Source organism: Inquilinus ginsengisoli, from assembly GCF_050434925.1.
In the GTDB taxonomy this organism is placed as follows: domain Bacteria; phylum Pseudomonadota; class Alphaproteobacteria; order DSM-16000; family Inquilinaceae; genus Inquilinus; species Inquilinus ginsengisoli_B.
This window is the reverse complement of the sequence record NZ_JBNDJK010000001.1, coordinates 3358000-3468032: the sequence shown is the minus strand read 5'-3', so window position 1 is coordinate 3468032 and position 110033 is coordinate 3358000. Positions and strand designations below refer to the sequence as shown.

The following is a 110033-nucleotide window of genomic DNA, read 5'->3' as shown; positions in this document are numbered from 1 at the left end:
GCCGCCGCCGATTTAACTGGTCACGTCGCATCGTCGCGCCGGCGGCGCTAAATCGGATCCCCGGCCTGGAGCTTCGTGAGCCGTTCGATCTGGGCGTGGGCGGTGGCCATCTGCGGGTCGATGACCAGGACCCGCCGATAGGCTTCGATCGCGCCGGGGATGTCGCCGAGCTTGATCCGGCACAAGCCGAGGCCGGACAGCGCGCCGAAATGGCGGGGCTCGCGCGCCAGGACCTGATCGATATCGGCGATCGAACCCTGAATGTTGCCGCGCAGATAGCGCACGGTGGCCCGCCGGTTCCAGCCCTCGGCATAGGCCGGGTCGCGCTCGATCACCGCGGAGAAGGCAGCCTCGGCCACGGCGTGATCGTCGCTGGCCATCGCGGTGTTGCCGCGCTCCAGCAGCCCCGGGACATCCGGGTCCTTGCCGTCATAGGCGAACCAGAGCTGCCAGATCTCGGTCTGCAGCGCCGGCTCGTCCTCAGGCGCCACCGTCTTCAGCCTGTCGAACAGCGCATCCAGCTGCGCCGCCCGGTCCTGAGCCACGGTCGGGCCGGCCAGGACGAACAGCAGCATCGGCAGCAGCAGGGCGAGGATGCGGCGCATGATATGGAGATCGGTCCGGCCCGGCCGCTCGGCAAGAGGCGAACCGGGTCAGAGCCCGTTTGAGAATGCGCTGGCGTGAGTCGGCTGGTGGTGGTTTCGAGAACCGGCGCGCAGCGGACGTTTGAGTCCGTGAGCACCGGAAGCGCAGAAGCCGCCATCAGACGGCCGCGCCAGTAGCATTATCAAGCGGGCTCTCAGAGCGGGTAGCCGGCGAGATACTTGCGCATCAGCGCCGCCTGGCTCTGCGCCGGGGCGTAGTGCGGATCCAGCGCCAGCACCCGTTCGAAGGCGTCCAGCGCGGCCTGGTGGTCGCCCTGCAGGATCCGGCACAGGCCGAGGCCGAACAGCGCCCCGAAATGCCGCGGCTCCAGCGCCAGGGTGCGGTCGATGTCGCGGACCGCGCCGTCGCAATCGCCGCGCAGGAAGCGCACCACCGCGCGGCGGTCCCAGCCTTCGGCGAAATCCGGCGCCCGCTCGACCACCGCGGTGAAGGCGGCTTCGGCCAGGGCATAGCCGCGCTGCTGCAGGGCAGAGTTGCCGCGCCGCAGCAGGTCCGGCACCAGCGGGTCGGCCCCTTCATAGGCCAGCCATTGGGTCCAGATCTGCCGCTCCAGCCGCTGCGCCTCCGCCGGATCTTCGGCGGTCCGGAGCTGGTCGAGGAGAGCGTCGAGACGAATCGGCGCATCAGCCGCCAAGAGGGGCCCGTACGGCGCCGCGAGAACGGCCACGATCAGGGCCAGGATGCGCAACGCCTTCATGATCAGAAGATTGGGGCCCGTTCCTGAGAAGACAACGTCAAAGATTGCAATAACCGAGAGGCGGCTGCGCGTCCGACGCAAGGAGTCGGGCCGCGCATTATTCGACATCGCGATCAGGGCCGCTATGGTGATCGGATCGATCGCAGCCGGCCCAGCGCGCGGCGTTCCGTCGCGGTGTAAGGTAACAGCGCAGCGGAACAAACCGGCCGTCTCCACCCTTCCCCGGCATGGCGACACAGCGGAGATCGACATGGCGTCACTGACAGGGCACCCGGACGCAGTCCCCACCCCGGACGCCGACGGCACCGAGGGACGGGCCACCGGCAAGCAGCCGCGGGTGCGCACCGAGGGGCGCTTCAAGGGCCCGGCCGGGCGGATCGAGGACTACGCCATCATCGGCAACTGCCGCACCACCGCGCTGGTCGGCCGCGACGGGTCGATCGACTGGCTGTGCCTGCCGCGCTTCGATTCCGACGCCGTCTTCGCCCGCCTGCTGGGCGACACCGAGAACGGCCACTGGCAGATCGCGCCGGAGAGCCACACCGCCGCCCGGACCCGCAGGCGCTACCGCGACAACACGCTGGTGCTGGAGACCGAGTTCGAGACCGAGGCCGGCACCGTCGCTCTGATCGACTTCATGCCCTTCCCGCACCGCGAGGACGAGATCTCGATCGTCCGCCTGGTCGAGGGCCGCAGCGGCAGCGTGCCGATGCGGATGGAGGCGGCATTCCGCTTCGACTACGGTCGTATCGTGCCCTGGGTGCGGCACCGGCCGGACGGCATCGTCGCCATCGCCGGGCCCGACGCGCTGCGCTTCCGGTCGCCGATCCCGCTGCATGGCGAATCGATGAAGACGGTCGGCGACTTCACGGTCGAGGCCGGCGACCGGCTGCCCTTCATCCTGACCTGGTATCCGTCGCACCTGCCGGAGCCCGGCGGCATCGACCCGTTCCGGTCGCTGACCGACACCGAGACCTGGTGGCACGGCTGGGCCCATCACTGCACCTATGACGGCCCTTACCGCGAGGCGGTGCTGCGCTCCGCCCTCACCCTCAAGGCGCTGACCTATGCGCCGACCGGCGGCATCGTCGCCGCCGCCACCACCTCGCTGCCCGAGGAGATCGGCGGCGAGCGCAACTGGGACTACCGCTACTGCTGGATCCGCGATGCGACCCTGACCCTCTACGCCCTGCTGGGCGCGGGCTTCACCGAGGAGGCGGCGTCCTGGCGCGACTGGCTGCGCCGGGCCGCGGCCGGGCGGCCGGAACAGCTGCAGATCATGTACGGGCTGGGCGGCGAGCGCCGGCTGACCGAGCTGGAGATCCCGTGGCTGGCCGGCTACGAGGGCAGCAAGCCGGTGCGGATCGGCAACGGCGCCCACGCCCAGCTGCAGCTCGACGTCTATGGCGAGCTGCTGGACGCCATCCATGTCGCCCGCAAGAAGCACCTGACCCACCCGCACGACGCCTGGCGGGTGCAGCGGGTGCTGCTCGGCTACCTCGAGAAGATCTGGGACAAGCCGGATGAGGGGCTGTGGGAGATCCGCGGGCCCCGGCGGCACTTCGTGCACAGCAAGGTGATGGCCTGGGTCGCCTTCGACCGCTCGATCAAGGCGGTCGAGCAGTTCGGGCTGGAGGGGCCGGTCAAGGCTTGGCGGGCGCTGCGCGACCGCATCCATGCCGAGATCTGCACCAAGGGCTTCTCGGAGAAGCGCAACAGCTTCACCCAGTCCTATGGGTCGGAGATGCTGGACGCGGCGCTGCTGCAGATCCCGATGGTGGGCTTCCTGCCGCCGGACGATCCGCGGGTGATCAGCACGGTCGAGGCGATCGAGCGCGAGCTGACCGTGGATGGCCTGGCCCGGCGCTACGAGACGGAGTCGGGCGTCGACGGCTTGGCCGGCGAGGAGGGCACCTTCCTGGTCTGCAGCTTCTGGCTGGCCGACGCTCTGGCCATGATCGGCGCCGTCGACCGCGCCACCGTGCTGTACGAGCGCTTGCTCGGCCTGGCCAACGATGTCGGCCTGCTGGCGGAGGAGTACGATCCGATCGCGCGGCGCCAGCTCGGCAACTTCCCGCAGGCCTTCAGCCATATCGGGGTGATCAACACCGCCCTCAACCTGGCCGAGTTCCGCGGCCCGGCCGAGGATCGCAGCCACAACGGCCATGGCACCGGCGGGCATGGCGCCCCTGCGGCCGAAGCGCAGTGAAACCGGCGGAACTCTGCGCTAGGCTGCGGCATCGACCCTGGAAGCCTGCACGATGACCGCCCTGTTCGACGCCGACACCGAGACCACCGCCGAGCTGATGCGCCGCCTGGGCGCCGCCGCGCGCAGCGCCGCCGCCGCGCTGGCGCTGGCGCCGCGACCGCAGAAGGATGCGGCGCTGGCGGCGGCGGCGACGGCGATCCGCGACGACCGCGACCTGATCCTGGCGGCCAATGCCGAGGATATGGCCGAGGCGCGGCGGAACGGCGTCGCCGGGTCCTTCCTCGACCGGCTGGCGCTGGACGAGACGCGGATCGAGGCGATCGCCCAGGGGCTGGAGGCGGTGGCCGCCCTGCCCGACCCGATCGGCACGGTGCTGGCCGACTGGACCCAGCCGAACGGTCTGCGCATCCAGCGGGTGCGGGTGCCGCTCGGCGTCATCGGCGTGATCTTCGAGAGCCGGCCCAACGTCACCGCCGACGCCGCCGCGCTGTGCCTCAAATCCGGCAATGCCTGCATCCTGCGCTGCGGCTCGGAAAGCTTCCGCAGCTCCACCGCCATCGCCGCCGCGGTCGGGCACGGGCTGAAGAAGGCCGGGTTGCCGCGCGGCGCCGTGCAGCTGGTGCCGACCCGCGACCGAGCCGCGGTCGGCGAGCTCTTGGGCCTGACCGAGTTCGTCGACGTGGTGATCCCGCGCGGCGGCAAGTCGCTGACCGCCCGGGTGGCGGCGGACAGCCGGATTCCGGTGCTGTGGCACCTGGACGGCATCTGTCACACCTATGTGCACGAGGCCGCCGACCCGGAGATGGCGCGGCGCGTCGTCTACAACGCCAAGATGCGGCGCACCGGCGTCTGCGGCGCGACCGAGACGCTGCTGATCGACCGCAGCGTCGCCGGGACGATGCTGCGGCCGATCCTCGACGACCTGATCGAGGCCGGCTGCGAGATCCGCGGCGACACCGTGGTCCAGGCGATCGACCCGCGCGTCGTCGCCGCCTCCGACGACGACTGGGACACCGAGTATCTCGACGCCATCCTGTCGGTGAAGACGGTGGACGGGCTGGACGCTGCGATCGAGCACGTCAACCTGCACGGCAGCCATCACACCGACGGCATCGTCACCGCCGACGAGGCTGCTACCGAGGCGTTCCTGGCCCGGGTCGACAGCGCCATCGTGCTGGTCAACGCCTCGACCCAGTTCGCCGATGGCGGCGAGTTCGGCATGGGCGCCGAGATCGGCATCGCCACCGGCCGGCTGCACGCCCGCGGCCCGGTCGGCACCGAGCAGCTGACGAGCTACAAATACCTCGTCCGCGGCACCGGCCAGACCCGGCCCTGACGGCCGGCGGGATCACCCTCGATTGCACCAGCCAGCAATGCCCTTGCCGTCCACTCTCCCCCTCCCCTTGCGGGAGGGGGCAGGGGGAGGGGTGTGCCGCCGCATGAACCGGCGGACGGTCGTCTTTGAACACCCGCAGATTTTGAAGCATCCGTCCGGCCTTCGAGAGCCCCCTCCTCCTACCCCCTCCCGCGGGGGCTATCGGATTCACACATCTCATCCGCACGCTGGCCGGGCTCTGTTCGTTGCCTCTCCCGCTTGCGGGAGAGGTCGGGCTCGCGCAGCGAGACCGGGTGAGGGCGGCTCGGCCGCGACACCAGGATCAGCGTTTCAGGATGGGGGGGATCATGCGCTCGCTCTTGGCAGAGCTGTGCTTTCGGGGAGGCCGCTATCCCCTCACCCGGACATCCTTCGGATGTCCGACCTCTCCCGCAAGCGGGAGAGGCAATCTGCTCGCATACCTGCGGTCGGTCTCACTGATCGATGTGTGGATGCCGTAGCCCGCGGGGGGAGAGGGCGGATGGATGATGCCACCGCCCATCTAGCAGGCGGGATCCGACCATGCTGACCCCGCCCAACCCCCGGCATGGCCGGATCTGGGACGGCTGCCGTGTCGGGCTGCTCGGCGGGTCGTTCAACCCGGCCCATGACGGGCACCGGCACATCAGCCTGGAGGCGATGAAGCGGCTGGGGCTGGACGCGGTGTGGTGGCTGGTGTCGCCGCAGAACCCGCTGAAGCCGTCCGCCGGCATGGCGCCCTTCGCCGAGCGGATCGACTCCGCCCGCCGCGCCGCCCGCCACCCGCGCATCGTCGTCACCGGGATCGAGACCGAGCTGGACACCCGCTACACCGCCGACACGCTGCGGGCGCTGACCGCCCGCTTCCCGCGGACCGAGTTCGTCTGGCTGATGGGCGCCGACAACCTGGCGCAGATCCGCCACTGGCAGCGCTGGACGAAAATCTTCGAGACCGTGCCGGTTGCCGTATACGACCGTCCTACCTATTCTCTAAGGGCGTTGTCGGGATTGGCGGCGCAGCGATTCGCGCGGGCGCGCATCGACCAGGATCACACCCGGGCATTGGCCGGAACGGCCGCACCGGCCTGGGTGTTCTTCCTGGCGAAGCGTCACCCGGCCTCGGCCACGGCGCTGAGGGCCGCGCGGCAGCTTCGCCCCGACCCCGCCGACGCCGCGGCGCATCAGCGCCGTGCCGCCGCACAACCATGAGGTGAACGCCATACGACCGAACACCGAGACGCCCCGGGCCGAAGCCGGGCGTCTGCCGCCGGGCCTCGCCGCCAGCCTTGCCCGGCCCCTGCTTGAGACTGCTCTGACGTCGCTCGACGACGACAAGGCCGAAGATCTGGTCGTGATCGACCTGACCGGCCGGTCCTCCATCGCCGACAGCCTGATCATCGCCACCGGCCGCTCCTCGCGCCAGGTCGCCGCCATGGCCGACCATCTGCTGGAGAAGCTGAAGCCGCTGGCCCCCGGCCCGGTCCAGGTCGAGGGTCAGGCGCGCGGCGATTGGGTGCTGATCGACGCCGGCGACGTGGTCGTCCATCTGTTCCGCCCCGAGGTGCGCGATTTCTACGCCCTCGAGAAGATGTGGGACGACGACGCGGAGCGGGTGACCCGCATCGCTGGCACGGCCTGATCCTGACGGTTCCCAGATGCGGCTGACCATTGCCGCGGTCGGCCGCTCCCGTCCGGGGCCGTTGCGCGATCTGTTCGACGACTATGCCGGCCGCTCCGCCTGGCCGCTGACCCTGCGCGAGGTCGAGGCCCGCAAGGCTCTGTCCGGCGCCGCGCTGAAGCGGGAAGAGGCTGCGCTGCTGCTGGCCGCGGTTCCGGCCGGTGCCGCCGTGGTGGCGCTGGACGAGCGCGGCCGCGACCTCGACAGCGCCGGCTTCGCCCGGCTGCTCGGCCGCTGGCGCGACGAGGGCCGCGCCGAGGCAGCCTTCCTGATCGGCGGCGCCGACGGCCATGAGGACGCCGTGCGCGACCGGGCCGATCTGCTGCTGTCCTTCGGCCGCCTGACCTGGCCGCACATGCTGGCCCGGACGATGCTGGCGGAGCAGATCTACCGCGCCCAGACCATCCTGAGCGGGCACCCGTACCATCGGGCTTAGGGAAGGCCCGGTCCCTTTGCTGTCATTGCCGGGCTTGACCCGGCAATCCAGAAGATGTCGACAGTCTCCGGATGCCCGGGTCAAGCCCGGGCATGACAAGAATGGGAATGGTCGTGTCGCTCGCGCCGCTGCTGGATGCCCCGCTCGTCATCCAGCTTCACGTCGCCGCGGTCTGCATCGCGGTCGTCCTGGCGCCGCTGCAGCTGATCCTGCCGAAGGGGACGCCGCGCCATCGCGCCATGGGCTGGATCTGGGTCGCGGCGCTCGTCGTCGGCTGCGTCAGCGCGCTCTTCATCCTGGACCGCCCGGTCCCGCCGCATATCGGGCCGGTGAGCTGGCTTCACCTCCTGGCCGTGCTCACTCTGGCCAGCCTGTGGCAGGCGGTCGGCGCCGCCCGGCGGCACGATGTCGAGCGGCACCGCCGGATCATGCGGAAGATCGCTTACTTCGCCCTCGGCATCCCGTTGATCGTCGCCTTCGCCGTTCCGGGGCGGATCATGTTCCGGGTCCTGTTCGGGCCTTGAGACCCTCAGCCCGTCGCCGCGAAGTTGCGGTAGGCGCCGATCAATTCCTCGACCGGGCCGGAGCGGCAGCCGCGCTGGCGGGCCAGGCTGGCGGCGTCGCGCTCATTCGCGGCGCGCCGGGAGCCGAGCTCCTGCCAGACCGCGGAGTCATTACCCGGAGCGCCCGAGGCGCCGGCGAGCTGCCCGGCCGCATCGGATTCGGCCTGAGACAGCACCGCGCCGAAGCGCTGCTCCTGCTGCGGGTCGAGCCGCACCCGGCAGGACCGCGCCGCGGCCTCGGCCCGGACCATGGCGTCGTAGCGCTGCAGGGCGTCGCCGGCATAGCCCGCCTGCTGCGGTACCCGCCCCGGCCCGGAATAGCTGGAATAGCCGAGGGTGCCGGAAGTGCCGGGGGAGCCGGGGTCGATATAGCCCTGCTCGTTGCAGCCCCCGAGGGCGAGAACCGCGACCACCGCGGCCGATCCGAGGCGCGTGATGCGCATCGCTTCCTCCGTCAAAATCTCTGGCAGGTCAGGCCTGACCTGCGGACAAACGTTCGGCCAAGCCGATCAGGTCCATGATCTGCGGATCGGTGCAGCCGCGCGCTGCGACCGCATCGCGCACCACCCGTTCCTGCTGCGTGCGACGGGACGCGATGTCGCCCAGCACCTCCGGATCGGTCGGCACCGTGTCCTCCCGCTTGGCCAGCGCCTCGGTCGCCTGGCGCTGGGCCTCGATCAGGGCGTCGGCCAGCCGGCTCTCCCGTCCCTCCTCCAGCGCCGCGCCGCAGACATAGCGCGCGGCATTGGCCCGCAGCGCCGCCTGCCAGCGGTCGACCGGATCCTTGGTGTCATAGGCTGCGCCGACCACGGGACCGGCACAGCCGGCGAGCAGCAGGGCCGCGGGGAGCCATCGGGTGCCGAACCTTGCCATGCCGCCTCCGTTCCGGGCCACCGGGGCGAAACGCCCTTGTGCCGGCGGCGCCAATCGATACATGAAGGGCGGATTCCGCGAAAGGACATGCGATGAGCGCAGCGACCCCACCCCGTCCAGACGCCCCTCGGCCCGTCGTCCTCTGCGTCCTCGACGGCTGGGGCTGGCGCGAGGAGGAGGCGGACAACGCCGTGCGCCTGGCCGACACGCCGAATTTCGACCGGCTGTGGGCCGCGGAGCCGCACGCCTTCCTGCAGGCCAGCGAGGAGGCCGTTGGCCTGCCGCATGGCCAGATCGGCAATTCCGAGGTCGGGCACATGAATCTCGGCGCCGGCCGGGTGGTGTTCCAGGACCTGCAGATGATCTTCAACGCCATCGCCGACGGCTCGCTGGCCAAGGCCAAGGCGCTGCGCAAGCATATCGATGCGCTGAAGGCCTCCGACGGCACCTGCCACCTGATGGGCCTGCTGTCGCCCGGCGGCGTGCACGCGCATCAGGACCAGATCGCGGCGCTCGCCAGGATCGTCGCCGAAGCCGGCGTGCCGGTCGCGGTCCACGCCTATACCGACGGGCGCGACACTCCACCCCGCGCCGGCGCCGATTATCTGCGCCGCTTCCTGAAGGACATCGACGGGCTGCCGAACGCCCGCGTCGCCACGGTCGACGGCCGCTACTACGCCATGGACCGCGACAAGCGCTGGGAGCGGGTGGAGAAGGCCTATCGCGCCGTCGCCGAGGCCAGGGGCGAGGCGGCGCCGGACCCGGTCGCCGCGGTCGAGGCGGCCTACAAGGCCGACACCGGCGACGAGTTCATCCTGCCGAGCGTGATCGGCTTCTATGCCGGCATGAAGGACGGCGACGGCGTGCTGTGCGCCAATTTCCGCGCCGACCGGGTGCGCGAGATCCTGCAGGCGCTGCTGGACCCGGCCTTCGACGGCTTCGCCCGCACCCCGATCCGCTTCGCCGATGCCTGCGGCCTGGTCGAGTATTCCGACCTGCTGAATGGCTTCATGTCGGCGATCTTCCCGCCGAAATCGATCGACAAGGGCCTGGGCGAGGTGGTGGCGGAGGCCGGCAAGACCCAGCTGCGCGCCGCCGAGACCGAGAAATACCCGCACGTCACCTTCTTCTTCAACGGCGGCGAGGAGACGCAATTCCCCGGCGAGGACCGCATCATGGTGCCCTCGCCCAAGGTTGCGACCTACGACCTGCAGCCGGAGATGTCGGCGCCGGAGGTGTGCGAGAAGCTGGTGGCGGCCATCGACAGCGGCAAATACGACCTGGTGGTGGTCAACTTCGCCAACCCGGACATGGTCGGCCACACCGGCATCCTGGAAGCTGCGATCAAGGCGTGCGAGACGGTCGACACCTGCCTCGGCAAGGTCGAGGCCGCGGTCCGGCGCCAGGGCGGCGCCATGCTCGTCACCGCCGACCACGGCAACGCCGAGCTGATGCGCGATCCCACCACCGGCGGACCGCACACCGCGCACACGCTGAACAAGGTGCCGGTGCTCCTGGTCAACGCGCCGGGACCGAGGCGCGCGCTGCACGACGGCAAGCTGGCCGATGTGGCACCGACCCTGCTGCAGCTGATGGAGCTGGCGCAGCCGGAGCAGATGACCGGGCGCAGCCTCATCGACGCCGCCTGACCGACACAATCAGGCGGCATGGTGACGCGAAACCGTAAATATGGACGTCAGGTAACTTGATCCCGCCGAAACCCGGCAGATATCATCGACGGGCGTCCACCCTGGCCAGCCGCCCCTCCGTTCCGGAGACGGCCGGTCGGCCGATTGACTCGAGCGCCTGGCGACCTGGCCGCCAGCGAGGGCAAGCATGAAGAAGCACCTGAGCGCCGTCGCCATCGGGGCCCTGATGGGCCTGGCCTTCGTCGGCGGGCATACCTTGACCTTCGAAGGCTGGGCGCAGGACAAGGCGCCCGATAAGGCCGCGACGAGCAACGACTCCACCGACACCTACAAGCAGCTCGACCTGTTCGGCGAGGTGTTCGAGCGGGTGCGCGCGGAATATGTCGAGCAGGTCAGCGACAAGCAGCTGATCGAGGCCGCGATCAACGGCATGCTGACCTCGCTGGATCCGCACTCCAACTTCCTGAACTCGGACGAGTTCCAGGACATGCAGTCCCAGACCCGCGGCAGCTTCGGCGGCCTCGGCATCGAGGTGACGATGGAGAACGGGGTGGTGAAGGTGGTGTCGCCGATTGACGACACCCCCGCCGCCAAGGCCGGGGTCCAGGCCGGCGACCTGATCATCGCCATCGACGGCAAGCCGATCGTCAATATGAGCCTCAACGAGGCGGTCGATAAGATGCGCGGCCCGGTGGGCAGCAACATCGTCATCACCGTCCGCCGCGGCGACCAGGAGCCCTTCGACCTGACCCTGGCGCGCGCCACCATCCCGGTGGAATCGGTGCGCTGGCGGACCGAGGGCGACGTCGGCTACATCCGCATTACTAGCTTCACCGAGCGCACCGAGGACGGGCTGAAGCGCGGCATCGCCGACATCAAGAAGAAGCTCGGCGACAAGCTGCAGGGCTATGTCCTGGACCTGCGCAACGACCCGGGCGGCCTGCTGGACCAGGCGATCGCCGTGTCCGACGCCTTCCTCGACAAGGGCGAGATCGTCTCGACCCGGTCGCGCAAGGCCGACCAGGCGCAGCGCTACAACGCCACCCCGGGCGACCTGGCCGACGGCCTGCCGCTGGTGGTGCTGATCAATGGCGGCTCGGCCTCGGCGTCGGAGATCGTGGCCGGCGCGCTGCAGGACCACCACCGCGCCGTGCTGATGGGGACGCAGAGCTTCGGCAAGGGCTCGGTCCAGACCATCATCCCGCTGCCGGGCCATGGCGCGATGCGGCTGACCACGGCGCGCTACTACACCCCGTCCGGCCGGTCGATACAGCAGCTCGGCATCACCCCGGACATCGAGGTGCAGCAGGCCCGGATCGAGGAGATCGCGCAGATGCGCGGCTACCGCGAGGCCGACCTGAAGGGCGCGCTGAACAACGACAACAAGCAGACGGCGCCGGCCGAGGGCGGCACCGAGGAGAAGGCCCCGACGCCGCCGCCGGCCGGCGGTGGCGCCCAGACCGACAAGCCCGCCACCCCGGGCCAGGACAAGGCGGCGTCGCCGCCGACCGACGGCGCGGCCGACGCGAACAAGCCCGCGGATGTCGACTACCAGCTGTCGCGGGCGCTCGACCTGCTGCGCGGCCTGGCGCTGTTCCAGAAGGGACAGGCGGGCTAGGCCGCCGCACCATGCCGATGCCGGACAAGCCGAGGGACTCCCTGCCCTACCGGCCCTGCGTCGGCATCATGCTGCTCGACCGCGACGGCCGCGTCTTCGTGGCGCGCCGTCGCGACACGCCCGACGGCTGGCAGATGCCGCAGGGCGGCATCGACAAGGGCGAGACGGTGCGCCAGGCCGCCTTCCGCGAGCTGAAGGAGGAGATCGGCACCGATCGCGCCGAGTTCCTGGCCGAGGCGCCGGAGGCGACCCGCTACGACCTGCCCGACCACCTGGTCGGCAAGGTCTGGGGCGGCCGCTACCGCGGCCAGGAGCAGCGCTGGGTGGCGCTGCGCTTCCTGGGCGAGGACAGCGACATCGACATCGAGACCGAGCACCCGGAGTTCGACGCCTGGCGCTGGTCGGCGCCGGACCGGGTGCTGGCCGAGATCGTGCCGTTCAAGCGCGACGTCTACGCCACCGTCCTGGCCGCCTTCGCCCAGCTTTTGGGGCGGCCAGGCAACTAGGACGGCGGATGGCCATCCTCGCCCTGCACCATGTCAACCTGACCTTCCCGGCCGAGCTGGAGGCCGAGACGGTGCGCTTCTATGTCGAGACGCTGGGTCTGGAGCTGCTGTCGAAGCCGCAGGGCCGGCGCAGCCAGGGCGCCTGGCTGCGGGTCGGCAGCGCCGAGATCCACCTGTCGCCGGACGCGCCCGGCCGGGCCGAGCAGCTGGCGGCGGACCGCCATCTCTGCCTCATCGTCACCGACCTGGAATCGGCCGAGGCCCGGCTGCGCACCGCCGGGGCGCCGATCGAGCACGACCCGCGGCCGCCGGTCAACTACCGCCGCCTGTTCACCCGCGACCCGGCGGGCAACCGGCTGGAGCTGAGCGAACTGCCGATCGAGACTGCCACTCATGGATCGGAGGACGAGTCGTCCAGCGATGCGAGGGAGGAGCCCCTAGCGGATCGGATCGCGCGGATCGCTGCCACCGTCGCCGCGGAAGCAGGACCGGGCGGGCGCGTCATGACCAAGGACGAGATCTACGAGATGTGGGGCCATTGATGAGCCCCACCCACGCCCGCATAAGCCGGGCGACCAAGTGACCGGCGTCGATGTTCGCCAAGACTTGTAAATGCTAATTCGTCATGGCGAGCCCCGAAGGGGCGTGGCCATCCAGCGGCCCGATTTCTGGATGGCCACGGCGCTGCGCGCCTCGCCATGACGGAGAGTTAAAGGGGCCTGCTTCACTCTGCTGGCCACACTCATAGAAAACTGTACGGGTCGATGTCGACCTGCACCCGCACCGTGCCGGGCACCTGGACCCGCGACACCCACTCCGCCACCAGCGGCTGCACCGTGATCCGCCGGTCCGCCTTCAGCAGCAGGCGGCGGCGGTGGCGGCCGCGCAGCATCGCCAACGGCGCGTCGGCCGGCCCCAGCACCATCAGCCCGTCGCCCTGCGGCGCCGCCCGGCCGAGATCCTGCGACACCCGATCGACCGCGCCGCGGTCGGGGCCGGAGACGATCAGCGCCACCAGCTTGCCGTAGGGCGGCAGGCCGCGCGACCGCCGCGCCTCCGCCTCCGACGCCAGGAAGCCGTCGCGGTCGTCGACCACCAGGGTCTGCATCACCGGGTGGTCGGGCATGAAGCTCTGCAGCAGCACCCGTCCCGGCTTCTCTCCCCGCCCCGCCCGGCCGCCGACCTGGTGCAGCAGCTGCCAGGTCCGCTCCGCCGCCCGCAGGTCGCCGCCGGCGAGGCCGAGGTCGGCGTCGACCACCCCGACCAGGGTCAGGCCCGGGAAGTTGTGTCCCTTGGCCAGGATCTGGGTGCCGATCAGCAGGTTGACCGCGCCGCTGTCGAGATCCGCCGTCAGGTCGGCGATCGCCTGGGGGCCGGAGAAGGTGTCGGAGGCGACGATCTGCCAGCGCGCCTCCGGCAGCGTCGCGTCGACCTCCTCGGCGATCCGCTCAACCCCCGGGCCGCAGGCGGCGAAGCTGCCCTCGGTGTGGCAGGACGGGCAGGCCTTGGGCAGCGGCGCGCGGTGGCCGCAATGGTGGCATTCCAGCCGCCCGGCCAGGCGATGCTCGACCAGCCAGGCGGTGCAGTGCGGGCATTCCAAGCGGTGGCCGCAGTGCCGGCACAGGGTCAGGGGCGCATAGCCGCGGCGATTGAGGAACAGCATCGCCTGGTCCCCCGCCGCCAGCGTCTCCACCACCGCCTCGCGCAGGGTCGGCGACAGGAAGCGGCCGCGCGGCGGCGATTCGCGGCGCATGTCGATCGCGCTCACCGCCGGCAGCCGCGCCGCGCCGTGCCGCGACGGCAGCTCCAGCGCGGCGTAGCGCCCGGCCTCGACATTGGCCAGCGTCTCCAGCGACGGCGTGGCCGAGGCCAGCACCACCGGAAAGCCGCCGAGATGGCCGCGCAGCACCGCCATGTCGCGGGCCTGGTAGACGACGCCGTCCTCCTGCTTGAAGGCGCTCTCATGCTCCTCATCGACCACGATCAGGCCGAGATCGGGATAGGGCAGGAACAGGGCCGAGCGGGCGCCGACCACGACGCGCGCCTCGCCGAACGCCACGGCCCGCCAGTTGCGCCGGCGCTGGGGCGGGCCCAGCTCGGAATGCCATTCGGTCGGCCGGACGCCGAAGCGGGCGGCGAAGCGGTCGAGCCAATGCGCCGACAGCGCGATCTCCGGCAGCAGCACCAGCACCTGCCTTCCGGCCGCCAGCGCCGCCGCCACCGCTTCGAAATAGACCTCGGTCTTGCCCGAGCCGGTGACGCCGTCAAGCAGCGTAGTCGAATAGCCGCCATCGGCGACCGCATCGATCAGCCGGTCCGCCGCCTCGCGCTGAGCCTCGCCCAGCACCGCCCGCGGCCGGGCGAGGTCCGGCTGCGGCACCGGGTCGAAGCCGGGCAGCAGCACTGTCTCCAGAAGCCCGGCCTCGGCCATCCCCTTGATCACGCCGGAGCCGCAGCCGGCCTCACGCGCCAGCTCGGCCGGCAGCCGCGGCGGCCCGTCCTCCAGCACCGCCAGCACCCGCCGCCGGGCGGCGCTGAGCTTGGCGCCTTCGGGCGGCAGGTCCGCGCGGCGATAGGCCGTGATCGGCTTCGGCGGCTCCAGCGCCCCGGTCGAGGACAGGGTCATGCGCAGCACCGCGCCGGGGGGCGACAGGGTGTAGCGGGCGACCCGATCGATGAAGCTGCGCGCCACCTCCGGCAGCGGCGGCAGGTCGAAGCGGTGCAGCACCGGCTTCAGCCGGGCCAGGGCGACCTTGCCGGTGCCCGGGCCCCAGACCACACCGATCCGCCGCAGCCGGCCGAGCGGCACCTCGACATAGCTGCCGGGCGCAAGATCCAGGCCCTCCGGCACCGCGTAATCGTAAGCTTCTGCCAGCGGCAGCGGCAGCAGCACCCGGACCGTGGCGATCGAGCCACTCTCCTCCTCGATCGGCGTCGCTGCTGTGGCCTCGGACTCCGCCATCGGCTAGACTTGCCCCCGCGGGCCGACACCGGTGCCGCGCATCGGCCCGAAGCGACCGCTGGCCATTGGAACGAGGCCCATGAAGTTCTTCATCGATACCGCCGACTTCAACGAAATCCGTGACCTGGCCTCCACCGGCCTGGTCGATGGGGTGACCACCAACCCCTCCCTGATCGCCAAGTCCGGGGCCAAGTTCCTGGACCTGATCCCGCAGATCTGCGAGGTGGTGAAGGGGCCGGTCTCGGCCGAGGTCGCCGCGACCGACTTCGACACCATGATGGCCGAGGGCCGCAAGCTGTCCAAGATCGCGAAGAACATCGCGGTCAAGGTGCCGCTGACGCCCGCCGGGCTCAAGGTCTGCCGCACCTTGTCCGACGCCGGCACCATGGTCAACGTCACGCTGTGCTTCTCGGCCGGCCAGGCGCTGCTCGCCGCCAAGGCGGGCGCCACCTTCATCTCGCCCTTCGTCGGCCGGCTCGACGACGTCGGCGAGGACGGCATGGCGCTGATCGCCGACATCGTCCAGATCTATCGTCAGTATCCGGATATCAAGACCCAGGTGCTGGTCGCCTCGATCCGCGGCCCGCGGCATGTGATCGAGGCCGCGAAGCTGGGCGCCCATGTCGGCACCCTGCCGCCGGCGGCGCTGCGCTCGCTGTTCAGCCACCCGCTGACCGACAAGGGCCTGTCCGCCTTCGTCGCCGACTGGGCGAAGACCGGCCAGAGCATCCTCGACGAGCAGGAGCTCGCCGCCGTCAAGAAGACGGCGTGAGGGCGGGCCGTTGGCACAGGAAGTGAAGCAGCCGGACGCCCCCACCCTTACCGCGGCGGACATCTCGGCTTGGCTGCTGGCTCATCCGGACTTCCTGGTCCAGCACCCGGATCTGCTGGGCCGCCTCGCCCTGCCGCCGCGCGACCGCGGCGACGGGGTGATCGACCTGCAGGGCTTCCAGGCCGAAAGGCTGCGCGGCCAGGTCGACCGGCTGAAGGAGCAGCAGCGCGCCTTCATCGGCGCCAGCCGCGCCAACCACAACACCCAGAACCGGGTGCATGCCGCGATCCTGTTCCTGCTGGATGCGGAGAGCTTCGAGCAGCTGATCCACACGGTGTCGACCGACCTCGCGGTCTTGCTCGACCTCGACGTGGTCACGCTGCTGGTCGAGGCGACGGAGGGCGAGGAATCGCCGCCGCACAGCGCCGAGGTCCGCATCGTCGGCCCCGGCGAGGTCGGCCGCCGCCTGGGCGGGCAGGAGCTGATGCTCGAATCGGACATCGCCGGCGAGGAGGCGCTGTTCGGCGCCGGCGCCGGGCTGGTGCGCAGCCAGGCGCTGGTCCGCCTGAACGTGTCGCCGGAGGTGCCGCCCTGCGTCCTGGCCCTCGGCAGCCGCGACCCGGAGATGTTCCATCCCGGCATGCGGACCGAGCTGGTCGGCTTCCTCGGCCGGGTGCTGGAGCGCTGCATCCGCTCCTGGCTGACCCCCGGGCAGGACTAGGACCGGTGGACGGGCCGGACGAGACGACGGCCATTCCCTCACCAGACTCGATGGCCGGCTGGCCGGCGGCGGCGGATCTGCGCGACGCCGCCGGCCGCTGGCGGGTCTGGCTGGAGGATGAGAAGCGGGTGTCGCCGCACACGCTGCGCGCCTATCTCGGCGATGTCGGCCGCTTCGTCGGCTTCCTGGCCGACCATCTCGGCCGGCCGCCCAGCCTGAACGACCTGTCCGCCGCCGCCCTGTCCGACCTGCGCGCCTTCCAGTCGCGGCGGGCCGCCGGTGGGGCCGGCGCCGCCACCCGGGCGCGCGGCCTGTCCGGCGTCCGCAACTTCCTGGCCCATCTCGACCGCGCCGGGGTGCTGCACAACGCGGCGATCGGATCCCTGCGGAACCCCAAGCTGCCGAAGCGCCTGCCCCGGCCGCTGGCCGTGACCGACGCGCTGGCCGCGGTCGACACCATCGAGACGCTGGCCATCGAGGAATGGATCGGCCTGCGCGACCGCGCCCTCCTCTTCCTGCTGTATGGCTGCGGCCTGCGCCTGGGCGAAGCGCTGGGACTGACCCGGCGAGAGGCGCCGCAAGGCGACACGCTGGTGGTCACCGGCAAGGGCCGCAAGCAGCGCATGGTGCCGGTGCTGCCGGCGGTGCGCGAGGCGGTCGACGCCTACCTCGCCGCCTGCCCCTACCCGCTCGCCGCCACCGGTCCGCTGTTCGTGGGCGCCCGCGGCGGCCCGCTGAACCCTCGGCTGGCCCAGCGACAGATGGAGCAACTTCGCGCCGTGCTGGGCCTGCCCGATTCGGCGACGCCGCACGCCCTCAGGCACAGCTTCGCCACCCATCTCCTGGCCGGCGGCGGCGACCTGCGCACGATCCAGGAGCTCTTGGGCCATGCCGCCCTGTCGACCACCCAGCGCTACACCGGGATCGACACCGAGCGGCTGATGACCGTCTATGCCGACGCCCATCCGCGCGCCCGGCGCACGGCCGGGAGCTGAGCCAGCACCCCGCCGGCGGCCCCAGGGACGTTGACGGCGCGCGCCCGGCCTCGGCAGAGTCGACCGGGGGAAAGCGAGTCCATCCATGACCGTCGAGATCAAGGCCGTCGTCGCCGACAAGGTCGGCTTCGCGTCGCACCAGAATGCCGTGCCCGTCCTGCGCGAGCTGGAGATTGCCAGCGCGCTGGAGACGGCCGTGGACGATGCCGCCCTGACCTTGACCGCCGACCCGCCCTTCCTGGTGCCCAAGACCTGGCGCATCGATCGACTGGCGCCGGGCGCGCCGCTTCGCATCGTCGATCGGGATGTGACCCTGGTCGCCGCCCTCCTGGGCGCGCTGACGGAGAGCGTCCGCGGCAGCGCCACGCTGCGCCTTGAGGCAGGCGGGAAGGTGCTGGCGGAGGCCGTCCATCCGATCGAGCTGCTGGCCCGCGGGGAATGGGGAGGCGCCGGCACGATGGCGGAGCTGCTGCCCGTCTTCGCCATGCCGAACGATCCGGCCGTCGACCGCGTGCTGAAGGCCGCGTCGGATGTGCTGCGCCGGGCAGGCCGGCCCATGGGCATCGACGGCTACGGGGCGAAGTCGCGGCAGCGGGTGTGGGAGCTGGCCTCCGCCATCTGGTCCGCGGTGGCCGGCTTCGGCATCTCCTATGCCCTGCCGCCGGCCAGCTTCGAGGAGCAGGGCCAGAAGGTGCGCACTCCCGGCGCCATCCTGGAAGGCCGGGTCGCCACCTGCCTGGACACCGCCTTGCTGTTCGCCGCGGCCCTGGAGCAGGCGGGGCTCAATCCGCTGATCATCCTGACTCGCGGGCACGCCTTCACCGGCGTCTGGCTGCAGCCGGTCGAGTTCGCGACGCTGATCATCGACGAATCGGCCGCGTTGCGCCGCCGCATCGACCTGAAGGATCTGCTGGTTTTCGAGACGACCCTGGCCACCCAGGCCCCGGCGCCGAGCTTCAGCCAGGCCGAGCGGATGGCGCTGCGGCAGCTCGCCGAGGATGCGCCGGCCCCCTTCGTGATGGCGATCGACGTCCGCCGCGCCCGCATGCAGAAGATCCGGCCGCTCAGCCTGGCCGGCGCCGCTGCCGGCGCGGCGGCCGAGGCGCCGCCGGCTGTCGAAGCGCTGGAAGTGGCCCCGGTGCTGCCCGGCTTCGATGTGGAGGTCGAGGCCGAGCCGGTGACCGCCGCCGGCCGGATCGCGCTGTGGCAGCGCAAGCTGCTGAACCTGACCACCAGCAACCGTCTGCTGAACCTGCCCGAGGGCGGCAAGGTCGTGCGCCTCCTCTGCCTCGACCCGGGATCGCTGGAGGATCGCCTGGCGGCGGGCCGCAAGGTCCGCATCGTGGCGATGCCCGATCTCGCGGCAGGCGGCCGCGATGAGCAGCTGTTCGAGGCGCAGACCCACGAGGCTCTGCGTGCAGATGTCGCCCGGGCCGCGCTGGACCGCGGCGAGGTGCTGTCGCTGGCGGACAAGGAGACGCTCGACGCCACGTTGGTCGACCTCTATCGCAAGGCACGGAGCGACATGGCGGAGGGCGGCGCCAACACGCTGTTCCTGGCGCTGGGCTTCCTGAAATGGAAGAAGGCGGCGTCCGACCCGCGCAGCTTCCGGGCGCCGCTGATCCTTCTGCCGGTCCGGCTGGAACGGAAGAGCGCCCTGTCCGGCGTCGTGATGGTCCAGCATGAGGACGAGCCGCGCTTCAACCTGACCCTGCTCGAGCTGCTGCGCCAGGACTTCGAGTTCACCATCCCGGGGCTGGACGGCCCCCTGCCGACCGATGAGCGCGGCGTCGATCTCGCCGGCATCTGGACCACCGTGCGGCGGGCGGTGCGCGACCTGCCCGGCTTCGAGGTGACCGAGGAACTGGTGCTGGGCACCTTCTCCTTCGCCAAATACCTGATGTGGAAGGATCTGGTCGACCGCGCCGACCGGCTGAAGGAAAGCCCGACGGTCCGGCACCTGATCGAGCGGGACGGATCGAGCTTCCCGGTGCGGGACGGGTTCCCCCGGCCCGAGCAGCTGGACCAGTCGGTCGACCCGGCCGAGCTGTTCATTCCCCTCCCGGCCGACAGTTCGCAGATCGCCGCCGTCGTCGCTTCGGCCCGGGGCCACGACTTCGTGCTGGACGGCCCGCCGGGCACCGGCAAGTCGCAGACCATCGCCAACATGATCGCCCACAACCTGGCCCTGGGCCGGCGCGTGTTGTTCGTGGCCGAGAAGATGGCTGCCCTCAACGTGGTTCAACGCCGCCTGGCCGAGAAGGGCCTGGGCGAGTTCTGCCTGGAGCTGCATTCGGCCAAGGCCACCAAGACCGAGGTGCTGAAGCAGCTGGACCGCGCCTGGACGACACGCGAGACCATGAACGCCGAGGATTGGGCGCGCGAGGCGGCCGAAGCCAGGCGCCTGCGCGACCAGTTGAACGGGCTGGTGGCACTGCTGCACCGCCGTGCCGCGAACGGCCTGACCGTGCACGGCGCGATCGGCCGGGTGGTGCGCGACTGGACCGAGACCAGCCCGCGTCTCGCCTTCGCGCCCGGCCGCGAACACGGCGAGTCCGACCTGGCCCGGCTGCGCGACGTCGCCCGCCGCCTGGGCCTGGCATGGGACGATGTCGATGGCCTCGCGGGCTTGCTCGACGGGATCGGCCATGCCGAATGGACGAATGGCTGGCAGGACGCGATCGTCGCCGCGGCCGCCGCGGTGCCGCCGGCCGTGGATGCAGTGCAGGCGGCGGGCGACGGGCTGCTGGCGGCGACCCGCCTGCCGCTGGCTGCCGAGGAGCCGGCCCAGCTGGTCCGCCTGCGCAGTCTGGTCGAGCTGGCGCTGCAGGCCCATGGCCGCGACCTGCGCTTCGCCTTCGCCCCCGATGTCGCCGACCGGGTGGCCGCCGTACGCACGGCCATCGGGCTGGTCGAACGGTATCGCCGCGACGAGGCGGCGCTGTCCGCCCGGTATGCACCGGAGGCGGCCCGCCGCATCGGCCTGGCGGCGATCCGGACGGCGTGGCAGGAGGCCGAAGCGAGGATGTGGCCGCTCGCCGGCTTCGCCCGGAAGCGGGTCGCCCGCGATCTGGCGCAGCAGGGCGGCGCCTCGGGCCCGGTCGACGTGGTGGCCGACCTGCCGCATCTCGACGCCATGGCCGCCGGGCTGCAGGACCTGGACGGGCTGGCGCCGCGGTTGGCCGGCATTCCGGGCTGGGCCGGGCTGGCGACCGACGGCGCGGCGGTCGAATCCTCCCTGGCCCTGGCCGAGAGCCTGCGAGCGGAGATCGCGGCCGCGGCGACCGGCCCGGACCACCTCGCCGCCTTGCGTGGCGCGCTGTCGACCCTGATCGTCGACGCCAACGACGTGCTGGCGCCGGGCGGGGCCATCGCCACAGGCCAGGCCCGGGTGGACGAGGCCGCCGCAGCGTTCGGGGCCGTGGCGCAGCGCTTCGACGGCCTGGCCGAACCACCCGCCGCGACCCGCGATTTCACGGCAATACGGCACCGCGCCCAGGCCGTCCTGGGCCATGCGCCGCGACTCAAGGCATGGACCGATTGGCGCCGGGTGCGCGACGAGGCGATGCTGGCCGAGCTCGGGCCGCTGGTCGCAGCCCTGGAGGGGGGCTCGCTGGCGCCGCAGCAGACGGTGGAGGCCTTCGAGACCGGCTATGCCCGGTGGTTCGCCAGCGCTCGGATCGACGCCGAGCCGCTGCTGTCGCGCTTTGCCGCCTCGGTCCATATGGACAGCATCGAGGCGTTCCGCCGGATCGACAGCCGGCTGTCCGAGCTGGCCGTGCGCTACGTCCGGGCCCGGATCTGCGGCCTGATTCCGGCCAAGGACAGCGTCGGCCGCGGCGACGGCTATGCGGTGCTGAAGCACCAACTGCAGCTGCAGCGCCGGCACAAGCCGATCCGCCAGCTGGCGGCCGAGATGGGGGAAAGCTTCACCCGGCTGGCGCCGTGCATGCTGATGAGCCCGCTGTCGATCGCGCAGTATCTGCCGCCCGACCAGGCGCTGTTCGACCTGGTGATCTTCGACGAGGCGTCACAGATCGCGCCCTGGGACGCCGTCGGCGCCATCGCGCGCGGGGCGCAGGTCGTGATCGCCGGCGACCCGCGGCAGATGCCGCCGACCAGCTTCTTCACCCGATCGGCCACCGCGACCGACAGCGACGCCGACACCGAAGAGGACATGGAGAGCATCCTCGACGAGTGCCTGGCCGCCGGCGTGCCGATGCACAGCCTGTCCTGGCACTACCGCAGCCGGCACGAGAGCCTGATCGCCTTCTCCAACCATCGCTACTACGAGGATTCGCTGGTCACCTTTCCGGCGCCGGTCACCCGCGCCAGTGCGGTGGAGTGGCGGCGGGTGGAGGGCGTCTATGCCCGCGGCAAGGGGCGGACCAACCCGATCGAGGCGCAGGCGATGGTCGACGAGGCCGTGCGCCGCCTGACCGATCCGGCCTTCATCGCCGCCGGCCATACGCTGGGCATCATCACCCTGAACGCCGACCAGCAGAGGCTGGTGGAGGATCTGCTCGACAAGGCGCGGCGCCAGCGCCCCGAGATCGAAGCGCATTTCGCCGAGGACCGCACTGAGCCGGTGGTGGTGAAGAACCTGGAGACGGTGCAGGGCGACGAGCGCGACCTGATCATGCTCGGCATCGGCTTCGGCCCGACGGAGCCGGGGGGCAAGGCGATGTCGATGTCCTTCGGCGCGTTGAACAGCCAGGGCGGCTGGCGCCGGCTGAACGTGGCGGTGACCCGGGCGCGGCGGGAGATGCTGGTCTTCACCTCCTTCGATCCCGGCATGATCGACCTGAACCGCACCAGCGCCCGCGCGGTCCGCGACCTCAAGCATTTCGTCGAGTTCGCCGAACGGGGCCCCGCCGCCCTAGCCGAAGCGGTGCACGGCTCGGTCGGCGGTCCTGATTCGCCATTCGAGCAGGCGGTGGCGCGCGAGCTGGCGCGCCGCGGCTGGACCGTGGTCCCCCAGATCGGCGTGTCGCGCTTCCGCATCGACCTCGGCATCGTTCACCCGGACCGGCCGGGCGACTACCTCGCCGGGGTGGAATGCGACGGCGTCGCCTATCACAGCGCCGCCACCGCAAGGGACCGCGACAAGGTGCGGGCCGCCATCCTGGAGGGGCTGGGCTGGACGCTGATCCGGATCTGGTCCACCGACTGGTGGGTGGATAAAGCCGGCGCCGCCGATCGGCTGCACAAGGCCCTGGAGGCCCTACTGGCCGCCTCGAGGGCACGGATCGAGGCGGAGAGAGCGGCACCGCCGCCGGCCGTGCCGATCGATGCCGAGCCGGCACCCACAGCCGATGCGGCGCCGGACTCTGCCGCGCCCCCGGTGCCCGGCTCGCCTTCCGGCGACGGCGAGAGCATGCCGACGGAAGATGCCCCGGTCCGCGTGGCCCTGCAGGTCCCGGCAGGCGGCGCCGTGACGATACCCGGCTACAGGATCACCGACTTCGCGCCGCATCAGGCGATGATCGACCCGGATGCTTTCTATGAAGCCTCCTATGACGAGATGCTGGCGACGCTCGTCGGGCATGTGCTCGACGGCGAGGCCCCGATCGCGGAGACGCTGCTGGTGCAGCGGATCGCCCGGGCGCACGGCTTCCAGCGGGCCGGCCGGCTGATCCGCGAGCGGGTGATGGCGGTCGTCGCGCGCCGCTATCACGCGGCCCCGGACGGGACGGCAGGGCTGTTCGTCTGGCATGACCGGGACGCGCCGGCGCGGTGGCAGGGCTTTCGCCCGCCGGCCACGCCGGACGACATTCGGCCGATCGAGGAGATCGCCCTGGCCGAGATCCGGGCCGCCCGTCCCGCCACCACCACCGAGGATCCCGCGGTGGAGATCACCCGCCGGTTCGGCATTCGCCGGGTCAGCGGGCCGGCGCGGCAGCGGATCGAGACGGCGCTGGCCCTGGAACCGCAATAACGACCAAGCGCCGCCCTCTCGCAGTCATGCCGGCGGCAATCCGTTCTCGAAGCAATAGTGGATCGTCGGGAAGCTGTGGCGCAGCGCTACTGCGTCCGGCCGCACCGCTTCCGGCGACTCGCCGCGCACCAGCACGCGGGCGATCAGCTCGGCGATCGCCTCCATCTCGCGCTCGCGCATGCCGAAGCGGGTGACTTCGATGGTGCCGATGCGCAGGCCGCCGGGATAGTCCCAGTCCTCCTTGCGGTCGGCCGGCAGCAGGTTCTTGTTCACGATCAGGTTGGCGCGCTCCAGACTCTGCGCCGCCGCCAGGCCGCGGCCGAAACCGCGGGCGTCGGCGATCGCCTGATGCGTGGTGGTGAAGCCCTTATGCGCGCCGAGCATCGGGATGCCGCGCTCCTGCAGCGCCCGCGCCAGCGCCTGCGCGTTGGCGACGATCTGGGCCTGTAGCTCGGCGCCGAAGGCGATCGCCTCGGCCGTCGCCAGGGCCAGCGCCGCCACCCGGTTGACCTGGTGCGTCGCCGCCCAGACCGGGAACACCGCCGTCGTCACCGCCTCGGTGATCGTCGGGTCGTCCCACAGCAGGATGCCGGATTGCGGGCCGGCGAAGGTCTTGCCGGCCGAGCCGGTGACGATGTCCGCGCCTTCCTTCAGCGGGTCCTGAAACTGGCCGCCGCCGATCAGGCCCAGCTGATGCGCCGCGTCGAAGAAGAAGCGGCCGCCCCACTCCGCGATCACCTCGCGCATCGCCGCCACCGGCTGCGGGAACAGCGTCATCGACAGGCCGAGCGCAACCAGCTTCGGCCGGGCCAGCGGCGCCGCCCGGCGGAACAGGTCGAGGTCGACCACCAGCTCCTCCGGGTCCATCGGAATGTCGACGATGGTGCGGCCCATGGCGCCGGCCGGCCCGTCGGACCGGTTCGAGGAATGGCCGCCGGTCGGCTGCGCCGCGGTCATCACCACGTCGCCCGGCGCGGTCAGCGCGGTGTAGACCACGGCGTTGCCGATCATCGAGGCGCACAGCCGGTGGTCGGCGTAGTTGCAGCGGAAGTGGCGCTTCAGCAGCTCGACGCACAGCGCCTCGACCTCGTCGATATGGCGGGTGCCGGCGAACCAGCGGTTGACCCGGCCGATATGGCCTTCTGCCGCGCGGGTGCCGATCTCGGCCGCCAGCAGCGCCCGCACGCCCGGGCTGGTCGGCGCCTCGGGCGCCAGCAGGTTGATGCAGTCCTCGCCGCGCCATTGCGCATTGCGCCCGACCGCGGCCTTGACCGCCTCACCCATCGCCGCCGGATCGGCGCAGGCATCGAGCACGGCCCGGGCCGTCGCCAGCGCTTCCCGGTCATGCACCTCGATGCGGTTCGACAGATCCGGTGAATCCATGGTCGCCTCCTGTTCGTTCCAACGAGGCTATGACGAAATCATCGGCAACGGATTTCGATTTGCACGACCGGAATTTCCGTTGTGGAATGTCCGGATGCCGCTGCGAGGAAATCCATGAAAAGCCCCACCCGTCCCGCCTCGGTCGAGCTCGACGCCATCGACCGGCGCATCCTCGATGCGCTGCAGGAGGACAACCAGATCACCAACCTGGCCCTGGCCGAGCGGGTCGGCCTGTCGCCGCCGGCCTGCCTGAAGCGGGTGCGGCGGCTGCGCCAGGAGCGGGTGGTGGTGCGCGACGTGGCGCTGGTCGATCCGGAGAAGGTCGGCCAGACCATCGTCGCCTTCGTCGGGGTCGAGCTGGACCGCCAGCGCGAGGACGTGCTGGCCGCCTTCGAGCGCAAGATCGCCGCCGAGCCCGAGGTGCAGCAGTGCTATTTCGTGTCGGGCGAGACCGACTACCTGCTGGTCGTCACCTGCCGCGACATGGAGGCCTACAACCTGTTCTGCCGCCGGGTGCTGGCCAATGAGCACAACATCAAGCGCTTCCGCACCAGCTTCAACCTCTCGCGGGTGAAGTACGAGACCAAGGTGCCGATCGAGGCGTGAGAGCCGTTACCGCGTCGGGACCGGCACGTCCTTGGAATAATCGTAGAAGCCGCGCTTGGTCTTGCGGCCGAGCCAGCCGGCCTCGACGTATTTCACCAGCAGCGGACAGGGTCGGTACTTGCTGTCGGCAAGGCCGTCATATAGCACGTTCATGATCGACAGGCAGGTATCGAGGCCGATAAAGTCGGCCAGTTCCAGCGGGCCCATCGGGTGGTTGGCGCCGAGCTTCATCGAGGTGTCGATCGCCTCGACCGAGCCCACGCCCTCATAGAGGGTGTAGACCGCCTCGTTGATCATCGGCAGCAGGATGCGGTTGACGATGAAGGCCGGGAAATCCTCCGACACCGCCGGGGTCTTGCCCAGCTTCAGCGCCAGGTCGCGGATCGCCTCATAGGTCGCGTCGTCGGTGGCGATGCCGCGGATCACCTCCACCAGCTTCATCACCGGCACGGGGTTCATGAAATGCATGCCGATGAAGCGCTCGGGCCGGTCGGTCGTGGCCGCGAGGCGGGTGATCGAGATCGAGCTGGTGTTGGTCGCCACCATCGCCCGCTCGTTCAGATGCGGCACCAGCTGCTTGAAGATCTCGCGCTTGACCGGCTCGCTCTCGGTCGCTGCCTCGATGACCAGGTCGCAATCCTTGAACCCCTGGTACTCGGAGCCGGTGTGGATCCGGGCCAGGACCGCCGGCTTCTCCTCGGCGGTCAGCTTGCCGCGGCCGATCAGCCGGTCGACATGGCCTTCGATCGCCTCGCGCGCCCGCTCCAACGCCTTCGGATCGACGTCCATGAGCCGGATGGTGAAGCCGCTCTGGGCGCCGACCTGGGCGATGCCGCTGCCCATTTGCCCTGCGCCGATGACGCCGATCGTCTGGATCATGCCTGGGTTCCGCTCCGAACGTCCCTGTCCCGCCGGCCGCCCGCATTGGTGCGGTGCAGCAAAGAGGTCGAACGATAGTGATGTCCGACAGAGCTTGTCAACGCGACTGCCGTCCACGCAAGCATCTTGCCCAAGCTGTGGGCAGATGGGCTCGAAACCCGTGCGAGAATGCGCCTGATGTGAGTCGAATGGCGGTGGTTTCGAGAACCGGCGCGCAGCGGACGTTTGAGTCTGTGAGCACCGGAAGCGCAGAAACCGCCGTCAGGCGGCCGCAGCAGGTGCGTTATCGCACCGGCTTTCACCGATGCGCTCCCGGAACCCAGAGCACGTCGTCCTTGCCGTCGCCATTCATGTGGCGGGACAGGACGAACAGATGGTCCGACAGCCGGTTGGCGTATTTCAGCGCCTCGGGGTTGACCACCTCGACCGCCATCAGCGCCGAGACCAGCCGTTCCGCCCGCCGCGCCACGGTGCGGGCGTGGTGCAGATGGGCCGAGGCAGCGCTGCCGCCGGGCAGCACGAAGCTGTTCAGCGGCGCCAGGGACGCGTTCATGGCGTCGATCTCTCGCTCCAGCCGCTCCACCTGCGCCGCGGTGACCCGCAGCGGCGGGTATTTCGGCGCGGGCTCCTCCGGCGTCGCCAGGTCGGCGCCCAGATCGAACAGGTCGTTCTGGATCCGGCCGAGCATGGCGTCGGCCTCGCCTTCCGTCTGCAATCGGGCCAGGCCGATCACGGCATTGGTCTCGTCCACCGTGCCATAGGCCTCGACCCGCAGGTCGTGCTTGGCCACCCGCCGGCCGCCGACCAGCGAGGTCTCCCCGGCGTCGCCGCCGCGGGTGTAGATCCGGGTCAGCGTGACCATGGCTGCCGCATCTCCAGATCGCTCAAGCCGTCCACAGGGCCAGCAGGAAGAACAGGATGGCCAGGGCCTGGAAGCCGATGCGGGCCTGCATCAGCTTGTTGCCCCATTTCCGGTTGAACGGACCGCTCTGCGCCATGCCGAACACGCCGGTGGCGAGCGAGGCGACCACCCCGAGCATGCAGATCACGGCAAGGATGATGAAGACGGTGCTCATGCAAGGATTATAGGCCGCCGCCGGGGCGGCGCACAGGCCGATTGCGCGGAACCGTCACGAACCGCGGCTCAGCCGGGGCGTCGGCGCGGCACCGGCACGTCCGCAGCACCGGGCGGCGGTGGCCGGGTCGCGGGCGTCACGACGCTTTGGGCCGGGCGGGCCGCGGCCACGACCGGCCGGGACCGCGGCGGCGGCACGGTGAAGGGCGCCGGCACCGTCGCCATGGCGTCCGTCCGCGGCAGCAGCGCCTCCACAGCCGGGGTCTGAGCGAAGGCGGCGGGCGGCACGTCGATCAGCGATTCCGGAGCTTTCGGCGCGGGGGCTGCCGCCACCGGGTTCGGCGCGGGCGAAACGGCAAGCGCCGCGGGTGCAGCCGCCGCTTCGGGTGCGGCAGGTGTGGTGGGCGGCGCGGCCGCGGGTGCCGGCCCGGCCGGCACCGCAGCGACGGCGGCGGGCTGGGTCGAGCCCGGGCGCGGCAGCGGCGGAGGCACCGCCGGCGGCGAGGTCAGCACCCGCAGGCTGGGATCGATCTCGACCACCGGCGCGGCGGGTGGCGGGGCCGCGGTCGCGGCGGGTGCCGGGCCGCCGACGGTCGGCCGGGCCCGCGGCACCGGCGCCTGGGTCGGCCCTGCGGCCGCCGGCTCCGGGTCGGGAGACTCCGGCCGCGCCAGGGGCCGGGGTGCCTGGAACGGTGCCCGCGGCAGAGCCGCCACCTGGGTCTCGGCCGGCGCCCTGCCGGCATCGGGCACGGGGGCTGGAGCCGGGGCCGCACTGCGAGCCGAGACCGCCGGCGCGGGCGTCGCCCCGGCCTCTTCAACGCCGTCGTCTTCTGAATTCTGGACCGGCCGCGACTGGGCCACCACCTTCGGCCGCACCGCCACCGGCTCCTGCGGCGACGGCTCGACCGGCACGGCCCGGGCCGCATCGATCGAGGCGTTCAGCGCCCAGCGCTGGGCGCCGATGCGGCAGCCCACCGCCTGGCCTTCCTGGCCCTGGCGGCCGATCCGGAAGATGCGGCAGACGCGCGGCGAGGTCTGGGTCTTGATCACCGTCACGGACATGCCCGAGGGCAGGCGCTTCGACGCGTTGGTCCGCTCGGTTTCGAGGATGCGCTGCAGCGCCCGCATGTCGTCGGCCGACAGGTTGCCGAGATCGACCGCGGCCGCGGCCGGCCCGGCCAGGGCCAGCAGCAACAGCGCCACCCCGCCTGTCGTCGCGATCCGACCGATCCCCAACTGCCGCACCCGCAATTCCTCCATCCCCGAAGCCGTTCATGCCGAGGTCGCGCCAAGGTAAGCCTTCCTGCCGCCGGTTGCACGCCTCGCGTGCCGGCCCGGGCGAGACGCCGGAGGATCGCCGTTTCCCGGGCGCCCGACATGCTCTAGACCGGAGGCATGAGCCTGCTCGACCGAATCCGCGCCTGCACTTCCCATGATCCCGCCCGGCTGCGCCCCTGGCGGATCGGCGACACCATCGCCGGCTGGGTCCCGCCGCCCGTGGCCGATCTGCTCGACCGGCAGCCCGGGCCGCTGCGGCCGGACGGAAGCGGCTGGCGACTGGACGGGCGCCTGTCCGGGCCGGAGGCGCGGGCCGAGGCGCTGGAGGAGGTCACCGACCGGCTGATCGAGGCCGGGCTGGTGCGCAAGCGGCGGAACGAGCGCTATCCGGTGCTGGCGGAATGGGGCGCGCCGCTGCTGGCCACGGTCGACCGCGGCGCCGCGGTGGCGCTGGGCATCAAATCCTTCGGCATCCATCTCAACGGCGTGGTCGAGACCGCGGACGGCCCGCTGCTGTGGATCGCCAGGCGCGCGGCCGACCGGGCGCTGGCACCCGGCAAGCTCGACAACATCGTCGCCGGCGGCCAGCCGCACGGCCTGAGCCTGGCCGAGAACGTGGTCAAGGAATGCGGCGAGGAGGCAGGAATCCCGCCGGAGCTGGCGCGGCAGGCGGTGCCGGCCGGCGCCATCACCTACATGATGGAGACGGCCGAAGGGCTGCGCCGGGACACGCTGTTCGTCTACGACCTGGCGCTGGCGCCCGGCTTCGTGCCGCGCAACACCGATGGCGAGGTCGAGAGCTTCGAGCGACGGCCGCTGGCGGCGGTGCTGGAGCGGGTGCGCGACACCGAGGACTTCAAGTTCAACGTCGCCCTGGTGATCATCGACCTGGCGATCCGGCGCGGGGTGGTGGGGCCGGAGCAGCCGGATTATCTGGCGCTGTGCCGCGGTCTCCGCGAGCCTACCGACCCAGCCTTCGGCAAGGGTGCCGGCTGACCGGAACAAACATTGCCGCGTGGCGTTCAACAGCCATTCTCGACCCTGGAGCCTCCATGCGATTCCTGCCGCTCGCCCTCGCCCTGGTCCTTCCGGTCGCCGCCTGCGGCGGCAGCAGCCATACGCCGCCGCCCGGCCGCGCCGGGGCGACGACGGGGCAGGAATTGATCGACCTGGACAATGCCTATCGCCAGGGCGCGATCAGCCAGGACGAGTACGAGGACCAGCGCGAGAAGATCCTCGACCAATAAGGGGGCGCGTCACAGCCGCCCGCGATAGACGAGGAAGCCGGAGCGGTCGGCCACTTGGTCGTAGAGCCGCATGGCGGTCTGGTTGGTCTCGTGCGTCTGCCAGTAGACGCGCGTGACGCCGGCCGCCCTGGCCTGCTCGTACACGCCCTCGATCAGCGCCTTGCCGATGCCCCGGCCGCGAGCCGCCGCGCTGGTGAACAGGTCCTGCAGGTAGCAGGTCGGGCCCAGCATGGTGGTGCTGCGGTGGAACAGGTAATGCGTCAGGCCGACCAGCCGGCCGTCGACCTCCGCCACCAGCGCATGCACCGGCTCATAGGCATCGAAGAAGCGCGCCCAGGTGGCCCGGGTGATCTCGGCCGGCAGCGCGGTCTCGCCGACGCGGCCATAGAACTCGTTGTAGCCGTCCCATAGCGGCAGCCACTGGTCGAAATCGGCGGGGCGGACGAAGCGGACGATCGATGCGGCGGACATCTCGGCTCCAGGATCGGTGGGCGTCTGATGGCCGATGCTAATCCGGAAACCCCGCCAGCGCGCGGATCTCTGCGGCGGAGCTGCCCTGCGCCCGGTAGGCGCGGATCGACGCGGCGTCGCTGCGCTTGGCCAGGCGCCTGCCGGCCGAATCGGTCAGCAGCGCGTGGTGGCGCCACACCGGCACCCGATAGCCGAGCAGCGCCTGCAGCAGCCGGTGGACATGCGTCGCCTCGAACAGGTCGCGGCCGCGGGTGACCACGGTGACGCCCTGGATCTCGTCATCCACCGTCACCGCCAGGTGATAGCTGGTCGGCGTCTCCTTGCGCGCCAGCACGACGTCGCCCTGCCGCTCCGGCCGTGCCGCCTGCTCGCCGGCCAGCTCGTCGGTCCAGCCCAGCGGTCCGGCGCGCCGCATCGCCTCGGCCATGTCGAGCCTGAGCGCATAGGGCCGGCCCTCGGCCAACCGATCGGCACGTTGCTGCGGCGACAGGCGGCGGCAGGTGCCGGGATAGAAGGGCGTGCCGTCCGGCGTGTCCGCCGGGCCATGCGGCGCGCTCTGCATCGCCGCGACCTCGGCCAGGATCTCGCGCCGGGTGCAGAAGCAGGGGTAGATCAGCCCCTGCCCTTCCAGCACCGCCAGCGCCGCGCGGTAGTCGCCCCAATGCTCCGACTGGCGCCGGACCGGCCCGTCCCAGTCGAGGCCCAGCCAGGCCAGGTCCTCCAGGATCGCGGCCTCGAACTCCGGCCGGCAGCGGCCCTGGTCGATATCCTCGATCCGCAGCAGGAAACGGCCGCCCGCCTCGCGCGCACGGCGCCAGCCGGCCAGCGCCGAATGGGCGTGGCCGAGATGCAGGAAGCCGGTCGGGCTGGGGGCGAAGCGGGTCACGACGGTCATGGCTGACACAGCAGTAGGGAACCCCGGCCGCGGTTGACAAGAGACGGCCGCGCCGGGACAGATGGCGCATGGATACGACCCGCACCCTCTACGGCCCCCGCCTCGCCCCCGCCAGCGGCCGCGCGCCCAAGGCCCTGGTCGTCCTGCTGCACGGCGTCGGCGCCGACGGCCAGGACCTGATCGGGATGGCGCCGCATTGGGCTCGTTACCTGCCCGAGGCCGAGTTCCTGGCGCCGGACGGGCCGGAACCTTGCGACATGGCGCCCTATGGCCGGCAATGGTTCAGCCTGCAGGACCGCACACCCTCGGTGATGGAGGCCGGGCTGCAGGCAGCGCTGCCGGTCCTGAACGGCTTCCTCGACCAGGCGCTGGCGGAGCGCGGCCTGACCGATGCCGATCTGGCGCTGGTCGGCTTCAGCCAGGGCACCATGACCTCGCTCTACACCGCGCTGCGGCGACCGCGGCCCTGCGCCGCTCTGGTCGGCTTTTCCGGCGCGCTGCTGGGCGCCCCGACCCTGGCCCGCGACATCGTCTCGCGCCCGCCGGTGCTGCTGGTGCATGGCGAGGTCGATCCGGTGGTGCCCTTCCCCGCCCTGGCCGCGGCGACCCAGGCGCTGCGCGGCGCCGGGGTGGAGGTCGAGACCCTGGCCCGCCCCGACCTGGGCCATGGCATCGATCCCGAGGGGCTGGTCGCCGGCCTCGACATGCTGCGCCGCCACCTGCCGCAGGCGGCGGGCGGAACGGCGTGACGAGATCGTGACATTTCCTGGGGTTTCAGCGCAGGATATTGCGGTCAACTGGGGTTCTTCGGTATACCCATGGCATCCGCGGAGGGTCCGCGGCCAGAGATGAAGGCGAAGGAGTGGGATGGTGTCTCCCCCACCCGAAAACTGCCCGGCTCTCGTCCTCAACGCAGACTTCCGTCCGTTGAGCTACTTCCCCTTGTCCCTGTGGCCCTGGTACGAGGCGATCAAGGCGGTGTTCCTCGACCGGGTGAACATCATCGCCGAATACGACCGCGTGGTGCGCAGCCCATCCTTCGAGATGCGGCTGCCCAGCGTGATCTCGCTGAAGGAGTACATCCCCTCGGCACGGCGCCCGGCCTTCACCCGGTTCAACGTGTTCCTGCGCGACCGCTTCAGCTGCCAGTATTGCGGCGAGCGCCTGCCGTCGCAGGAGCTGACCTTCGATCACGTCGTGCCGCGGGCCCGCGGCGGGCGCACCAGCTGGACCAACGTGGTCGCGGCCTGCTCGGTCTGCAACCTGCGCAAGGGGCACCAGCTGCCCAGCCATTGCGGCATGCACCCGTTGACGCCGCCGCAACAGCCGACGACCTATGAGCTGCAGGAGAACGGGCGGGCGTTTCCGCCCAATTTTCTGCACCAGAGCTGGCGCGACTTCCTGTACTGGGACACCGAGCTGGAGCACTGAGCCCGGCTCGGCCGTCCTCTACTGCCCCCAGGGCATGACAGGCACGGCTGCGACGCTGTTCATCGGCGAGCCGTCGACCAGCTTGGTCGAATAGGACAGGTAGACCAGCGTGTTGCGCGGCCGGTCGTACATCCGCACCACCTGCGTCTCCTTGAACAGGATCGAGGTCGCGCTGTCGAACACCTCCTTCTGCCGGTCGATGCGGTCCGGCAGGGTGATCGGGCCGACCTGGCGGCAGGCCAGCGCGAAGCGCGACGGGTCCTCGGCCAGGCCGAGCCAGCCGGAGACGCCGCCGGTGCGGGCCTGGCTGAGATAGCAGGCGACGCCCGGGATGTCGGGGTCGGTGAAGGCCTCGACGCAGACCTTGTGGTCCGGGCCGATCAGCTTGAAGGCGGTGTTGACGCAGCCGACATCCTCGGCCCGGGCGCCGGAAGCGGCCAGCAGCGCCGCCGTAGCGAACAAGAGAGCCGGCAACCGCATCGTCAGACCCGCTCGGACAGCCAGATCGCGGTGCGCGTCGCCGCCTTCACCGCGCCGGAGAGCAGGCGGTAGCCCGGCGCCTGCTCGGCCTCGTGCTCGAGGCCGATGTCGCGATGCTCAGCCTCCTCCACCCGGAAGCGCTCGATCACCGCCTTCAGCTCCGGTTCGTCCTCGCCCAACGCCTCAGCCTGGCGGGCATAGTGGTCGTCGATCACCTCCTCGACCGCCACCGTGCAGGCCATCGCCGCGCGGTCGCCCAGCAGCGCCGTGGCCGCGCCCATGGCGAAGGCGCCGACATGCCACAGCGGGTGCAGCAGCGTCGGGCGGACGCCGCGCTCCGTCACCAGCCGGTCGAAGGTGTCCAGATGCTCGCGCTCCTGCTCGGCCATGTGCTCGATCACCGGCCCCTTGGGGCCGCGGCCGAGCACGGCGAGCTGGCCTTCATAGATCCGCTTGGCGCCGTATTCGCCGGCTTGGTCGACCCGGATCATCCGAGCGATCCGCTCGCGCCGGGGCAGGTCGCCCGGCAGGGCGCGGCGGCGGGAGACGGTCATGCTGTCCTCGAGCTGCCTGGTCGGCTCCCGGCGATCAGGAGGACCAGCCCCGCGATCACCGACAGGATGGCGTTATACCCCGCCATCGAGATCCCGAACAGGACGAAGCCCGGCACGTCGCAGCGCACCACCGGCGCGTTCAGCAGCTGGTCGCGCAGGGCGGCGACGTCGCCGTTGCCGAAGGAGAGGGCGCCGGTGCAGGCGGTGAAGCCCGGAAACCAGCCATACTCGACCCCGGCGTGATAGACCGCCAGCAGGCCGCCGAGCAGGATCACCAGCCCGGCGAGCAGCACCAGGATTCGCCGCGCCGGGCGAATCACCGCCGCCAGCAGCCCGAGCACGATCGCCGCCCCCCAGGGCCAGCGCTGGTACAGGCACAGCTCGCAGGGCTGCAGCCCGCCGAGATACTGCGAGGCGAGCACGGTACCCAGCACGACGACGCCCAGGGCGGCCGTGAGCCAGGAGAGGAGGTCGAGGCGGCGCAACATGGCGCGGATCATGCAGCGCGGCCGATCCGCCGCCTAGCGCCCAAATGTCGCGATCAGCCGCCCAGCAGCCGGGCCTGGAAACCGGCGTCGAGGTTGCTGCCCGTGATCACCGTCGCCACCCGGCGGCCGGCGAAGCGGTCGCGGTTGGTCAGCACCGCGGCCAGGCCGGCGGCGCCGGAGGGTTCCGCCATCACCCCGGCGGTGCGCAGCAGCAGCCGGGCCGCCTCGAGGATGGCATCGTCGTCGACCAGCAGGATCTCGTCGACGCAGGCCCGCAGCTGCGCCACGGCCGAGGGCACCGGGCGGCTGATCGCCATGCCGTCGGCGATGGTGTCGGTGCCCGGCGTGTCGATCGCGCGACCGGCGGCGAAGGATTGGGCCATGGCCGGCGCGCCGCGCGCGACCACGCCGACGATCCTGACCTCCGGCGCATGCGCCTTGAACCAGGAGCCGATGCCGGTCGCCAGCGCGCCGTCGCCGATCTGCACGATCACGTCGTCGAATTCGTGGCCGGCGAGCTCCTGTGCGATCGTGCCGGCGCCGGCGGAGATCACCGGGTGGCCGCCATCCTCGATGAACAGCGCCCCGGTCTCCGCCGCGATCCGGCGGGCGAGGTCCTTGCCGGCGCCATCCTCCGGATCGGCCAGCCGCACCGTGGCGCCGAGCCGGCGCATCGCCTCGAGCTTCAGCGGGTTGGCCCAGGCCGGCGCCAGGATGGTGGCGGCGATGCCGCGCCGGGCAGCGGCCCGCGCCAGCCCCTGGCCGAAATTGCCGCTGGAGGTGGCGACCACCGCGTCCGGACGCGGCTCCAGCGCCGCGACCACCGCCTCGGTGCCGCGTCCCTTGAAGGACCGGATCGGGTTCAGCGTCTCGACCTTCAGCAGGCAGGCGCAGCCCAGCGCGTCGTCCAGGGCGCCGTGCGACATCGCCGGCGAATCGAGGAACACCGGATCGATCGCCGCCCGGGCGGCGAGAATCTGCTGCGGCGTGATCGGCGGATGCGCATCCATGGGTCGTCTCCGGTTGAGCTGCCGGGACTCTAGCCGGCACCTGTCCGGCTGTTGTTGAAATCTCATGCGCATAGACGCAAAATTCTTGCATGAGCACCAAGTCCGCCCCCGTTCTCGACCGCCTCGACCACAAGCTGCTGGCGCTGCTGCAGGCCGACAGCGGCCGGACGCTGGAAGAGCTGGGCGACACGGTCGGCCTGTCGCCCAGCGCGGTGCAGCGCCGGATCGCCCGCTACCGTGCCGACGGCCTGCTGCTGCGGCAGATCGCGGTGCTCGATCCCGGCCGGCTCGACAGCGCGGTGCTGGCTGCGGTGTTCGTGATGCTGGAGCAGGAATCGGTCGCCCTGCACCGCGCCTTCAAGGACCGCATGCGGGCGGCGCCCGAGGTGCAGCAATGCTATGACCTGGCCGGCAGCCGGGACTATCTGGTGATCCTCGCCGTCACCGGCATGCGGGCCTGCCGCGAGGCCGTCGACCTGCTGTTCATGACCGACCCCAACATCAAGCGCTTCGACACCCATTTCGTGTTCGACGCGGTCAAGACCGGCCTGGCCCTGCCGACCGCCGGTGCCGGGACCTGAGCACCGCGCAATTTCGTTGACGGGACTCCGCCGCTCCTTATGATGCGGCCCCGCTGCGGGCGTGGCGGAATTGGCAGACGCGCTGGACTCAAAATCCAGTTCTGGTGACAGAGTGTCGGTTCGACCCCGACCGCCCGCACCAGCTCTCCTCAAATCGGCAGCACGGCCGAGCGTTTTCGTCTTCAGGATCGAAGCAGCCGACGGGAGAGCAGCCTCCGGCCGTCCCGCGCGAAGCCGAATCGGGAATAGAAGCCCTCCAGGCCGTGCCGGGCCTCGCCTTCCGGCGTGACGACGACGAAGATCTCCGAGCATCCCATGGCCGCGCATCTGGCTTCTGCCGCCGCGATCAGGGCGGCCGCGATGCCCATCTTTCGTGCGGCCGGCAGGACATACAGATCGCCGATCTCGCCGAGCCGGCCGCCTTCCACATAGAACATGGTCGTGACGGTGACGATACCGACTGCGGCTCCGTCCAGCCATGCCAGTCCGACCCAGTGGTGCGGGTCTGCAACCATCTCCCGGACGCTGTCGGCGATCACGGATTCGCCGGTCGCAAATCCTTCCTCACGAAAGAAGCGCACCAGCAACGACACCGCCAACGCCGCGGTGCCGCTGTCCACATCCGAGACTCTCAGCTGATCGCTGCTCATGGTGTCGCCTTCCCACTCCTTTCCGGTGCCAGCTCGCGCAGCGCCATGCGCTTGTAGGTCTCGACCAGCGCATCGCCCTCCTCGCGGCCGACCGAGATGGCGAGGCGCATCGTCGCCTCGCCCAGCTGCATCACCAGGAAGGCACGGGCGAACTGCCCGGCCCGGTCGGCCCCGGGATCGATCCGGGCCAGCACCTCGGCCAGGACCCGGCCGTTGATCCGGCTGTCCTCCAGGTCGATCTCGCGCAAGCCCTTGTCGGCCTGCAGGCCCGACCAGATGTCGCGCATCACCGGCTCGGCCAGGAACAGCCCGTAATAGGTGTCGATCAGCCGGCCGAAGGCGTCGCGCAGCCCGGCGGCGTCGCCCACGTCCCTCAGGCCCCCCTCGATGCAGGCCCGCCCCTCGGCGTTGATGCGCTCGGCCAGGATGCGGATGATCGCCGCCTTGTCCGGGAAGTACTGATACAGCGAGCCGATCGAGATGCCGGCCTTCGCCGCCACCTCGGCCATGCGCAGCGCGTCGCTGCCCTGCGCCGCGATCAGCCCGGTCGCCACCGCCAGGATCCGCTCCACCCGCTCGCGGCTGCGGCGCTGGCTCGGCTCCCGGCGCAGCGAGCCCGCCGGATCGGCGGCGGGAATATCGACGGGGCTGGCCATGACGGTTCCTCGGAAATCCTCTTGACGCTCCAAATGTGAGAGTTTATCACATTCGTAAACATGACAAACACTCACATTAGGAGAGGATCATGGCCCTGTCGGCGAGTGCGATGCAAGAGCGCAAACCGGTCCTGGTCGTCGGCGGCACCGGCAAGACCGGCCGCCGCGTGGCCGAGCGCCTGGCGGCGCGCGGCATACCGGTCCGGATCGGCTCCCGCTCCGCCACCCCCGCCTTCGACTGGGAGGATCCGTCCGGCTGGGCCGCGGCGCTGGACGGCGCCGGCGCCGCCTACATCACCTATTATCCGGACCTGGCCGCGCCGGGGGCGCCCGAGGCCGTCCGCGCCCTGGTCGACCAAGCCCTGAAGCAGGGCGTCCGCCGGCTGGTGCTGCTGTCCGGCCGCGGCGAGGAGGAAGCGCAGCAGGCCGAGCAGGTGCTGCAGGGCTCCGGCGCCGACTGGACCGTCGTGCGGGCCAGCTGGTTCAGCCAGAACTTCAGCGAGAGCATGCTGCTGGAGGGTGTTCTGGCGGGCGAGATCTCGCTGCCGGCCGGCGATGTCGGCGAGCCCTTCATCGATGCCGACGACATCGCCGATGTCGTGGTCGCGGCGCTGACCGAGGAGGGCCATGTCGGCCAGCTCTATGAGGTGACCGGCCCGCGGCTGCTGACCTTCGCCGACGCGACCGCCGAGATCGCCCGGTCCACCGGCCGGCCGGTTCGCTACACCCGGGTGCCGGCGGAAGAGTTCGCGGCGATGCTGGCGGAGCAGGACACGCCAGCGGATTTCGTTGAGCTGCTGCTCTACCTGTTCACCACGGTGCTGGACGGCCGCAACGCCTCTCTGGCCGACGGCGTGCAGCGCGCGCTGGGCCGCGCACCGAAGGATTTCGCCGATTATGCGCGCGACGCCGCCGCGTCCGGCGCCTGGGCCAGTTGAGCCTCCCTAGCCTATTCCTGACGATGGAGAGCTGAAATGGGCGAGCGGCTGATGTCGGTCCTGGTGCTGCTGTCGGCGCTGGGCTCCGGCCTGGTCGGCGGCATCTTCTTCGCCTTCTCGACCTTCGTGATGGGCGCCCTCGCCCGCCTGCCGGCGCCGCAGGGCATCGCCGCCATGCAGTCGATCAACATCGTGGTGATCAACCCGCTGTTCATGGCCGCCTTCATGGGCACCGCGGTGCTGTGCCTCATCGTCGCCATCGGCGCCCTGTTCGGCTGGTCCGGCCCCCGTCCCGCCCTGGTGCTGGCCGGGGCCGTGCTCTACCTCGTCGGCAACATCGTGGTGACCATGACGGGCAACGTGCCGCTGAACAACGCGCTGGCGGCGGTCGACCCGGCCAGCGCCGAGGGGGCCGCCGTCTGGGCCCGCTACCTGTCGAGCTGGACCGTCTGGAACCATGTGCGCACGGCGACCGGCCTGATGGCCGCCGCCTGCTTCACCGTCGCCTGGCGCTGGCCGGCCGCGGCCTGATCCCACCCGCCGCGCATCCGGTCGCGGCGGGGGAACTCCCGGCCGCCCGGGCCGTTCGCAAAGGGAAGGGCGACAGCCCCTCGGACCGACGGATGCGATGGAGGCCCGACACATGCAGAAGCCGTTACAGCTCTCGTTCAAGAACATCGAAGGATCGGAAGCGGTGAAGTCGATCGTGCGCGACCGCGTCGACCGGCTCGATCGCCTCTACCCCCACCTGATCGGCTGCCGCGTGGTGATCGAAGCCCCCCATCGCAGCGCCCAGGGCGCGCGGCCGCCGCTCGGCATTTCGGTCGAGGCCGAGATCCCGGGCAAGCCCATGGTCGTGGTCAAGGACATGGAGGAGCGGCGCAACCCGCGGGACCACGCCACGATGGTCAACCGCAGCTTCGACGTGGTCGAGCGCAAGCTGGACGAGACGGCCCGCATCGTCCAGGGCGAGGTCAAGGCGCATGAGGCGGCGGGGGAGACCGGCACGATCTCCCGCCTGTTCCCCGAGCGGAACTACGGTTTCGTCGAGGCCAAGCAGGCCGGCAGCCTGTACTTCACCCGCAACGCCGTGGTCGACGGCCGGTTCGACGAGCTGGCGACCGGCATGATGGTGCATCTGACCCTGGCCACCGGCGAGGGCCCGATGGGGCCGCAGGCCAGCTCGATCCGCCTGCTGGGGGCCGACCGCAGCGGCGAGTAGGCCTAGCTCTTCGCCAGCCCGCCGACGATCAGGGCGGCCAGGGCCTCCATGGCCCTGGCCTCGTCGACCCGGCCGCGCAGCATGTCGCGCGAGATCGCCTCCGCCGCGCCGATCAGGCCGACGCAGCGCAGGTGCAGCGCGTCGGGCGGCAGGCCCGAATACGGCGCCAGCGCCTCCTGGTAGAAGGCGACGTAGCGGTCGAGCAGCCGCTGATGGAACGCCTCCATCTGCCCGTCGCCGCTCAGCGCGGCGGCGATGGCATGCGCCTCTGGCCCGCAGGTGAGGTAGCAGGTCATGTAGGCGTCGCTCATCACCCGGGCGATGTCTTCGAGCCGCCGCGGCGTGCGCTCGAGGGCCTGCAGCAGCGCCGCCACCTGTTGATCATCGATGCGCTCGTAGAGGGCGATCAGCAGTCCGGAGCGGGTGCCGAAATGCTCATAGGCGATCGGCTTGCTGACGCCGGCGCGCTCGGCGACATGGCCGAGGGTCAGCGCATCCGTCCCCTCCTCGCGCACGATCGCCAGCGCGGTGTCGAGCAACTGGTCGCGCCGCTCCGCCTTGGGCAGCTTCCTGGCAGGGGCTGGGCTCATCTCCTGATCGCACTCCTCGGCGTCGGGCGAATTATGGCCGGCCGCACATGCGGGTTGCGTTGCAAATCACCACGCGTGCAGGTTATAGCCTGAGACACTCATATTGCGGAGGGTGGCGCGGTTTCGGGCCGGCCTCCAAGGTTTCGATGCGACTGGCCGTCCGATTCAACAGCGCTGGTGATTCATGTACCGTACTTTTGACGACAATCTCATCGACCTGAACGGCAAGGTCCTTTTCGTCACCGGCGGCACCGGCTCATTCGGCCGCAAATTCGTCTCCACCATCCTGCAGCGCTACCGGCCGCGGAAGCTGATCATCTTCTCGCGCGACGAGCTCAAGCAGTACGACATGCAGAATGCCGTGCGGGCCGCCTATCCGGCCGAGGTCCATGCCTGCATGCGCTTCTTCCTCGGCGACGTGCGCGACCGCGAGCGGCTGGCGCTGGCCACCCGCGGCGTCGACTACATCATCCATGCGGCGGCGCTGAAGCAGGTGCCGGCCGCCGAATACAACCCGTCCGAGTGCATCCACACCAACATCCTGGGTGCCGAGAACGTGGTTTGGGCGGCGCTGCAGAACCGAATCAAGAAGGTCATCGCCCTGTCGACCGACAAGGCCTGCAACCCGGTCAACCTGTACGGCGCCACCAAGCTGGCCTCGGACAAGACCTTCGTCGCCGCCAACAACCTGTCGGGTGACATCGGCACCCGCTTCGCCGTGGTCCGCTACGGCAACGTCGTCGGCTCGCGCGGCAGCGTGGTGCCGTTCTTCCGCCAGCTGCTGGAGCAGAAGGCGGAGTCGCTGCCGATCACCGACGACCGCATGACCCGGTTCTGGATCACGCTGCAGCAGGGCGTGAACTTCGTGCTGTCGAACTTCACGCTGATGCGCGGCGGCGAGATCTTCGTGCCGAAGATCCCGAGCATGAAGATCACCGACCTGGCCCGCGCCCTGGCGCCCGGCCTGCCGCACCGCACCGTCGGCATCCGCCCGGGCGAGAAGCTGCACGAGGCGATGATCGCGGTCGATGACTCGCACGCGACGGTGGAGCTGGCCGACCGCTACGTGATCGAGCCGCAGTTCGGCGAATACACCCGCACCTCCTTCACCGTGGATGGCGGCGGCAAGCAGGTCGCGGACCGCTTCAGCTACGGCAGCGACAACAACACCGAATGGCTGGACGACCGCGCGCTGCTGGAGATCCTGGAGCGGCACGCCAACTGAACGGCCCGCGTTTCGGAGGCGATCACCGTGACCTTCCTGCCCTATGGCCGCCAGTACATCGACCAGGACGACATCGACGCCGTCACCCGGGCGCTGCAGGCCGATTTCCTGACCACCGGCCCGACGGTCGGCGAGTTCGAGCGCGCCTTCTGCGCCGCCACCGGGGCGCCCTACGCCGCCGCCTGCTCGAACGGCACCGCGGCGCTGCACCTGGCGACGCTGGCGCTGGGCATCGGGCCCGGCGATGTCTGCGTCGTGCCGGCGGTGACCTTCCTGGCCACCGCCAACTGCGCCCGCTTCGTCGGTGCCGACGTGGTCTTCGCCGATGTCGACCCGGAGACCGGGTTGATGCGGCCGGAGGACCTGGAGACGGCGGTCACCCGGATCCCGCAGATCCATCCGGAGGGCCGGTTCCGCGCCGTGCTGCCGGTGCATCTCGCCGGCCAGACCGTGGCCCTGGCGCCGATCGCCGAGATCGCCCGCCGGCACGACGCCTTCGTGATCGAGGATTCCTGCCACGCTTTGGGCACTGAATACGAGACGGCGGAGGGCCGGGTCCAGGTCGGCACCTGCACCCATTCCGACCTCACCTGCTTCTCCTTCCACCCGGTCAAGACCATCGCGCTTGGCGAAGGCGGCATGGTCACCTCGGCCAGGCCCGAGCTGCAGCAGAAGCTGGCGCGGCAGCGCTCGCACGGCATGACCCGGGACCCGGACGCCTTCGTCAACACCGAGCTGGCGGTCGATCCCGCCCAGGCCGGGGTGAACCCCTGGTATTACGAGATGCAGGAGATCGGCTTCAACTACCGGCTGACCGACATCCAGGCGGCGCTCGGCATCAGCCAGCTGCGCAAGCTGGACTGGTTCAAGGCCCGGCGCCGGGCCCTGGCGGCGCGCTATGACGCGGCGCTGGCGCCGCTGGCCCCGGCGCTGCGGCCGATCGCCAAGGCGCCGGGCTGCGACCCGGTGCTGCATCTGTACGAGGTGCTGATCGACTTCGCCGCGATCGGCCGGACCCGCGGCCAGGTGATGCGCGCCCTGCAGGCCAAGGGCATCGGCACCCAGGTGCACTACATGCCGGTGAACCGGCAGCCCTATTACGAGGACATCTACGGCCGCCGCCCCCTGCCCGGCGCCGAATCCTTCTACGCCAGCTGCCTGTCGCTGCCACTGTTCCCCGCCATGCAGGACGGCGATGTCGAGCGGGTGGTCGAGGCGCTGCAGGACATTATCGGATAAGGGAAATGCGTGTTGCCTCTCCCGCTTGCGGGACCTTTCAGAATGGGCGTCACCTGCTCCTTCTTAGTCCCCCTCCCCTTGCGGGAGGGGGGCAGGGGGAGGGGTCTGCGCGCGTCCGCGCGCGAATGCGCAGAGAACAGGTCCCGCGGTCGGAGCGGATCGCCAGAATCCAGGCCGGTTTTGACGGCGAGAACCCCTCCCCCTAGCCCCCTCCCGCAAGGGGAGGGGGGACTCATTTTTCTTTCGGGCGATGCCATTGCTGGCCCCGAGATGGCCCAAGAGACATTCCGAAAAAGTCTCGCTTGCGCGAGAGGTCGGAGACGCGAAGCGGCTCCGGGTGAGGGCTCTTTGTCGAGGCCGGGGCCAGCCCTCACCCGATCGTCCTGCGGACGCCCGACCTCTCCCGCCAGGCGGGAGAGGCAACGCAGTGCCTCGGATTCGGAACCGCTCGGGTCTTCTCACAAAAATCCGTGCAGCCACAGAGCGGCGACGAACAGCGCGATGCCGAGGCCGAGCCGCCACAGCGCCAGCTCGCCGAGCGCGAGCTGGCCGCGGCCGGACAGGATGGCGGCAAAGGGCAGGCGCGAGGTGCGGCGGGCGAAGTCGGCCCAGGCGGGCCCCAGCTCCGCCGCCCGCTTGCGGTCGATCGAGACCATGCCGTTCAGCGCCGTGACCAGGATGGCGCCGAACAGCAGCACCCCGGCCCAATGGCCGTTCACCGTCAGATGCGCGATCGCCCACAGGGTGAAGGCCCACAGCATCGGGTGGCGGGTGATCCGGGTGACGCCGACGACCGGAAGCCCGGCCCCCTCCCGCTTCGCCCCCACCTGGGTCGGGTTGGTCGGCCCCAGGCTGAAGGCCAGCATCACGAAGCCCAGGAACACCAGCACCGCCGGAACCCACAGCGGCGCCGGCGCCCACAGCGGCTCGTAGGGCGCGCCGCGATAGGCCAGGGCCAGCCAGATCAGCCCGGCGGCGCTGAGCACCGAGAACAGGCCGCGATAGCCCATCTCGCCCAGCCGGGCGTGCAGCACCGGCCGCAGCAGGCCGGCGACGCCGAGATGCAGCACCACCCAGAACAGCGCGGCGAGGATGAGAGAGAGCATCGTTGCGGCCTTTACAGCAGGACCGATCCGGTCGATGTTGACGCCAGCAACATAAGGATGGATGTGGACCGTGTCAACATCGGAACAGGTCGGGCAGTCCTACCATCATGGCGACCTGCGCCGGGCGCTGGTGGCGGCGGCTCGCGTGCTGCTGGAGGAAGCGGGGCCGGAGGCGCTGAGCCTGCGCGACGTCGCCCGCCGCGTCGGCGTCTCGCACAACGCGCCCTACCGGCACTTTCCGACCAGGCAGGCGCTGCTGGCCGCGGTGGCAGCGGAGGGATTCGCCGCCCTGTCCGACCGGATGGCGGCCGTTCCGACGGCGCCGGGAGCCCCCTCGGGGCTGGCGGCCGGGTTCCGCTGCTATCTCGGCTTCGCCCGGGAGCAGCCGGGGCTGTTCCGGCTGATGTTCGACGGGACGGTGGAAAAATCGTCCGACCCGGCGCTGCGGGCGGCATCGGAGCAGTCCTATGACGGCCTGCGCCACGCCGTGCACCGCATCGCGCCGGCGGCGGACCGGGCCGCGGTGGTTACCGTCTGGACCCAGATGCACGGCCTCGCTCTCGTCACCATCTCCGGCCAGCTGGCCGAGGATCTGGTGCGCGACGGCGGGCTCAATGCGCTGGCCGACCGGGCCGCGGCGATTCTGGAGGCCGGGCTCCGCGCCGCGGGCACACCCTGAAACGGCCGGACCAGAAATAGAACAGAAATTCTGAATTGCCTTCCGGTTAAAAATCCTGTTCAATTCCGGGCGATCAACCGACACCGGCGCCGGACCTGGCAGACGCCCCGCTCCCGACCCGATGAATCGGACGACGAAACCGAGGGAGGAACCAGGAATGCTTCGGACATTGCTGTGCGGCGCGGTCATGGGTGCCGCCATGGTGCTGGGCCTGGCGGCCGCACCCCAGGCGGCGCAGGCGGCCAATGAGCGCTTCGTGCTGATCAGCCACGCGCCCGATTCCGACAGTTGGTGGAACACGATCAAGACCGCGATCCGCGAGGCGGGCCAGCAGGTCGGCGCCACCGTGGACTACCAGAACCCGTCGACCGGCGACCTCGCCGACATGGCCCGCATCCTGCAGCAGGCCACCGCGTCGAAGCCCGCCGGCATCATCATCACCATCGCCGATTTCGACGTGCTGAAGGGCCCGATCATGGATGCCGTGAAGAAGGGCATCCCGGTCATCACCATCAATTCCGGCACGGCGGAGCAGAGCAAGCAGCTGGGCGCGCTGATGCATATCGGCCAGCCGGAATACGACGCCGGCAAGGGCGCCGGCGAGAAGGCCAAGGCCGCCGGCGTCACCAAATTCGTCTGCGTCAACCACTACATCACCAACCCGGCCTCGGTGGAGCGCTGCCAGGGCTTCGCCGACGCGCTGGGCGTGCCGCTGGGCAACCAGATGATCGATTCGGGCATGGACCCGGGCGAGGTGCAGACCAAGGTCTCGGCCTATCTGCGCGCCAACCCGGACACCAACGGCATCCTGACCCTCGGGCCGAACTCGGCCGAGCCGACCATCGCCGTGCTGCAGGCCAACAAGCAGGCCGGCAAGGTGTTCTTCGCCACCTTCGACCTGAGCGCCGCCATCGCCGCCGGCATCAAGGACGGCACGGTGACCTTCGCCATCGACCAGCAGCCCTATCTGCAGGGCTATCTGCCGGTGGTGCTGCTGGCGAACTACGTCCGCTACGGCGTGATCCCCAGCAACAACATCAACTCCGGCCCCGGCTTCATCACCAAGGACAACATCGCCCTGGTCGAGAAGCTGGCCGGCGAATACCGGTAACAGCAACGCGTCGCCTCTCCCGCTTGCGGGAGAGGTCGGAGACGCGAAGCGGCTCCGGGTGAGGGCCCTTTGTCGAGGCCTGGGCCAGCCCTCACCCGGTCGTCCTGCGGACGCCCGACCTCTCCCGCCAGGCGGGAGAGGCAATACAAAACCGGCTCTCACAGCCGCCTCCCCTCTTCCCGCCCCCAAGCCCGGAAGACGCCATGACCACCATCCAGACCGACACCAGGATGCCGCCGGGCCGGGCCCCCGCCCCCCGCCCCGCGGGGGACGAGCGCATGCGTTCCGTCTCCCTCGCCTCGCGCCTGCTCTCCCGCCCCGAGCTCGGCGCCATGGCCGGCACCGTGCTGGTCTTCGTCTTCTTCGGCATCACCGCCGGCGGCTCCGGCATGTTCAGCGCCGACGGCATCTCGAACTGGCTGGTGGTGTCGGCCCAGCTCGGCATCCTCGCGGTCGGCGCCAGCCTGCTGATGGTGGCCGGCGAGTTCGACCTGTCGATCGGCTCGATGATCGGCTTCGCCGGCATGATGATCGCGATCCCGACCGTGTTCTTCGGCTGGCCGGTCTGGCTGTCGCTGGTCTTCGCCTTCGCCGGAGCGCTCGCTATCGGCGCGCTGAACGGCTGGCTGGTGGTCCGCACCGGCCTGCCCAGCTTCATCGTCAGCCTGGCCTTCCTGTTCATCCTGCGCGGCATGACCATCGCGCTGTCGATCCTGTTCACCAACCGCACCATCGTCGGCGGCGTCAAGGACCCGGCGGCCGCCGACTGGCTGGCGCCGCTGTTCTACGGCACGGTGCTGGACGGGCTGTACCGCTGGGCCGCCGGCGCCGGGCTGATCGACAGCTTTCCGGACGGCAGCCCGATCGTGCCCGGCCTGCCCGTGATGGTGGTGTGGTGGGTAGTGCTGACCGCGGTCGGCGCCTGGATCCTGCTGCGCACCCGCTTCGGCAACTGGATCTTCGCCGTCGGCGGCGACAACGTCGCGGCCCGCAACATGGGCGTGCCGGTCGGCCGGGTGAAGGTGCTGCTGTTCATGGGCACCGCCTTCTGCGCCACCGTCTTCGCCGCCTGCCAGGTGATGGAGTTCGGCTCCGCCGCCGCCGACCGCGGCCTGCTGAAGGAGTTCGAGGCCATCATCGCCGTGGTGATCGGCGGCACGCTGCTGACCGGCGGCTACGGCTCGGTGATCGGCGCCGCCTTCGGCGCGCTGATCTTCGGCGTGGTGCAGATGGGCATCTTCTACTCCGGCGTGAACACCGACTGGTTCAAGGTCTTCCTCGGGGTGATGCTGCTGCTGGCCGTGATCGTGAACAACTACATCCGCCGCAAGGTGACGGGAGGCCGGTCATGAGCACATCATCCAACCCGCTCGTCGAGCTGCGCGGCGTCTGCAAGTATTTCGGCTCGGTGGTGGCGCTGAAGGACATCACCATCTCGGTCCGCGCCGGCGAGGTGCTGGCCCTCTTGGGCGACAACGGCGCCGGCAAGTCGACCCTGATCAAGACCCTGGCCGGCGTGCACCAGCCCAGCGACGGCCAGATGTTGGTCGAGGGCCGGCCGGTGCAGTTCCGCTCGCCGCGCCACGCGCTCGACCACGGCATTGCCACGGTCTACCAGGACCTGGCGATGGTGCCGCTGATGAGCATCACCCGGAACTTCTTCATGGGTCGCGAGCCGACGGTGGGCTGGGGCCCGACCCGGCGCATCGATATGGACAAGGCCAACGCCATTGCCCGCACCGCGATGCGCGAGATCGGCATCGACGTGCGCGACCCCGGCCAGGCGGTCGGCACCCTGTCGGGCGGCGAGCGGCAATGCGTCGCCATCGCCCGCGCCGTGCATTTCGGCGCCAAGGTGCTGATCCTGGACGAGCCGACCTCGGCGCTGGGCGTCAAGCAGGCCTCGGTGGTGCTGCGCTACATCGTGCAGGCGCGGGCGCGCGGCCTGGGGGTGATCTTCATCACCCACAATGTGCACCACGCCTATCCGGTGGCCGACACCTTCACCCTGCTGAACCGCGGCCGCTGCCTCGGCACCTACCCGAAGAGCGAGATCAGCCGCGAGCAGGTGCTGGAGATGATGGCCGGCGGCCAGGAACTGGCCAGCCTGACCGCCGAGCTCGCCGAATTCGAACGCAGCGACGCGGCGGCTTAGCCCCATTGAGTCCCCCCTCCCCTCGCGGAAGGGGGTTAGGGGGAGGGGGCGGCGCCGCAAGAGCGAAGCCAGCCGATCCTGTTCCCCGCATCGACAACCCCCTCCCCCTAGCCCCCTCCCGCAGGGGGAGGGGGGACTGGAAGGCCCTGAAAGACCAAACATGACCACCAGCATCGGCGTCGGCCTGATCGGCACCGGCTTCATGGGCGAATGCCACGCTTTGGCCTTCCGGGCCGCGCCGGCGGTGTTCCGCACCACGCTCGGCACCCGGCTCGAGATGGTGGCCGACATCGATGCCGGCGCCGCCCGGCGGGCCGCCGACCGCTTCGGCTTCGCCCGCGCCACCGGCGACTGGCGCGAGCTGGTGGCCGACCCGCAGGTCGACCTCGTCGCAATCACCTCGCCCAACCTGCTGCACAAGCCGATGGCGCTGGCGGCGCTCAAGGCCGGCAAGCATGTCTATTGCGAGAAGCCGCTGGCGCTCAACGCCGCCGACGCGGCGGAGATGGCGGCGGCCGCCGCCGCGGCCGGCGTCACCACCATGGTCGGCTACAACTATCTGCGCAGCCCGGCCGTGTCCTTCGCGGCGCAGCTGATCCGCGACGGCGCCATCGGCCGCATCACCTATTTCCGCGGCGTCAGCGACGAGGACTACATGGCCGACCCGGCCGTGCCGATGTCCTGGCGCTGCCGGCGCGACCAGGCCGGCAGCGGCGCGCTCGGCGACATCGGCTCGCACATCCTCAGCGTCGCGCTGGCCCTGATCGGCCCGGTGGCCGAGGTCTCGGCCGACCAGCGCACGGTGATCGCCGAGCGCCCCCTGCCCGCCGCCGGCGAGGGCCGCGAGCGCCGCGACGGCGCCGCCGCGGTCACCACGGAGACGGCGAGGGTGGAGAACGAGGACCAGACCCACGCCCTGCTGCGCTTCGCCGACGGCACCATCGGCACGGTGGCGACCAGCCGCGTGGCCTGGGGCCGCAAGAACCACCTGGCCTTCGAGGTGTTCGGCACCGAGGGCGCGATCCTGTTCGACCAGGAGCGGATGAACGAGCTGCAGCTGTTCCAGCCGGGTGCTGTGCCCGGCGACCGCAACGGCTTCCGCACGGTGCTGACCGGCCCGGCCCACCCCCCTTACGGCGCCTTCAGCCCCGCCGCCGGCCACGGCCTGGGCTTCAACGACCTCAAGGTGATCGAGGTGGCGCAGCTGCTGGAGGCGATCGCCGGCGGCGCGGCAGCCTATCCGGACTTCGCCGCGGCCGCGGCGCTGGAGCGGGTGAGCGAGGCGATCGGGCGGTCGGCAGAGGAGAGGCGATGGGTGGGGGTGGCGGGGTGACGGATCGGCTCAGCGGGGATACTCAATCGGCCAGTCTTTATCCAATCCAACTCGGACGACCTCGACCGGCACGGCGTCGCGGAAGCGGATGATCGCAAAGAGCGCCACGCCGCAGGCGGGGCAACCCGTGTAGCAGCACTCCGTAACATCGCCGTCCGGCAGACGTACGAGGTCGGCATCGGCAGTCCAATCGGGCCAGCGCGGATCTGTCCGGGGCCACCATCGCATTCGCTCGCCGAGTTGATACAGGCGGAGGCAGAATCGTCCCGTATCGTCGCCGTCGTAGCTGCCCGCGACATGGGGCGACGATCCGCTGCCGAACACCACAAGCGGGGCATGTGGCCGCGAACTCGATATCGTTATAGGCGCCCATCGCGTTGCCCTCCCCGACTCCCGCCTAGCACTTCCTGCTGGGCCGGCTGTTGTCGCAGACCCGGGCGGTGCCGATGGTCAGCAGCCCGTCATTGGTCATGTCTTTCGTCAACGTCAGTGCGTTCGAGTCATCCGCGGCCGGCACCCGCCAGATGTGACGCACCTGATAGAAGGCGTCGCTGCCTTCGATCAGGATCATCATCGTGATTTGGCCCTGGCCGTCGGCTCGGGTGCGGCCGCAGGTTGCGCGGCCCACAATTGTCGGGTAGTTGCGGTTGAGCATGCTCGGCTCGCCGTACCGGCCCGGAACCGCGCAGGCCGCTTCGTCGCCGCGTGCCACCCGGATGAAGAACTCCTTGAACGACGAGGCGGAGGATAAGGGGCTGGTCGTCGCCGTCACCATCTGGGTCCAGCGCTCGAGTGTCTCGCCGTAGCGCAAATACCGGGCGGTGGTCCCGTCGGTCGAGGGGATGCGATCGACGAAGGTCCAACCGCTGAGCGTGGGCCCGAGCAGCACTTCGGTGCCGGTGGGCCCGGCTTTCTGCGGGACGCAGCCGAACAGCGCAAAGGTGAGCAGGATGGCTGGAAGACGCATGCGGAACCCTCCCCCGAGGCAGCATCACATCTCGACGATGATGTAGCCTATCACCGGAATCGCCGGGGCTCGCCAGGCTTTCGCCAAGCTGTCGGCGCTGGCTCTACCCCAGCCCCATCCCCTTTTCCGTCAGCTCCTTGATCGCCTGTTCGGTCTTGCCGAGATCGGACAGCCCCATGCCCCGCAGCACATGCGGCGCCTTGGTGAACTGGATATTGTCGTAGCCGACGATCTCGATCCGGTTGCCCCAGGGGTCGAGGAAGTCGAGGAACGGGCCGGGCAGCACCGCCACCCCGGCCTCGGCCAGCGCCGCGCGCACCGCGTCCTTGTCGTCGACCACCAGCCCGAAATGCCTGCCGTCGTCCGGCCCCTGGCGGCGGCCCTGCTGCAGCGCCAGGAACTGGTCGCCCAGGTCGATGAAGGCCATGCCGTCGGAGCGGCCGCGCAAGGTGAAGTCGAACAGCCTGCCATAGAAGGCCAGCGCCTCGTCGATGTCGCCGACCTCGAGCGCGATATGGTTGACCCCGACGGCGCGGGCTTTGCGGGTCTCGGACATGGCGGTGTCCTCCGGCTGCCTGTCCCGCACGATATCGCCGCGGCGCCGGGACAGCCAAGCGGAGCGGGCCGCATGGCGATCCCGCGCCAGGGATGGTCGCGCCCGGGGTGGCCGTCGCCGGTGCGGGCCGGCACAGTCGCGCCCGGCAGTGGCGGCGCATCCGGCGCCGGCCGGCCGACCGAGACGCGGAGAGAATCATGGCCGAAACCATCGTGAAGCTGGGCGCCCCCACCGGCGAGCCCATCACCGCCGACCTCGACGGCTGGCGCGTGGTCGAGGGCAAGCCGACCATGCAGACCTGGGTGCAGCACACCTCGGCCGACGGGTCGATGCTGTCCGGCACCTGGGCGGCGACGCCGGGCAGCTGGCACGCCATCTACACCGAATACGAGTTCGTCCACATCATTCGCGGCCGCATCACCATCACCCCGGACGGCGGCGCCCCGGTCCAGGTCGGCCCCGGCGACGCCTTCGTCGTCGAGCCCGGCTTCAGCGGCGTCTGGCGGATCGAAGAGGCGGTGCTGAAGCATTTCGACATCAAGCGCGCCTGAGCCGGCCCGGCTGAAGGCATCTCCTGCCCCGTGGGACGCTTCAGAACACCGCCGTTTGAGCCGATCCATCCCTTTCCATCCTCCCCCTCCCCTCGCGGGAGGGGGTAGGGGGAGGGGGGGTTCTCTCGGCTCGAGCCGGTCCAGATCGTCGCAAACCGGCACGGACGGCGAGATCAGTGTTGTCCATTCGCGCGGACGCGCGCAGCCCCCTCCCCCTGCCTCCTCCCGCAAGGGGAGGGGGAGAGTGGAAAACCCCGCGTCGGTTCAGGTGATCTGATCCCGAAGGGTCCCACGGGAGGGGCCATGCCGTGCCGGTCCCGCAGCAGACCCGACGGACAGCTCGGCGTCTCCGAAGCAGCCGCCGCCTAGCGCCCCTTCAGCAGATTCTTGATCTGGCTGGGTTTGCCGAACGACTTGACGGTCGACCCGACGATCTTGACCTGGGTCTGCAGGCCCTTGAACGCCTTCCCCGTCTCGGAAACGCTCTTCTGCACCGTCGTCACCGTGTCGCCCAGCCCCTTGAACTCCTTCTTCAGGTCGGCGGCGATGCCGTAGACCGCCTGGGCCCGGCCCTCCACAACCTTGATCCTGTGCTCCAGCGCCTCGACCTGCTTTCGCAGCTCGGCCACTGCCTGGTCGTCTGCCATTCGAGCCCCCTGGATGGATGGACGATTGCTACAAGCGTAACCGACCGTATCGGCCCGGCGCTCGCCCGGCCAATGTTCCCGCGGCATGCCGGCATGCGCCGGGCGGACCCGGCCATTGCCGCCGCGGTCGGGATGGCCCACCCTTGCCGAGAGGTGGGCACGGACAAGCCCCCAGGGAGGACGCGATGGAGACGATCAGGATGGGCGGGCTGGCGCTGGAGTTCCTGCACAGCAAGGACGACACCGCGGACAGCCTCGACATGTTCCGGATGACGGTGCAGCCGAACGCCCGGATGCCGGTGCCGCACTACCATGAGAGCTGGGACGAGGTGGCCTATGGCCTGGCCGGCACCCTGACCTTCCAGGTCGACGGCCGCGACGTGCCGGTCGGGCCCGGCGGCTCCGTCTTCATCCGGCGCGGCATCGTGCACGGCTTCCGCAACGACACGCAGGAGCCGGCGGTCTGCCTTTGCATCCTCACCCCCGGCGTGCTCGGCCCGGCCTATTTCCGCGAAATCGCCGCCCTGGCCGCCGGCGGCGGCCCCGACCCGGCGCGGATGAAGGAGGTCATGCTGCGCCACGGGCTGGTGCCGGTCGCCCCCGGAGCCTGAGCGCAGCTCCCGCCCGCGACGGGGCCGATCGCTGCGCCGGCCGGCAATGACGCTTGACCCTAAGTTCCTGTTTTGTTCTAATTCAGCAATGGTCGATGGCACCATCAGGTTCAGGACTCTCTTCGCCGCTTCGCCGGCCACGGATGAGGCCGACCTCGCGATGCTGTCCCGCCTGGCCCATGTCGCCGAGGCGTTGGCCACGGGCTTCCAGGCCCAGGGCATGACCGCCCTCAAGGCCGGCGATCTCGATCGCGCCGGCACTGCCGAGACCCATTTCAGCAACCTCTTCCTCGGCATCCGCCGTGCCATTGCGCTGAAGGGCAGGCTGCGCCAGCAGCGCGAGGACGCGCAGCGCAGGGCCGCGACCCGGAAGGACCGGCGTCAGGACCAGAAGGATCGGCGGCGCCGCGCCGTCGGCGAACGCCTCTCCCGCGCCATCGCCGTCGTGAAACCCGAGGCCCGCGAGCGGCTGACCACCGAGCTCTGGGAAAAGCTCACCGAGGACGAGCGCATCGACGTCGACCTCGCCGACACCGCATTGCCGATCGAGACCCTGATCCGGCGCCTCGGCCGCGCCATCGGCCTCTCCCGCCAAGCCCTCGCCGCCGCCCTCGGGCCGAAGGCCCGATCCGGCCGGCGCGGGCCCGAAGCCGTGGGACGAGGTCCCCGGCCAGGCCGCCCCTCCGCCCCCGCCGTCGCGCAGATACGACTTTACTCCCGGAACCTACCGCACCATCCCGGCCGCCGACCTCGGCCTGCCAGGGGACACGATCTACAACTTCAACACCACCACCGGCGAGATCTTCGCCCCCGGCGGCAGGCTCTTCCGCAAGTTGGACGACCGGCCGCCCGATCCCGGCGGCGCCGGGCCTGCCGCAGCAGCCGGGCCGCCCGATCCCCCGCCGCCACCGGCCGAGCTCGATCCGGACGAAGCCGAGTTCCAGCGCCAGGCCGCCTATGCCAAGCAGCACGGCCGCATCCTGTTCAGGCCGCCCGCCCTGGCACGGCGCCTGGGATTGCCCGAGAATGGCACGGCCGACGGCAGCCCTGTCCCCGGCTTCGGGAACAGGAGCGTGGCGGACAAGGGGCCGTGAGCGGCGGACCCGGCACGATCGGTCGCCCGATCCGGCCGGACCTCATTCGCCTGGTGATCCGCCTCGAACCGACGCCCTATGCCAGTGCCGCCGGCAGCTCGGCATAGCTCGGCGCCAGGGCGCGCAGCAGGGCGGCGGCCGCGGCGTCGTCGCCGGCCACCAGCGGGTGCTGCAGCGCGCCGATCAGCCGGGCCTGGCCGTCCATGATCCGCGCCGCCTCCCCGCGCCCGATCCGCGCCAGGCAGGTGGCGGCATCGGCGACGCGGCGGGCGCCAACCCGGACGGCGAACCAGACCAGATGGTTGCGCAGCTCGCGGTCGCAGTCGGACTCGATCATCGCCGCCAGGCGCTCCGCCGCCTCGGCGTTTCCGATCGTGCCGGCCGGCACGTGGCGGCCTTCCGCCATCGACAGCCACCGCCGCGCCATCGGCAGCGCGGCCTCGATCGCCGCCTCCTCGGTCACCGCCCGCACTTGCCGGAACGCGGTCCGCATCGTGTAAGGCGTGGCGTAGTCGACCGATTCGGCCCGCCAGGCTGCCATGAAGTCCTCGATCGGCAGCGTGGCATACGGATGGCCCTGCGGGTCGTGCATCAGCACCCGCCCCTCGGCCAGGGCGATGACGACGACATAGTGGTCGGCGCCGATCGGCCCGGTCATGCCCGGCTGGTGGCGCAGATAGCCCATCTCCACCGGGCCGACCCAGGCCGGGCCGTCGGCCAGCGCCGATTCGAGCGCCGCCAGCGCCTGTTCCGCCGTGCCGCCGCGGCGCACTGAGGAGGCCCAGCCCAGCGCGGCGAGGGCATCGTCGAAGCCGGCCTCCGGCGTCCAGCCATAGGGGTCGAAGAACGGCAGGGTGCCGCCGACCAGCTGCATGCCGAAGGGGCCGCCGGTGGCGAACTCGATCACCGCGGTGGACGGCGCGCGGTCGCCGAACATCATCGCGAAGGAATTCGCATAGCAATAGGGGCCGGAGCCGATATAGGGGACATGCGCCATGTCTCGCACCTCCGAATTCAGCAGGGAGACACGACAAGAGCGGAAAATTTCGAGAAATTGTCAATCGGCGGCATTTCAACGAAAATATTCGAGCCAGGCGTCGAAATGAATTCGTCCGAATGGACGGATTTTAACCTTCCCCTATCCCTGGGTCGCCATCTCGACATCCATCCCCGCCGCCTTCCAGTCGAGGAAGCCGTCGCGCAGCCGCCGCGCCGGGAGGCCGCAGGCGCGCAGGGCGGCGACCGCCTCGACCGACAGGACGCAATACGGCCCGCGGCAATAGGCGACGATCTCCTGCCCCGGCGGCAGCTCGGCCAGGCGGCGCTCCAGCGATTCGACCGGGATGTTCAGCGCACCCGGCAGGTGGCCGAGCGCGAACTCCTCCTCCGGCCGGACGTCGAGCAGCGTCACTCCGCCCTCGCGCAGCCGCTCCAGCAGATCCTCGCGCGACAGGCCCTCCAGCCGCTCCGGCCGGCCGATGCTGTCGGCGACGACGTCGCGGATCTCGGCCCGGCGATGCCCCGCTTGGCGACGGAGGGCGGCGAGCAGCGGCACGATCGGGCCGCCGCCCAGCCGGTACAGCACGCGCTTGCCGTCGCGCCGCGACTCGACCAGCCCCGCCCGCCGCAGATGCTGCAGGTGCTGGGAGGCGTTGGCGACGGTGAGGCCGGCAAGCTCGGCCAGGCGCTCGACCGGCCGCTCGCCCTGGCCGATCTGCTCCAGCAGCATCAGGCGATGGGCGTGGCCGAGGGTGCGGGCGAGCTCCGCCAGCTCGGCGAAGAGACGGGATTGATCGTCGGTCATTGACAGGAGCTTATCGTCGCGCAATCAATCAAGCAAGTCATTGAATGATTGCGGCGCGGAGGGCCGGCGGATGGGCGAAGGGTTGGAATTCGGGCTGCGGGCGGTGGCGATCGGCGTCGGCGCCACGGTGGTCGCCGACCTGTGGACGGCGCTGCTGGTGCGGCTGACCGGCGTGCCGGGGCTGGACTGGGCCATGGTCGGCCGCTGGGTCGGGCATTTCCCGCGCGGCCGCTTCCGGCATGACGGCATCGGCCGGGCGGCGCCGGTGGCGGGCGAGCGCGCCCTCGGCTGGGCCGTCCATTACGGCACCGGCATCGTCTTCGCCGCCCTGCTGCTGGCGATCTGCGGCCTGGACTGGGCGCGCGCCCCGACCCTGCCGCCGGCGCTGGCCTTCGGCCTGGTCACCGTGGCCGCGCCGTTCCTGCTGATGCAGCCGGCCCTGGGCGCCGGCATCGCGGCGTCGAAGACGCCGAACCCGACCGCCGCGCGGCTGCGCAGCCTGATGACCCACGCCGTGTTCGGCCTCGGCCTCTACCTCGCCGCCCGGCTCACGGCGGCGCTGATCGAGGCTTAGCCGTCGCGCTCAGCGCGGGCCGCGGGCCAGCGAGCCGGGCTCCTCGATCTCGGCGACCTTGATCAGATAGCGGCCGTAGCCGCTCTTCTCCAGCTTGCGGCCCTGGGCGATGAGCTGCTCGCGGTCGATGAAGCCCTGGAGATAGGCGATCTCCTCCGGGCAGGCGACGCGCAGGCCCTGGCGCCGCTCCAGCGTCTGCACATAGCTGGCGGCCTCGAGCAGGCTGTCATGCGTGCCCATGTCGAACCAGGCGAAGCCGCGGCCCATCCGCTCGACATGCAGCAGGCCGCGCTCGAGATAGACGCGATTGACGTCGGTGATCTCGAGCTCGCCGCGGGGCGAGGGCTTCAGGTTGGCCGCGATGTCGACCACCTCGGCATCGTAGAAATAGAGGCCGGTGACCGCCCAGTTGGACGTCGGCTGGCGCGGCTTCTCCTCGATCGCCGCGGCCCGGCCGTCGGCGCCGAAATTGACCACGCCGTAGCGCTCCGGATCGTCGACATAATAGGCGAAGACCGAGGCGCCGGAGGGCTGGGCGGCGGCCGAGGCCAGCAGCTCCGGCAGGCCGTGGCCGTGATAGATGTTGTCGCCGAGGATCAGGGCCGAGGGCTCGCTGCCGACGAAATCCGCGCCGATGATATAGGCCTGGGCCAGCCCGTCCGGGCTCGGCTGCACCGCATAGTCGAAGGTCATGCCCCATTGCGACCCGTCGCCGAGCAGCCGCTGGAACTGCGGCATGTCGTGCGGGGTGGAGATGACCAGCACCTCGCGGATCCCGGCCAGCATCAGCACGCTGAGCGGGTAGTAGATCATCGGCTTGTCGTAGACCGGCATCAGCTGCTTGGAGGTGGCGAGCGTCAGCGGATGCAACCGGGTGCCGCTGCCGCCGGCGAGGATGATGCCTTTCATGGACGAAGCTCCGGTTGTTCGCGGCCGGGACCGCGCGTGGACTTGAAGGGTTCGCTGCGATATAGCAGGGCGCTTCGCAACCAGAAAGAGCGGCTCTCATGGCCCCTGTTGCCGGAACACCCGGCTTTGCGCACCGGTGACACAGCATAGGCGCAGCTTCGTGGCGCGGATGCGGCGATCGGCCGGCAAGCGCTGGCGCCGCCTGCGAGGGCTGCCACCGCTGCCGGGCAAGCAACCGCCGCCGCTGCGGCAGGCCGATGAGCGCACCCCCTTTGCCGCAGCGGCCTGGCTCGACGTCGTCAAGCCCTATGTCCCGGCCGCCATGCCCGGCGAGGTCGCGCTGTTCGTCACCCATTCGCGCGACGGCCGCAGCATCCGTCGCCATGTCGAGCACTATGTGCGGGCTCTGCAGGCCGAGGGGATCGCGGTCGTCCTGATCGTCGCGTCGGACGCGCCGGAGGTGACGGTGCCGCCGGCCCTCGCCACCTCGCTCGCAGGCCTCTATGTACGGCAGAATGTGGGCTTCGACTTCGCCGCCTGGGCCCATGTCATGCAGCGCGAGCTGGCGCTGTTCCGGTCGGACGCGCTGTACCTGATCAACGACAGCCTGTACGGACCGTTCAACGCCAAGGCCTTCGGCGCGCTGATGGCGCGGCTCCGGGCCGCCGACGCCGATATCGTCGGGCTGACCGAGAGCCACGAGAAAGGCTGGCACCTGCAGAGCTTCTTCCTGCGCATGAAGCGGCGAGCCTTCTCCAGCCCCAAATTCCACCATTTCTGGCAGGATGTCCGCAACTATCCGGACAAGCAGGACGTCATCGACCTGTACGAGGTGACCTTCTGCGGACGGATGCGCGCAGCCGGCCTGACCTGCATCGCCCTGTTCGAGAACCTGAGGGGTGACAACCAGACCGCCTTCGCTTGGCGTGAGCTGATCGAGCGCGGCTTTCCTTTCTTCAAGGCTGCGGTGTTGAGGGGCGATCTGCCGCCGACCGTCACCGGGGAGGGATGGAAGTCCGTCCTGGCGGCGCACGGCTACGACACTGGACTGGTCGATACCGGTCCCGACGCCGACCTGCCGGCACTGCTGCCGGCCGGCCTTTCCCGCCACCGCCGGCGCCGAGCTCTGGTCGACCGGCTGCGGAGCGCCCCGATGCCGCTGCGCCTCGCCTGCATCGGGTCGTGGACCAGCCCTGGCGAGACCGGTGAGGCCAGCCGATGCCTGGTGTCGGCCCTGTTCCACAGCGAGCATGAGATCAACCTGCATCCCCAGCCCGGCACAGGGTCGGGTTCGGCGCCGGAGTGGACCGTCCGCAGCTTCGACGGAGCGGCCGATGTCGTGCTAATCTCGTTCGAGACCACTCGCATGGATCCGGCGCTGACAGCCCTCTGCGCCGATGCCGCGCTGCATGTCGGCATCATGACCGCCGGAACGCCGGGCCACGCCGAAGCCTGGCCTGTCGTCGATGCGGTTCTGGCGACGGATCCTGCGGCGGCGGAGGTGATCCGGCAGCATGGCGGGATCCCCGTACGGCTGATCCCAGCCCTTGCCGCAGCGACGGATCCGAGGTCAGCAGCGGCGGGGATCACCGCCGCCCTGCTGGACCTGCTGCCGGCTGCCTGATACGCCGAGACCCGACCGATGCGCCTGCCCCGCCAACGCCTCTCCTCCTCCCTGGCCGAATGGCCACAACTCGTTCCGGTGCCGCTGGATCGCACCCTGCGGCCGGTACAGCCGGCGATCCTCGAGACCCGCCGCCTCGGCGACGAGACCTGGCTGTTCGTCACGCCGTCCGATGCCCGCCTCGCCCGGGACGCCTTGGACCGCCTCGGATCGGCGGCGCAGCAGGCCGGGCCGGATGTCGGCATCATTTATGCAGACAATGGGCGGCTGCGCGGGCGCAGCGTAGTGGCACTGGATTGCAAACCGCAGCTGAACCCGGCCCTGCTGCTGGCCCAGGACTATATCGGCTTTCCCACGCTGATCCGTGGCTCGGCCTTCAAGCGTCTCGACGGACTGCGCGCCGAGCACGGGTCGGCGGCTTGGTACGACCTGTGCCTGAGGGCGTGGCGCGCCGGGATCGGCTTCGACCGGATCGCGGTGACTGCGATCGCAATCCCGCGACATGCGCCCCTGTCCACCGCAGCCGACCGGAAGGGCGTGCTGCAGCGCTTCCTGCAGGAAGATTCCACCCCATTCGAGCTTCGTCCGGGGCTGGTGCCCGGGGCCTTCGAGCTGCGCAGGGTCTTCGCCTCCCATCCAGAGATCACCCTGGTGATTCCGACGCGGCAGAGCAGCCCGCCGGGTGGGCGGCCCTACATCCTCGACCTGCTCCGCAGCATCGAGGCCGGCAGCTGGCCCCTGGACCGGATCCGCGTCCTAATTGGCGACGATCATGTCAACGACCGGATCTACCGGGAGGCCTGCACGCGGCTCGACCTCCGGCGCATCGTCACCACCCGCATGGCGGGAGCCACCTTCAACTACGCCCGGAAGATGAATGTGCTCTGGCGCGCCGCCGACACCGAGCTGCTGGTTCTGATGAACGACGACATGACGGTCCGATCACCGGACTGGCTGGAGGCGCTGTTCACGTTTGCCCTGGAGGAGGATGTCGGTGGGGTGGGAGCGCGGCTGTTGTTTCCCGACCACCGCATCCAGCATGCCGGCATGATCGGCGGCCTCTATGGTGGCTGCGGCCATCCCTGGTTCGACCAGCCGGCCGACCGGCCGACCTATGGCGATTGGGCCAGCGTCCATCGCGACTGGTGCGCCGTGACCGGCGCCGTCTTCGCCACCCGGAAATCGGTGCTGGAGCGGGTCAACGGCTTCGACGAGCGCTTCAGCCTGGAGTTCAATGACGTCGACCTGTGCCTGCGGCTGAAGACACTGGGCTACCGGATCGTCTACACTCCGCATGCCGAGTTGATCCATTACGAGCGGTCGTCCCGCGGCCAGACGGCGCAGCCGGGCGAGGAGGTCGCACTGTTCCTGCGGCGCTGGCGCGATTTCATCGCCGATGATCCGATGTACAATCCGCAACTGGTCCGCCGTGCGGAGGTCCAGCCGCAGGCCGAGAGCTACACGGTCGGATGGGGTTGATGATTGCCCGATGGCGCCATCAGATCGATCCGCAGATCCAATCTGCGGGTCATTAAAGTTGGTCTGGCAACCGAGGACGCCAATCAGCCAGCCGACACTTTCCGGGCCGGTTCCACCATCTCCTCCTTGGTGGCCCCGGGATCGACCGCCGGCATGCCCGCCACACCCCTGCGTGCACTGAGGATGTTGCACAGTTCACTCAAATTGGCCGCCTGCAAAGGGGTCGTGAAGAGCGATTTCTTCAGGAACGGGAAGCCGGCCCTCAGCAGGATATCCCACAGCTCGATCGTCGGATTCGTGATCTGTTGCTCGTTAATGATCTTGGCTCGCCATTTCGACGCTCTGCCATTGTCAGCATTGCGCAGGATGTCTTCGTAACGCCATGCGGCACCCATGGAGACGGAGTGTCGGCCCATCCATCGAGCGAAGCCCATTTCCTGGCTGTTAACCACGTACCAGCGGTCGTTGTGAGGGCGATAGGCTCGCCAGAAACCTGTCCATGCATCAGAAGCCACAATCGACGAAGAGCAATAGATGAAGAACGATTGCACATGCCAGTCGTGCAAGAGGCTGTCCACGGCGCCCGTGATCTCGTAACGACCCGACCGCGCCACGTCAAATAGCGGTGCTAGGCTGTTCATGGTCCCAACGACGCTGTCGTTCGCCAGCAAGATGGAGTGGCCGGTGATCTTCAAATCATCGAGAAGCCGGACCCCGACGGCATACAAGCCCCAATCATAGGCCCTGTTGTCGGTGCACACGATCCGCCAGACGCGACCTTGAAGTTTCGCCTCGGCGTCCGCGCGCAACTTCCGGCTGTTCGACAGGAAGACGATGGACACGGCCTGCTCACGCAACGCATTGACATAATCGATTACGTAGTCTTGTACGTCATCCTGACTGTCGTAATGGACGAAAAGGCAGATGTCCTGGTCCGGCCGGGGCGGCGCGCCGGCCTCCTTGTCCTCGATAATGACGGCCCGCGCCTCCTGCCGTCGCAGTTCCTCGTGCGAGAAGCGCGCTTCCGCGCCCATCGTCGTGAACAGTTCGCGTCGCCATTTGGCGGCTTCTGGAAACTGCCAGCCGATTGTCTCGTGCCATTGCTGCGTTGAAAACAAGGGGTTCGGATTGCGCGGCCGATCCCGTTCCTGCCGGCAGAAATGCTCAAGGCACGTCATTCCTTGCGGAATATCGGCACCGTACGACTCGCGATAGTACTCGACGTCGAACAGGATGTTCGGGCCGACATGGTCGATCTGCTGTAGGCACTCCCCGACAGGCATGTTCTGGGAATCGCATGCCTGCCGGATCCAGGCGAGATCGATCAAAGGATGCGGACTTCCGTTCTCGTTCAAAACACGTTCCCCATATCCAGCCTAATGCACACTGGCGGCGCGTCTAGCCGCTTCCGCCTCGTCCAGCAATCTTGCCCTGTCTGCCGGACTCAGCAGGGCGAACCAGCCCGCGGACCATTGAGACGACTGGAATGCGCTCAGCAGCTTCCTGCTGTTGCTCATCGTCACCAGCGCCATGGTGGAGGCGTGCCCACTTGCATCCGCGCGATGCGGAAAAGCGGCAAGCCATCGCGCTTCCGGTTCACTTGGGCTCGACAGCACACGTGTCCAGACCTGCGACAGCAGGGGCTTAAGGTTCCACTGATCCGGTTCCGGCGGCAGAATGGAAAGCGCATCCTGCGCAAAACTCAATGCTTCCTGGTGCAGGATATCCAGCAATCGGCGCTGCTGCGATGAATAGCTATCGTTCGCACGGACCGGAATAATCCTGCCGGAGGCCTCGTCACGCTTCACACCTATAGCGGTCGTGGCGTTCTCGCTGAGCAACACTTCCACCAGCGCCGGGGATGCACCGATGACATCACAATAGTTCTTGCTGGCGGGGAGGTAGAGAGGGTCGGGAACCCGCCAGTTGCGGTCGCGGTCGCGGAAAAAATAGGCCCCGATAAGCATGTCTCCCGGCAAGTGGTTCTTGGCGTTGCCGATCAAGCCAAAGAAATACGACGCAATCGTGAGATTCGACACCGTGGCGCTCAGGGCATCTCCTATGGGACGGACAATGCTTCCAGACCAACCAAGGTCGACGAGGCCAGCCCGGCTCACGCCTTCCAAGGCTCCGGCGTCCCGATAGTACTCCTCCAGCAGCTTCTTCTGTTCGTCGGCATTACGGACGATGGCTGAAGCCACATCCTCGATGACAGCTGCAAGCTCGGCCTTGGCGCGTCCATAGTCGGCGCGGCCCTTCATCTGCTCCAGAATCGGCGCATTGGCATCGGCGATCGACAGTCTGCGCGCGCACGCCGCGATCTGGTCCTCCGGCAGGAGGAATATGTCGAGGTACTCCGCAAGGGTCGTCTCCGGGGCAAAATCTATTTTCGCCACGGCATTCCGAACGCTCTGGACCGATGTGAACATCCGGCTATACAGCAGGCGTCGGGAGGCCAGCACGTACCGGCTCTCGCAGGCGGGGTAGCCGTTCCGGCGCAGTTGTTCATAGACTTGATGAGGCAGGTAGCCGTCACGGGCCAGAAACAGGACGCGGTCGAGACGGTCGGCTTTGGCTCTCGTCGCCATCCAGCCAGCGAAGGCAAGCACCGTCGGGCCGATCACTTCATAGCCAATATGGCGCGCGATCCGCTCCTCCGCGTCGAAATCCGCAGCCTCCATGCGCACACGATGCTCGCGCGACAAACCTAAGCCCACCGACAAGGCCAGGTTTGATGCGTCGGAGGTGACCTCGACGGCCAATTGGAGGGCAAAGGGTTGCCTTCTCTCGCCCTCGACATAGTGCAGTGCCACCCAGCCTGCCGCTTCGGCGCACTGTTTGTCGGCCTGCGGATTGTCTCCGATATGGAGAAACTTCGAGGCATCAATGTCGAGGTCGGCCGCGATCGTCTGGAAAAGGCGGACCTGCCATTTTCCCGAGCCGTACTCGTTCGAGACGTATACCACGGGGTTCTCGAAACCGGCTGCCGTCAGCACTTCTTCAAGGAACGTCCTTGGAAGATACATATCGCTGACGAATATGACCTTCTTCCCTTGTGACTGGGCTTGCCTGTACCAGCCGAGCACCTGGGGATTGGCACGCAGGACCTGGCGTTCGATGTCCAGCTCCAGGTCTTCAAGTTGCGCACGTTCGCTCTCCTTCAGGCCTAGTTCCCGGGCCAGCACGTCGTAGACGTCCTTGAATCCGATCTCTGGCGTCCCGCCGGCATCGGTCGAGATCTGGCGCGCCAAGCGCTCTGCCCGGCTGCGCTGGCTTGCAAGGCTCTGGAGGCGCAAATCCAGCCGCTGCGCGGCGGCTTCCATGAGATCGAACACCGCGCTCGGGGGAGAGACGCGCCGCACGAGAGCAGTATCGAAAATGTCGAGGGAGAGCACGTCGGCATTCTTCAGGCGCGCGAGGAAAGCCGGCTCATCAAACTCAACGAAGCGCCTGCGGCCCGGAGGCGAATAGGGCGCTGGAAGGCGGGGATTTGCCACCTTGCCGCCGGACACGTAACGAGATCCATCGTTCCATGCGACGCTGCTTTCCCCGTCAAACGGGTCGATCTGGGCCAGGAAGTGCTGAAGCGGATCGACCGTACCGGCCTCCAGCCCCGGATTCTGGCTGACATACCAAGCCACGTCGAATAGAGGGTGGGGATTGCGCCCCTCCCGCCATCCTATGGTGGCGAAGTGCATGAACGCATCGACGCCGTTAAGATCCAGCCGTGGTTCCTGATTCAGGTAGTAGTTCACGTCGAACCATGCCGGTCGGGACGCATCCTTGGCGGCAGGCGGCGTCTTTTTCTTCTTTTTCTTCCCGCGGACGCGGCGAACCAGGGCCTTTGGGGTGAGCTTGCGCAGCCGGCTGGCGATCTTCCAGGCTCGGCTCTTCTCGATCTTCACGAGGCGCGCCTTCGTCTCCTCCAAAGAAACTTCGAGATGCCTGCGGGCATCGAGCAACCTGTCCCGATGGGCAAGTTCCTGCCTGAGATTTCCGGCCTCCGTCTCGGCCGCCGAATGCAGTTCGCGAAGATTGGCTTCCGACATCTCCAAATCGGCTCTCGCCGTCTCCAAGGCCCCGCGCAGGCCGTCGATGTCCTGGCGCAGACGGGTGACCTCGGCTTCTCTGGCTGCGCGGGACTCTGCAGAGAGTTCGGACAGGTGAGCGATTTCCTGCTGGAGACGAGCGGCCTCGGCTTCTCCGGCCGCGCGGGCTTCCGCAGCGAGTTCAGACAGGCGGGCGATTTCCTGCTTGAGATGGGCGGCTTCGGCTTCTCGAGCGGCGACTTCGCCCGCTCGCGTCGCCGCCTCGCCAGCTCGCGTCGCCGCCTCGGACTGCATGGCTTCCTTGAGGGAACGCATCGTGACCGCGGCCCCGAGTTGGGCATAGGCCGTCTGGAGATAGACCGCCGCCTCCGGCGTACAAGCCAGCAGCGCCTTCACCTCATCGGGCAAATCCGGCCCGACACCAAGGACGCCGAGTCCGTGGCCGTGGATGAACTCGAACGACGGATACTGCGGGGCGATCTCCTTCCAGAGCTTCCATACGCCGAAATCGGAATGCCGAACGTTGGTGTCGTGAAACAGAATCACGCCACGTTTGGAAAGTTTCGGTAGCCACAGGTTGAAATCCTGCGCGACGTCTTCATAGCGGTGGGCACCGTCGATATGCAGAAGGTCGACATCCCCTTCCGCGAAATAAGGGGCCGCGTCGTTGAACGAGTTGCGTAGGAGGGACGCGAAGCCGGGATAGGCCTCTGTGACGATGGCTTGCAGCTTGTTGAAGACATCCTCGCCATAGAAGCCCGCCTGATCGTCGCCCATCCATGTGTCGATGGCGTAACAGCGGGTGCCAAGGCCGCATGTCTCGACTGCCTGACAAAAGGCGAGAAACGAAAAGCCGTGGTGCGTGCCTAGCTCGACAATCGATTGCGGCTTGAGCATCTGGACGAGACTGAACGCAAAGGGAGCGTGCTCAAGCCAAGCAGATGTCAGCAGGTGTCTCGGCGTCCAGAAGGAAGCAGCTGGGATTTGGACAAAACTTGAAGACGGCACGCCACTTATCCTCATCTACGAACCTGACGGCAACCCCGCAGGCAGTGCTCCCGCTGCCTCTGCCCCCTGTCGGGCGCGCAGAACCAACTGGCCCTCACGGCCTCTTCTCGACGACCTGGCGATGAGCGTCATGAATCAACCGGGCGCAACCTATACCATGCCATTGCTCAACGCTATCGATGCGGAACTCTGTATAACGGGCCACGTGACAACATAACGGGCCACGTGACAACCGCTGTAGTCAGCAGCTCTGCACGTGATCCTCATTAGGAAGGTGAATCTCACTTGAACAATCCTCGTCGGAGAGGTGGCTTGCAATCTCGGATGAGACATCACTCCACCGCCGAAGCCGTGACCCTTCGATGGTCTGCGCCCGCTCTTCCACGTAGCCTTCAACCCCGACCGCTCGCCCGATCACCCGCCGCATGTCCTCGAGATCATGCGGATCGACATAGTCCACCAGATCGCCCCCAACCTCGGGCATCGACGAGGTCTTCGATGCGATGCAGAGCTTGCCGAACCACAGGCTTTCACCGATCGGCAGGCCCCAGCCCTCGTACAGGCTGGGGAAGACCGTGAAGCGGCAGTTCCGGTACAGGAAGGCGAGCTCCGCGTCCGATGGCCGCTCCGCTACGGCCACATAGCCGCCGAGATTGCCGGTGGCGCGCAGCAGGTCGAACACGTCCTCGGTCAACCAGCCGCGCTGACCCGCCAGCACCAGCCGCGGCAGGCCGACGCCGATATCCTGGCGCAGCTGGGCCCACACCTTGCACAGGGCCAGCGTGTTCTTGCGCACTTCGATGGTGCCGACGCAGAGGACGAAGGGATGCTCGGCCAGGGCGCGGAGGGCGTGGGCAATCGGCGCCCCATCCTTGGCATCACCCATGAATTCATGCGCCTCGGGCACCACTCGGGTCGGAATCTCCCGGCCCGCGGCGGGCATCACCAGCCGCAGATCCGCCTCGGTCTGCTTCGACACGCAGAGGAAGTCCGAGACGTAATCGGGCGTGCGATCCAGGAACTTGCGAAACTCGACATCGTGCCCCGGCTTGGCCAGCCACGGCTTGAGCAGCGGGATCACGTCGTGGATCATCTGGAAGACGCGATTGCCGGCCGCCTTCCGCGCTGCCAGATAGGCGATGTAGGGCTCGTTCCGGAAGTTCGGTGCCATCACCAGGATGCGGTCATCTGGCTGCAGCGACGGCGCGGACAGGTATTCGCCAGCCGCGGACCTCCGCAGGCGCAGCCGTTCGATCCTGGCGCCCAGCCGGCGCAGCGGCGCGCGGCTCTGCCCGTCGGCATCGTCGGGGAGCGCCATGTCGCGCAGGAAATCGGCGCGATGCATCTCGAAGCGGTAGTCCGGTCCGATGTAGGAGAGGTCGATCTCGACCACGCGACGCAGCTTCGGATGCCAGGCAATGCCGCGCACCGCCTCCGGCCCGTGCATCGCCACCAGGTGACCGACGACGCGCAGGACGACCCGCTGGATGCCGGTCACGGTTGCATGCTTGCGCGCATGCGCCAGGATCGTCGTCACGTCGCAGAAGATGCGGGACAAGGCCACTCCCCCGGTCGGCTACTCAGCCCGATCCGCCGCGGATGGCGGCGTCACCCCGCCACCGCCACGGCGGGCCGCACTTCCGACTCGGCCTGTTCGTCCTCGGCCGTCTGCATCGTCCACAGCCGGGCATAGAGACCGCCGCGCTTCAGCAGCTCGGCATGGCTGCCGGTCTCGACCACCTGGCCCTGGTCCATGACGTAGATCAGGTCGGCGCCGCGCACGGTCGACAGGCGATGCGCGATCATCAGCGTAGTGCGGCCGACCATCAGCCGGGTCAGCGCGTCCTGCACCTGGCGCTCGCTCTCGGTGTCCAGCGCCGAGGTCGCCTCATCGAGCAGCAGGATCGGCGCGTTCTTCAGCATCGCCCGGGCGATCGACAGGCGCTGCCGCTGGCCGCCGGAAAGGCGCACGCCATGCTCGCCGATATGGGTGTCGTAGCCCTGCGGCAGGGCCGAGATGAAATCGTGCGCCGCCGCCCCGCGGGCCGCGGCCTCGATCTCCTCCTGGCTCGCCCCCGGCCGGGCATAGGCGATGTTGTCGCGCACCGTGGCGTCGAACAGCGTGGTCTCCTGGCTGACCAGGCCGATCTGCTCGCGCAGCGAATGCTGGGTGACCTCACGAAGGTCGTGGCCCTCGATCCGGACCGCCCCTTCGGTCGGATCGTAGAAGCGCGGGATCAGGTTCAGGAGCGTCGACTTGCCGGCACCGGACGGGCCGACCAGCGCCACTGTCTTGCCGGCCGGGATGTCGATCGAGATGCCGCGCAGCGCCGGAATCGCCGGGCCGTAGGAGAAGTGCACGTCCTCGAGCCGGATCGCGCCGGTCACACGGTCCAGCACCGCGGCGCCCGGCCGGTCGGTGATCGTCGGCTGCTTGTCGATCATGGCGAAGATGCCTTCCGCCGCCGCCATCCCGACCTGCACCGAGCCCCAGGTGTTCACGATCCGCTTCAGGGGGTCGTAGGTCGAGATCAGCGCGAAGATGAAGGCCGTGAACTCGCCGGTAGTGCGGTTGCCGCTGATCACCTGCGATCCGCCGTAGAAGATCACCGCGGCGATGGCGACGCCCGACAGCACCTCCATGAACGGGGTGTTGTAGGATCTGATCCGCGTCATCCGCTGCGACAGCCTCGAGACCGCCTGGACGAAGGTCTCGGTCGCCTTGATGGTGCGCTGTTCGGCGTTGTAGGCCTTGACGTGGCGGATGCCCTGGAACACCTGGGTCAGGTAGCTGGTCAGCTCGCCCATGCCGAATTGCGACTTGCGGGTCACCTTGCGCAGGTCGCGGCCGACCTTGATCACCGGCAGGGCCGAAAGCGGGAAGGTGATCGAGGCGACCAGCGCCAGCCGCCAGTCCATGTAGAACATCGCCGCCAGGAGGCCGAGAAGGGTGGTGGCGTCGCGCCCGATCGACGCGGCGCTGGTCGAGACCGCGCCCATCACCGCCTGGACGTTGTAGATGAACTGGCTGACCAGATGGCCGGAGGCGGTGGCATGGAAACTGGCCAGGTCGTCCCAGATCTTGCGGCTGAACATGCGCATCTGCAGCTCGGCGACGATGCGCCGGCCGATGCTGTTCATCACCACGGTGAACCCGTAGGTCGACGCCCCGCGCACGAAGAAGATGACGACGACCACCACCGAGATCGGCACCAGGAGATCGGCGTTCTTCGCGGTGAAGATGCCATCGAGCGTGTGCTGCAGGGCAAAAGGAATCGCCGAGGTCGCGGCTGCGGTCGCGCCGAGGCACAGGAAGGCCATCACGAAACGCCCTAGATGACCCCTCATGTGCTCGCGCAGCATCCGCTTCGCGATCTGCCAATCCGTCATTTGGCCAGTGCGCGGCCCGATGGCCGCCAGTGATCTCTTGCTCATGGGGTGCTCATATAACGCCGTCCGGCCGATCCGCCAAATGACAGTCGCGTCAGGCTCGAACGAAAACAGGGCGCCCGGCCCGTCGCAGGCCGTTTGATGCGGCTGCGGCGGGTGGGCGCCCCGTCATGTCCGGCGGCGGCGGCCGGCCCTGCGACAGGCGGCCGCGCCCAGATCAGAGACCGCTCAGCGGCGATAGGTGCCGCTGGCGATGGCGTCGAAATCGGCCGGGCCGATGCCCAGCTCGTCCATCTCGCGCCGGTCGAGCTTCAGCAGCTCGTCAAAGATCCGGTTGTACGCGCGGCGCTCGGCGATGCGATGCGCGACGGTGGCACGGAGACGGGCGAAGACGCCGGCATGGCGGGCGGGGGCGGGAGCGAAGTCCAGAACATCGATATGCATACTTACCTCATCTGCCGGCGAGACCGGCCCTCTGTGTTTTTCCTTGTGCCCCTTTTATGTATGACGTTCGCGCCGGGCCAGGATTGGCCTTTTTGCAGCGCAGCAATGGTAAGCATGCATGTCATAACCTTGCCATGATCAGCCCGGAGCTGTTTTCCAACGCCACCCACTCAATACATAATCACCGCGTGAAACTCAGCAATCCACATGCCGCATGGCGCAGTTCATTGACCCGGTCGGTGCGGCGCGATATCTAAAGGGCGACGGATCGGCCCACCGCAGACGGGCCCGCGGCGATTTGATGGGAAGCAGCTTGCGCCCGCGTCACCAACCGCTAAAGCGCCACGATGCAGGTCGTGGTTCCCTCGATTGACGAGGTGAGGACGCGACGATGATCAGGACGGCCCTTTACAGCCCTTTCGCGCACCGGACGCTGGCCACAGGGTGGGCGGCTGCGGCGCCGATGCGCTGTCGCTGCGCCTGATCCGCCCGCGGCCGCCCTGCCCCGCCGGCCGGCCCTGCTCCGCCCCGCACCGTCCCACTGATCCGGCACTGTCCATGATCCGCCTCGACGATATCTCCAAGACCTTCACCCGCGCGGGCCAGGCCCAGGTTGCGGCGCTGGCCGACGTGTCGCTGACCATCGAGCGCGGCGAGATCTTCGGCGTGATCGGGCCCAGCGGCGCCGGCAAGTCGACCCTGATCCGCCTGATCAACCTGCTGGAGCGGCCGACCAGCGGCACCGTCACGGTCGACGGGACCGAGCTGACGGCGCTGCCGGAGGCCGATCTGAGAGCCGAGCGGCGGAAGATCGGCATGATCTTCCAGCATTTCGCCCTGCTGTCCTCCCGCACCGTCTTCGCCAATGTCGCCCTGCCGCTGGAGCTGGCGGGCCTCGACCGCCGCAGCATCGCGGCGCGCGTCGACCGGCTGCTGGAGCTGGTCGGCCTGACCGACAAGCGCGACCGCTACCCGGCCGAACTGTCCGGCGGGCAGAAGCAGCGCGTCGGCATCGCCCGGGCGCTCGCCAGCGAGCCGAACGTGCTGCTGTGCGACGAGGCGACCTCCGCCCTCGACCCCGAGACCACGGCCTCGATCCTGCAACTGCTGGCGAAGATCAACCGCGAGCTGGGCCTGACCATCGTGCTGATCACCCATGAGATGGCGGTGATCAAGGCGATCTGCCACCGCGTCGCGGTGCTGGAGCAGGGCCGCGTGATCGAGGAGGCGCGGGTGTTCGACCTGTTCACCCGGCCGCAGACCGCGACCGCCCGCGCCTTCGTCGCCAGCGTCACCGGCGCCGAGCTGCCGGAGGCCCTGGCCGACCGGCTGTCCGAGGCGCCGCTGGCCGGCGGCGAGACCGTGCTGCGGCTGGTCTTCGCCGGGTCGCAGGCCGGCACCACCGCGCTGGGCCAGCTGGCTCGGCGCCTGGGCATCGACGCGGCGCTGCTGCACGGCCGGGTCGACAGCGTCCAGGGCGCGCCCTTCGGCACCCTGATCGTGGCGATCCCCGGCGGGCCGGAGACGGCGCGCCCGGCGATCGACTTCCTCACCTCCCTCAAGCTTTCCGTCGAGGTCCTGGGCCATGTCCCCGCAACTCTTCGCGCTGCTGGCTGACGCCGCCTGGGCGACGCTGTACATGGTCGCGGTCTCAGCCGCGATCGGCACGCTGCTGGGCGGCCCGATCGGCATCTGGCTGGCGACCAGCGGCAAGGGCGAGCTGTTCGCGGCGCCGGCGGCCAACCGCATCGTCGGGCTGGTGGTCAACGCCACCCGCTCCACCCCCTTCATCATCCTGGTGGTGGCGATCATCCCGTTCACCCGGCTGGTCGCCGGCACCTCGATCGGCACCACCGCGGCGATCGTGCCGCTGACCATCGCCTGCGTGCCGTTCATCGCCCGAATCATCGAGGCGGCGGTGCGCGAGGTCGACCAGAGCCTGGTCGAGGCCGCCAAGGCGATGGGCGCGACGCCGCTGCAGATCGTGCGCAAGGTGCTGGTGCCCGAGGCGATGCCGGCGATCGTGCTGGGCCTGACCCTGACCGTGGTCAGCCTGATCGGCTATTCCGCCATGGTCGGCGCGGTCGGCGGCGGCGGGCTGGGCGATCTCGGCATCCGCTACGGCTACCAGCGCTTCATGCCGGACATGATGGCCGCGGTGGTGATCGTGCTGATCCTGTTCGTGCAGGCGGTGCAGATGGCCGGCGACCGGCTGGCCCGCCGCGTCAACAAGCGGCAGCGCGCCGGAATCTGACAGAGGCCGCCGGGCTGTGCCCGGCGGTTCGGCCTAAAGGCCGGCCCGCAGTCGCGGGCTGGGCTTTCTGATATGAGGGGGATTGTGATGAGCCTGAAGACGATTCTGGCCGCGGCGGCGTTCGCCCTGGCCGTGCAGCCGGCCGTGGCCGAGACCGTGAAGATCGGCGTCACGCCGGGGCCGCATGCCGAGATCCTGGAGCAGGTGAAGCCGATCGCCCACGCCAAGGGCCTGGACATCGAGATCGTCGAGTTCTCGGATTATGTCGTGCCCAATGCGGCGCTCGATTCCGGCGAGCTCGACGCCAACTCGTTCCAGCACGAGCCCTATCTCGTGAACGAGATCGATAAGCGCGGCTACAAGATCAGCAAGGTGGCCAACACCGTCACCTTCCCGATCGGCATCTACTCGAAGAAGATCAAGGCGATCGGCGAGCTGCGCGACGGCGCCACGGTCGGCATCCCGAACGACCCGACCAATGGCGGCCGCGTCCTGCTGCTGCTGCAATCCGCCGGACTGATCACGCTGGCCGACGGCGTCGGGCTGAAGCCGAGCGTGGCCGACATCACCGGCAACCCGAAGCAGCTGGAGATCGTCGAGCTGGATGCGGCGCAGCTGCCGCGGTCGCTGGACGACACCGACATCTCGGCCATCAACACCAACTACGCGGTCGAGGTTGGGCTGGACCCGGCCAAGGACGCGATCCTGCGCGAGGCGGCGGACAGCCCCTATGCCAACATCATCGCGGTGCAGACCGCCCGCAAGGACGAGCCCTGGGTCAAGACCCTGGTCGAGAGCTACCACACCGACGCGGTGAAGCAGTTCCTTCAGACCCGTTTCAAGGGCGCCGTGATCGCCGGCTGGTAAGTGCGCGGCTCAGTCCTCGCCCGGGCCGCTATCGAGCGAGTGGCGGCCGCCGCCGGTGCCGGCGATGAACAGCAGCCCGCCAAGCACGGCGAGGTTGCTCATGGAGATCGCGAAGTCGAGCTCGAACCGATCCGGGGCCGAGTCCCAGAACGGGTGGAAGAGCACGGTGGCGACGATGGTGAAGCCGGCCAGGGCCAGGGCCGCCAGCCGGGTGTGCCAGCCGAGCAGCAGGAAGGCGCCGGCGACGATCTGCAGCACCGCGGCGGCGGCGAGCAGCAGCTCGGGCTCGGGCAGGCCGCGGCTCTGCACCATCGCCACCATCGACTCCCATTCGGGGATCTTGGAGATGCCGGCGGCAAAGAAGACGAGTGCCAGGCAGAGCCGACCCGCAAGCTGGATGAGGTCGAGCCCTGAATTCCGCTCGGTGTTGTGTACGACCATGGTGGAGGACATGAAACGGTTCGCTGTGCTGTCTCTATGACGGCAGGTTAACCAAACCATTGTGGCCGCGCCGTGTCCGCCGTCACAGCTCGGCCCGCGACACCCCCGGCCGCGCCAGCCGGCTTTCGCGGGCCAGGTCGGTCAGCAGGCGGATCAGGGTGCCCTGGCGCCGCGTGCCGGTCTTGTCGAAGACCGAGCGGAGCTGGCTGCGCAGCGTCTCGCGGCTGAGCTGCAGCTGCCCGGCGATCTCGGACAGGGAGAAGCCGTCATGCAGGGCCACGGCCAGCCGCGCCTCGGCCCGGCTGAGGCCGAACAGCCCCGGCAGCACCTGGCCGAGATCGTCCCGGCTGGCCCCGATCGGGCTCAGGAACAGCGCCGCCACGGCCTGCGGCACGGCGACGGCGGCCGGGCGCCGGTCCGGCAGGCGGCAGCCGCTGGCGATCAGGGGCGCTTCGGCGACGCCGGACAGCAGCTTGATCGCGACGACGCTGGGCCTCGGCTCCAGCACCGCCGCGATCAGCCCGCGCAACGCCGCCGCCTCGGCCGGATCGGCGGAGTCGAGCCGGTTGCCCCGCAGCTGCAGCCGGCCGCTCTCGAACAGCCGGTCCGCCATGGCGTTGACATGCACCACCCGGCCATTGGCGGCGAGCAGCACCACCGCCCGGTCGAGGCGGTCGAGCACATCCTCGGCGAGGCCGGCCCGGCCGGCCAGCCCGTCCAGCCGCTGGGCCAGCGCCAGCGCGCGGCGGATATGCGGCACCAGCAGGTCGAAGCGCCGCGCCTCCGCCGGCGTGAACGGCCCGGCCCGACGCGGCCGGCGCACGCTCATCCCGGCGACGCCGTCGAAGGCCGGGTCGATGGCGGCCATGGTCCAGCGGCAGCCGTTCTCGTCCAGGAACGCACCGAAATCCTGGCGGTCGAGCCAGCCGGGATCGACCACCTGATGGCAGAGCTGGACGGTCGGCGGCAGGCGCCGCCAGGCCGGCAAGCGCGGATCCTGCAGCGCGTAGTCGCGCAGATAGCGGGCATGGGCGGCCGCATCATAGCCGACCGCGACATTGAAGAAGGGAGCCGCGGCCGTCGCTTCCAGCACCAGGATCTGCGCCACCTCGCCGCCGGTCCAGCGGCAGATGTCGGTGAGCACGGGCCGCCAGGCGTCGGGATCGGTCCCGGCATCGTAGATTCGGCCGATCAGGTCGCTCAGCCGATCGAGTTCCCCCATTCCGGGCTCCGGCAAGGACGAGGAAAGTCAGCGGAGCGCAGATCGCGCGCGCCGGCAAGGTGGTATGATGACCTCCCCGCCGTCAGCCGGCGGCGACGATCCCTTCGATCAGCCGGCTGACCCCGGCCGCCGCCTCGATCGGCAGCATGTGGCCCTGGCCGGGGAACAGGTGCACCGCCACCGCCGGCGGCAGCCCCTGGGCATGACGCACCGGCAGGACGGCGTCGTCCGTGCCCCACAGCACCTGGACCGGCACGGCCAGCTCGGCCAGCCGGTCGCGCAGCACCAGGCGCTGGCGGCCGGGGGCGAAGCACTGGTCGGCCAGGCGGCGCAGCGTCGCGCGCACGCCCGGGCCGGACAGGGCCGCCAGCACCAGCTCGCCGAGCTCGGCCGTGATCAGCCCGGGATCGGCGTAGAGCGGCCGCAGCACCGCCGCCAGCGTCTCCGGGTCTTCGGCGCCGAGCAGCCGGTCGATGAAGCCGGTGTCGACCTCCTCGCCCAGACCGCTGGACGCGACCAGGGTCAGCGAGGCGGCACGGCCCGGGCGGGACAGTGCCGCCTGCAGCACCACCGCGCCGCCCAGCGAATGGCCGACCAGATGGGCGCGGCCGAGGCCGACGGCGTCGAGGAAGGCCAGCAGGGCCTCGGCCATACCGGGCACGCCGCCCGAGCCGAGATCCCTGGACGAGCCGCCATGGCCGGGCAGGTCCAGCGCATAGGTCGGGTGCCGGGGCGAGAGCTGCACCTGGCAGCCGGCCCAGGTCAGCAGCTCGCCGGCGAAGCCGTGCACCATGACGATTGGGGTGCCGCCGCCCGCGCCCATGCGGCGATAGCGGAGGACCCGGCCATCGGCCAGCATCGCCGACTGGGCGTAGGCGCCGCCGGCCACTGCCGGATGCGGGACATCCGAGAGGGTCATTCCTCGATGCCGGCGAGGCGGAACTGGATCTTGTGCACGGCGTTGGCCTGCAGCTCGCCATAGCCGGCCACCAGCGCGGCGCGGTACAGCTCCGCGGTCAGGGCGGTGCCCGGCATCGGCACGCCGCCGGCGCGGCCGAGATCGAGCATCAGCCCGATGTCCTTGGCCATGTTCTTGAGGTGGAAGGCCGGCGTGAAGTCGTTGGCCAGGGTCTTGCGCGCGGCGCCGCGGATGACGCCGGAGGAGCCGCCGAACCGGTCCAGCACCTCGATCACGCCCTCGGCCGCCAGCCCGTTCTTGCGGGCCAGGGCCAGGCCCTCGCCGAGCGCCGCGGTCTGTGCCGCCGACAGCAGGTTGCCGATCAGCTTCATCACCGCGCCGGCGCCGCCGGGGCCGAGATGGTGCACCCCGCCCGAGATCGCCTCGAGGATCGGCCGCACTGCCTGCAGCACCGAGGCGTCGCCGCCGACGATGAAGCCGATGCTGCCGTCCCAGGCCTGGTCCTTGCTGCCATAGACCGGGGCGTCGAGATAGGCATGGCCAGCCTGCGTGGCGGCTTCCGCCAGGCTGCGCGACACCGCGGGGTCGGTGGTGGTGCTGTCGACGACCACCGCGCCCCTGGCGGCATGGGCGAAGGCGCCGTCGGGGCCGAGCAGCACGCCGCGCTGGGCGTCCGGCCCGGTGACGCAGAGCATGACCCGGTCGCGGCCCGCCACCGCCTCCGCCACCGAAGCGGCGCGGACATAGGATGGATGGCCGGCGATCTCCTCCGGCAGCTCCACGGCGCTGCGGTTCCAGGCATGCACGCGGTGCCCCGCCTGCAGCAGGTTGCGCACCATGCCCCGGCCCATCAGGCCGAGGCCGAGATAGGCGATGTCGGCCATATGTCCTCCCGTCGCGACTCGGCGGCCGCTCCGGCGCGCCTGCTTGCATCCTACAAAGGGCCGCACCGGATGCCAGCCCGTGAGCACGGGATGGGGAAAAGAAGGGACCGAGAGTGGCTTCGAGCCGCGCCGCCCTCCCTCATCCCGGGGCGCAAACGCCTCCGACCTCTCCCGCAGGGCGGGAGAGGAATACGATCGGCTCTCTACGATCAGGGACCGCTCCCAACGATTCGCGCGGTCAGCCCGTGTCCCGCGGCTCGGGCGGATCCACCGGCGGCCGGTCTCGCCCGGCCAGGAACTCGTCCGATTCGGCGACCCAGCGCTCCGCCTGCTCCGGCGGCAGGCCGAATCTCGGGCACAGCCGGGCCACGGCGTCCACCGCCGGGCAGTTTTCGGCGATCTCCATCAGCTCCGGCCGGTCCATCTGCACGGCCATCTCGAAGAAGCGGCGGTCGTTTTCCTCCTCGTCCTCGGTCTCGGCCTCGATCGCGGCGCCCAGCGCCATGATCACCCGCAGCCGGCGCCGGATCCTGGCCTGGTCCACGGCCTGGCCCGGGTTGGTCGCCGGTTCGTCCGGCGGCGCGAAGCCCATCTGCGCCAACGCCGCATCCGCCACCGCGAGCCAGTCCTCCGTCTCCTCCGGCAGCCCGAACATCCGGCACAGCCGGGCCACGGCCACCGGTGCCGGGCAGGTCTCGACCAGCTCCGCCACCTCCGGCCGCTCCAGCCGGTCGCGGATTTGGGCGAAGCGCCGGCTGGCCGCTTTCGTCTCGTCCTCGGTCTCGGCGCCCTCATAGACCGCCGCGCCCATGGCCAGCATCACCCGCAGCCCGGGCGACGCCTTGTTGGTCGTCTTGACCGGTCGGGCCGCGGCTTTGCGCGACCGCTCCTCGGATGGGCGGGACATCTTGTCCTCCAGCAACAGGGTCAGCCGCACCGAGCGGGCGATGCCGGCAACCCGGGCGCAATAGTCGACGCCGGGCTGCGGCGCCTCGACCGCTTCGGTGCGGGCGGCCTCGGCAACCTCCATCTGGATCTCGGTCAGCCGGGCGAGCACGCGCAGACGCCGCGCCGCCCGTTCCTCCGCGGGAGCGGCGGGGGCCTCCGAGCTCGAATCGGTCTGCGCCTTGTCCATAGAACCTATCATGAACATGATCGCAGATTAATACAACTGAACAATGTGTTAAATGGTTTTGCCTTCAGGCCGGCTGTGAGCGTCCAGCCGCGGCCGGACGCGTCCTCATCGCTTGCGCGCCACGATGTAGGGACGGCCGTGATTGCCCCTGGTGGCGTGGCTTTCGGTGGCGAGAATGTCGAAGCCTGCGGCACAGATGAGCTGCCTCAGCTCCGACGCTCGAAAGACGCCGGCATAGGGTGCCTTTCCGATCGCGCGCATCGCGGGCAGCACAAGCCGGACGAGCGGGTTCATATCGCCGACGCAGGGCGTCTTGGAGATGAACAGGCCCTCTGCCGCGAGCAGCGCATGAATGCGGCGCAGCGTGCCGGGCAGGTCGCGCACCAGATGGAGATAGTTGAAGCCCAGCACCGCGTCGAACGGCCCGACCTCGGGCGCCAGCGCCTCTGCGGTCGCGGTGCGGAAGGCCAGCGCCGGGACGGGGGCGGCGGCGCGCTTCTCCTCGGCGATCGCGATCATTCCGGCGGAAATATCGGTCGCGAGATAGCTCTGCACGTCGGCGGCAAGCCGGAGCGCCGTGGTGCCCGTGCCGCAGCCCAGCTCCAGCACCCGATCGCCTGGTCCCAACATGGCGCGGGTCCGATCCAGCGTGCGGGCATATCCGGCCGGATCCACAATCGCGCCCTTGGCATATCTCCGCGACGTCCGGTCCCAGAAGCGGGCGTCACTCGCTGTGCTCATGGATGCTCCTTGCAATGCGGTCTGGCATATGCGGAGCCATGCATGGCGGTTTTCGGGTCGCAGCCCTTCTGCCTGCCGATGAGGGAAGAGTGGAAGCCAGCTTCCGCGGCTTGGCAGGAAAGGGCGGAAAGCGGTCGTGGTCCCTGCGTGTCGAGCAAGCTACGCTGAGGAGCGTACGGCCGGAGTCGAAAGTCTGATTGGGGCAGCAGGGGGAAAGATTGTCGGTCTCAACCGAAAACAGGGCACTGCACCGCTACCTCTCCGCTCTGCTCGGATCAGGGAGGGTGCACCGCTATTGGGACGAAGCAGAAGAGAGTTCGATTGATATTCTAGAGATCAAGGACGTCCCAGTGCCTAAAGTGAATACATGGGCAACTATAGGACTCTCCGATGTGCCAACTGGACTTGCCGTAAACGGAATTCCACTCGGCATCGAATTTCTTTTCTCCTCAATGGCCGTAAATTCTCGGGCACCAAACGTTATCGCAACCTGCGCATTCAATGTCATTAACTCCAAGATGAAGTCCGAGCCGGGAGTGATTTACCCTAGAGTGATTGAAATTTATTACAAGAATATCGATGTAAATCACGTGTTGCTGGGAAATCCTTATTTATGGGACATAAAAACACAGAAATTTGATACAAAGATTGTCGCGTGGTTGTTACTAATTCCTATATCAGATGCGGAGCACGATATTGCTGGCAGTAAGGGCGTGGATCATCTTGAGAGAAAACTAGAAGCGCGTAGCGTAGATATCTTCAATCTCCGGCGAAAGTCGATTTTCTAGACTCCATTTCACATTCATAGATTGAGTACAACGCGGGCGACAACGTGGAGGTCCGCTTTGGGTCGAATCCGGCCGATCGGCGGGTCTGGGTGATACCTGTGGAGCGGCCGTCCGCAAGGGGGCGGAAAGCGGAGGTCGGCGGCCCGGTCCGGCCGGAACCCGGCTGCCATGGGGTGACGCCACCGGCGAGAATCGAAGTATTCTTGACGACTTGCCGTCTGTCAGCGGAGGGAACGCCATGGCCGACAAGCCGTCCGTCACGTCAACGAAGGCCGCCAAGCGGGGCACAGCGGCCGAGCCGCGCAAGCCGCGGGCCCACAAGGCCGCGGCGAAGGATGTGCCGGCGCAGGCAAAAGGAACCAAGGCCTCGGCTGAGAGCAAGAAACCGGCCGCGGCGCCGACCCTGCTCTCCGGCGGCAACCCGCAGATCGCGAAGGGCTATGGCGACGAGCCCGTGCAAGCCTATATCGCGGCCATGCCGGGCTGGAAGAGCGATCTCGGGCGCCGCCTCGACGCGCTGATCACGCGCACCGTCCCCGGCGTGCGCAAGGCGGTCAAATGGAATTCGCCGATGTACGGGGTCGAGGAGAAGACCTGGTTCCTCGGCATTCATTGCTTCACCAGATACGTCAAGGTGGCGTTCTTCCGGGGCGCGGCGCTGCATCCCCTGCCGCCCGGCGGGTCGAAGCAGAAGGATGTGCGCTACCTCGACATCCGCGAAGACGAGCCGCTCGACGAAGCCCGGTTCGCCGCCTGGGTGAAGCAGGCCAGCGAACTGCCCGGCGAGAAGATGTGAGCGGCCGGAACGGGACAACACGCATGAAGACGGCGACCATGACGAAGAACGACGCCAAGGACGGAGAGTCTCCCTCCCGGCTGATCGATGCGAGGATCGAGGAACTGGGCGACTGGCGGGGCGCGACGCTGGCCCGGGTCCGGGCGCTGATCAAGCAGGCCGACCCCGAGGTGGTCGAGGAGTGGAAGTGGCGCGGCGTCCCGGTGTGGTCGCATGGCGGCATCATCTGCACCGGCGAGACGTACAAGGCCGTGGTCAAGCTGACCTTCGCCAAGGGCGCCGCGCTGGCGGACCCGGCCGGCCTGTTCAATTCCAGCCTCGACGGCAACACCCGGCGCGCCATCGACATCCGCGAGGGCGAGGCGATCGATGAGGCGGCGCTGCAGGCGCTGATCCGCGCCGCCGCGGCCCTGAACACGGCAAAGCGGGCACCCGCTCGCTCCCGGAAGAAGAGCGGCTGAGCCGCCCTCCCCTTCTCCTCGCGGGAGAGGAGGAAGGCGGCCGGGCCCCTGCTTCCGCGCCTCGACGGCCAGCGCGCCGAAGCCGCCGCGGGCGTTGTATTGCGGGCGCTACATGTCCTCGACACCGGCGCACGGCAGGGCGAAGCGGCCCGCGTTCACAGCGCGGGCGAGATCGGCGACCGTGACGATGCGGGTGTTGCCGGTCAGGTCGATCGCCGCAACGCAGCGGTCGCCGCGCATCTCGACATGCGGCATGTCCGACAGCGTGTCGGCGATGTCACCGACCTTCGCGCCGTTGCCGACCGACGGGTTCTCGATCTCCAACCGACACGGTCGTGCCGACTTAGCTGCTGTCCGGTATCGACGGTTTCGGCATCGGTCGGCCGGTGTCGGACTCATCCGGCGGACGGGCCCAGCCCGCCGCGGCCGGAGGGTCCGCGGCAACCGATTCCACGCTGCTGTCGGGCGGGCCGCCGGTGTCGTCGGCTTCGGTGTCGGCGACATCGGCCCAGCCGCGCGGCAGCCAGGCCGGGTTCGGCGGGCGGCCGATCTTGCGGCAGACCTCGCGCACGAACCCCTCGGGCGACAGGGAGTCGAGCTGCGCGTCCAGGATCTCGTCCTCGACCAGCGTCTCCCGGACCACCGCCCGGACGTGCTCGACATCCTCGGCCACATCGGGCGCCGCGGCCGCCTCGACCACGGCCTCGGTGGCCTGCTCCCGCCGCTGCCGGCGGCGCTCCTCCTCGCCCGAGTCCTTGCGCTTCTGCCGACGCATCCCGAAGTCGACGCGGATCCGCTCGGTCATCGCGATCGACAGCCGCATCGAGCGGGAGAGGCGCGATTGCATCAGCGCGTAGTCCGGCGCATCCGCCCCGCGCAGGGTCTGCTCCTGCTGCCGCACGAGCATCCGCTTGGTGCGGTCATCGACCTCGACCATGCTGCGCAGCATGTCCAGCGCCTACCCCGTCCACTTCATGTCGGGATCGGTCGGCCGGATGTCCTCGGAACCGGATCGCGGGTTGTTCATAGAACGTATCATGAACATTAATCGCCGGCGCGCGCAATGAACATTGCGTGACCCGGCGACGGCCGGCCGTGACGGCGGCCGCCGGCGGGCTCGGGCGATCGCCTCGACATCCCGGGCCGGGCGATGGAGAGTCGGCGCCGGGCACGGAAGGATGGATCGCATGGATCTCGCCGAAAGCTGGGAGGCCCAGGCCCGCCGGTGGATCCGATGGGCGCGGCAGCCGGGACACGACAGCTATTGGCGCCATCATCGCGACCAGTTCCTGCGGCTGGTGCCGCCGCCCGGCCGGCGAACGGTGGATATCGGCTGCGGCGAGGGACAGCTGACGCGGCATCTGAAGGGACTCGGGCACCGGGTCACCGGCATCGACGCCTCGCCGTCCCTGGTCGCCGCGGCCCGCGAGGCCGACCCGGCGATGGATGTGCGGCTGGCCGATGCGGCCGCGCTGCCCTTGGATGACGCCGCCGCCGACCTTGCGGTCGCCTTCATGTCGCTGCACGACATCGATCCGATGCCGGCCGCGGTCCGGGAGATCGCGCGGATCCTGGAGCCCGGCGGCCGGCTGTGCCTGGCGATCGTCCATCCGATCAACTCGGCCGGGCATTTCAAGCACCATGCCGCCGATGCGCCCTTCGTCATCGCGGGGGAGTATCTGCGCCCGTTCGATTACGCCGACACGGTGGAGCGGGACGGCCTGGCGATGACGTTCCACAGCCGGCACCGGCCTATCGAGGCCTATTTCCTGGCGCTGCAGGAGGCCGGGTTCCTGGTCGAGGCGCTGCGCGAGCCGGGCGTTCCGGACCATGCCATCGCGTCGGAGGCCGGCCGCCGGTGGCAGCGCCTGCCGCTGTTTCTGCATATGCGCGCTCGCCGCGCGTGAGCGCGGCAAAGGGCGAAAGCGGTTGGGCGCCAGTGTCGATTGCGGGCTGGTGTGCGCCATATCCGGCCATCCGCGGGTATCCCGAAATCGGCCATCGCCCGCGCCCAGGATCCGAACCATTTCGGCCAACCCGGCTCTCCGCGCATGCTCAACACCGGTGCCAACGGCCGGCACTCCGAAGCGGACATAGCCGAACGCGAGCTTCTGCGGAAGGCTCAGCTATGCCAGTTCAGTCGACGCTGGACATCATCAGTGATCGTCCCCAATCTTGCGGTTTTTGCGACATCGGTGTTGCTTTAACAAGCTTGAGGGGGGCGCGATGGTTGTAAGCCTGGAGCGCGAATTTATCGATATTGTTCGGGAAATTCTTCAATCGCAGGGTTATAGTATCGATTCTGAGCTTCGAGATTCATATGGAAGATACTCTGTCCGTTATGAACCAGACCTCTTGATCTCAAAGAATGGCGAGTCAATCGTCGTAGAGTCAAAGATCTACCGGACTTCAACCGTATCCCCATCCGTTGTTCGAAACGCCATTAGCCAACTCTCAGTTAACTTAGAAGTAGCGGGCGTCGATAGAGCGCTCTTAATCGTAACGACTCCACTCGATAGGAGTAGATTTCATTTGGCGTTAAGCTCCGGCTTAATCGATGTCTGGGATCTCGGCACGCTGAGTGAGCTTACTCGGGAGAATGCGAAGCTCACCGCCGATCTTTCAAGCTTCATAAGGCGAGCCGGCATCGGAACCCTGGGTCGCGAGACACCGTCAGACGCCGTCTTAGAGATCGAGGAACGAGCATCGGCAAGTGGCAATAGAGACGGCGATGGGGATCGCATCGCACAAGAAATTGAGGATTGCCCCGGAGGCCAGAAATCTGCGACCCGCTTCGAGACCGCATGTGCGAAAGCACTAAAATTTCTGTTCGAAGACCAGGTAGGCAGATGGACACCACAGCGAGCTTCTTCGGGAGGATTACATCGCTATGATTTGGTCGCGCGCCTAGAGCCGAAGCACGCGTTCTGGGTAGGCTTGGCACATGATTTTCGATCTCGATACGTTATATTCGAATTTAAAAACTATGCGGCTAAAATACACCAAGAGCAGATTTACACAACTGAAAAATATCTTTTCGTTCCGGCGCTAAGAACGGTTTCGATTATCATAAGTAGAAAGGGAGCAGACAAAAACGCATTGCACGCGGCTCGCGGCGCTCTACGCGAGAATGGAAAGTTGATACTAATTATATCTTCTCAAGAACTGTGCCAGGTTCTTCGAGGAAAGGATCGCGGCGATGATCCAACAAATTTGTTGATCGAAAAATTGGACGACATGCTCACTCAAATCGAACGATGATTTTTTTAATTCAAATGGATTCTGCACGAGACACTCATCGCCTCCAGCTTTGCCCTACCCTTTGCAGTGATCATGCTTGGCAATCCAGGAGATTGATGAGTGTCAAGTGCTGGACGTGCCGGAGCGGCAATGATGCCGGTTCCAAACGGCGGCCGCGCGTGCATGGCGGCCGACCGTGCCAACATCCAAACGGCTTCAACAGCCCCGGCCCTGCGGGCGCAGCAGACTCCTGTCGTCAGCCTCCCAGCAGCGCCTTGCCTCTCCATCTCTCAATCACATAATCAAAATCAACCTCCCGCCAACCCACGCTCCACTCCTGCAGATAGTTCACGCTGCGCGAATGCGGTTCGGGCACGGGCAGCGCAAAGCGGCCGACCGTAGGCATGAGAGGCGCGTCACCGACGGTTAGAAATTCTCCCTGGCCGAGATTGGGCAGCAGGTCGCCGATGCCGGCCGAGAGATCGGGCAGAAGCGACTTGATATAGCTCTGGTCCACTGCATTGGTGAGTCGCAGTGATATAAAGTTACTGCATTGTGAGAAGATGGTCTCCGAGACCTCGGAAGGCCGCTGGCTCACGACCATCAGAGTCACCCCATATTTGCGCCCCTCTTTAGCAATGCGTTCAATCGATTTGCGGGACGAATCATATTGGGCGCCGCCCGAGCGCGGCACATAATTGTGAGCCTCCTCGCAGACCACCATGATCGGCACGTCGCTAACTTCGCCACTGACATGGCGGCCCTTGGAATAATGGAAGCCGAAGTCAAAGATCATGCGTGATATCAAACTGACGACGATGCTCAGCACCTCGAAGGGGATGCCGCTCAGGTCGACAATAGAAACATTTGACTTTGTGAGATAACCAATGAACTGTCGCACGACATCGGCAAAGTCGCCGGTCGAAAGTTGGCTCCCGTCTTGTTTCTTAGGATAAAAGAGAAAGCGTAGCCGAGGATCCGCGAGACGCGTGCGAAGTCGCAGTATGAGTCGATCGAACTCGCCGTGGAATGGCCCGTTCGACGCCTTCGTGGCGGCGGCCGTCGAGGAGACAACGAAAGTTTGGAGAGTGTCGAAATAACAGGTGTCTCGCTCACTCACAAGCGTCCCATTCTCCAGCTTTGGCTTTCCCTCTCCCGGCAACTTGCCGATGACCTCGGCGTTCATATTTTCGAGATAGGTGACCACCTCGTCGATCGAGAAATAAACCGGCGTGTCGAACGAGATATTGCTTAAGCCCAGATTGTGCCGACGCTTATTCCGCACGACCGCATGTCGAAACTGGGAGACCTGGTTGTGAGAGTTGATCTCATTGCTCTCGATGAACATCTCCTCTAGCTCCTGCGCGTTCATCAGCCAGTAGGGCAGCCAGAGGGTGTCAACGTCGAGCAGATTGAGGGTGAAATTCTCTGTCTCCTCGAGCCGGAAGGCCGCTGCATATTCGGCATGAATATCGAAAATAACGATGTGAGAATTCCTTTGCGCCATCTTGTGAGTGTTAGTCTTAGATTCGATACCAACAACCGTCTGCAGGATCTTCGCCACCGCGCACGACTTGCCCGAACCGGTAGAGCCGACAATTGCAATGTGCTTGCTGAAGAACCGGTCGCCGTCGATTTCGAACTTCACGTCGGGCGCGATGCTTAATGTGCCAAAGGAGAAGGGCGACTTGATCTGTTTGGAGAAGATGCCACTTAGCACTTCAGACGGCGTGACATAAGCGTGTTCGGTAGGAACAGGCAGCGCATGCGATCCCCGCACGAACTCGCCGTCTTCGGACAGTGTTCCGATTGGCTGAGTGTCGATCTGGAAACGAAAGGAAACTGAATCTGCATCGCCGCCATCTTCGAGATCAGCGCCCCGGGACCGGTCGATGTGAGACGCGCGCACCGCCGTAATCGTGGCAAGCAGATGCAGATTATTGCCGGACGCGATCAAAAGATACTGCCCAACGCCAAGCTTTGACTTGTGCCTTTCGAAGTCTTCCGCGTTTCCGATCTCGATTCGAACCAGGGACGGCGAGCTATCGGTCACGCTACCAATCGGATGGTTACATTCAGACATAATCTTTCCTCAGCTGAAGCGCAAATTCTAGATCAGAAAGACGTTCAATTTCTAATTTGTGCACGTTGACATCAGAATGCTCCCACGGATCGTCCAGAACGTTCACAAGGAAGAGTTCGTCCGGTCGCTTGGGTGGCCACTCTGTTACGATGGCTCGCTTGGCCAAGCGGAGGCTGAACTCGATCGCGAATGGTGCCTTTTTTAGCATCGGCCGCCGGAATAGGTCCTTGGCGCGGAATACTGAACCGCCCACCAAGCCGTCGGCGCAGCGTAAACCGGCGTCATGAAGCCGCGCCTGCAGCCCGCCCACATCATATTCGCCCGCAATCATGAATAGCGGAGGGTTCGAATGGAGATACTTACAACAGTAACGCTCCACGAACTTCTTGATAAAACGAACAATTTCGTCGTCGAATTTTTCTATTCCAACGGGATCTATGACGAAGGTGCGGCCACGCGCGTTGTGCGCGAGCGCTGGCTTAAGGTCTTCACGGAGCCGCTTGAATATCTGGCCGCGTGTCGCAAGTTCCCGCGTCCAGCGTGTGAAGGTAACCTGCCGGACGTCGTGGAGAGCCGCGAGGAATGCACTGGAGTCAACGGTCCGATCGGCGACAGTTGCCTGGGTCGCCAGATCGACGATGCGCTGGATTGCTGTGGGATAAATTATCGCGTCAACATCATCGGCTGAGAAGCCCTTGGCTCTCAGTGATGCCAGAACGGCCTGCTGCAACGCTTCGGTTGACTGGCCAAACTCAATCGTGAAACGCTCGCGGAACTCTTCATGATCAACACCTGCGGCGATACGCCCGACTATCACCTTGAGGCTCTCAGCGTTGGTCTTGAGTACGGAGTCAAGCTCTTCCTTGGTGAGCCCTCGCGTCCCACTCTGATCAGGGAAATGACAGAAAAGGCGATAATAGACTTTAGGCATCGGAGCGGTATAGGTGGAGAAGTGTTCAAGCATGAGGAGAATCGGCTTATAAATCTTTCCGAGGGTGAATTTCTCCACCTGCTCATGATATTTACACTGAACGGCCGTGGTCAGGTGTGGCGCTGCGACATCGATATCCTCGATCGCACCTTCGATCGTAATCTTTGTGCCGTCGCCCGCCGCCAGGATCTCGGATAAGTAGCGGAGGAATTGATAAAGGTATCCCCTGATCGAATATTCCGCAGTCCGGCCCACAAAGATCCCTTTCTCCTAAAGACTGAACGGACGATGGATCCGGTCAAGCAAACTCAAATCCGTTACCGGTCGAGCAAAAAATCAAGCCGACGCTGACAGACTTATCCAACGGCTGAGCACGTGTCGAAAATCCGTCGATCGCTAAAATCCCCGTCAATGACAGTGCGCATCCTACCCCACATGTCAATGTGTTCCGACTCGCTATGCCCAATTTTATAGCCTCGCCATGGGTGGGAAATTGCACATGCATGTCCACGTAGGCCGGATCCCGTGCGGTAAGTCCAGGGGGACGGCGAATGCGCCCCGGACCATCCGCGCGCGGACGCGCGCAGACCCCTCCCCCTGCCCCCCTCCCGCAAGGGGAGGGGGAGAAGGAAGGAGCGGCTTCGGCGATTTTGAGAAGATCTCGCCGAAGGAGAAAGGTCTCGCCGAAGGAGGAGACTGGCCGCAGCCCCCTACTTCCGTGCCTCGACGGTCAGCGCGCCGAAGCCGCCGCGGGCGTTGTACTGGGGCCGGTACATGTCCTCGACATACGGCGCCGGCAGGGCGAAGCGGCCCGGGGTCACGGCACGGGCGAGATAGGCCACTGTGAAGTAGCGGGTGTCGCCGGTCAGGTCGATCGCCGCGATATAGCGATCGTCGCGCATCTCGACATGCTGCGTGTCCGACAGCGTGTCGGCGATGTCGCCGAGCTTCGCGCCGTTGCCGACCGACGGGTTCTCGATCTCCAGCCCCGCCGGCAGCAGGTCCACCACCAGCGCCTGGTGGTCCAGGTCGTCGGTGGCGCGGCCGCGCAGCAGCACGGTGACGAGGTCGCCCTGCTTCACCGCCATCTTGGCCGGGTCGATGGGCCGGCCGTCGCGGTCGAGATAGGTGCGGGTGATCTCGAAGCCGTCGCCGCCCGCCGGCAGCGGCGCCGCGGGCACGCCGCGCACCGTCAGCACCTGGCGCATCGGACCGCTGCCGGTGTTCTTCACCATGATGCCGGCGGCCAGGGCCGCGGCCTCCGGGTTCAGCCGGTAGAGGGTGCCGGGATCGGCCACCGGCTTTCCGGCGACGTCGAGCGACAGCGGCGTGGCGCCGTCCAGCGCCGCGTCGGCCGCGATCAGCAGCCAGGTCATGTCCTGGGTGCTCCAGTACCGGTCGCGGGCGAACAGGTCGGCGGCGACGTCGATCTGCTGCAGCACCTCCTGCTGCGGCTGCTTGGCCTCGTGCAGCAGCGCCGCGGTGGCGGCGTGGTCGCGCAAGGGCGAGCCGTAATCGCCATAGAAGTTCTCCGGACGCTCGGTCGAGGTCGCCGCGGCGAAGGCCTTGGCGGTGCGCGCCGTGTCGCCGAACTGGGCGGCGGCGGCGGCGATCTGCGCCTGGGAGACCGGCGTCTGGTACTTCGGCAGGCAGTTGTCGACGTAGTAGCGCATGGTGCCGACATCGCCGCCGCCGGCCCGGGACACCACGTAGAGCGCATAGGCGCTGGCCGGGGTGCATTCGGTGCGCGCCTCGTACCAGTCGAGGTAGTTCGACAGGTACTTGATACCGCGCTGATAGGCGCGTTCCGGGATGCGGTAGCCGCCCTCGGCCCGCGCCCGGGTCAGGAAGTCGAGCGCATAGGCGGAGAGCCAGGGGTTGGCGCTGTCGAAGGGCGACCACATGCCGAAGCCGCCGCCCGGCTGCTGCGCCGTCATGATCCGGTCGATCGCGCCCTGCACCTTGCGGCGCACGTCGTCCGGCTTGAAGCCGCTGTCGACCTTCTCCGCCACCTTGGCGACGTAGAGCAGCGGCAGCGCCCGGCTGGTGGTCTGCTCGACGCAGCCATAGGGGTAGTCGTCCAGCGCCTTCAAGAGGCCCGGAATGTCGAAGGTCGGGCGGGTGGAGAAGCTGGCGAAGACCTGGACGGTGTCGGGCAGGAAACCCTTCACCAGGTCGGCGTTCAGCACCACCGACTGGTTGGGCTGGACCAGGGTGGCGATGCGGTCGGTGGTCAGCGCCTGGGCCGGGCGCACCGACAGGTCCCAGTCGCGGTCGCGCTGGAAGCCGTCGGGGCCGGTGACGCTGATCCGGATCTTGCCGACGCCAGTGGCGGTCGCGGTCAGCGGGATCGCGCGACGGGCCTCGGCCCCCGCCGCGACGGTCTGGGTGAACTGGGCCGACGCCGCGGCGATCGAGAGCGGGCCTTCGACCGCGACGCGCACGCCGTAATCGCCGGCCGGGCCGGACAGGTTGCGCAGCGAGAAGGCCAGCTGCGCCTCATCGCCCGGCGCCAGGAAGCGCGGCACGCCGATCTCGGCGATCACCGGGTCGCGCACCTTCATCGCGGTGGAGGCGGCGCCGAGCGCGGTCGGCGTCCAGGCCACGGCCATCAGCCGCAGCTCGCCGTCGAAATCCGGCAGGTCGAGCGGCACGGTGACGCGGCCGTCGGCGCCGACCGGCAGGATGCCGCTGTACAGCGCGACGGTGCGGGTGGAGCGCTTCGGCAGGCCTGACATCTGCTGGGCCGCGGCGTCGCCGCCGGTGCGGACCTGGCCGCGGCGGCCGTCGCTGATGATCAGCCTGCCATAGGCGTCGCGCATCTCCACGCCGAGGGCGCGGCGGCCGAAATAATGGTCGGTCGGGTCCGGCGACTGGAAGTCGGTGAGCAGCAGGATGCCCTCGTCGACCGCGGCCAGGGTGACCCAGGCGCCCTGCCCCTGCGGCACGCCGGTGACGGTGAGCGGCAGGTCGAGGCGCTGGTTCGGGCGGATCTCGGCCGGCGCGTCGATCGAGACGCCCAGCACCCGCTCGGTGACGTCGATGCCGAACCAGGCGACGCCGACGGCGCGGCCGGGGCCGTGGCGGCGCTGGCCGCCCTCGCCCGAGGGGCGGAAGGCGGTGGCCAGGACATAGGCGCCGGCGCCCCAATCGGACGAGACCGGGATCTCGACCGTGGCGCCGTCGGCCGGGACGGCGACGTCGCGCGTCTCCAGCACCCGGTCATTGGCGATGAACAGCAGCACGTCGCCGGCGAAGGGCGGCTCGATCCGCACCCGGGCGGTATCGCCGGCCTTGTAGCTGGTGCGGTCGAGGGCCACGGTCAGATTGTCCGGGGTCGGGTTCGGGTCGTCCGACACCCACCAGCCGGCATAGAAGCGGGCCGAGGTGGCGCCGCCGCCCTTCGGGTCGTAGACGTCGAGCCGGAAATTGCCCCAGCCGACCGCCTGGCGGATCGCCGCCGGCGCGTTCGGCGCGACGTCGACGGTGCCGTCCGCCACCTTGCGGTCGCGGGTGACGACCTTGTAGTCCCAATGGCCGTCGGTCGAGAACCACTGGTAGTCGTGGATCTCCTCCACCAGGTCCCAGCGCAGCCCCTTGATCGCGGCCGGGCGGCCGCCGGCGTCGAGGCCGATGACCTCGAAGCGGGCGTCGGAGCCCTCGGCCAGCGAGCCCGAGAACAGCGGCTTCAGACCGATCCAGGGATGTTCCTGCCGCACCGGCAGGGTCGTGGTCTCGTTGGCAGTGCGGCCGCTGGAATCGAACACCGCGGTGCGGATCTCGGCCTCGAGCGGCACGGTGGTGTCGGGCAGGCCATCCAGCAGGATGTCGACCCGGCTCTGGCCCGCGGCGTCGGTGGCCGGGGTGGTGATCGGGCGGGTGCGCGGCGAGAAGGCGTCCTGCACCAGGCCGAACTTGTAGTCGGAGAAGTCCGGGAAGGGCGTCGCCGCCTGCTGCAGGGTCAGGCTGGCCTCGGTGGCCAGCTCGGCCGCAGGCGCCCCGTACAGGAACTGGGCATCGATGGTGACGACCGCCGGCTTATTGACGCGCAGGTCCTTGGCGTCGGTCTTCAGGTCGACGCGGATCCGCGCCGGCACGAAGTCCTCGACCTGGAAGGGGGTGCTGCCGATGGCCTGGCCCTTCGGGTCGACATAGGCCTCGGCTGTCCAGGTGCCGGTATAGGCGCTGTCGGCCAGGGGCACGTCGATGCTGTAGGAGCCGCCGCCCTGGTCCGACGCCTGCTCGACCCGGGCCTCGACCCCGTCCGGCCGGCTGATCTTGATGGTCAGCGGCACGCCGTCGATCGCTGCGGCGCGCTCGTTGCGCAGCAGCATGGTCAGGTGCACGGTCTCGCCCGGGCGGTAGACGCCGCGCTCGGGGTAGAGGAAGGCGTCGAGCGGACCCGGCTCGGCCCGGCCGCTGACGCCGCGGTCGGACAGGTCGAAGGCCGGGCCGGTCAGCTCGAGGAAGGTGAAGTCGCCGGAGCCGTAGGCATAGACCGCGGCCGGCCGGTTGCCGCCCTGCCCGGCCATCACCCCGGCCGGGAAGGTGGCGAGGCCGCCGGCATCGGTCTGCGCCTCGCCCAGCACCGAATTGTTGCGGGCGAGCAGCGCCAGCTTGACGCCGCCTTGAGCCTTCGCCGAGGACAGCGCCCGCGCCGCCACGGTCAGCCCCTGCTGGCCGGAGAAGCTGGCGAGGCCGAGATCGGTGACCACGATCCACTGCGTGCCCGGGGTCTGGTAGCTGTCCTCGTCGGCCTTGGCGTCGACCGCCGCAAGCAGGTAGACGCCCGGCTTGGGCTGCGGCAGCAGCGTGTCCATCGGCACGCCGGTGATCGCCGCCTTGTTGGTCTCGCCCTCGACCGGCATGGTGCCGGACCACACCTCCTCGCCCGCATCCTGGGCCAGGCTGTCGACGTCGTAGCTTTCCAGCATCTGGCCGATGCGGCCCTGGGCGACCTGGTCGATCAGGTTGCGGTCGTTGATGCGCAACAGGCGCAGCCTGACCTCGGAGACGTTGACCGTGGTCACCGGCACCGTGCCCTCGCCGCCCTTGGGCAGGACATAGGCGCTGCCGCGGAACACCACGCTGGCCGGCCGGTCGTCGACCGTCAGGTCGAAGCTGTCATCGGCGGTCAGCACGTCGCCGTCGACCGACTTGATGCCGGCCAGCAGGGTGACGGTGTAGGCCTGGCCGAAGGACACGCCCTCAAGGCAGATCTGCTTGTCCGACGGGATCACCTCGACCGGCACCGCCGGCTCGATCCTGACGTAGTCGGAATAGCGGACGGTGCGGCCGTCGACGATCGAATCGGAGAAGTCGGCGCAGAGCTGCGGCGCGTCGCGGTCGTTCTGGGCGTAGGTCGAGGTGACGCGGAAGCCGTACTGGTCGCGCAGGGTGTTGGCGTATTCGGTGTTGTCGTCGCTCGGCGCCAGCTGGGCGCCCTCGGCCGCGACCTTGATCGCCTCGCGGCCCTTGTCCTGCTGCTCCAGCCCGCGCGCCAGCAGGATCAGGGCGGCGCCGCGCAGCTTGTCGGTGCCGGCGTTGCTGTAGGCGGCAAAGGCGGCGTTCAGGCCGTCCTGCGAATAGGGGGAGGTCTGCTGCAGCGCCTGGGCCAGCCCGAACCAGGCCCCGGCATCGGTGGGGCGCTGGCCGAGAATCAGCTGCCAGGCCGAGACCGCGTCGTCCCAGCGTTCGCCCTGGGCGGCGTCGGCGGCGCGGGCGCGCAGCGCCTTCAGGTCGGCCCGCTGGTCTGCCGGGGTGGCGCTGGCCTGCTGCTCCAGCTTCTTGGCATAGGCCGCGGCACCGGCGGCGAAGCCCGGCGCCTGGTAGGCGGACGCGGTCGGGGAAAAGGCCAAGGTCGCGGTCAGGAGCGCCGCCGCCGCGGCAAAAGTGGCGAAACGCAGCTTCAAGGCCATGGATCCCCCCATCACGGCACCCCGGATCGGCGGGGCCCCTGCGACAAACTATACGCGAGATCGCGTCGAAACCATGACGCAGCTGCGACGGCGGAACGGCTCTCCCCCTGCCGGGGCGACGCGACTATGATCCGCGCGTCCTTCGCGGAGAGCCTGCCCATGATTCGTCCCCTGGCGATCGTCCTGCCGCTGCTGTTGTCCCCCGCCCTGGCCGCCGCCGCTTTGGCCGCGGACCCGCTGACCGGAGCGCAGATCCAGGCCCAGATCGTCGGCAACACGGTCGACGGGACGGCCGGAGACGTCGAATACACCGAGTTCTATGCCGCCGACGGCACCATCCACGGGCTGGGCGACGACGGACCCTATGCCGGGCAATGGTCGATCGAGAACGACCGCATGTGCTTCGATCTCGGCGAGACCAAGGAATGCGACAAGGTCCAGCTGGACGGCACCAAGGTGCAGCTGTTCGCCGATGACGGGTCGCTGGTCGCGGTCGGCGAGCTGAAGCCGGGGAATCCGGGGAATCTCTAGGGCCGCCCGCCGGTCATGATTCCGGCCGTGATTCGGCGTCCCGGCCCTTGCCCCTCGCCGTCCTGGTGTCCCGGACCGGCGGCGAGCCGAACATCCGGCCGTATTCCCGCGTGAACTGCGACACGCTTTCGTAGCCGACCGCGAATGCGGCGCTGCCGGCCGACGCGCCCTCCGCCACCATCAGGCGGCGCGCCTCGATCAGGCGCAGCTGCTTCTGGAACTGCAGCGGCGAGAGCGAGGTCACGGCGCGGAAGTGATGGTGGAACGAGGACGGGCTCATTCCGGCCACCGCGGCCAGCCGCTCCACCGGCAATGGCCGCGCGAACTCGGCCCGCAGCACCGCGACCGCACGCGCCACGCGCCGGGAATGGCCGTCCGGCCAGCCGAGACGCCGGATCGCCGCCCCGTGCCGGCCGGCCAGCAGCCAGTAGTGCAGCTCGCGCACCAGCTGCGCCTGCAGCACCGGCACCGATGCCGGGCGATCGAGCAGCCGCATCAGCCGCAGCGCCGCATCGGCCACCTCGGCATCGGTCGGCTCGATCCGCACAGGCGCAGGGTCGGCCGCGGGCATGGCGCCCATCTCCGACACCAGATCCACGATGACGGCCGGGTCCAGTTCCACCACCAGCGAGAGATAGGGCGCGGCAATGCTGGCGCGGGTGATCTGGCTGACGGTCGGGACGTCCGCCGCGATCAGCAGCGTATCGCCGGCAGCGAAGGCGAAGCCCCGAGTCCCCATCGCGACATGCTTGCCGCCCTGCAGCACGAGGCAGGCCAGCGGCCGGGAGATGGCGTAGTCGAGGCCGCTCGGCGCCGTCGCGCGGACGATCGTGAGGCCCGGAATCGGGGTCGGCGCCGCACCGGTCGCGCCGGCATGGGCTTCCGCGTATCGCCGAACGGCATCGAGCAGAACGATCATGCGGCAAGCCTACCTCGCCACGGCCGGCCGAAGGCACTTTTTTGGAGGATCAGGCAAGGATCGTCGAGGTTCCGGCAACAACACCCGGGTCCGGAGCCCGATATCGGGACGGTCATTCCACCGGAGACCAACCATGACCAAGATCACCCTCGTGACCGGCGCCAGCCGCGGACTCGGCCGCAACACCGCGCTCAGCGTCGCCCGCCGCGGCGGCGACGTCGTCCTCACCTACCAAAGCCGCGCCGAAGACGCGCAGGCCGTGGCCGCCGAGATCCAGGCCCTGGGCCGCAAGGCGGTCGCCCTGCAGCTCGACGCCGGCGATATCGCCGCCTTCGCGCCCTTCGCCGAGCGGTTGCGCACGGCCCTGCGCGAGACCTGGTCGCGCGAGACCTTCGACCACCTCGTCAACAATGCCGGCCACGGCGACTACGCCCTGATCGGCCAGACGACCGAAGCGCAGTTCGACGGGCTGGTCGACGTCCACTTCAAGGGTGTCTATTTCCTGACCCAGACCCTGCTGCCGCTGATCGCGGATGGCGGCCGCATCGTGAACCTGTCCTCCGGCCTGACCCGGACGACCTTCCCCGGCTATGCCGCCTATGCGGCGGTGAAGGGCGCGGTCGAGGTGCTGACCCGGTACATGGCCAGGGAGCTGGGCGGCCGCGGCATCGCGGTCAACACGGTGGCGCCGGGCGCGATCGAAACCGATTTCGGCGGCGGCGCGGTCCGCGACAATCCGGAGATCAACCGGATCTTCGCCGACATGACGGCGCTGGGCCGCGCCGGCCTGCCGGACGACATCGGGCCGATGATCGCGAGCCTGCTGACCGAGGACAACCGCTGGGTCAATGCCCAGCGGATAGAGGTCTCCGGCGGCCAGGGGATTTGAGGCGATCGCCCGCCTCTTTCCCTGGATCGAGCCAAATCCCTTCCTGTCATCGCCGGGCTTGACCCGGCGATCCAGACGATGTCGAGCCCCGCTGGATGCCCGGGTCAAGCCCGGGCATGACAGTAAGGGAGAGGCAAAAGGGAGAGGTCTACTCCCCCTTCAGCTGCCGCTCGCGGTAGTAGATGAACAGCCCGGAGGCGATGATCACCAGGTTGCCGATGATGATCTGCGATGTCGGCACGTCGCCCCAGATCGCCCAGCCGAGGGCGGCGGCGATGACGATGGTGGAGTACTGGTAGGGCGCGACCACCGCGGCCGGGGCCAGCGACAGCGCCTTGTTCATGCACAGATGCGCGCCCATCGCCACCACGCCGAGGCCGAGCAGCAGCGCCCAGTCGAACGGCGTCGGCGGCACCCAGGCGAAGGGCACGGTGGCGGCGCCGGCCAGGCCGGTGCCGAGGATCTGATAGGTGATCAGGCCCAGCCCGCCGGTGTGGCGGACGCGGCGGGTGACGATCAGGATCAGGCTGAACAGGGTGGCGCCGGCCAGCGCGATCAGGGCCGAGGACGAGAGAGCGGCGCCGGTCGGGCGCAGCACGATCAGCACGCCGACGAAGCCGATCAGCACCGCCGCCCAGCGCCGCGGCCCGACCTTCTCGCCGAGCAGCGGCACCGACAGCGCGGTCACGATCAACGGCGCGGCCATGTAGAAGGTCATGACGTCGGCCAGCGGCAGGCCGCGCACGGCGAAATAGAAGATCGCGACCTCGGCCGCCATCAGAGCGACCCGCAGCAGGTTCATCCAGGGCTGGTCCGGCGTCAGCAGGCCGCGGAAGCCGCGGATCACCCAGGGCAGCAGCAGGATGAAGGCGCCGATGCTGCGGATCAGCAGCACCTGGCCGACGGTGTAGTCGGCGACCAGCCACTTGCCCAGCGCGTCGTTGAAGGTGAACAGCGACATGCCGAGGAAGAACAGCAGGATCCCGGTGCCATTCCCGCCTTCCGCTCCATCGACCTTCTGGGCGCCGATCGCCGCCATTCCCGCGCTTCCCCCGTTCCGTTCCCCTTTCTCTGCCCGAGGAATTTGTCGGACAGAAGCGGAAAGGCCACGGGCCGGGCATGCGTCGGCATGAAGGGCTGTGGCTGAAGGGCCAACTCGCCCCTCACCCTCCCTCACCCGAGGAGAGGGAAAGCGACGTCAGGCCCTGCGTTCGACCACGAAATGCGCGACCGCGCGCAACGCCTCGGCCCGGTCGCCGAACACGTCGAGGTGGCGGCAGGCCTGGTCGACCAGCATGCGGGCCTGGGACTCTGCCCGCTCGAGGCCGAGGATCGAGACGAAGGTCGCCTTGCCGGCCGCCTGGTCCTTGCCCGGGGTCTTGCCGATCTCTTCGGCCCGGCCGCGGACGTCGAGCAGGTCGTCGGCGATCTGGAAGGCCAGGCCCATGTCATGGGCATAGGCCTGCAGCGCGCCGCGCCGCGAATCCTCGACCTTGCCGAGGATCGCCCCGGCCTCGCAGGAGAACTCGAACAGCGCGCCGGTCTTCAGCCGCTGCAGCCGGGTGATGGCGCCGATCTCGGTCAGCGGCGTCTGCTCGGCCTGCATGTCGAGCGCCTGGCCGCCGACCATACCGGCGGCACCGGCGGCGCGAGCCAGGGCGGCGACAAGCGCGATGCGGACTTTCGGGTCGGCATGGGTCTCGCTGTCGGCCAGCACCTCGAAGGCCTGGGTCAGCAGCGCGTCGCCGGCCAGGATCGCGGTGGCCTCGTCATAGGCCTTGTGCGTGGTCGGCTTGCCGCGGCGCAGATCGTCATTGTCCATCGCCGGCAGGTCGTCATGGACCAGCGAGTAGCAATGGATCATCTCGACCGCCGCGCCGACGCGCAGCGCGCAGCTTTCGGCCACCCCGAACAGCCGCGCGGACGACACCACCAGGAACGGGCGCAGCCGCTTGCCGCCGCCGAGCGAGGCGTAGCGGATGGCCTCAGCCAGCGGCGGCTCGCCGCGCTGGGGCTTGGGCAGGACACGGTCCAGGACGCGCTCGACCTGCGCGCCCGTCTCGGCCATGGCTTTGCTCAGATCAATCGGCAAGACTGGGGCCTCAATCAAAGGTCGCGGGTTTGGCGGTGACGGTGCCGTCGGCGGCGCGCGAGATCATCTCGACCCGCGCCTGCGCCTCGCGCAGCTTCGCCTCGCAATGGGCGCGAAGCAAGGCACCGCGTTCATAGGCCGATATGTTGTCGTCGAGCTTGCCCTGCCCCGCCTCGAGCTGGCGCACGATGGTCTCCAGCTCGGCGAGGGCGTCCTCGAAGCTCAGGCCCGCGATGTCGGCAGGGATGGGTCGGTCGGCCATGGGCTGTCCGTTCATATTCGGGCGGCGACAATAAGCGCGGCGATGGCAAGAGGCAACCGGGGCTCAGCCGTTGCCGGCGAGCACCCGGCCGGCGAGATAGAGCGAGCCGCAGATCAGCACCCGGCCGGGCGGGTCGCCGGGCCGGGCCGCAGCGGCCACCGCGGCCTCGACGTCCTCAGCCGCGGCGACATCGGTCAGGCCGACGGCGCGGGCGTGCTCGGCCACGGCCTCGGCCGGCAGGCTGGCCTCTTCGCCCGGGATGCGCACGGTGCGGATGGAGCGGACGAAGGGCGCCAGGGGCCGCAGAAACTCCCGCGGCTGCTTGCTCTCCAGCATGCCGCAGACCAGGTGCAGCGGTCGCGGGTCGAGCCCGCCGAGCCATTGCCCCAGCACCTCGCCGGCGCTGTCGTTGTGGCCGCCGTCGAGCCACAGCTCCCAGCCCGGCGGCAGCAGGGCCGGCAGCGGCCCGCGGGTCAGACGCTGCAGCCGCGCCGGCCATTCGACCGAAGACAGGCCGCGGCGCACCGCGTCCTCCGGGATGTCGAAGCCGGTGAGAAGGTCGCGCAGGCGGATCGCGGTGGCGGCGTTGGCGAACTGGTGGTCGCCGGGCAGCGCCGGGCGGGGATAGTGCCGCTCGTCCCTGGCCGTGCGCAGGACGAAGCCGTCTGCGGCGGGAGCCACCGACCAGTCGCGGCCGGCGAGATGCAGCGCCGCCCCGGCCGATTCGATGTCGCGGGTCAGCACGGAGACGGCCGCGGCGCTCTGCTGCGGCGCCACCACCATCGGCACGCCGGGCTTGGCGATGGCCGCCTTCTCCGCCGCGATCGCCTCGATCGTGTCGCCGAGGAACTGCATGTGGTCCATGGAGATGCGGGTGATCGCGGTGGCGGCCGGACGCGGCACCACATTGGTGCTGTCGTAGCGCCCGCCCAGGCCGACCTCGAGCAGCACGGCATCGGCCGGCGCCTCGGCGAAGGCGAGGAAGGCGGCGGCGGTCGTCGCCTCGAAGAAGGTCACGGGCTGGCCGGCATTGGCGGCCTCGACCCGCTCCAGCAGGTCGACCAGCGCGGCGCTGCCGATCAGCGACCCGGCCAGGCGGATGCGCTCATGGAAGCGCACCAGATGCGGCGAGGTGTAGACATGGACGCGGTAGCCCGCCTGCTCCAGGAACGCCCGCAGGAAGGCGGTGGTCGACCCCTTGCCGTTGGTGCCGCCGACATGGACCACCGGCGGCAGGCGGAGCTGCGGGCCGCCCAGCGCCGCCAGCAGCCGCTCGGTGCGGCCGAGCGACAGGTCGATCCGCTTCGGATGCAGATGGGTCAGCCGGTCGAGCGCGGCCTCGACTGCGGCCGCGGCGGCGTCAGGCACGATAGGCCGGCTCGCCCTCGATCGCGGCCGCGGCGGCGATGTCGGCCGGGTCGACCACGATGTCGGCCGTGGCCGGATGCAGCCCGCCGGTGAGATGGCCGAGGGTGCGGATCAGCGTCTCGCGCAGCTCCTTGCGCACCACCACCACGTCGACCATGCCGTGGTCGAGCAGGTATTCGGCGCGCTGGAAGCCCTCCGGCAGGGTCTCGCGGATGGTCTCCTCGATCACCCGGGCGCCGGCGAAGCCGATCTGCGCGCCGCGCTCGGCGATGTGGATGTCGCCGAGCATGGCGAAGGAAGCGGTGACGCCGCCCGTGGTCGGGTCGGTCAGCACCACGATATAGGGCAGGCCGGCGTCCTTGACCTGCTCGACCGCGATGACCGAGCGCGGCATCTGCATCAGCGACAGGATGCCTTCCTGCATGCGGGCGCCGCCGGAAGCCGGGACAACGACCAGCGGGGCATGCTGCATCACCGCCAGCTTGGCCGCGGCGACCAGGCCTTCGCCCACCGCCGTGCCCATCGAGCCGGCCATGAAGCTGAAGTCGAAGGCCGCGATCACGGTGTCGCGGCCGCCCATCTTGCCATGGGCGACGACGATCGCGTCACCTCGGCCGGACTTGGCCTGGGCTTCCTTCAGGCGGTCGGTGTAGCGCTTGGTGTCGCGGAACTTGAGCGGATCGACCGCCGGCTTCGGCAGCTCGATCGTCTCGTACCTGCCGTCATCGAACAACATGCCGAGCCGCTTGACCGGATCGAGCCGCATATGATGGCCGCAATGCTGGCAGACGTAGAGATTCGCCTCCAGGTCGCGATGGAACAGCATCGCCTCGCAGTTCGGGCACTTCGTCCACAGATTGTCCGGCGTCTCCGGCCGGGACGAGGAGACGAGGGCCCGGATCTTCGGGCGGATGTAGTTGGTCAGCCAGTTCATGGCGCGGTTTTCCGCCTTTCGGCCGGGCGCGTCAAGATGAGGACACAACGCAGATGTTATCGGCGCAGGTGCTTTCGTTGCAACCGCGTTGCAACAAAACACGTCCTGATCTATACGTGGAGCAGGGCAGCCAGGGAAGATCACGGCGATGCGCAGCACTGTCCGGAAAATGGGAAATTCTTCGGGGGTGATCATTCCCAAACCCCTGCTGACGGAGATCGGGGCCAAGGCCGGCGATGACGTGGAGTTGCTCGTCGAAGAAGGCCGCCTGATCATCGTGCCGAGCCGCGAGACCCCGCGGGCCGGCTGGGCGGAGGATGCCAGGCGAATCGCCGAGGCCGGCGACGACGCGCTGGTCTGGCCCGAATTCGGCAATGCCGACGACGACCGGCTGGAATGGTGAAGCGCGGCGAGGTCTGGCTGGTCGCGCTCGACCCCACCATCGGCAGCGAGATCCAGAAGACGCGGCCCTGCCTGATCATTTCGCCGCCGGAGCTGCATGACCACCTGCGGACGGTGATCGCGGCGCCGATGACGACGGGAAGCCGGCCGGCCGGCTTCCGCGTGCCGGTCAGCTTCCAGGGCAAGACCGGCCTGGTGCTTCTGGATCAGATCAGGACGCTGGACAAGCAGCGGCTGGTGAAGCGGCTCGGCGCCGTATCGGCCCCCACCCTCGCCCAGACCCTGACGACGCTGCGCAAGCTGTTCGAACCATAGGCTGGCGCCTTGAGGGTAAGGATCAATCGCCTTATATGTAAGGCCATGGAACCTTACGGACCTTGGGCATGATGACGCTTCTGACTGTTACGGCAAAGGGCCAGGTAACGCTGCGCAAAGAACTGCTGCAGCACCTGGGCATCGCCCCCGGAGACAAGGTCACCGTCGATCTTCTGCCCGACGGCCGTGCCGAGATCCGGGCGGCAAGGGCATCCGGCACCATCGAAGATTTTTTCGGATGCCTCGCCGGACCGGGAACACCGAGGCTGTCGATCGAGGAGATCAATGAAGCGACCGCCGCAGGGTGGGCCGGAGAGACATGAAGGTCATCGCCGACACCAATCTGCTGATCCGAGTCGCAACACGTGATGATCCGGCACAAACGGCGCTGGCGGAGGCATTGCTTCGCGAAGCCAATAGTGTCGCCGTCACCACAGTGACGCTTTGCGAGTTCGCCTGGGTGCTCTTACGCACCTACAAGAAGCCGCCCGGTGAGGTCGGCATGGCGATACGCCGGTTGCTGACGATATCGAGCGTGACGGTCGACAGGCCGGCCGTCGATGCCGGCTTGGCCATCCTGGAAACGGGCGGCGATTTCGCTGACGGCGTCATCGCCTTCGAGGGGCGTCGTCTGGGCGGCGAAGTGTTCGTGACCTTCGATCGCAAGGCGGCAGCGGTGATCGACTCCGCCGGCACGACGACGCTGCTTCTATCCGAAGCCTGAGCTGGGACGGCCCGCGATGCGCGGGCCAGCGCTCACCGCGCCCCGCGGACGCCCTCGGCCAGGCGGCGGACCAAGGCCAGGGGCGATTCGACCGTGGCGACGGTCGGGCGGCCGTCGGCGTGCAGCGAGTGGCGGATCTCCTCGACGATGGCGGTGCCGACCACCGCGGCGTCGGCGATGCGGGCGATGGCGGCCGCCGCCTCCGGCGTGCGGATGCCGAAGCCGACCGCCACCGGCAGGTCGGTGTGGCGCCGCAGCCGGTCGACCGCCGGCTGCACCGCCGCCGCATTGGCCGCGGCCGCGCCGGTGATGCCGGTGACCGAGACGTAGTAGATGAAGCCCGAGGTGTTCTTCAGCACCGCCGGCAGCCGGGCGTCGTCGGTGGTCGGCGTCGCCAGGCGGATGAAGTCGATCCCCGCCGCCAGCGCCGGCAGGCACAGCTCGGCATCCTCCTCCGGCGGCAGGTCGACCACGATCAGCCCGTCGACCCCGGCCGCCTTGGCATCGGCCAGGAAGCGTTCGACGCCATAGGTGTAGATCGGGTTGTAATAGCCCATCAGCACGACCGGCGTGGCCTGGTCGCCCCGGCGGAAGCGCCGGACCAGATCGAGCGTCCTGGCCAGAGTCATGCCGGCAGCCAGGGCGCGCAGGCCGGCCGCCTGGATCGCCGGGCCGTCGGCCATCGGGTCGGTGAAGGGCATGCCGATCTCGATCAGGTCGGCCCCGGCTGCGGGCAGGCCTTCCAGGATCTTGAAGCTGCTCTCCGGGTCCGGGTCGCCGGCGGTGACGAAGGTGACCAGGGCGGCCCGATCTCTCGCCTTCAACTCGGCGAAGCGCGCGGTGATGCGGGTCATCAGATCTGCACTCCGAGCGCGTCGGCGACGGTGAAGATGTCCTTGTCGCCGCGGCCGCTGAGGCACATGACGAGCAGGTTGTCCTTGGGCAGGTCGGGCGCGATCTTCATCACATGCGCCAGGGCATGCGCCGATTCGAGCGCCGGGATGATGCCTTCGAGCCTGGCGCAGAGCTGGAACGCCTCCAGCGCCTCCTTGTCGGTCACGGCGGAATACTGCACCCGGCCGACATCGTGCAGCCAGGCATGCTCCGGCCCGATGCCGGGATAGTCGAGGCCGGCCGAGATCGAATGCGCCTCCTCGATCTGGCCGTCCGCGGTCTGCAGCAGATAGGTGCGGTTGCCGTGCAGCACGCCGGGGCGGCCGCCGGTCAACGACGCCGCGTGCTTGCCGGTGTCGACGCCGTGGCCCGCCGCCTCGACGCCGTGGATCGCGATCTCGGGCATGTCGAGGAAGGGGTGGAACAGGCCGATGGCGTTGGACCCGCCGCCGACCGCCGCCACCAGCGTGTCCGGCATGCGGCCTTCGGCCTGCATGATCTGGTCGCGCGTCTCGTTGCCGATCACCGACTGGAAGTCGCGCACCAGCAGCGGATAGGGGTGCGGGCCGGCGACCGTGCCGATGATGTAGAAGGTGTCCTCGACATTGGTGACCCAGTCGCGCAGGGCCTCGTTCATCGCGTCCTTCAGCGTGCGGCTGCCGGAGACGACGGGCACCACCTCGGCGCCCAGCAGCTTCATCCGGAACACGTTCGGCTTCTGCCGCTCGATGTCGACCTCGCCCATGTAGATGGTGCAGGGCAGGCCGAACAGGGCGCAGACCGTGGCGGTGGCGACGCCGTGCTGGCCGGCGCCGGTCTCGGCGATGATCCGGGTCTTGCCCATGCGCCGGGCCAGCAGGATCTGGCCCATGCAGTTGTTGATCTTGTGCGCGCCGGTGTGGTTCAGCTCCTCGCGCTTGAAGTAGACCCGGGCGCCGCCGAGATGCTCGGTGATCCGCTCGGCCAAATAGAGCGGGCTGGGCCGGCCGACATAGTGCGTCAGGTAGTAGCGCAGCTCGTTGGCGAATTCGGCGTCCTTGCGGGCCGAGGCGTAGGCCTTCTCGACCTCGAGGATCAGCGGCATCAGCGTCTCGGCGACGAAACGGCCGCCATAGAGGCCGAAGCGGCCGTTTTCGTCCGGACCCGTGCGGAAGCTGTTCGGACGGGGCTGGAAGGGTGCGGTCTCGGTCAAGCGGGGCGGCTCCCGGCACAAATCGTGGCATTAATGGGGCGGAGGAGCCGTGACCTTACCGGCGACCGCAGCCCGCGCCAAACATTTGTGGCGAATGCCCGAGGCGCGCGCATTCCAGACCCGCAGTGAGCGCAGGGCGGCGGTCAGGCCTTGGCGTCGGTGAGCTCACGGACCGCGGCGAGGAAGCGCTGCACCCGCTCCGGCGTCTTGTGGCCGGGCCGCTCCTCGATGCTAGAGGAGACGTCGACCACGTTGGCGCCGGTGCGGGCCACCGCCTCGGCGACATTGGCCTCGGTCAGGCCGCCGGCCAGCATCCAGGGCTTGCTCCAGGTCCGGCCGGACAGGATCGACCAGTCGAAGGCCAGGCCATTGCCGCCCGGCAGCGAGGCGACGCCCTTCGGCGGCTTGGCGTCGAACAGCAGCCGGTCGGCCACCGCCTCATAGGCCGGGATCGCGGCCAGGTCCTCGACGGCCGCGATCTTGATCGCCTTCATCACCGGCATGGCCCAGCGGCCGCGGATCTCGGCCACCCGCGCCGGCGTCTCGGACCCGTGCAGCTGGATCATGTCGAGCGGCACCCGGCCGAGCACGGCTTCGAGCTCGTCCTCGGTCGGGTCGACGAACAGGCCGACGCTGCGCAGCCCGGTCGGCACCATGCGCGCCAGCTCGGCGCCGAGATCCGGCGCCACCGAGCGCGGGCTGGGCGGGTAGAAGACGAAGCCGACCCAGCGGGCCCCGTGCTTCGCCGCGGCCTCGAGCACCTCGGGGGTGCGGATGCCGCAGATCTTGGTGTCGACGATGCTCATGGCACAGGAGTCTGGGGAGCCGCAGCCTCTGCATCAAGCGCCAGGCCGAGCTGGCCGGCGATGCCGCGGGCGGCGGCGGCGGGGTCGGGCGCGGCGGTGATCGGCCGGCCGATGACGAGATGGGTGGCGCCGGCTTCCATCGCCTCCTTCGGCGTCATCACCCGTTTCTGGTCGCCGGCATCCGACCCGGCCGGGCGGATGCCGGGCACCATCAGCACGGTCGAGGGCTTCAGGATGCGGCGCAGCCGGGCGATCTCGGTCGGGGCGCAGACCACGCCGTCGAGGCCGCTCGATTCGGCCAGCCGGGCCAGCCGCTCGACCTGGCCGGCGACCTCCATCCCCTGCCCCACCGCCTCGAGATCGGCGACGTCGAGGCTGGTCAGCACGGTGACGCCGAGCAGCTTCGGCCGCGCCACGCCGCACTTCTCCGATTCGGTCCGCGCGGCCTCGGCCGCCGCCTGCATCATCGCCCGGCCGCCGGAGGCGTGGAGGGTGATGTAGGTCGGCGACAGCGGCACCACCGAGCGGATGGCGCCGGCAACGGTGTTCGGGATGTCGTGCAGTTTGATGTCGAGGAACAGCGGCACGCCGGCGGGCCGGGCCGCCCGCACCCCCTCCGGCCCTGCCGCCATGAAGAATTCGAGGCCGAGCTTGATGCCGCCGACCGCGCCCGCGACCAGGCCGGTCAGCCGCTTCGCCTCATCCACCGTCGGCGCGTCGATGGCGACGTAGACCGGGTTTGTGGTCATGCCCGCACTCCTTCCGCCGGCAGGTGGCCGGCCGCCCAGGTCGTCAGCTCCGCGGCTTCGCGCCGGCCGAGCACGCCGTCGGCCACCGCCCGGCCGATCAGCGCTCCGAACTTGAAGCCGTGGCCCGAGCAGGGGCTGACCAGCCAGGCCCGGCCGCGCCGCTCCAGCACGAAGCGGCTGTCCGCGGTGAAGATATAGCGGCAGGGACGGGCTTCGAGAATGCGATACTCGTCGAGGTCGCGAAGCACCGGGCGATAGCGCTCGCGGAAGGCCTCCGCCTCCCCCGCCGCCACGGCCGGATCGGCCTCGGGATCTGCCCGCCGCTTCCAGGCGCCGATGCCGATCTTCAGCCGGGTGCCGCCGACCGGCGGGATCGCCCAGTGGTCGTCCGGAAAGCCGCAGTCGATGATGCCCGGCGCCGCGGCCCAGGCGGCGGCGTGCTCAGCCGGCGGGTCGAGATAGACCACCAGTTGGCGGTAGGAGGTGAGCCGTCCGGCCAGGTCCGGGAACAACCCGCCGATCCAGGCGCCGGCCGTGACCACCACCGACTCGGCCCGCAGCGTCTCGCCCGAGGCCAAGGTGACAGTGCCGGCCTCGGCGTCGACCGCCCGGACCGGCGCCTCCGGCCGCAGCGTCACGCCGGCGGTGCGGCACAGCTCGACCAGGGTCGCCACGATCCGGTGGGCGAACAGCACGCCGCCCTCGGGCGTGAACAGGCCCCAGCGGATGCCGTCCGGGATCAGGAAGGGGAAGCGGCGTGCCAGCTCCTCCGTCGGCAGCAGCTCATAGGCGGCGCCGAGCGCGTCGAGCGGAGCGCGGCAGCCATCGGCCCAGTCGCCCTCGGCCCGGCTGAAGGCGATCGAGCCGCAATTCTCATAATGACTCACGCCGGCGGCGGCCCAGACCTCGTCCCAGGCGGCATAGGCGTCCAGCGCCATGCGGGTATAGCCGGGCCGGCCGGGATAGAGGGCGCGGATCAGCCGGTGGCTGTCCCACGAAGCCGCCGACGGGTTCGGGATCGGCCCCCGCTCCAGCACCGTGACGGCCTCTCCGGCCCGGGCCAGATGCCAGGCGGTGGCCAGCCCCATCACCCCGGCGCCGACGACGATGCTGGTCATGCTGTCTTCCCGATCAGGATTCGATCTCGTCGTCGGCCCGCGGCGGATTGCCGATGCCGGCTTTCTCCAGAATAGCTTTGGCCCGGCCAGGGACAACACGGGCGGCACGTGCCGCAAAGTAGCGCTCCGCCTCGGCCTGGGCGCCGACGCGGGAGGCAACAGCCACCGCAATGAACTGGTTCAGGCTGACACCAGCCTCGGCCGCCTGGGCTGCAGCCTTGTCCTTCAGATCGTCCGGCAACCGCAAAGGAAAGACGCTCATGTCCCGATCCTCTTGAGAACCGTCCCAGGCCGCTCGACGGCGATGCCGGTCATCTGCGACCCCGCCTCATTCAACACCCTACACTGTCATGCCCGGGCTTGACCCGGGCATCCAGGGCGGCAAGAGCCGCTCTGGGTGGCCCCTGGATCGCCGGGTCAAGCCCGGCGATGACAGAATGGGGAAGCGCGTGCGAACCTCCGGTCAGCTCCCCTGCCCCTCCAGCGTCGACACCGCCAGGCGGGCGGCGGCGAGGTCTTCGAGGGCGGTGCCGACCGATTTGAACAGGGTGATCTCGTCCGGCGAGCCCCGTCCCGGCGCGGTGCCACGGGTCAGGTCGTGCAGGTCGGCCAGGATCGCGTCCTCGCCGATCACCCCGGCCCGGATCGGCTGCAGCAGGTCGCCGGCCTCGGCCAGCGCCCCGGCGCGGGTGTCGACGAAGATCCGCGACCGGCGCACCGCCTCGTCGTCGCTCTCGCGCATCGCCGGCAGATAGGCGCCGGCGAGGTCGAGATGGGCGCCCGGCTGCAGCCAGGCGCCGCGCACGATCGGCTCACGCGACTGGGTGGCGCAGGAGACGATGTGGGCGTCGCGCACCGCGGCTTCGAGGTTGGTCACGGCGCGGACCGGCAGGCCTTCGGTCACAAGGCGTTCGGCCAGTTCGATCGCCTGCTCCGGCCGGCGGGACCAGATGGCGATGTCGGTCAGCGGTCGCATCGCGGCATGGGCGCGGATGAAATGCGGCGCCAGCGCCCCGGCGCCGACCATCACCATGCGCGACGCATCCGGCCGGGCCAGGTAGTCGGCGGCCAGGGCCGAGGCCGCGGCGGTGCGGCGGTTGGTCAGGGTCGGCCCGTCCATGATCGCCCGCGGCACGCCGGTGGCGCCGTCGAGCAGCAGGTAGGAGCCGACGATGAAAGGCAGGTCCTTCGCCGGGTTGCCCGGCATCAGCGACACCAGCTTGATGCCGATCGCCTGCTCGCGCTCCCAGGCCGGCATGATCAGCAGCGTGGCGTCGCCGGCCGCGGTCGGCACCGTGTGGTGGTGGCGCAGCGGCGCCTCGACCTCGCGGCGGAAGGCCTGGCGCAGCGCCTCGATCAGGGCGCGCGTGTCGATCGCCCGGTCCAGGGCGGCGGCGTCGATGGCGAGCATGATGGTGTCAGCGCTGGCCGGCAGCGGGCAGGGCCGGACGGGTCGGATCGCCATTGCGGTTGGCGGTGGCCGGGATGCCGGGGCGCTGCCGCGCCTTCAGCCCCTCCAGATCCTTCTGGGTCGCGGCCAGCCGGGTCTCCAGCCGGCGCATGCGCAGGCCGGTGGCGAAGCGGCCGAACCACAGGACGAGGCCGCCGATCACGACGCCGAACAGCAGCGGCAGCAGCGCCACCAGATAGACCGGCGCGTCGATCCGGAACGGCAGCGGCCAGAGGCCGAGCGTCACCAGCTCGCGGTTGCTGATCGCGAAGGACAGCAGCAGCACGGCGAAGGGGATGGTGACGATCCAGGCGATGTACCGCACGGGCTATCCCTCGTGGTGGGCCGAACCCGGCGTTCCGGGCCCGTCATTCATCGGTGTTCAGCCGCTCGCGCAGCTGCTTGCCGGTCTTGAAGAACGGCACCAGCTTCTCCGACACGTCGACCGCCACGCCGGTGCGCGGGTTGCGCCCGGTGCGCGCGTCGCGGCGCTTCACCGAAAAGGCACCGAAGCCGCGGAGCTCGACCCTCTGGCCCTCCGCCAGAGCCGCCGTGATCCGGTCGAAGATGGTGGTGACGATGCGCTCGACGTCGCGTTGGTAGAGGTGCGGGTTGCGCTCGGCAAGCCGCATGATCAGCTCGGACTTCGTCATGTCCCCCGAATCCCTGTCCGCCGCCTTGTTGTCGACACGGTATGGCCGCGTCGCCTCGCTTGAGTTGGCGGCAAGCGGCGATGGTGCCAGCACGGCCGCGCGAAAGCAAGGGCAAGTGCTTCTGGACAAAGGGATTTCCGGTCCGGGAGATCACTCCGCCGGTCGCATCTCCGGGGCCATGCCGCCGCGGCCGCGGACCATCAGCAGAGTCGCGGCCAGCCCGCAGAGCGCGGCGAAGGACACCCACAGCCCCGGCATCGCCGAATTGCCGGTGGCGTGGATCAGCCAGGTGCAGACCGCCGGGGTGAAGCCGCCGAAGGTCGCGGTGGCCAGGCTGTAGGCCAGCGAGAAGCCGCTGGTGCGCACATCCTCCGGCATCATCTCGGTCAGGAACGGGATCATGGCGCCGTTGTAGCTGCCATAGAGGAAGGACAGCCACAGCTCGACCTCCAGCAGCCGGCCGAAGGACGGGGCCTCGACCAGCCACAGCATCGCCGGATAGGCGGTGACCAGCATCAGCAGGGTGCAGGCGACCAGAATGGGCGTGCGGCCGATCCGGTCGGACAAGGCGCCCGAGAGCGGCAGCCAGACCAGGTTGGTGATGCCGACGCACAGCGTCACCACCAGGCTGTCGATGCTGGCCAGGTGCAGCGCCTGGTTGCCGAAGGTCGGGGTGTAGGCGGTGATCAGGTAGAAGCTGACCGTGGTCATCGTCACCAGCATCATGCCGAGCAGGACGACGGCCCAGTTGTCGGCCAGCGAGCGCATGATCTGCGCCACGGTCGGGCGGCGATGCGCCCGGGCCTGGAAGGCCTCGGTCTCCTGCAGCGAGCGGCGCAGCAGGAAGATCAGCGGCACGATCAGGCAGCCGACCAGCAGCGGCACCCGCCAGCCCCAGAGCGCGACCGAGTCCGGCGGCAGCAGCGTGCTGAGCAGCACGCCGAGCAGGGCGGCGACGATCACCGCCACCTGCTGGCTGCCCGATTGCCAGGCGGTGTAGAAGCCCTTGTTCCCCGGGGTCGCGATCTCGGCCAGGTAGACCGAGACGCCGCCGAGCTCGACCCCGGCCGAGAAGCCCTGCAGCAGCCGGCCGAGCAGGACGAGGACCGGTGCCAGCAGGCCCAGGGTCTCGTAGCCCGGCAGCAGGCCGATGGTCAGGGTGCCGACCGCCATCAGCCCGAGCGTCAGCAGCAGTCCGGCGCGCCGTCCGTGCCGGTCGATATAGGCGCCGAGCACCAGGGCGCCGAGCGGCCGCATCAGGAACCCGGCCCCGAAGGTGCCGAGCGACAGCATCAGCGAGGCGAACTCGCTGTCAGTCGGGAAGAAGACCTTGGCGATGTAGGCGGCGTAATAGCCGTAGACCATGAAGTCGTACATCTCCAGGAAGTTGCCGCTGGAGACGCGGAGGACGGCCATCGCCTTCGATCGGGAGGTCGCGGCTGCGCTCATGAGGGGGGCCTTTCGGAGTTCGGAACCGGCGCTTTCTCTCCCCCCGCCCCGTCCGTCGGCCACCACGGCCGGCTTGTCAATGGTTAGATCGCGTTGGTCACGCCCAAGTCCCGACGCCCCAAAAGAAACGGGCCCGCCTCCTTGCGGAGACGGGCCCGGCCGAGGCCGTGGAGCCTTGGCTTATTTCTCTTCGGTCGTGTTCTCGCGGGCCCGGCGCAGGGCGGCGCCGAGGATGTCGCCGAGCGAGGCACCCGAGTCGGACGAGCCGTACTCCTGCATCGCCTGCTTCTCCTCCTCGGCCTCCTTGGCCTTGATGGAGAGCGAGACCTTGCGGGCGGCGCGGTCGACCTGCATCACCTTGGCGTCGACCTTGTCGCCGACGGAGAAGCGGTCCGGCCGCTGCTCCGACCGGTCGCGCGACAAGTCGGACTTGCGGATGAAGCCGATCAGGCCGTCGCCGACCGAGACCTCGACACCGCCGTCGTTCACTTCCGTGACCGTGCCGGTGACGACCTCACCCTTGCGCAGGCCGCCGGTGCTGGCCGCCTTGTCGAAGGTGTCCTCGGTGAGCTGCTTCATGCCGAGGCTGATGCGCTCCTTCTCGACATCGACGTCGAGGACCTTGACCTTGACCTGGTCGCTCTTCTTGAACTCCTGGATCGCCTCTTCGCCCGGGCGGTCCCAGGCGATGTCGGAGAGGTGAACCATGCCGTCGATCTCGCCCGGCAGGCCGACGAACAGACCGAATTCGGTGATGTTCTTGACCTCGCCCTCGAGCTCGGTGCCGGCCGGGTACTTCTCGGCGAACACTTCCCACGGGTTCGGCAGGCACTGCTTCAGCCCGAGGCTGATGCGGCGCTTCACCGGATCGACGTCGAGCACCATCACCTCGACCTCCTGGGAGGTGGAGACGATCTTGCCCGGATGGACGTTCTTCTTGGTCCAGCTCATCTCCGAGACATGGACCAGGCCTTCGATGCCAGGCTCCAGCTCGACGAAGGCGCCGTAGTCGGTGATGTTGGTCACGCGGCCGCGGAAGCGGGCACCCGCCGGGTACTTGGCGACCACGCCCTCCCACGGATCGGCCTCGAGCTGCTTCATGCCGAGGCTGATACGCTGGGTCTCCGGGTTGAAGCGGACGACCTGGACCTTGACGGCCTGGCCGATCTGCAGCGCCTCGGACGGGTGGTTGATGCGGCGCCACGCGATGTCGGTGACGTGCAGCAGACCGTCGACGCCGCCGAGATCGACGAAGGCGCCGTAGTCGGTGATGTTCTTGACCACGCCCTCGAGGACCTGGCCTTCCTTGAGGTTCGCGACCAGCTCGGAGCGGGCCTCGGCGCGGCTCTCCTCGAGCACGGCGCGGCGCGACACCACGATATTGCCGCGCGAGCGGTCCATCTTGAGGATCTGGAACGGCTGCGGCGTGCCCATCAGCGGGCTGATGTCGCGCACCGGCCGGATGTCGACCTGGCTGCCCGGCAGGAAGGCGACGGCGCCGTTCAGGTCGACGGTAAAGCCGCCCTTGACCTTGCCGAAGATGATGCCGGTGACGCGCAGCTGGTCGGTGAACGACTTCTCGAGCGCGGTCCAGGCCTCTTCACGCTTGGCCTTCTCGCGGGACAGCACGGCCTCGCCGTTCTTGTCCTCCATGCGCTCGATGAACACCTCGACGGTGTCCCCCGGGACGAGCTCGACCTGCTGGCCCGGAACGGCGAATTCCTTGAGCGCCACGCGCCCCTCGGACTTCAGCCCCACATCGATCAGCACCATGTCGTTGTCGACCGAGATCACCCGGCCCTTGACGACGGTACCCTCGAAGCTCTCGGACTGGCCGAGCGACTCCTCGAGAAGGGCAGCAAAGCTTTCCCTCTCGGTCGATTTGACGGCGGCGGAACTAGTAGCCATGAAAACTCCCGTTAGAGACAAACCGGTCGTCGCGCCGGCGGGTCGTCCCGCCTGGGAGAGCGCGATGGCCGG

At 69.1% G+C, this 110033-nt stretch carries 110 protein-coding genes and 1 tRNA gene; 51 read left to right on the top strand and 60 right to left on the bottom strand.

What is annotated here, in order from left to right:
- Nucleotides 1-47: 47 nt before the first annotated feature.
- The gene (locus QFZ27_RS16495) at nt 48-605 is read right to left on the bottom strand and encodes a tetratricopeptide repeat protein (RefSeq protein WP_429227464.1); all 558 of its coding nucleotides are present in this window, start codon (nt 603-605) and stop codon (nt 48-50) included.
- Between the two features lie 194 nt (nt 606-799).
- Nucleotides 800-1363 (bottom strand): tetratricopeptide repeat protein, encoded by a 564-nt coding sequence (locus QFZ27_RS16490; RefSeq protein WP_429227463.1) that lies wholly within the window; start codon nt 1361-1363, stop codon nt 800-802.
- A gap of 250 nt (nt 1364-1613) precedes the next feature.
- Here QFZ27_RS16490 and QFZ27_RS16485 point away from each other — a divergent pair, with 250 nt between their 5' ends.
- The 6 genes from QFZ27_RS16485 (at nt 1614) to QFZ27_RS16460 (ending at nt 7564) form a co-directional block, all read left to right on the top strand.
- Nucleotides 1614-3572, top strand: a complete 1959-nt coding sequence (locus tag QFZ27_RS16485) for a glycoside hydrolase family 15 protein (RefSeq protein WP_429227462.1) — start codon at nt 1614-1616, stop codon at nt 3570-3572.
- A gap of 52 nt (nt 3573-3624) precedes the next feature.
- Nucleotides 3625-4908, top strand: coding sequence for a glutamate-5-semialdehyde dehydrogenase (locus tag QFZ27_RS16480; RefSeq protein ID WP_429227461.1), 1284 nt, complete (start codon nt 3625-3627; stop codon nt 4906-4908).
- A gap of 561 nt (nt 4909-5469) precedes the next feature.
- On the top strand, nt 5470-6135 hold the full coding sequence (locus tag QFZ27_RS16475) for a nicotinate-nucleotide adenylyltransferase (protein WP_429227460.1): 666 nt from the start codon (nt 5470-5472) through the stop codon (nt 6133-6135).
- Nucleotides 6116-6565 carry a ribosome silencing factor gene (gene rsfS, locus QFZ27_RS16470; RefSeq protein ID WP_306770139.1) on the top strand — a complete coding sequence of 150 codons (450 nt, stop codon included), beginning with the start codon at nt 6116-6118 and terminating at the stop codon, nt 6563-6565. Before QFZ27_RS16475 ends, rsfS begins: the two co-directional genes overlap by 20 nt.
- Nucleotides 6566-6581: 16 nt before the next feature.
- The gene (gene rlmH / locus QFZ27_RS16465; protein WP_429227459.1) at nt 6582-7040 is read left to right on the top strand and encodes a 23S rRNA (pseudouridine(1915)-N(3))-methyltransferase RlmH; all 459 of its coding nucleotides are present in this window, start codon (nt 6582-6584) and stop codon (nt 7038-7040) included.
- A 107-nt stretch (nt 7041-7147) separates the two neighbouring features.
- Nucleotides 7148-7564: a DUF2306 domain-containing protein gene (locus QFZ27_RS16460; protein WP_429227458.1), complete on the top strand. Its 417-nt coding sequence runs from the start codon at nt 7148-7150 to the stop codon at nt 7562-7564.
- A gap of 5 nt (nt 7565-7569) precedes the next feature.
- Here the strand turns inward: QFZ27_RS16460 and QFZ27_RS16455 are convergent, their stop codons facing one another.
- On the bottom strand, nt 7570-8046 hold the full coding sequence (locus QFZ27_RS16455; RefSeq protein WP_429227457.1) for a hypothetical protein: 477 nt from the start codon (nt 8044-8046) through the stop codon (nt 7570-7572).
- 28 nt (nt 8047-8074) lie between these two features.
- Nucleotides 8075-8476 (bottom strand): hypothetical protein, encoded by a 402-nt coding sequence (locus tag QFZ27_RS16450; protein ID WP_429227456.1) that lies wholly within the window; start codon nt 8474-8476, stop codon nt 8075-8077.
- A gap of 92 nt (nt 8477-8568) precedes the next feature.
- Between QFZ27_RS16450 and gpmI the strand changes: the two genes are divergently transcribed.
- The 4 genes from gpmI (at nt 8569) to QFZ27_RS16430 (ending at nt 12791) form a co-directional block, all read left to right on the top strand.
- Nucleotides 8569-10125 carry a 2,3-bisphosphoglycerate-independent phosphoglycerate mutase gene (gene gpmI, locus QFZ27_RS16445; protein WP_429227455.1) on the top strand — a complete coding sequence of 519 codons (1557 nt, stop codon included), beginning with the start codon at nt 8569-8571 and terminating at the stop codon, nt 10123-10125.
- Nucleotides 10126-10312: 187 nt separating this feature from the next.
- On the top strand, nt 10313-11743 hold the full coding sequence (locus tag QFZ27_RS16440) for a S41 family peptidase (protein ID WP_429227454.1): 1431 nt from the start codon (nt 10313-10315) through the stop codon (nt 11741-11743).
- A gap of 11 nt (nt 11744-11754) precedes the next feature.
- Entirely contained in the window at nt 11755-12249 is a 495-nt protein-coding gene (locus QFZ27_RS16435; RefSeq protein ID WP_429227453.1) for an RNA pyrophosphohydrolase, read from the top strand.
- Between the two features lie 8 nt (nt 12250-12257).
- The gene (locus tag QFZ27_RS16430) at nt 12258-12791 is read left to right on the top strand and encodes a VOC family protein (protein ID WP_429227452.1); all 534 of its coding nucleotides are present in this window, start codon (nt 12258-12260) and stop codon (nt 12789-12791) included.
- 200 nt (nt 12792-12991) lie between these two features.
- On the opposite strand, the gene QFZ27_RS16425 is transcribed toward QFZ27_RS16430, so the two are convergent.
- Nucleotides 12992-15211 (bottom strand): primosomal protein N', encoded by a 2220-nt coding sequence (locus QFZ27_RS16425; protein ID WP_429227451.1) that lies wholly within the window; start codon nt 15209-15211, stop codon nt 12992-12994.
- Between the two features lie 79 nt (nt 15212-15290).
- Here QFZ27_RS16425 and fsa point away from each other — a divergent pair, with 79 nt between their 5' ends.
- The 4 genes from fsa (at nt 15291) to proA (ending at nt 23637) form a co-directional block, all read left to right on the top strand.
- Complete coding sequence (gene fsa, locus QFZ27_RS16420) at nt 15291-15983, top strand: fructose-6-phosphate aldolase (RefSeq protein ID WP_429227450.1); 693 nt, start codon at nt 15291-15293, stop codon at nt 15981-15983.
- Nucleotides 15984-15993: 10 nt separating this feature from the next.
- Nucleotides 15994-16704, top strand: coding sequence for a DUF484 family protein (locus QFZ27_RS16415; RefSeq protein WP_429227449.1), 711 nt, complete (start codon nt 15994-15996; stop codon nt 16702-16704).
- Between the two features lie 50 nt (nt 16705-16754).
- Nucleotides 16755-17699: a tyrosine recombinase XerC gene (locus QFZ27_RS16410; RefSeq protein WP_429227448.1), complete on the top strand. Its 945-nt coding sequence runs from the start codon at nt 16755-16757 to the stop codon at nt 17697-17699.
- A gap of 85 nt (nt 17700-17784) precedes the next feature.
- Nucleotides 17785-23637, top strand: a complete 5853-nt coding sequence (gene proA, locus QFZ27_RS16405; RefSeq protein WP_429227447.1) for an anti-phage protein ProA — start codon at nt 17785-17787, stop codon at nt 23635-23637.
- A gap of 24 nt (nt 23638-23661) precedes the next feature.
- Here the strand turns inward: proA and QFZ27_RS16400 are convergent, their stop codons facing one another.
- Complete coding sequence (locus tag QFZ27_RS16400; RefSeq protein WP_429227446.1) at nt 23662-25020, bottom strand: serine hydroxymethyltransferase; 1359 nt, start codon at nt 25018-25020, stop codon at nt 23662-23664.
- A gap of 114 nt (nt 25021-25134) precedes the next feature.
- Between QFZ27_RS16400 and QFZ27_RS16395 the strand changes: the two genes are divergently transcribed.
- Entirely contained in the window at nt 25135-25626 is a 492-nt protein-coding gene (locus tag QFZ27_RS16395) for an Lrp/AsnC family transcriptional regulator (protein WP_429227445.1), read from the top strand.
- 6 nt (nt 25627-25632) lie between these two features.
- Here the strand turns inward: QFZ27_RS16395 and QFZ27_RS16390 are convergent, their stop codons facing one another.
- The 4 genes from QFZ27_RS16390 to QFZ27_RS16375 all read right to left on the bottom strand — a co-directional run bounded on the left by QFZ27_RS16390 (nt 25633) and on the right by QFZ27_RS16375 (nt 28825).
- On the bottom strand, nt 25633-26505 hold the full coding sequence (locus QFZ27_RS16390) for a 3-hydroxybutyryl-CoA dehydrogenase (RefSeq protein ID WP_429227444.1): 873 nt from the start codon (nt 26503-26505) through the stop codon (nt 25633-25635).
- Between the two features lie 298 nt (nt 26506-26803).
- A complete protein-coding gene (locus QFZ27_RS16385; RefSeq protein ID WP_429227443.1) occupies nt 26804-27367 on the bottom strand; it encodes a cob(I)yrinic acid a,c-diamide adenosyltransferase in 564 nt (187 codons plus the stop codon).
- A 22-nt stretch (nt 27368-27389) separates the two neighbouring features.
- Nucleotides 27390-27581 carry a twin transmembrane helix small protein gene (locus QFZ27_RS16380; protein WP_429227442.1) on the bottom strand — a complete coding sequence of 64 codons (192 nt, stop codon included), beginning with the start codon at nt 27579-27581 and terminating at the stop codon, nt 27390-27392.
- A 68-nt stretch (nt 27582-27649) separates the two neighbouring features.
- Complete coding sequence (locus QFZ27_RS16375) at nt 27650-28825, bottom strand: hypothetical protein (RefSeq protein WP_429227441.1); 1176 nt, start codon at nt 28823-28825, stop codon at nt 27650-27652.
- A gap of 150 nt (nt 28826-28975) precedes the next feature.
- Here QFZ27_RS16375 and QFZ27_RS16370 point away from each other — a divergent pair, with 150 nt between their 5' ends.
- Nucleotides 28976-29854, top strand: coding sequence for a DUF4743 domain-containing protein (locus QFZ27_RS16370; protein WP_429227440.1), 879 nt, complete (start codon nt 28976-28978; stop codon nt 29852-29854).
- A gap of 56 nt (nt 29855-29910) precedes the next feature.
- Nucleotides 29911-30105, top strand: coding sequence for an SHOCT domain-containing protein (locus tag QFZ27_RS16365; RefSeq protein ID WP_429227439.1), 195 nt, complete (start codon nt 29911-29913; stop codon nt 30103-30105).
- A gap of 9 nt (nt 30106-30114) precedes the next feature.
- Here QFZ27_RS16365 and QFZ27_RS16360 read toward each other — a convergent pair whose 3' ends face one another.
- Entirely contained in the window at nt 30115-30576 is a 462-nt protein-coding gene (locus QFZ27_RS16360; RefSeq protein WP_429227438.1) for a GNAT family N-acetyltransferase, read from the bottom strand.
- Nucleotides 30577-30613: 37 nt separating this feature from the next.
- Complete coding sequence (gene gluQRS, locus QFZ27_RS16355) at nt 30614-31471, bottom strand: tRNA glutamyl-Q(34) synthetase GluQRS (RefSeq protein WP_429227437.1); 858 nt, start codon at nt 31469-31471, stop codon at nt 30614-30616.
- Nucleotides 31472-31539: 68 nt separating this feature from the next.
- Here gluQRS and QFZ27_RS16350 point away from each other — a divergent pair, with 68 nt between their 5' ends.
- Both QFZ27_RS16350 and QFZ27_RS16345 read left to right on the top strand, forming a co-directional pair.
- The gene (locus tag QFZ27_RS16350) at nt 31540-32220 is read left to right on the top strand and encodes an alpha/beta hydrolase (protein WP_429227436.1); all 681 of its coding nucleotides are present in this window, start codon (nt 31540-31542) and stop codon (nt 32218-32220) included.
- 118 nt (nt 32221-32338) lie between these two features.
- Nucleotides 32339-32902 (top strand): HNH endonuclease, encoded by a 564-nt coding sequence (locus tag QFZ27_RS16345; protein ID WP_342237145.1) that lies wholly within the window; start codon nt 32339-32341, stop codon nt 32900-32902.
- Nucleotides 32903-32920: 18 nt separating this feature from the next.
- Here the strand turns inward: QFZ27_RS16345 and QFZ27_RS16340 are convergent, their stop codons facing one another.
- From QFZ27_RS16340 to QFZ27_RS16325, 4 genes are read right to left on the bottom strand one after another with little or no spacing between them, the layout of a single operon-like run.
- Nucleotides 32921-33382 (bottom strand): CreA family protein, encoded by a 462-nt coding sequence (locus QFZ27_RS16340; RefSeq protein ID WP_429227435.1) that lies wholly within the window; start codon nt 33380-33382, stop codon nt 32921-32923.
- Between the two features lie 2 nt (nt 33383-33384).
- Nucleotides 33385-33936, bottom strand: a complete 552-nt coding sequence (locus QFZ27_RS16335; RefSeq protein WP_429227434.1) for a demethoxyubiquinone hydroxylase family protein — start codon at nt 33934-33936, stop codon at nt 33385-33387.
- Nucleotides 33933-34424: a disulfide bond formation protein B gene (locus tag QFZ27_RS16330; RefSeq protein WP_429227433.1), complete on the bottom strand. Its 492-nt coding sequence runs from the start codon at nt 34422-34424 to the stop codon at nt 33933-33935. The genes QFZ27_RS16335 and QFZ27_RS16330 overlap by 4 nt, the downstream gene beginning before the upstream one ends.
- 53 nt (nt 34425-34477) lie before the next feature.
- Nucleotides 34478-35434 carry a threonine ammonia-lyase gene (locus QFZ27_RS16325; RefSeq protein ID WP_429227432.1) on the bottom strand — a complete coding sequence of 319 codons (957 nt, stop codon included), beginning with the start codon at nt 35432-35434 and terminating at the stop codon, nt 34478-34480.
- A gap of 89 nt (nt 35435-35523) precedes the next feature.
- Between QFZ27_RS16325 and QFZ27_RS16320 the strand changes: the two genes are divergently transcribed.
- Together QFZ27_RS16320 and QFZ27_RS16315 are read left to right on the top strand one after the other, a co-directional pair.
- Nucleotides 35524-36015, top strand: a complete 492-nt coding sequence (locus QFZ27_RS16320; RefSeq protein ID WP_429227431.1) for an Lrp/AsnC family transcriptional regulator — start codon at nt 35524-35526, stop codon at nt 36013-36015.
- 55 nt (nt 36016-36070) lie between these two features.
- Nucleotides 36071-36157 (top strand) — tRNA-Leu (locus QFZ27_RS16315).
- Between the two features lie 40 nt (nt 36158-36197).
- Here QFZ27_RS16315 and QFZ27_RS16310 read toward each other — a convergent pair.
- Both QFZ27_RS16310 and QFZ27_RS16305 read right to left on the bottom strand, forming a co-directional pair.
- The gene (locus QFZ27_RS16310; RefSeq protein WP_429227430.1) at nt 36198-36665 is read right to left on the bottom strand and encodes a GNAT family N-acetyltransferase; all 468 of its coding nucleotides are present in this window, start codon (nt 36663-36665) and stop codon (nt 36198-36200) included.
- The gene (locus QFZ27_RS16305; protein WP_429227429.1) at nt 36662-37321 is read right to left on the bottom strand and encodes a TetR/AcrR family transcriptional regulator; all 660 of its coding nucleotides are present in this window, start codon (nt 37319-37321) and stop codon (nt 36662-36664) included. Before QFZ27_RS16305 ends, QFZ27_RS16310 begins: the two co-directional genes overlap by 4 nt.
- Before the next feature lie 89 nt (nt 37322-37410).
- Between QFZ27_RS16305 and QFZ27_RS16300 the strand changes: the two genes are divergently transcribed.
- The 3 genes from QFZ27_RS16300 to QFZ27_RS16290 all read left to right on the top strand — a co-directional run bounded on the left by QFZ27_RS16300 (nt 37411) and on the right by QFZ27_RS16290 (nt 39481).
- The gene (locus QFZ27_RS16300) at nt 37411-38259 is read left to right on the top strand and encodes an NAD(P)H-binding protein (protein ID WP_429227428.1); all 849 of its coding nucleotides are present in this window, start codon (nt 37411-37413) and stop codon (nt 38257-38259) included.
- Between the two features lie 36 nt (nt 38260-38295).
- Nucleotides 38296-38790, top strand: coding sequence for an anthrone oxygenase family protein (locus QFZ27_RS16295; RefSeq protein WP_429227427.1), 495 nt, complete (start codon nt 38296-38298; stop codon nt 38788-38790).
- Between the two features lie 112 nt (nt 38791-38902).
- Entirely contained in the window at nt 38903-39481 is a 579-nt protein-coding gene (locus tag QFZ27_RS16290) for an HPF/RaiA family ribosome-associated protein (protein ID WP_429227426.1), read from the top strand.
- Between the two features lie 2 nt (nt 39482-39483).
- On the opposite strand, the gene QFZ27_RS16285 is transcribed toward QFZ27_RS16290, so the two are convergent.
- Nucleotides 39484-40071, bottom strand: coding sequence for a TetR/AcrR family transcriptional regulator (locus QFZ27_RS16285; RefSeq protein WP_429227425.1), 588 nt, complete (start codon nt 40069-40071; stop codon nt 39484-39486).
- 184 nt (nt 40072-40255) lie between these two features.
- On the opposite strand from QFZ27_RS16285, the gene pseB reads away from it, so the two are divergent.
- Together pseB and pseC are read left to right on the top strand one after the other, a co-directional pair.
- Nucleotides 40256-41296 carry a UDP-N-acetylglucosamine 4,6-dehydratase (inverting) gene (gene pseB, locus QFZ27_RS16280; RefSeq protein WP_429227424.1) on the top strand — a complete coding sequence of 347 codons (1041 nt, stop codon included), beginning with the start codon at nt 40256-40258 and terminating at the stop codon, nt 41294-41296.
- Nucleotides 41297-41323: 27 nt separating this feature from the next.
- Nucleotides 41324-42535, top strand: coding sequence for a UDP-4-amino-4,6-dideoxy-N-acetyl-beta-L-altrosamine transaminase (gene pseC / locus QFZ27_RS16275; protein WP_429227423.1), 1212 nt, complete (start codon nt 41324-41326; stop codon nt 42533-42535).
- A gap of 458 nt (nt 42536-42993) precedes the next feature.
- Here the strand turns inward: pseC and QFZ27_RS16270 are convergent, their stop codons facing one another.
- Nucleotides 42994-43641: an NnrU family protein gene (locus QFZ27_RS16270; RefSeq protein WP_429227422.1), complete on the bottom strand. Its 648-nt coding sequence runs from the start codon at nt 43639-43641 to the stop codon at nt 42994-42996.
- A 70-nt stretch (nt 43642-43711) separates the two neighbouring features.
- Between QFZ27_RS16270 and QFZ27_RS16265 the strand changes: the two genes are divergently transcribed.
- The 5 genes from QFZ27_RS16265 (at nt 43712) to QFZ27_RS16245 (ending at nt 48919) form a co-directional block, all read left to right on the top strand.
- Entirely contained in the window at nt 43712-44320 is a 609-nt protein-coding gene (locus QFZ27_RS16265; RefSeq protein ID WP_429227421.1) for a TetR/AcrR family transcriptional regulator, read from the top strand.
- A gap of 157 nt (nt 44321-44477) precedes the next feature.
- Nucleotides 44478-45431, top strand: coding sequence for a sugar ABC transporter substrate-binding protein (locus QFZ27_RS16260; RefSeq protein ID WP_429227420.1), 954 nt, complete (start codon nt 44478-44480; stop codon nt 45429-45431).
- Nucleotides 45432-45634: 203 nt separating this feature from the next.
- A complete protein-coding gene (locus tag QFZ27_RS16255; RefSeq protein ID WP_429227419.1) occupies nt 45635-46783 on the top strand; it encodes an ABC transporter permease in 1149 nt (382 codons plus the stop codon).
- Nucleotides 46780-47586, top strand: coding sequence for an ATP-binding cassette domain-containing protein (locus tag QFZ27_RS16250; RefSeq protein ID WP_429227418.1), 807 nt, complete (start codon nt 46780-46782; stop codon nt 47584-47586). Before QFZ27_RS16255 ends, QFZ27_RS16250 begins: the two co-directional genes overlap by 4 nt.
- 160 nt (nt 47587-47746) lie before the next feature.
- Nucleotides 47747-48919 carry a Gfo/Idh/MocA family protein gene (locus tag QFZ27_RS16245; RefSeq protein WP_429227417.1) on the top strand — a complete coding sequence of 391 codons (1173 nt, stop codon included), beginning with the start codon at nt 47747-47749 and terminating at the stop codon, nt 48917-48919.
- Between the two features lie 397 nt (nt 48920-49316).
- Here the strand turns inward: QFZ27_RS16245 and QFZ27_RS16240 are convergent, their stop codons facing one another.
- Nucleotides 49317-49886 (bottom strand): hypothetical protein, encoded by a 570-nt coding sequence (locus QFZ27_RS16240; protein WP_429227416.1) that lies wholly within the window; start codon nt 49884-49886, stop codon nt 49317-49319.
- Between the two features lie 103 nt (nt 49887-49989).
- Nucleotides 49990-50442, bottom strand: a complete 453-nt coding sequence (locus QFZ27_RS16235) for a VOC family protein (protein WP_429227415.1) — start codon at nt 50440-50442, stop codon at nt 49990-49992.
- Between the two features lie 197 nt (nt 50443-50639).
- Between QFZ27_RS16235 and QFZ27_RS16230 the strand changes: the two genes are divergently transcribed.
- On the top strand, nt 50640-50993 hold the full coding sequence (locus QFZ27_RS16230) for a cupin domain-containing protein (protein ID WP_429227414.1): 354 nt from the start codon (nt 50640-50642) through the stop codon (nt 50991-50993).
- Nucleotides 50994-51358: 365 nt separating this feature from the next.
- Here the strand turns inward: QFZ27_RS16230 and QFZ27_RS16225 are convergent, their stop codons facing one another.
- Complete coding sequence (locus QFZ27_RS16225) at nt 51359-51640, bottom strand: hypothetical protein (RefSeq protein ID WP_429227413.1); 282 nt, start codon at nt 51638-51640, stop codon at nt 51359-51361.
- Nucleotides 51641-51825: 185 nt separating this feature from the next.
- Here QFZ27_RS16225 and QFZ27_RS16220 point away from each other — a divergent pair, with 185 nt between their 5' ends.
- A complete protein-coding gene (locus tag QFZ27_RS16220; protein WP_429227412.1) occupies nt 51826-52251 on the top strand; it encodes a cupin domain-containing protein in 426 nt (141 codons plus the stop codon).
- Nucleotides 52252-52333: 82 nt separating this feature from the next.
- On the opposite strand, the gene QFZ27_RS16215 is transcribed toward QFZ27_RS16220, so the two are convergent.
- On the bottom strand, nt 52334-52846 hold the full coding sequence (locus QFZ27_RS16215) for a hypothetical protein (protein ID WP_429227411.1): 513 nt from the start codon (nt 52844-52846) through the stop codon (nt 52334-52336).
- Nucleotides 52847-53084: 238 nt separating this feature from the next.
- Between QFZ27_RS16215 and QFZ27_RS16210 the strand changes: the two genes are divergently transcribed.
- Nucleotides 53085-53345, top strand: coding sequence for a hypothetical protein (locus QFZ27_RS16210; RefSeq protein WP_429227410.1), 261 nt, complete (start codon nt 53085-53087; stop codon nt 53343-53345).
- Nucleotides 53346-53421: 76 nt separating this feature from the next.
- On the opposite strand, the gene QFZ27_RS16205 is transcribed toward QFZ27_RS16210, so the two are convergent.
- Together QFZ27_RS16205 and QFZ27_RS16200 are read right to left on the bottom strand one after the other, a co-directional pair.
- On the bottom strand, nt 53422-54342 hold the full coding sequence (locus QFZ27_RS16205; protein WP_429227409.1) for a hypothetical protein: 921 nt from the start codon (nt 54340-54342) through the stop codon (nt 53422-53424).
- Nucleotides 54343-54483: 141 nt separating this feature from the next.
- Nucleotides 54484-55149: an ArsR/SmtB family transcription factor gene (locus QFZ27_RS16200; RefSeq protein ID WP_429227408.1), complete on the bottom strand. Its 666-nt coding sequence runs from the start codon at nt 55147-55149 to the stop codon at nt 54484-54486.
- Between the two features lie 70 nt (nt 55150-55219).
- Between QFZ27_RS16200 and QFZ27_RS16195 the strand changes: the two genes are divergently transcribed.
- Entirely contained in the window at nt 55220-55723 is a 504-nt protein-coding gene (locus QFZ27_RS16195) for a DUF2938 domain-containing protein (protein WP_429227407.1), read from the top strand.
- 9 nt (nt 55724-55732) lie between these two features.
- Here the strand turns inward: QFZ27_RS16195 and rfbA are convergent, their stop codons facing one another.
- Nucleotides 55733-56632, bottom strand: coding sequence for a glucose-1-phosphate thymidylyltransferase RfbA (gene rfbA, locus QFZ27_RS16190; protein ID WP_429227406.1), 900 nt, complete (start codon nt 56630-56632; stop codon nt 55733-55735).
- A 136-nt stretch (nt 56633-56768) separates the two neighbouring features.
- On the opposite strand from rfbA, the gene QFZ27_RS16185 reads away from it, so the two are divergent.
- Both QFZ27_RS16185 and QFZ27_RS16180 read left to right on the top strand, forming a co-directional pair.
- On the top strand, nt 56769-58256 hold the full coding sequence (locus QFZ27_RS16185) for a rhamnan synthesis F family protein (protein ID WP_429227405.1): 1488 nt from the start codon (nt 56769-56771) through the stop codon (nt 58254-58256).
- 18 nt (nt 58257-58274) lie between these two features.
- The gene (locus QFZ27_RS16180) at nt 58275-59735 is read left to right on the top strand and encodes a glycosyltransferase family 2 protein (RefSeq protein ID WP_429227404.1); all 1461 of its coding nucleotides are present in this window, start codon (nt 58275-58277) and stop codon (nt 59733-59735) included.
- 83 nt (nt 59736-59818) lie between these two features.
- On the opposite strand, the gene QFZ27_RS16175 is transcribed toward QFZ27_RS16180, so the two are convergent.
- From QFZ27_RS16175 to QFZ27_RS16155, 5 genes are all read right to left on the bottom strand, one after another.
- Entirely contained in the window at nt 59819-61063 is a 1245-nt protein-coding gene (locus tag QFZ27_RS16175; RefSeq protein ID WP_429227403.1) for a rhamnan synthesis F family protein, read from the bottom strand.
- Between the two features lie 48 nt (nt 61064-61111).
- Complete coding sequence (locus QFZ27_RS16170) at nt 61112-64792, bottom strand: class I SAM-dependent methyltransferase (protein WP_429227402.1); 3681 nt, start codon at nt 64790-64792, stop codon at nt 61112-61114.
- A gap of 241 nt (nt 64793-65033) precedes the next feature.
- Complete coding sequence (locus tag QFZ27_RS16165) at nt 65034-66329, bottom strand: glycosyltransferase family 4 protein (RefSeq protein WP_429227401.1); 1296 nt, start codon at nt 66327-66329, stop codon at nt 65034-65036.
- Between the two features lie 71 nt (nt 66330-66400).
- Nucleotides 66401-68227: an ABC transporter ATP-binding protein gene (locus tag QFZ27_RS16160; protein ID WP_429227400.1), complete on the bottom strand. Its 1827-nt coding sequence runs from the start codon at nt 68225-68227 to the stop codon at nt 66401-66403.
- Nucleotides 68228-68410: 183 nt separating this feature from the next.
- Nucleotides 68411-68626, bottom strand: coding sequence for a hypothetical protein (locus QFZ27_RS16155; protein WP_429227399.1), 216 nt, complete (start codon nt 68624-68626; stop codon nt 68411-68413).
- Between the two features lie 558 nt (nt 68627-69184).
- Between QFZ27_RS16155 and QFZ27_RS16150 the strand changes: the two genes are divergently transcribed.
- The 3 genes from QFZ27_RS16150 to QFZ27_RS16140 all read left to right on the top strand — a co-directional run bounded on the left by QFZ27_RS16150 (nt 69185) and on the right by QFZ27_RS16140 (nt 71747).
- A complete protein-coding gene (locus QFZ27_RS16150; protein WP_429227398.1) occupies nt 69185-70243 on the top strand; it encodes a methionine ABC transporter ATP-binding protein in 1059 nt (352 codons plus the stop codon).
- On the top strand, nt 70212-70880 hold the full coding sequence (locus QFZ27_RS16145) for a methionine ABC transporter permease (RefSeq protein ID WP_429227397.1): 669 nt from the start codon (nt 70212-70214) through the stop codon (nt 70878-70880). The genes QFZ27_RS16150 and QFZ27_RS16145 overlap by 32 nt, the downstream gene beginning before the upstream one ends.
- 87 nt (nt 70881-70967) lie before the next feature.
- Nucleotides 70968-71747: a MetQ/NlpA family ABC transporter substrate-binding protein gene (locus tag QFZ27_RS16140; protein WP_429227396.1), complete on the top strand. Its 780-nt coding sequence runs from the start codon at nt 70968-70970 to the stop codon at nt 71745-71747.
- A gap of 9 nt (nt 71748-71756) precedes the next feature.
- Here the strand turns inward: QFZ27_RS16140 and QFZ27_RS16135 are convergent, their stop codons facing one another.
- The 6 genes from QFZ27_RS16135 to QFZ27_RS16110 form a co-directional block, all read right to left on the bottom strand.
- Complete coding sequence (locus QFZ27_RS16135; RefSeq protein WP_429227395.1) at nt 71757-72200, bottom strand: DoxX family protein; 444 nt, start codon at nt 72198-72200, stop codon at nt 71757-71759.
- A 70-nt stretch (nt 72201-72270) separates the two neighbouring features.
- A complete protein-coding gene (locus tag QFZ27_RS16130; protein WP_429227394.1) occupies nt 72271-73410 on the bottom strand; it encodes a helix-turn-helix transcriptional regulator in 1140 nt (379 codons plus the stop codon).
- An 82-nt stretch (nt 73411-73492) separates the two neighbouring features.
- On the bottom strand, nt 73493-74329 hold the full coding sequence (locus tag QFZ27_RS16125; RefSeq protein ID WP_429227393.1) for an alpha/beta fold hydrolase: 837 nt from the start codon (nt 74327-74329) through the stop codon (nt 73493-73495).
- Complete coding sequence (locus QFZ27_RS16120; RefSeq protein WP_429227392.1) at nt 74326-75213, bottom strand: NAD(P)-dependent oxidoreductase; 888 nt, start codon at nt 75211-75213, stop codon at nt 74326-74328. The genes QFZ27_RS16125 and QFZ27_RS16120 overlap by 4 nt, the downstream gene beginning before the upstream one ends.
- Before the next feature lie 238 nt (nt 75214-75451).
- Nucleotides 75452-76348, bottom strand: a complete 897-nt coding sequence (locus tag QFZ27_RS16115; RefSeq protein ID WP_429227391.1) for a hypothetical protein — start codon at nt 76346-76348, stop codon at nt 75452-75454.
- 105 nt (nt 76349-76453) lie between these two features.
- Entirely contained in the window at nt 76454-77089 is a 636-nt protein-coding gene (locus QFZ27_RS16110) for a class I SAM-dependent methyltransferase (RefSeq protein WP_429232464.1), read from the bottom strand.
- A gap of 284 nt (nt 77090-77373) precedes the next feature.
- Between QFZ27_RS16110 and QFZ27_RS16105 the strand changes: the two genes are divergently transcribed.
- The 3 genes from QFZ27_RS16105 (at nt 77374) to QFZ27_RS16095 (ending at nt 79134) form a co-directional block, all read left to right on the top strand.
- Nucleotides 77374-77877: a suppressor of fused domain protein gene (locus QFZ27_RS16105; RefSeq protein WP_429227390.1), complete on the top strand. Its 504-nt coding sequence runs from the start codon at nt 77374-77376 to the stop codon at nt 77875-77877.
- Nucleotides 77878-78115: 238 nt separating this feature from the next.
- Complete coding sequence (locus tag QFZ27_RS16100; protein WP_429227389.1) at nt 78116-78673, top strand: DUF1801 domain-containing protein; 558 nt, start codon at nt 78116-78118, stop codon at nt 78671-78673.
- A 23-nt stretch (nt 78674-78696) separates the two neighbouring features.
- On the top strand, nt 78697-79134 hold the full coding sequence (locus QFZ27_RS16095) for a DUF1801 domain-containing protein (RefSeq protein ID WP_429227388.1): 438 nt from the start codon (nt 78697-78699) through the stop codon (nt 79132-79134).
- Nucleotides 79135-79242: 108 nt separating this feature from the next.
- Here QFZ27_RS16095 and QFZ27_RS16090 read toward each other — a convergent pair whose 3' ends face one another.
- Both QFZ27_RS16090 and QFZ27_RS16085 read right to left on the bottom strand, forming a co-directional pair.
- The gene (locus tag QFZ27_RS16090) at nt 79243-79458 is read right to left on the bottom strand and encodes an alpha-2-macroglobulin family protein (RefSeq protein ID WP_429227387.1); all 216 of its coding nucleotides are present in this window, start codon (nt 79456-79458) and stop codon (nt 79243-79245) included.
- Between the two features lie 19 nt (nt 79459-79477).
- The gene (locus QFZ27_RS16085) at nt 79478-80083 is read right to left on the bottom strand and encodes a hypothetical protein (RefSeq protein WP_429227386.1); all 606 of its coding nucleotides are present in this window, start codon (nt 80081-80083) and stop codon (nt 79478-79480) included.
- Nucleotides 80084-80321: 238 nt separating this feature from the next.
- Here QFZ27_RS16085 and QFZ27_RS16080 point away from each other — a divergent pair, with 238 nt between their 5' ends.
- Nucleotides 80322-81041: a class I SAM-dependent methyltransferase gene (locus QFZ27_RS16080; RefSeq protein WP_429227385.1), complete on the top strand. Its 720-nt coding sequence runs from the start codon at nt 80322-80324 to the stop codon at nt 81039-81041.
- Nucleotides 81042-81360: 319 nt separating this feature from the next.
- Entirely contained in the window at nt 81361-82395 is a 1035-nt protein-coding gene (locus tag QFZ27_RS16075; RefSeq protein ID WP_429227384.1) for a restriction endonuclease, read from the top strand.
- A gap of 235 nt (nt 82396-82630) precedes the next feature.
- Here QFZ27_RS16075 and QFZ27_RS16070 read toward each other — a convergent pair whose 3' ends face one another.
- From QFZ27_RS16070 to QFZ27_RS16060, 3 genes are all read right to left on the bottom strand, one after another.
- Nucleotides 82631-84427, bottom strand: a complete 1797-nt coding sequence (locus QFZ27_RS16070; protein ID WP_429227383.1) for an ATP-binding protein — start codon at nt 84425-84427, stop codon at nt 82631-82633.
- Between the two features lie 22 nt (nt 84428-84449).
- Nucleotides 84450-85643, bottom strand: a complete 1194-nt coding sequence (locus QFZ27_RS16065; protein ID WP_429227382.1) for a hypothetical protein — start codon at nt 85641-85643, stop codon at nt 84450-84452.
- A 455-nt stretch (nt 85644-86098) separates the two neighbouring features.
- Nucleotides 86099-91306, bottom strand: coding sequence for an alpha-2-macroglobulin family protein (locus QFZ27_RS16060; protein WP_429227381.1), 5208 nt, complete (start codon nt 91304-91306; stop codon nt 86099-86101).
- A gap of 159 nt (nt 91307-91465) precedes the next feature.
- On the opposite strand from QFZ27_RS16060, the gene QFZ27_RS16055 reads away from it, so the two are divergent.
- Nucleotides 91466-91837 carry a hypothetical protein gene (locus QFZ27_RS16055; protein WP_429227380.1) on the top strand — a complete coding sequence of 124 codons (372 nt, stop codon included), beginning with the start codon at nt 91466-91468 and terminating at the stop codon, nt 91835-91837.
- Nucleotides 91838-91850: 13 nt separating this feature from the next.
- On the opposite strand, the gene QFZ27_RS16050 is transcribed toward QFZ27_RS16055, so the two are convergent.
- On the bottom strand, nt 91851-92756 hold the full coding sequence (locus QFZ27_RS16050; RefSeq protein ID WP_429227379.1) for an AraC family transcriptional regulator: 906 nt from the start codon (nt 92754-92756) through the stop codon (nt 91851-91853).
- Nucleotides 92757-92889: 133 nt separating this feature from the next.
- Here QFZ27_RS16050 and QFZ27_RS16045 point away from each other — a divergent pair, with 133 nt between their 5' ends.
- Nucleotides 92890-93645 (top strand): SDR family NAD(P)-dependent oxidoreductase, encoded by a 756-nt coding sequence (locus QFZ27_RS16045; protein ID WP_429227378.1) that lies wholly within the window; start codon nt 92890-92892, stop codon nt 93643-93645.
- Nucleotides 93646-93793: 148 nt separating this feature from the next.
- On the opposite strand, the gene QFZ27_RS16040 is transcribed toward QFZ27_RS16045, so the two are convergent.
- From QFZ27_RS16040 to accD, 5 genes are all read right to left on the bottom strand, one after another.
- Nucleotides 93794-94684 carry a DMT family transporter gene (locus QFZ27_RS16040; protein ID WP_429227377.1) on the bottom strand — a complete coding sequence of 297 codons (891 nt, stop codon included), beginning with the start codon at nt 94682-94684 and terminating at the stop codon, nt 93794-93796.
- 159 nt (nt 94685-94843) lie between these two features.
- A complete protein-coding gene (locus QFZ27_RS16035; protein WP_429227376.1) occupies nt 94844-95713 on the bottom strand; it encodes a polyprenyl synthetase family protein in 870 nt (289 codons plus the stop codon).
- A gap of 34 nt (nt 95714-95747) precedes the next feature.
- Nucleotides 95748-95999 carry an exodeoxyribonuclease VII small subunit gene (locus QFZ27_RS16030; protein WP_342235338.1) on the bottom strand — a complete coding sequence of 84 codons (252 nt, stop codon included), beginning with the start codon at nt 95997-95999 and terminating at the stop codon, nt 95748-95750.
- Between the two features lie 63 nt (nt 96000-96062).
- Nucleotides 96063-97367: a bifunctional folylpolyglutamate synthase/dihydrofolate synthase gene (locus tag QFZ27_RS16025; RefSeq protein WP_429227375.1), complete on the bottom strand. Its 1305-nt coding sequence runs from the start codon at nt 97365-97367 to the stop codon at nt 96063-96065.
- Nucleotides 97360-98301, bottom strand: coding sequence for an acetyl-CoA carboxylase, carboxyltransferase subunit beta (accD, locus tag QFZ27_RS16020; RefSeq protein ID WP_429227374.1), 942 nt, complete (start codon nt 98299-98301; stop codon nt 97360-97362). The genes QFZ27_RS16025 and accD overlap by 8 nt, the downstream gene beginning before the upstream one ends.
- 148 nt (nt 98302-98449) lie before the next feature.
- Between accD and QFZ27_RS16015 the strand changes: the two genes are divergently transcribed.
- The 4 genes from QFZ27_RS16015 to QFZ27_RS16000 all read left to right on the top strand — a co-directional run bounded on the left by QFZ27_RS16015 (nt 98450) and on the right by QFZ27_RS16000 (nt 99742).
- The gene (locus QFZ27_RS16015) at nt 98450-98704 is read left to right on the top strand and encodes an AbrB/MazE/SpoVT family DNA-binding domain-containing protein (RefSeq protein ID WP_429227373.1); all 255 of its coding nucleotides are present in this window, start codon (nt 98450-98452) and stop codon (nt 98702-98704) included.
- On the top strand, nt 98698-99018 hold the full coding sequence (locus tag QFZ27_RS16010) for a type II toxin-antitoxin system PemK/MazF family toxin (protein WP_429227372.1): 321 nt from the start codon (nt 98698-98700) through the stop codon (nt 99016-99018). Before QFZ27_RS16015 ends, QFZ27_RS16010 begins: the two co-directional genes overlap by 7 nt.
- A 68-nt stretch (nt 99019-99086) precedes the next feature.
- On the top strand, nt 99087-99341 hold the full coding sequence (locus QFZ27_RS16005; protein WP_429227371.1) for an AbrB/MazE/SpoVT family DNA-binding domain-containing protein: 255 nt from the start codon (nt 99087-99089) through the stop codon (nt 99339-99341).
- On the top strand, nt 99338-99742 hold the full coding sequence (locus QFZ27_RS16000; RefSeq protein WP_429227370.1) for a type II toxin-antitoxin system VapC family toxin: 405 nt from the start codon (nt 99338-99340) through the stop codon (nt 99740-99742). The genes QFZ27_RS16005 and QFZ27_RS16000 overlap by 4 nt, the downstream gene beginning before the upstream one ends.
- Before the next feature lie 32 nt (nt 99743-99774).
- On the opposite strand, the gene trpA is transcribed toward QFZ27_RS16000, so the two are convergent.
- The 11 genes from trpA to rpsA form a co-directional block, all read right to left on the bottom strand.
- Nucleotides 99775-100596: a tryptophan synthase subunit alpha gene (trpA, locus tag QFZ27_RS15995; RefSeq protein WP_429227369.1), complete on the bottom strand. Its 822-nt coding sequence runs from the start codon at nt 100594-100596 to the stop codon at nt 99775-99777.
- Nucleotides 100596-101828 (bottom strand): tryptophan synthase subunit beta, encoded by a 1233-nt coding sequence (trpB, locus tag QFZ27_RS15990; protein ID WP_429227368.1) that lies wholly within the window; start codon nt 101826-101828, stop codon nt 100596-100598. Before trpB ends, trpA begins: the two co-directional genes overlap by 1 nt.
- 143 nt (nt 101829-101971) lie before the next feature.
- Complete coding sequence (locus QFZ27_RS15985; protein ID WP_429227367.1) at nt 101972-102634, bottom strand: phosphoribosylanthranilate isomerase; 663 nt, start codon at nt 102632-102634, stop codon at nt 101972-101974.
- A complete protein-coding gene (pyrF, locus tag QFZ27_RS15980; RefSeq protein ID WP_429227366.1) occupies nt 102631-103383 on the bottom strand; it encodes an orotidine-5'-phosphate decarboxylase in 753 nt (250 codons plus the stop codon). The genes QFZ27_RS15985 and pyrF overlap by 4 nt, the downstream gene beginning before the upstream one ends.
- On the bottom strand, nt 103380-104501 hold the full coding sequence (locus QFZ27_RS15975) for an NAD(P)/FAD-dependent oxidoreductase (protein WP_429227365.1): 1122 nt from the start codon (nt 104499-104501) through the stop codon (nt 103380-103382). Before QFZ27_RS15975 ends, pyrF begins: the two co-directional genes overlap by 4 nt.
- A 13-nt stretch (nt 104502-104514) precedes the next feature.
- A complete protein-coding gene (locus tag QFZ27_RS15970) occupies nt 104515-104763 on the bottom strand; it encodes a toxin-antitoxin system HicB family antitoxin (protein WP_429227364.1) in 249 nt (82 codons plus the stop codon).
- Between the two features lie 201 nt (nt 104764-104964).
- Nucleotides 104965-105912 carry a bifunctional Delta(1)-pyrroline-2-carboxylate/Delta(1)-piperideine-2-carboxylate reductase gene (lhpI, locus tag QFZ27_RS15965; RefSeq protein WP_429227363.1) on the bottom strand — a complete coding sequence of 316 codons (948 nt, stop codon included), beginning with the start codon at nt 105910-105912 and terminating at the stop codon, nt 104965-104967.
- Between the two features lie 7 nt (nt 105913-105919).
- A complete protein-coding gene (locus tag QFZ27_RS15960) occupies nt 105920-106276 on the bottom strand; it encodes a lipopolysaccharide assembly protein LapA domain-containing protein (protein ID WP_429227362.1) in 357 nt (118 codons plus the stop codon).
- A gap of 43 nt (nt 106277-106319) precedes the next feature.
- Complete coding sequence (ihfB, locus tag QFZ27_RS15955) at nt 106320-106604, bottom strand: integration host factor subunit beta (RefSeq protein WP_429227361.1); 285 nt, start codon at nt 106602-106604, stop codon at nt 106320-106322.
- 150 nt (nt 106605-106754) lie between these two features.
- Complete coding sequence (gene tcuC / locus QFZ27_RS15950; protein WP_429227360.1) at nt 106755-108020, bottom strand: MFS transporter; 1266 nt, start codon at nt 108018-108020, stop codon at nt 106755-106757.
- Between the two features lie 213 nt (nt 108021-108233).
- Nucleotides 108234-109961 (bottom strand): 30S ribosomal protein S1, encoded by a 1728-nt coding sequence (gene rpsA / locus QFZ27_RS15945; protein ID WP_429227359.1) that lies wholly within the window; start codon nt 109959-109961, stop codon nt 108234-108236.
- Nucleotides 109962-110033 lie beyond the last annotated feature (72 nt).

What these genes read in the sequence shown, in the direction of transcription:
- QFZ27_RS16495 (WP_429227464.1), bottom strand. Translation starts at nt 605, where the DNA reads ATGCGCCGCATCCTCGCCCTGCTGCTGCCGATGCTGCTGTTCGTCCTG.
- QFZ27_RS16360 (WP_429227438.1), bottom strand. Translation starts at nt 30,576, where the DNA reads ATGTCCGCCGCATCGATCGTCCGCTTCGTCCGCCCCGCCGATTTCGAC.
- QFZ27_RS16390 (WP_429227444.1), bottom strand. Translation starts at nt 26,505, where the DNA reads ATGATCCAGACGATCGGCGTCATCGGCGCAGGGCAAATGGGCAGCGGC.
- rlmH (WP_429227459.1), top strand. Translation starts at nt 6,582, where the DNA reads ATGCGGCTGACCATTGCCGCGGTCGGCCGCTCCCGTCCGGGGCCGTTG.
- proA (WP_429227447.1), top strand. Translation starts at nt 17,785, where the DNA reads ATGACCGTCGAGATCAAGGCCGTCGTCGCCGACAAGGTCGGCTTCGCG.
- pseB (WP_429227424.1), top strand. Translation starts at nt 40,256, where the DNA reads ATGTACCGTACTTTTGACGACAATCTCATCGACCTGAACGGCAAGGTC.
- QFZ27_RS16135 (WP_429227395.1), bottom strand. Translation starts at nt 72,200, where the DNA reads ATGTCCTCCACCATGGTCGTACACAACACCGAGCGGAATTCAGGGCTC.
- QFZ27_RS16225 (WP_429227413.1), bottom strand. Translation starts at nt 51,640, where the DNA reads ATGGCAGACGACCAGGCAGTGGCCGAGCTGCGAAAGCAGGTCGAGGCG.
- ihfB (WP_429227361.1), bottom strand. Translation starts at nt 106,604, where the DNA reads ATGACGAAGTCCGAGCTGATCATGCGGCTTGCCGAGCGCAACCCGCAC.
- QFZ27_RS16425 (WP_429227451.1), bottom strand. Translation starts at nt 15,211, where the DNA reads ATGGCGGAGTCCGAGGCCACAGCAGCGACGCCGATCGAGGAGGAGAGT.
- QFZ27_RS16485 (WP_429227462.1), top strand. Translation starts at nt 1,614, where the DNA reads ATGGCGTCACTGACAGGGCACCCGGACGCAGTCCCCACCCCGGACGCC.
- QFZ27_RS16200 (WP_429227408.1), bottom strand. Translation starts at nt 55,149, where the DNA reads ATGACCGACGATCAATCCCGTCTCTTCGCCGAGCTGGCGGAGCTCGCC.
- QFZ27_RS16000 (WP_429227370.1), top strand. Translation starts at nt 99,338, where the DNA reads ATGAAGGTCATCGCCGACACCAATCTGCTGATCCGAGTCGCAACACGT.
- rpsA (WP_429227359.1), bottom strand. Translation starts at nt 109,961, where the DNA reads ATGGCTACTAGTTCCGCCGCCGTCAAATCGACCGAGAGGGAAAGCTTT.
- QFZ27_RS16290 (WP_429227426.1), top strand. Translation starts at nt 38,903, where the DNA reads ATGCAGAAGCCGTTACAGCTCTCGTTCAAGAACATCGAAGGATCGGAA.
- QFZ27_RS16400 (WP_429227446.1), bottom strand. Translation starts at nt 25,020, where the DNA reads ATGGATTCACCGGATCTGTCGAACCGCATCGAGGTGCATGACCGGGAA.
- QFZ27_RS16325 (WP_429227432.1), bottom strand. Translation starts at nt 35,434, where the DNA reads ATGGATGCGCATCCGCCGATCACGCCGCAGCAGATTCTCGCCGCCCGG.
- QFZ27_RS16205 (WP_429227409.1), bottom strand. Translation starts at nt 54,342, where the DNA reads ATGGCGCATGTCCCCTATATCGGCTCCGGCCCCTATTGCTATGCGAAT.
- accD (WP_429227374.1), bottom strand. Translation starts at nt 98,301, where the DNA reads ATGAACTGGCTGACCAACTACATCCGCCCGAAGATCCGGGCCCTCGTC.
- QFZ27_RS16370 (WP_429227440.1), top strand. Translation starts at nt 28,976, where the DNA reads ATGAGCCTGCTCGACCGAATCCGCGCCTGCACTTCCCATGATCCCGCC.
- QFZ27_RS15975 (WP_429227365.1), bottom strand. Translation starts at nt 104,501, where the DNA reads ATGACCAGCATCGTCGTCGGCGCCGGGGTGATGGGGCTGGCCACCGCC.
- QFZ27_RS16385 (WP_429227443.1), bottom strand. Translation starts at nt 27,367, where the DNA reads ATGGTCACGCTGACCCGGATCTACACCCGCGGCGGCGACGCCGGGGAG.
- QFZ27_RS16125 (WP_429227393.1), bottom strand. Translation starts at nt 74,329, where the DNA reads ATGACCCTCTCGGATGTCCCGCATCCGGCAGTGGCCGGCGGCGCCTAC.
- QFZ27_RS16075 (WP_429227384.1), top strand. Translation starts at nt 81,361, where the DNA reads ATGGTTGTAAGCCTGGAGCGCGAATTTATCGATATTGTTCGGGAAATT.
- QFZ27_RS16060 (WP_429227381.1), bottom strand. Translation starts at nt 91,306, where the DNA reads ATGGCCTTGAAGCTGCGTTTCGCCACTTTTGCCGCGGCGGCGGCGCTC.
- rfbA (WP_429227406.1), bottom strand. Translation starts at nt 56,632, where the DNA reads ATGAAAGGCATCATCCTCGCCGGCGGCAGCGGCACCCGGTTGCATCCG.
- QFZ27_RS16300 (WP_429227428.1), top strand. Translation starts at nt 37,411, where the DNA reads ATGGCCCTGTCGGCGAGTGCGATGCAAGAGCGCAAACCGGTCCTGGTC.
- QFZ27_RS16245 (WP_429227417.1), top strand. Translation starts at nt 47,747, where the DNA reads ATGACCACCAGCATCGGCGTCGGCCTGATCGGCACCGGCTTCATGGGC.
- pyrF (WP_429227366.1), bottom strand. Translation starts at nt 103,383, where the DNA reads ATGACCACAAACCCGGTCTACGTCGCCATCGACGCGCCGACGGTGGAT.
- QFZ27_RS16270 (WP_429227422.1), bottom strand. Translation starts at nt 43,641, where the DNA reads ATGCTCTCTCTCATCCTCGCCGCGCTGTTCTGGGTGGTGCTGCATCTC.
- QFZ27_RS16085 (WP_429227386.1), bottom strand. Translation starts at nt 80,083, where the DNA reads ATGCTGCGCAGCATGGTCGAGGTCGATGACCGCACCAAGCGGATGCTC.
- trpA (WP_429227369.1), bottom strand. Translation starts at nt 100,596, where the DNA reads ATGACCCGCATCACCGCGCGCTTCGCCGAGTTGAAGGCGAGAGATCGG.
- QFZ27_RS16005 (WP_429227371.1), top strand. Translation starts at nt 99,087, where the DNA reads ATGATGACGCTTCTGACTGTTACGGCAAAGGGCCAGGTAACGCTGCGC.
- QFZ27_RS16480 (WP_429227461.1), top strand. Translation starts at nt 3,625, where the DNA reads ATGACCGCCCTGTTCGACGCCGACACCGAGACCACCGCCGAGCTGATG.
- QFZ27_RS16250 (WP_429227418.1), top strand. Translation starts at nt 46,780, where the DNA reads ATGAGCACATCATCCAACCCGCTCGTCGAGCTGCGCGGCGTCTGCAAG.
- QFZ27_RS16130 (WP_429227394.1), bottom strand. Translation starts at nt 73,410, where the DNA reads ATGGGGGAACTCGATCGGCTGAGCGACCTGATCGGCCGAATCTACGAT.
- QFZ27_RS16040 (WP_429227377.1), bottom strand. Translation starts at nt 94,684, where the DNA reads ATGGCGGCGATCGGCGCCCAGAAGGTCGATGGAGCGGAAGGCGGGAAT.
- QFZ27_RS16460 (WP_429227458.1), top strand. Translation starts at nt 7,148, where the DNA reads ATGGTCGTGTCGCTCGCGCCGCTGCTGGATGCCCCGCTCGTCATCCAG.
- QFZ27_RS16295 (WP_429227427.1), top strand. Translation starts at nt 38,296, where the DNA reads ATGGGCGAGCGGCTGATGTCGGTCCTGGTGCTGCTGTCGGCGCTGGGC.
- QFZ27_RS16155 (WP_429227399.1), bottom strand. Translation starts at nt 68,626, where the DNA reads ATGCATATCGATGTTCTGGACTTCGCTCCCGCCCCCGCCCGCCATGCC.
- lhpI (WP_429227363.1), bottom strand. Translation starts at nt 105,912, where the DNA reads ATGCTCGCCATCGACGCCGCCGCCCTGGACCGGGCGATCGACACGCGC.
- QFZ27_RS16330 (WP_429227433.1), bottom strand. Translation starts at nt 34,424, where the DNA reads ATGTTGCGCCGCCTCGACCTCCTCTCCTGGCTCACGGCCGCCCTGGGC.
- QFZ27_RS16490 (WP_429227463.1), bottom strand. Translation starts at nt 1,363, where the DNA reads ATGAAGGCGTTGCGCATCCTGGCCCTGATCGTGGCCGTTCTCGCGGCG.
- QFZ27_RS16450 (WP_429227456.1), bottom strand. Translation starts at nt 8,476, where the DNA reads ATGGCAAGGTTCGGCACCCGATGGCTCCCCGCGGCCCTGCTGCTCGCC.
- QFZ27_RS16035 (WP_429227376.1), bottom strand. Translation starts at nt 95,713, where the DNA reads ATGGCCGAGACGGGCGCGCAGGTCGAGCGCGTCCTGGACCGTGTCCTG.
- QFZ27_RS16380 (WP_429227442.1), bottom strand. Translation starts at nt 27,581, where the DNA reads ATGAGCACCGTCTTCATCATCCTTGCCGTGATCTGCATGCTCGGGGTG.
- QFZ27_RS16350 (WP_429227436.1), top strand. Translation starts at nt 31,540, where the DNA reads ATGGATACGACCCGCACCCTCTACGGCCCCCGCCTCGCCCCCGCCAGC.
- QFZ27_RS16150 (WP_429227398.1), top strand. Translation starts at nt 69,185, where the DNA reads ATGATCCGCCTCGACGATATCTCCAAGACCTTCACCCGCGCGGGCCAG.
- QFZ27_RS16110 (WP_429232464.1), bottom strand. Translation starts at nt 77,089, where the DNA reads ATGAGCACAGCGAGTGACGCCCGCTTCTGGGACCGGACGTCGCGGAGA.
- QFZ27_RS16320 (WP_429227431.1), top strand. Translation starts at nt 35,524, where the DNA reads ATGAGCACCAAGTCCGCCCCCGTTCTCGACCGCCTCGACCACAAGCTG.
- QFZ27_RS16285 (WP_429227425.1), bottom strand. Translation starts at nt 40,071, where the DNA reads ATGAGCCCAGCCCCTGCCAGGAAGCTGCCCAAGGCGGAGCGGCGCGAC.
- QFZ27_RS16195 (WP_429227407.1), top strand. Translation starts at nt 55,220, where the DNA reads ATGGGCGAAGGGTTGGAATTCGGGCTGCGGGCGGTGGCGATCGGCGTC.
- QFZ27_RS16440 (WP_429227454.1), top strand. Translation starts at nt 10,313, where the DNA reads ATGAAGAAGCACCTGAGCGCCGTCGCCATCGGGGCCCTGATGGGCCTG.
- QFZ27_RS16455 (WP_429227457.1), bottom strand. Translation starts at nt 8,046, where the DNA reads ATGCGCATCACGCGCCTCGGATCGGCCGCGGTGGTCGCGGTTCTCGCC.
- QFZ27_RS16220 (WP_429227412.1), top strand. Translation starts at nt 51,826, where the DNA reads ATGGAGACGATCAGGATGGGCGGGCTGGCGCTGGAGTTCCTGCACAGC.
- QFZ27_RS16430 (WP_429227452.1), top strand. Translation starts at nt 12,258, where the DNA reads ATGGCCATCCTCGCCCTGCACCATGTCAACCTGACCTTCCCGGCCGAG.
- QFZ27_RS16435 (WP_429227453.1), top strand. Translation starts at nt 11,755, where the DNA reads ATGCCGATGCCGGACAAGCCGAGGGACTCCCTGCCCTACCGGCCCTGC.
- QFZ27_RS16230 (WP_429227414.1), top strand. Translation starts at nt 50,640, where the DNA reads ATGGCCGAAACCATCGTGAAGCTGGGCGCCCCCACCGGCGAGCCCATC.
- QFZ27_RS16240 (WP_429227416.1), bottom strand. Translation starts at nt 49,886, where the DNA reads ATGCGTCTTCCAGCCATCCTGCTCACCTTTGCGCTGTTCGGCTGCGTC.
- QFZ27_RS16100 (WP_429227389.1), top strand. Translation starts at nt 78,116, where the DNA reads ATGGCCGACAAGCCGTCCGTCACGTCAACGAAGGCCGCCAAGCGGGGC.
- QFZ27_RS15985 (WP_429227367.1), bottom strand. Translation starts at nt 102,634, where the DNA reads ATGAGCATCGTCGACACCAAGATCTGCGGCATCCGCACCCCCGAGGTG.
- QFZ27_RS16030 (WP_342235338.1), bottom strand. Translation starts at nt 95,999, where the DNA reads ATGGCCGACCGACCCATCCCTGCCGACATCGCGGGCCTGAGCTTCGAG.
- QFZ27_RS16305 (WP_429227429.1), bottom strand. Translation starts at nt 37,321, where the DNA reads ATGGCCAGCCCCGTCGATATTCCCGCCGCCGATCCGGCGGGCTCGCTG.
- QFZ27_RS16080 (WP_429227385.1), top strand. Translation starts at nt 80,322, where the DNA reads ATGGATCTCGCCGAAAGCTGGGAGGCCCAGGCCCGCCGGTGGATCCGA.
- QFZ27_RS16340 (WP_429227435.1), bottom strand. Translation starts at nt 33,382, where the DNA reads ATGCGGTTGCCGGCTCTCTTGTTCGCTACGGCGGCGCTGCTGGCCGCT.
- QFZ27_RS16395 (WP_429227445.1), top strand. Translation starts at nt 25,135, where the DNA reads ATGAAAAGCCCCACCCGTCCCGCCTCGGTCGAGCTCGACGCCATCGAC.
- QFZ27_RS16050 (WP_429227379.1), bottom strand. Translation starts at nt 92,756, where the DNA reads ATGATCGTTCTGCTCGATGCCGTTCGGCGATACGCGGAAGCCCATGCC.
- QFZ27_RS16335 (WP_429227434.1), bottom strand. Translation starts at nt 33,936, where the DNA reads ATGACCGTCTCCCGCCGCCGCGCCCTGCCGGGCGACCTGCCCCGGCGC.
- QFZ27_RS16140 (WP_429227396.1), top strand. Translation starts at nt 70,968, where the DNA reads ATGAGCCTGAAGACGATTCTGGCCGCGGCGGCGTTCGCCCTGGCCGTG.
- QFZ27_RS16115 (WP_429227391.1), bottom strand. Translation starts at nt 76,348, where the DNA reads ATGGACAAGGCGCAGACCGATTCGAGCTCGGAGGCCCCCGCCGCTCCC.
- QFZ27_RS15970 (WP_429227364.1), bottom strand. Translation starts at nt 104,763, where the DNA reads ATGAGCGTCTTTCCTTTGCGGTTGCCGGACGATCTGAAGGACAAGGCT.
- gpmI (WP_429227455.1), top strand. Translation starts at nt 8,569, where the DNA reads ATGAGCGCAGCGACCCCACCCCGTCCAGACGCCCCTCGGCCCGTCGTC.
- tcuC (WP_429227360.1), bottom strand. Translation starts at nt 108,020, where the DNA reads ATGGCCGTCCTCCGCGTCTCCAGCGGCAACTTCCTGGAGATGTACGAC.
- QFZ27_RS16410 (WP_429227448.1), top strand. Translation starts at nt 16,755, where the DNA reads ATGGCCGGCTGGCCGGCGGCGGCGGATCTGCGCGACGCCGCCGGCCGC.
- QFZ27_RS16235 (WP_429227415.1), bottom strand. Translation starts at nt 50,442, where the DNA reads ATGTCCGAGACCCGCAAAGCCCGCGCCGTCGGGGTCAACCATATCGCG.
- QFZ27_RS16095 (WP_429227388.1), top strand. Translation starts at nt 78,697, where the DNA reads ATGAAGACGGCGACCATGACGAAGAACGACGCCAAGGACGGAGAGTCT.
- QFZ27_RS16475 (WP_429227460.1), top strand. Translation starts at nt 5,470, where the DNA reads ATGCTGACCCCGCCCAACCCCCGGCATGGCCGGATCTGGGACGGCTGC.
- QFZ27_RS16145 (WP_429227397.1), top strand. Translation starts at nt 70,212, where the DNA reads ATGTCCCCGCAACTCTTCGCGCTGCTGGCTGACGCCGCCTGGGCGACG.
- QFZ27_RS16015 (WP_429227373.1), top strand. Translation starts at nt 98,450, where the DNA reads ATGCGCAGCACTGTCCGGAAAATGGGAAATTCTTCGGGGGTGATCATT.
- QFZ27_RS16160 (WP_429227400.1), bottom strand. Translation starts at nt 68,227, where the DNA reads ATGAGCAAGAGATCACTGGCGGCCATCGGGCCGCGCACTGGCCAAATG.
- QFZ27_RS16010 (WP_429227372.1), top strand. Translation starts at nt 98,698, where the DNA reads ATGGTGAAGCGCGGCGAGGTCTGGCTGGTCGCGCTCGACCCCACCATC.
- QFZ27_RS16365 (WP_429227439.1), top strand. Translation starts at nt 29,911, where the DNA reads ATGCGATTCCTGCCGCTCGCCCTCGCCCTGGTCCTTCCGGTCGCCGCC.
- fsa (WP_429227450.1), top strand. Translation starts at nt 15,291, where the DNA reads ATGAAGTTCTTCATCGATACCGCCGACTTCAACGAAATCCGTGACCTG.
- QFZ27_RS16255 (WP_429227419.1), top strand. Translation starts at nt 45,635, where the DNA reads ATGACCACCATCCAGACCGACACCAGGATGCCGCCGGGCCGGGCCCCC.
- QFZ27_RS16310 (WP_429227430.1), bottom strand. Translation starts at nt 36,665, where the DNA reads ATGAGCAGCGATCAGCTGAGAGTCTCGGATGTGGACAGCGGCACCGCG.
- QFZ27_RS16045 (WP_429227378.1), top strand. Translation starts at nt 92,890, where the DNA reads ATGACCAAGATCACCCTCGTGACCGGCGCCAGCCGCGGACTCGGCCGC.
- QFZ27_RS16055 (WP_429227380.1), top strand. Translation starts at nt 91,466, where the DNA reads ATGATTCGTCCCCTGGCGATCGTCCTGCCGCTGCTGTTGTCCCCCGCC.
- QFZ27_RS16345 (WP_342237145.1), top strand. Translation starts at nt 32,339, where the DNA reads ATGGTGTCTCCCCCACCCGAAAACTGCCCGGCTCTCGTCCTCAACGCA.
- QFZ27_RS16120 (WP_429227392.1), bottom strand. Translation starts at nt 75,213, where the DNA reads ATGGCCGACATCGCCTATCTCGGCCTCGGCCTGATGGGCCGGGGCATG.
- gluQRS (WP_429227437.1), bottom strand. Translation starts at nt 31,471, where the DNA reads ATGACCGTCGTGACCCGCTTCGCCCCCAGCCCGACCGGCTTCCTGCAT.
- QFZ27_RS16180 (WP_429227404.1), top strand. Translation starts at nt 58,275, where the DNA reads ATGCGCCTGCCCCGCCAACGCCTCTCCTCCTCCCTGGCCGAATGGCCA.
- QFZ27_RS16260 (WP_429227420.1), top strand. Translation starts at nt 44,478, where the DNA reads ATGCTTCGGACATTGCTGTGCGGCGCGGTCATGGGTGCCGCCATGGTG.